The organism is Streptomyces sp. BL1 (assembly GCF_057628045.1).
This window is the reverse complement of record NZ_JBXYWZ010000002.1, coordinates 7,456,249-7,569,558: the sequence shown is the minus strand read 5'-3', so window position 1 is coordinate 7,569,558 and position 113,310 is coordinate 7,456,249. Positions and strand designations below refer to the sequence as shown.

Sequence of the window (113,310 nt, the reverse complement as noted above, 5' to 3'; positions counted from 1 at the left end):
TTGACCCGGTACCCGAGTTGGGCCAGCGCGAGGGCGGCCTTCGTGGCGCCGTCGCAGCCGGGACCCCAGCAGTGCACGACGACGGGCACGGCCGGATCGAGCAATTCCGCGGCGCGGTGCGGAATGTCCGCGGTGGGCAGGTGCAACGCACCCGGAATGCGGGCCTGTTCCCACGCGGCGGCGCTGCGCGAGTCGACGAGGACGAAGCCCGGGTCGCCGCTCTCGCGTGCGACGTGCACATCGGCGGGGTCGGTATGGAAGGCGAGCCGGGCGGCGAAGTAGGCCGCGGCGCCGTCCGGTTGGGCGAAGCGGAGGGCCGACGCGGGGGCGGTGGGTGGCTTTGTCGTCATGCCGGTAAAGCTATGCGGCGGGCCCGTGCCGCTGAAGTGCGATTCCCCGGCGGAGTGCTTGCCGGGCCGGGGATTCCCCGCTAAGCATGCCGCATGACCGATTATTCCCCGGACGCCACGGACTGGCGCATACTGGAGGTTCTCCAGCGCGAAGGGCGGGCCAGTTACGCGGAGTTGGCGCGGGCCGTCAGCATGTCGGCGAGCGCGGTCACCGAGCGGGTGCGGCGTCTGGAGGACGCCGGGGTGATCTCCGGGTACGCGGCGGTGGTCGACGCCGAGCGGCTGGGCCTGTCGGTGCTGGCCTTCGTGCGGCTGCGCTATCCGAACGGGAACTACAAGCCGTTCCACGATCTGCTGGACGTGACGCCGGAGATCCTGGAGGCACATCACGTCACCGGGGACGACTGCTTCGTCCTCAAGGTCGCCGCGCGCTCGATGCGGCACCTGGAGGAGATCGCCGGCCGGATCGGCGCACTCGGCGCGGTCACCACCAGCGTCGTCTACTCCTCCCCCCTCCCCCACCGCCCCCTCAGCCCCTGACCGGCAGCCGGCGGGGGCGCCCGGTCGGCGCCGGCCAACCACCTGCCGCCGGGTGACGCGGTCGGTCCATGTGCCGCTCCTCCGGCGGACGTTGACGGGATCGGCCCGCCCACCGCATCGGACGCCGCCGGTCAGGCGCATCTCCGAGCACACCGGTCCCCGCCCCCGGCAACCAAGCGCACCCGCGCACACAAACACCGGCCAACCACCCTGCCGCCGGATGACACACCCGGGCCATGTCCCGCTCTCCCGGCGGCCGTTGACGGGCTCGGCCCGTCCGCCGCATCAGCCCGCCGTCACCGCCGAGCTGAGCCGTACCGACGAGCCCTTGCGGGACTTCGTGACCTCCAGTTGGGCTCCGATGCGGCGCCGCAGGTCCGCGACGTGGCTGACGATGCCGACGCAGCGGTCCCGTTCGCGCAGTGAGTCGAGGACGTCGAGGACCTCGTCCAGGGTCTGTTCGTCGAGGCTGCCGAAGCCCTCGTCGATGAAGAGGGTCTCCAGCCGGGTGCCGCCCGCCTCGTCCGTCACCACGTCGGCCAGGCCGAGGGCGAGGGCGAGCGACGCGGAGAACGTCTCGCCTCCCGACAGCGTCGCGGTGTCCCGCTCGACGCCCGTCCAGGCGTCGATGACGTGCAGGCCGAGGCCCGAACGCCCGCGCCCGGAGGCCCGTTCGTCGGAGTGCACCAGCGTGTAGCGGCCGGCGGACATGTGCGACAGGCGGGCGCTGGCCGCCGCGGCGACCTGTTCGAGGCGTGCCGCCAGGACGTACGTCTCCAACCGCATCTTCCGCTCGTTGTCCGCGGAGGTGCCGGCGGCGAGGTGGGCGAGGCGCGCGGTGCGCTCGTGCCGTTCGCGCAGCGGGGCGAGCCGTCGGGCGTCGTCCACGGCGCGGGCGGTGAGCGCGTCGAGCTCGGTGCAGCGCCGGCGGGCCGCCTCGTCCGCGGCGGAGGCGTCCCGCAGCCGGCGGGTGGCGTCCTCCACCGCCTGCTCAGCAGCTTCGATTCCGGCCGGGGGCTGCCCCGCCGCGGCGGCGAGCATCACGTCGTCCAACACGGCGGTCACGGCGGCCTGTTCGGCCTGCCACTGGTCGAGACGCGCCCGCAGCACCTGCTGTTCCGGCTCGGCGAGGACGGCGTCCGCGGCGTCCTGCGGCGACGCGAATCCGGCGCTCTCGGCCGCCTCCGCGAGCCGCGCCCCGGCCTCCTGGAGCCGCTGCGCGGCGGAGTGCGCGGCGTGCGCCGCGTCCGCCGTACCGGCGAGGAGCGCGGCCCGCTCCTCCAGCCCCGCCGCGCGCTCGGCGACGCTGGCCGCGCCCCCGCGGGCCTGGCGCACCTCCTCGGTGAGGCCGTCCTGTTCGCGCTGCAGCGCGTCGCGCTGCGAGGTGCGGCCGGCGATGCGGCGGCCCGCCTCCTGCTGCTGGGCCTGGCGGCGCGCGTGCTCCTGCTCGGCGCGCTCCAGGGCCTCGCGCGCGGCGTGCGCGTCGGCTGCCGCGGCGTGTGCGGCCCGGTGTTCCTCCTCCAGCCGGGCTGCGGCGTCGGCCAGTTCCTGCGCGCTCTCGTCGCCGGACTCGGCGCGGGCGCCCGCCAGTTCCTCCCGTACGGCGGCGGCCCGCTGCTCGGCCTGCTCCCGTACGGTCTCCGCCCGCTGATGCGCGGCGAGGGCCGCGTCCTCGGCCGCCTGGTCGATGTGTCCTTCGCCGGGCCGGGCGGGGTCGGGGTGGTCGGTGCCGCCGCACACGGCGCAGGGCTCGCCGTCCTGGAGGGCCGCGGCGAGTTCGGCGGCGAAGCCGCGCAGCCTGCGGTCCTTGAGGTCCAGCCAGTGCTCCCGTGCCTGCGCGGCACGTTCGCGGGCGCCGAGCAGCGCTTCTTCGGCCTGCTGCCGTCCGGCCTCGCACCGGTCGCGGCGTCCGGCGGCCTCGGCGCGTTTGCGGGCGGGCTCCAGTTGGGCGGCGAGCTGTTCGGCGCGGGTGGCGGCGTCCTGCGCGGCGTCGATGCGCCGCGTGTACGTGTCGCGGCTGCTCTCCCAGCCGGCCAGCCATTCGTCGGCGTCCCGCAGCGCCTCCTCGTCGGCGCGCACTTCCCGTTCCAGCGCGGCGAGTTGGCGTCCGATCTCCTGTGCCTTCTCCTCGCCGCGGCGGGCCGCGCCGAGCGCGCCGAGCTCTTCGCGCGCGGAGCGCTCCCATTCGGCGAGCCGCTCGGGCGGCGCCTCCTGGAGCTCTTCCGCCGTAGGGGCGCCTCCGTCCCCGGCCCGGGCGGCGTGGGCGGTCAGGCGCGTACGGGAGGTCTGTTCGGCCCGGTCCGCCTCGGCGTGCGCTGTCGCGGCTTCGTCGCGCAGGGTGAGGGCGGGGGCGACGGCCTCCGCAGAGCGGGCCCGCTCCAGGCGGGCGCGGGCGTCGTCCCGCTGTTCCGCTCCGGCCTCCAGCTCGGCGGCGCGGCGCTGCGCGTCGGCGTACTGCCGCTGTCCGCGGGCCAGTTCGCGTACGTCCTCCAGCCGCGCGGCGGCCTCCGCGTGCGCGGTCTCGGCCGTACGGGCGCCGAGCGCGGCGATGTCGCGCAGCTCGCGTGCGTGCGTACGGGCGAGGGCCGCCCACTCCAGGACGGCGTCGGCCAGCCCGGGGTCGCCGGCGGCAAGCTGCCCGTCCCCCTCCGCCGGGGCCGCACGCCCCGCGCTCCCGCGCCGTCCGCGCTGGTCCGGCACGGCACCACGGGAGCCGGCGCCCTCCGGCGGGGCGTCGGGGCCGCCGGGCAGCCGCAGCGCGTCGAGCTCGGCGCCGGGGCCCGCGGCCTGCCGCATGCGCTGGGCGAGGCCGAGCAACCCCTCGTCGCCGGCGCGCACTTCGTCCTCGGCGGCGCGCCGCATCCGGTTGAGCCGCTCCTCGACCGCGCAGAACCGGCCGGTGTCGAAGAGGCTGCTGAGCAGCTTCCTGCGGTCCTCGGCCCCGGCACGCAGGAAGCGCGCGAAGTCCCCCTGCGGCAGCAGGACGACCTGGCAGAACTGGTCGCGGCTCATGCCGAGCAGCCGGGTGATCTCCTCGCCGATCTCCTGGTGCGAGCGGCTCAGCGCCTTCCACTCGCCGCTGCCGGACACGTACTCGCGCAGCGTGGACTGCGCCTTCTCGCGGGTCTCACCGCTGCCGCGCAGCTTGGGGCGGGTCTGCTCGGGGCGCCGGGTGACCTCCAGGCGCCGTTCGCCGACGGTCAGTTCGAGCACGACCTCGGTGAACGTGCCGGGCGCCGCGTGGTGGCTGCGCAGGGTGTTGCCGGGCTGCTGGCGGGCGCCGGGCACACCGCCGTAGAGGGCGAAGCAGACCGCGTCCAGGACGGAGGTCTTGCCCGCGCCTGTGGCGCCGTGCAGCAGGAACAGTCCCGCGGAGGAGAGTTCGTCGAAGTCGACGTCGTGGGTTCCGCCGAAGGGGCCGAAGGCGGTGAGGGTGAGCCGGTGGAGTCTCAACGGGCCACCTCGTTCAGCGCCTCTTCCTCGCGGACGGCGTCGAGTGCCGCGCCGAGCATGTCCCGTTCGTGCGGGTCGGCTTCGCGTCCCGGGCGGACGTGGGAGACGAAGTCCTCGGCGATCTGCCGGTCGTCGCGGCCGCGCAGCCGCTGCGCGTACGACGCCTGCGTGTCGCCGTCCTCGCGTTCCGGGGCGAAGGCGAGCGCGAGGATGTGCGGGAAGCGCTCCTCCAGGCGGGCCATCGGGTCCGGCGGACGGGAGGCGTCGGTGAGCGTGGCCTCGACCCACGCGGCCTCGGCGTGCTCGTACGCCGGGTCCTCCAGCAGCTGTCCGAGGGTGCCGCGGAGGCGGGCGAGGGGGCGCGGCTGCGGACACTCCAGCCGTTCGGCCCCGATATGACCGTCGGGTCCGAGGTCGATCAGCCACATGGACTTGCGGTGATGCTCCTCGGAGAAGGAGTAGGCGAGCGGGGAGCCGGAGTAGCGGACACGTTCGGCGAGGGTCTGGCAGCCGTGCAGATGGCCGAGCGCGGTGTAGTCAACGCCGTCGAAGACGGAGACGGGGACGGAGGCGACGCCGCCGACGGTGATGTCCCGTTCGCTGTCGGAGACTTCGCCGCCGGTGACGAAGGCGTGCGCGAGGACGACGGAGCGGGTGCCCTCGGGGCGGTCCGCGAGGTCGGCTCGGACGCGGTCCATCGCGGCCCGCAACACGGCGGCGTGGCCGCGCTGTTCGGCGCCGAGCTGCTCGCGCACCAGCGTGGGCTCCAGGTAGGGCAGCCCGTAGAAGGCCACTTCGCCGTGCTCGTCGGCGAGGACGACGGGGGTGCCGATGCCTGCCGGGTCGGTGCGCAGATGGATGCCGGCCTTCTCCATGAGCCCGGCACCGACGCCGAGCCGCCGGGCCGAGTCGTGGTTGCCGGAGATCATCACGGTGGGCACGCCCAGGCCGGCGAGGCGGTGCAGTGCCTCGTCGAAGAGCTGCACGGCGGACAGCGGCGGGATGGCGCGGTCGTAGAGGTCGCCGGCGACGACGACGGCGTCGACCTCCCGCTCCGAGACGGTGGCGACCAGGTGGTCGAGGAAGGCCTTCTGGGCGTCGAGCAGGCTCGCCCTGTGAAAGCTCCGGCCCAGATGCCAGTCCGATGTGTGCAGCAGACGCATGGTCCCCGACCTTAAGCCCCACCACCGACAGCCCGTGGCGTCCCCGTCGCACCCGGCACCTCTCACGGCTGCCCGGTGCCGTCCCACCGCACCCTCGCGTTCAGTGAGCTGAAAAACATTCCTGTGTCTGACTCCTTGGCGGACGCACCGCGCCGTAGTAGTTACTTCAGCACTCACCTGATGACACCGGAACGGAGACACACCCCACCGATGGACATGTCCATGAACCGCCGCACTTTCGGCCGCCTCGCCCTCGCGCCCGCGCTCGCCGCGCTCGTACCGGCAGGCACCGCCGCGGCATCCGCCACTCCCCGACCGTCCTCCTTAGCCGGCGCGGCGCCCGGCAGATCCGCGGCCGCCGCCGCCATGCACCGCGCCGCCGTGTTCATGGATGAACACGTCTCCTACCGCGGCGGCTACGTCTGGAACTACCTGCCCGATCTCTCCGCCTCCTGGGGCGAGATGGAGGCCCGCCGCACGATGTGCTGGGTGCAGCCGCCCGGCACCCCCACCGTCGGGCACAGCCTGCTGGACGCCTACCACGCCACCGGCGACGAAGCCTGCCTGCGCGCAGCCGAACGCACCGGGCTCGCGCTCGCGGACGCCCAACTCCCCGTCGGCGGCTGGAACTACATCCACGACTTCGCCGGAGAGAAGTCGCTGCGCGAGTGGTACGGGACGGTCGGCGCCGGCGGGTGGCGGCTGGAGGAGTTCCAGCACCACTACGGCAACGCCACGTTCGACGACGCCGGCACGTCGACCGCCGCGCAGCTCCTGCTGAGGCTCTACCTGGAGCGGCGCGACCCGCGGATCAAGCAGGCGCTCGGCAAGGCGATCACGTTCCTGCTGCGGGCGCAGATCAGCGGCGGCCCCGGGGACGGCGGCTGGCCGCAGCGCTTCCCCGCCTTCGCCGGCTCGGTCAGCGACACCCCGTGGCCGGACGAACTGCCGCCCTGGCTGCCGGACGGCATCCGGCACGGCATGGAGGACGGCGACTACACAGGACACGTCACCTTCAACGACGACGTGCTCGGCGAGAACATCAAGTTCCTGCTGATGTGCGTCTCCACGCTGGGCCGCCGCGACCTCGTCCGCCCCGTACGCCGGGCGATGGCCTGTCTGCAGCGGCTCCAGCAGCCGGGCCCACAGGCGGGCTGGGCACTCCAGCACCTCGCGCGCGGTGCGCGCGGCAGACCGGCGGGCGCACCGGCCGGAGCCCGCTCCTACGAACCGCGGGCACTGGCCACCCACACCACACAGACCAATGTGCAGCAGCTCCTCGCGTACTTCCGGCTGACCGGCGACCACGCCTTCCTGCGCCGCGTACCGGAGGCCATCGACTGGCTGGAGAGCTGCGCGCTCAGCGATCGGCAGAAGGCGGAGAACCCGCTGCTCGCCTCCCGTACACATCCCACGTTCGTCGAACTGGGCAGCAACCGGGCCCGGTTCGTCCACCGCTTCGGCTCCAACATCCGCAACGGCGCCTACTACCACGACCACGACCACCGGCACACGCTCGGCCACTACTCGGGCGGCCGGTCCGTGGACACGGCAGCGCTGCGCGCGGCGTACGAGGAGATGCGCGCACTGTCCGCCGCCGACATCGCGGACCTGCGGGCACGTTCACCGCTGTCGGGGAAGGGGGCGATCCCGCTGCCGCGCTGGTTCACGATCCGCGACCTCACACTGGACGACCTGTTCCGCGACACACAGGTGGCACTGCCCGACGTCAGCGACGAACAGGCCGGCGTACTGGTCGACGGGCTCGGCAAGAGGGACCACTGGATGACGCCGATCGACCAGGCGACCAACCCCTGCCGGGGTCCCGCGCCGTCGTCGCCGTACGACGGAACGGCCTTCCGCAGTACGCACGTCGGCGACCTGTACGACACCTCGCCCTACGACCCGCGCACACCCCCGGCGGAGGAGCCGTACGTGCCGCGCGAGCGCACCGAGGGCATCACCACCGCCGCCTTCACCGCCAACATGGGCCGGCTGACCGCCTATACGGCGAAGCGCCGGCCCTGACCCGGGAACGCCGCCGGCCGGTCACAGCCGGCCGGCGGCAGGACGGTCGTACGGTCAACCGGTGAGCCGCCGTGTACGAACGTCTCAGGCGCGCCGGCGCGTCACGACCGCCGCCACACCTCGGCGGCGGCGCTGAGCCCGAGAGCGGGGCTGACCAGGACGGGCAGCGCGGTGCCTGTCCGGTCGGCGGCCGCCGCCATGGAGACCTGCGCGAGGACGACGACGTCCGCGTCCTCGACGGCGTCCGCCGCGGCGGCCACGGCGGACAGATAGCTCTCCTGGTCGCCGGCTTCGAAGCTGTCCCACGCCCCCTCGACCACCGTCAGGGTCACCTCGACGCGGCGGCCCGCCCGTTCGGCCTCGTTCTCCACCAGGGCGACGGTCGGCTGCCCCGTGGAGGCCACGGTGGTGAGCACGGCGACGCGCAGCGCCTCCCGGCCCTCCGCGGGCGGGGTGGCGACGGCGGCGGCCGCCATCGGACGGTCCACGCGGACCACCGGCACGCCCAGTTCGGCACCCTGTTCCTCGGCGATGCCGCCGATGGTCGAGCAGGTGCACAGGACGGCCGTGGCCCCGACACCGACGGCCTGCGCCAGCACGCTGCCCACATCGTCGACCACGGCCTCGAGCCCTTCGGCGCGGGCCGCCGACAACAGCTCCGGGTGCACGAAGTGCCGTACCGGCAGCGCCGGATGGTCCCGGTCGCGGAGCGCGTCGAACACCGGGATGTGCACGGGGGAAGTGTGGAGCAGGGCGAGCATGCCCGAGACGGTAGCAAGCCCCCGCCACAGCTCAGCGCCCTGGTGAGTACATCGGGCCGTACAAGGGGCGCGGGGAACTGCGCGAAACCAGCCACAGCATGTGCCGCAGCCGCCCGGCTCACGTCCGGAGCACGGGAGGCGGCCCACACGGCGCTCCCCGCGGAGGCGCTAGGCGCTACCCGTACGCCTCGCCGCCGAGTTCGAGACGGGCCGTGCCTGCCGTGGTGTCGGCGAGCCAGGCGCGGAACGCGTCCAAGTCCGCTGCGGGGAGGCCGAGTTCGATGGTGACCTCGGCGCCGTACTGCACGTCGCGCACCGTACGGCCGGTGGCGCGCAGGTCGTTCTCCAGTTTGCCGGCGCGCTGGTGGTCGGTGGTGACGGTGACCAGGCGGAAGCGTTGGCGTACGACGGTGCCGAGCGCGTCCAGTGCTTCGCCGACCGCGCCCCCGTAGGCGCGGATGAGGCCGCCGGCGCCCAGTTTCGTGCCGCCGAAGTAGCGGGTGACGACGGCGACCGTGTAGCGGACCTCGCGGCGGGTGAGCATCTGCAGCATGGGCACTCCGGCGGTGCCGCCGGGTTCCCCGTCGTCGCTCGCCTTCTGTACGGAACCGTCCGCGCCGATGACGTACGCCCAGCAGTTGTGGTTCGCGGTCGGATGCTCCTTGCGGATGCGCGCGATGAACTGCTGCGCCTCCTCCTCGGTGGCGGCCGGGGCGAGGGCGCAGAGGAACCGCGAACGGCTGATCTCCGTCTCGTGGACGCCCTCACCTGCGACGGTGACGTACTGCTCCTGCTGCATCCCGCCACCTTACGCACTGCGCGGACGCTTCCCCGCTCCGGGAATGCCCTGGTCGGGAATGCCGTGCGCGGGCCGGGGGTTGCAGCCGTCATGTATGGAGACGCGGAAACGGTACGCAGGATCCTCACCCGGGACGGGGACACATGGGCGGTGGTCGGTCTCTCCAACAACCGCGGACGCGCGGCGTACGGAGTGGCCGAGGTGCTGCGGCGGTTCGGCAAGCGGGTGGTGCCGGTGCACCCGAAGGCGGAGACGGTCCAGGGGGAACAGGGCTACGCGTCGCTGGCGGACATCCCGTTCGACGTCGATGTGGTCGACGTGTTCGTCAATTCCTCGCTGGCGGGACAGGTGGCCGACGAGGCCGTGTCGAAGGGTGCGAAGGCGGTGTGGTTCCAGCTGGACGTCGTCGACAGCGCGGCGTACGACCGTACTCGCGCCGCCGGACTGGACATGGTGATGGACCGCTGCCCCGCCATCGAGATCCCGCAACTGGACTGAGTCACCCGAGCCGCGGGACGAGCCCGGAGCCCGGGCTCAACGCGCGGCCGTCTGTGCCTCCTTGCGCGCTTCCCACTTCCCGGCCCAGCGCAGCACTGTGCTGCGCATGCCGCCGACGAGCTTGTTGGCGGGGGCGAAGAACTGGCTCTTTATGCGCGCCACGGTCTGCTGTTTGCGTACAAGGGGGCGCAGTTCCCTCTCCCATTCGGCCGCGGCCCGGGGGATGTCGCCGGAGTGCTTCTCCAGCATGCTGCCCAGGCTGACGGCACCCGAGAGCGCCACGGAGGCGCCCATGCCCGTGTAGAGGGTGAGGCACCATGCGGCATCGCCCACCAGAACCACGCGGGGGGTGCTCCAGGACGGCATCTGCACCTGGTGCACGGAGTCGAAGAGGAAGTCCGTCGCCTGGTCGAACTGGTCCAGTGCGTGCCGGACGACGTCGGAGTCCATGAGGTGGCCGTAGACCTCCCGCAGCACTTCCCGGGGCGGGCGTGTGAACTGGGCGTCCACGTCGTCGGTGCGGTAGGTGAACAGGGCCGTGGGCGCGCGGTCCTCGAAGGGGAACAGCCACAGCGAGCGGCCCGGGTCGGCCAGCACCAGGCCGTCCTTGGGCGGCGTGCGGGGAGCCTGCTCCTCCAGCTGGTACGCGCAGATGATCCGCGGCAGCGGCCGCATGAACCGCTCGTGGTCCCCGAAGACGAGCTCCCGTACGGTCGAGCGCACTCCGTCGGCGCCGACGACCAAGTCGTAGTGTTCGACCGAGACTTCACCGCTCGCCTCGTCCCGCAGGTGGACCTCGACGGTGTCCGGCCCCTCGTTGACGGCGGCCGGGCTCGTGCCGAAGCGGACGGGGACGCCGTCCAGGCGGTCCCACAGGGCCTGCTCCACGTCGCCGCGCAGTACGGCGTCGGGACGGGCCGAGCCCTCCAGGAGTCCGACGCTGCGGGTGCGCTTCCCCTCGACGTCTATCTCCCAGGTACGGACGGGGTCGGGGGTACGGGTGTGCAGGTGGTCGTAGATGCCCAGCCGCCGCGCGGCGGCCTTCCCCAGGGGATACAGGCCGATGAAATAGCCCCCGGTGCGGCGTACCGGTGATTTCTCCACGAGCGTGGGCTCCCAGCCCACCTGTCGCAGTCGGATCGCGGTCGCCATGCCCGCGATTCCAGCTCCGACGACCAGCACCCGTCCTGCGGTGCCTGACATGACCCCGGCCTCCCTCGACAATCTACGCCGTCAAAAGGTACGCCAAGTCCTGGTAAAGATGATGTCAGTGAGGCAGATGTCACGACGGGCCCGGCACCCCCGACGAGGGGTGCCGGGCCCGTCACGGTCCCGCTGTCTCCGGCCGGAAGGACCAGGTCAGCCGCTCAACTCCCGTCACCCGGCGGGAGGATGAAGCCTCTCGCCGATCCGCCCGCCCACGGTACGGGGAGCCGGGCCGGGGCGAAGGCCGGGGGCGGCCCGCTGAAGACCTCCACGGCCGCGGCGAGGGCCCGGGCCGTGGTGTCGGTGCGGGAGGAGGGGTCGTCGCTGTCGTACACGCGCCACTCCCCCGCCGGGTCGTCGGCCGCCACGGGGGCGATGATCCCGGCCACTCCCGCGGCCCGCAGCAGCGCGCCCGCGCGCCGTGCCTCGTCGGCGTCCATACCGGGGCCGGCTCTCAGACCTGCAGACTGCGGACGGGCAGCATCATGTGGGCTGCCGTGGCGAGGACTTCCTCGTCGCCGACGAAGTCGCGCAGCGTCTCCTCGGTGACGGTGTTGCCGGGGGTGCCCTCCGGCCAGGGGCGGGTGGCGAACAGGAAGTAGACCACGCCCCGCTCGTCGGCGGCGCGCAGCCACTCGGGCGGGGCCGGGTACTGAGCGCTGAGCCGCGGCATCGTGAGGCAGGCCTGGCCCGCCTCGACCATCAGGCTCACCGAATTGCGGACGGCCGCGCTCTGCGCCTCCGCGCCGCCCAGCGGCAGTCCGGCCTCCTCCAGAAGCGCGCGGGCCGCCGCCTCTCCTGCCTCGGGCCCGTCCACACCGTCGCCGGTGGAGAAGGCGAGCAGGAAGGGCATGTCCTTCCCGTCCTCGGGGTGCTCGCCGCTCCATCCGAGCACCGTGAGCGTGCCCAACTGGTCCTGCTGACTGGCGCCCTTGTCGGGCTGGGTGGTGGTCATGTCCGGGGACCCTAGTAGCGAACGGGCGCCCGACGTGCGGACATGTCACCCACCTGAGGGCACACCGCGTACCGAATAACCCGAACGTGGCGTGCTCGTACGGGCGTTCCTATACGGCGCTGGGAGTGTCGTCGCGCACGCCCAGACCGTCGAGCACCACGGCGCCGGGCAGCGCGGCGAGAACCTCGCCCGGCACGATGAGCTTCCCGCGGCGGCGGCCGCTGCCGATCAGCACCCACGGCATGCCGGCCACCGCGGCATCGATGAGCACCGGCCAGTCGGCGGGCAGGCCGATGGGCGTGATGCCGCCGTACTCCATGCCGGACTGCTCGACGGCGGTGTCGGCGGGCGCGAAGGAGGCCTTGCGCGCGCCGAGTTCGCGCCGTACGGCACCGTTGACGTCCACACGTGCCGCCGAGGGCACGAGGCAGGCGGCGAGGGTGCGCTCGCCGCCGCGCTTCGCGGCGACGACGACGCAGTTGGCGGAGGTCTCCATCAGGTCCTCGCCGTAGTGCTCGACGAACACGGCGGTGTCGGCCCGCTCCGGATCGGTGTCCACATAGACGAGCCGCTCCGGCGGTACGCCGTCGAACCCGGCGCGCACGGCGTCGGCCGCCGGACCGGTGAACTCGGCTGCGGACGCGGCGGGTTGGGCGCTGTCGAAGTGTCCGATGGGTGCACGCATGAGCGGCACGCTAACACCCGCCCGTACGGCGTTCTCCGGGCCCGGCGAACGGTCAGCACGGTGGCCGGTCAGCGCGGTGGCCGGTCAGTGCGGTGGCCGGCCGGCCCGGTGGTCATGGCCGCCGTACCGCCCTCGCTCTGTCCGGCCGTCACAGCGGTCCGCCCCAGGTCCTCGACCGGACCTCACAGGTGCTTGACCAGATAGGCGAGCATCGCGATGCCCATGATGCTCACGGCGATCACCATCAGGACGCGGAGCATACGGTCGTTCATGTCGGCCTCCCGGCGGTGGTGGTCAGGGACCGCCTGCCCCGGACCGCGTCCTCGTACGCACGACGGGGACACCGTCACCCGCCTCGCTCAGCCCGCCGCTCGTTCAGCCCGCCCTGTCGGGCCGTTCCTCGCGCGCCGCTTCCGCGCCGCGTCCGGACGGCTCCCCCACGTCCGCCGGCTCGGCGGACGGGTCGGCGGCCTCGGCGAGCCGGGCGAGTGCCGCCAGCTGCTGCGGGGTGACGTCGTCGGGAACGGGCACCGGCGGCGGGGTGCGCAGCGGCGGCTGCCAGCCCGTCTCCTCGTCCCAACGGCGCACCACCCGGGCCGGGGCGCCGGCCACCACCGCGTGGTCGGGCACCTCGCCGCGTACGACGGAGCCCGCGGCGACCACGACGTTGCGGCCGAGCCGGGCGCCGGGCAGCACCACCGCGCCGGCGCCGAGCCAGCTGCCGGTACCGATTTCCACGGGCGCGGCACGCGGCCACTGTTTGCCGACGGGCTGGTGCGGGTCGTCGTACGAATGGTTCGTCGATGTCACATAGGCGTAGGGGCCGAAGAACACGTCGTCGCCGATGTGCACCGTGGTGTCCGCGACGATGTGGCTGCCGCGGCCGAGCACGACGCCGTTGCCGAGCCGCAGCACCGTGTCGGGCCCCAGGTCCAGGCCGGGCAGCATGCCCGCGGTCAGCGTCACGTCCTGCCCGATGACGCAGTGGTCGCCGATCTCGATCCACGCCTCGCCGAACACCGTGCCCTGCGGGAACGCCAGCCGCGACCCCGTGCCGATGCGGCGGAACCGGTAAGGGCCCGGGCGGTCGGCGGTGACGGCGGCGGCCCGCTGCGCCCCGCGCCACATCCCGTGCACGGCACGGGAGATGAGCGGGGAGAGCGTTTTCCTGATCGATGGCACGCGGTCACCGTAGCCCGCTGCTGACCCGCCGGTACCGGCACCCGTGCTGTGATCTTCGACCCACCGCTGGTTACGGTTCTCCCGGCAGGGGCGCGGGTAACCGGACAGACAGACGACGAGAGTGAGCGGAGCGATGGCAGCGCAGTCGAGGGCACAGCACCAGGCAGTGATCGCAGGCGTCAACGGCCGGGAGCCGAAGGTCGACGAGGACGCGTACGCCGCGCCGACGTCGGTCGTGGTCGGCGACGTGACCCTGGGGTCCCGCGCCAGCGTCTGGTACGGCGCCGTGCTGCGCGGTGACTGCGACGTCATCACGCTGGGCCGCGGCAGCAACATCCAGGACAACTGCACGGTGCACGCCGACCCCGGCTTCCCCGCGCACGTCGGCGACGGGGTGTCCGTCGGGCACAACGCCGTACTGCACGGCTGCACCGTCGAGGACGACGTACTGGTCGGCATGAGCGCGACGGTCCTCAACGGCGCCCGTATCGGCGCCGGTTCCCTCATCGCCGCGCACGCCCTCGTCCCGCAGGGCATGCAGGTGCCGCCCGGCTCGCTCGTCGCCGGCGTCCCCGCGAAGGTCAAGCGGGAGCTGAGCGACGAGGAGCGCGAGGGCATCAAGGCCAACGCCACGATGTACGCGGACCTGGCCCGCACCCACCGCGACGCCCTCCCGACCAACGACACGGACGACACCCACGACGCCGCGGCCGACCAGAACACCGACGAGGACCAGGCCGGCGAGGCGTAACACCCGGACGCCGGGCGGAAATCGGAGCACTGTCCGACCGCCCGGCTGACCGTTCACCAGCCGGACGGGACAGTCATCCGGCGACCGTACGGGCGTCGAAATCGGTGAGCAGGGCGAGGCGTTCGGCGTCTTCTGTACCCGGTTCGGCTGTGTAGACCATGATGCGCAGGTCGCTCCCTGCCACCGTGAGCACGTCGCAGTCCAGCGTCACCGGGCCCGCCTGCGGGTGGTCGACAGTTTTGCGCGCGGCCTCGTGATGGCCGACCGTGCCGGACTCCCACAGTTCGGCGAACCGGTCACTGTGCGCGCGCAGTTCTGCGACGAGGTCCTGCACCCGCTGGTCGTCCGGATACCTGCCGGCGGTCGTCCGCAGGTCGGCGACGAGTGCCGCCTCGAACGCGCGGCGGGACTGTTCGGTGTGCCGGACACGGCCGGCCGGCCCGAGGAACGCACGCCGCACCCCGTTGAGTCCGTCGCCGTGCCGCTCCCCCATCAGCGCCGTGTACGACGGGTTGGCCAGCAGCTGGTTCCAGGCCGCGTCGAAGACCGCGACCGGCGTACCGGCCAGCCTGTCGAGCAACCGCCGCACGCTCGGCGTGAGATACGCGGGCACCGTCCCGGGGCCCGGCGGGACGAGGCCCGCCATCCGGAACAGATGCGCGCGCTCGTCGCCCGACAGCCGCAGCGCCCGCGCCAGCGCCTCGACGACCTGCGCCGACGGGTGGGAGGCGCGGCCCTGTTCGAGGCGTGTGACGTAGTCGGCGGAGATCCCGGCCAGCATGGCCAGTTCCTCGCGGCGCAGTCCTGCGGCACGCCGCTGCCCGCCGGCAGGCAGTCCGGCCGCCGCGGGCGGGACCCGGTCGCGCCAGCGCCGTACTGCCTGTCCGAACTCCGCCGTCGCCATGCCCACCATTCTGCATCGCCGGTCAGCGGGCTTCCTGGTACCGGCAGTCCCAGGAAGAGGGGACGTCTGGCAGGCCGTCCGGCTCCGCAGGACCGTGGGGGCATGACAGCAACACTGATCACCGGAGCGAACAAGGGTCTCGGTTTCGAGACCGCCCGGCAGCTCGTCGCCGCGGGGCACACCGTCTACATCGGCAGCCGGGACGCCGGACGCGGTCGCCGCGCTGCCGAGCAGCTGGGCGCGCGGACGGTCCAGCTCGACACCACCGACGACGCGTCCGTCGCGGCCGCGGCGCAGACCATCGAGGCCGACGGCGGACTGGACGTACTGGTCAACAACGCGGGCGTCGAGGAGCGGGGCGAGAACAACGCCTTCATCGCGGCGCCGGACGTGACCGCCGAACTGATGCGGCGGACCTTCGAGACGAACGTCTTCGGCACGGTCCGCGTCCTGCACGCCTTCCTGCCGCTGCTGGAGCGCTCGGAGGCCCCCGTCGTGGTCAATCTGAGCAGCGGACTGGCCTCGCTGACCGGCCTCAGCACTCCGGGCACCCCGGCGTACGCGTATCCGGGCGTCGCGTACCCGGCGTCGAAGACGGCCGTCAACATGGTCACCGTGCAGTACGCGAAGGCGTACCCGGCCCTGCGGATCAACGCGGTGGAGCCCGGCTTCACCAAGACCGACCTGAACGGGAACACCGGCGTCCAGACGGTCGAGGAGGGCGCCGAGATCATCGTCCGGATGGCGCAGGTGGCCCCGGACGGCCCGACCGGCGGGTTCTTCGACGCCCAGGGCGCCCTCCCCTGGTGACGCACGAACACCCGCGGCGCTCCTCAATGACCGCACCGGCGACAGGTTCACCGCTTGCGGCGGCGCCGACTGGTGTTCCTGTTGCCGGACTTGGGGCGGCGGCCGGATCCGCCGCCCCGCCGGGACCCGCCGGACGGTGACTCGCCGGCGCTCCCGGCCCGTACGGCGTCGTCGTCCCGCGGCCCGTCCCGCTCGTCCTGCGGCTCCTCGTGCGAGGCGGGGAACTCGCCCTCCACGACGCCGTCCGCCGTGTCCATCGTCGGGGCGCTGAACCGCCAGTTCTCCTGCCGTCCCTGGGGCTCCAGGCCCTTGGCGCGGATCCCCGGACGTTCCTGCGCGTCCCCCGGAGGCGCGTCCTCGGGTGCTTCCCCGGCGTCGACCTGGACGTCGAGGTTGAAGACGAAGCCGACGGTCTCCTCCTTGATGCCGTCCATCATCGCGTCGAACATGTCGAAGCCCTCGCGCCGGTACTCGATCAGCGGGTCACGGCCGAGGGTGAAGCGCAGTCCGACGCTCTCCTGCAAGTAGTCCATCTCGTAGAGGTGTTCGCGCCACTTGCGGTCCAGGACCACGATGAGCACGCGCCGTTCGAGTTCGCGCATGGCCTTCCCGCCGAGCTGCGCCTCCCGTTCGGCGTACCGCTCGTGGATGTCGTCCCGTACGGCGTCGGCCAGCATTTCGGGGGTCAGCGCGCTGATGCCGCCCTCGGCCTCCGCCAGCTCGTCGACGGTGACCCGTACGGGATACAGCTGCCGCAGGGCGGACCACAGCCGGCCCAGGTCCCACTCCTCGGCGAAGCCCTCCGCCGTCTCGGCCGCGACGTACGCGTCGACGGTGTCGTCCATGAAGTGCTGGAACTGCTCCTGTACGTCCTCGCCGTGCAGGATGCGGCGGCGCTCCGCATAGACCAGTTCCCGCTGGTGGTTGAGGACGTCGTCGTACTTGAGGAGGTTCTTGCGGGCCTCGAAGTTCTGCTGCTCGACCTGCGCCTGGGCGCCGGCGATGGCGCGGGTGACCATCTTGTTCTCGATGGGCTGGTCGTCGGGGACCTTGGCGACCTCCATCAGCCGCTCGACCATACGGGCGCGGAACAGCAGCATCAGATCGTCGCCGAGGGAGAGATAGAAGCGGGACTCGCCGGGGTCGCCCTGACGTCCGGACCGGCCGCGCAACTGGTTGTCGATACGGCGCGACTCGTGCCGTTCGGTGCCCAGTACGTACAGCCCGCCGAGCTCCTTGACCTCCTCGTGCTGGAGGGCCACGTCCGCCGCGATCCGCTCGCGCACCTCCCGGCAGCCTTCGGGATCGGTCTCGTCCGAGAGCCCCTGCTCCCGCAGTTCGGCCTCGGCCATGGCCTCCGCGTTGCCGCCGAGCATGATGTCGATGCCGCGTCCGGCCATGTTGGTCGCGACGGTGACCGCTCCCCTGCGTCCCGCCTGCGCCACGATCTGCGCCTCGCGCTGGTGGTGCTTCGCGTTGAGCACCTGGTGGGGGATCTGCTGCTCGGCCAGCAGCCCGGAGAGGAGTTCGGACTTCTCGACGGAGACGGTGCCGACGAGGACGGGCTGGCCGCTGCGGTGCCGCTCGACGATGTCGCGCACGACGGCCTGGAACTTCCCGTCCGGTTCCCGGTAGATCGCGTCGGGCTGGTTCTTGCGCGCCAGCGGCCTGTTGGTGGCGATGGGCACCACGTGGAGCTTGTAGATCTGGTGGAATTCGGCCGCCTCGGTCATCGCCGTGCCGGTCATTCCGGAGATCCGGTTGTAGAGGCGGAAGTAGTTCTGCAGGGTGATCTTGGCGAGGGTCTGGTTCTCGTTCTTGATGTCCACCCCTTCCTTCGCCTCGATCGCCTGGTGCACGCCGTCGTTGTAGCGGCGGCCGGAGAGAATACGGCCCGTGTGCTCGTCGACGATCATCACTTCGTCGTCGACGAGGACGTAGTCCTTGTCCTTCTTGAACAACTCCTTCGCCTTGACGGCGTTGTTGATATATCCCAGCAGCGGATCGGGGGCCGCGTCGAAGAGATTGTCGATGCCGAGCTGGTCCTCTATGTGGTCCATGCCGCGGGCGAGAAGGGCGACGGTGCGTTTCTTCGGGTCGTACTCGTAGTCGTACCTCTCGCGCAGTTCGGCGAGTTGCTCCTTTTCCACCGGCGTCGTGAACATCTCGTCCTGCACGACCACGCCGCGCATGTGCCGCACCATGGCGGCGAACACGCCGTACCACTTCTCGGGCTGGTCGGCGGGCCCGGAGATGACGAGCGGGGTACGCGCCTCGTCGACGAGAATCGAGTCGGCCTCGTCGACCACCGCGAAGTTGTGCCCGCGCTGGACGAGTTCGTCCACGGACCACGCCATGTTGTCGCGCAGATAGTCGAAGCCGAATTCCGTGTTGGTGCCGTACGTGATGTCGCAGGCGTACTGCACGCGCCGGTCCGCGGGGGGCATGTCGGCCTTGATGACGCCCACGCTCAGACCCAGCGACCGGTAGACGGGGCCCATCCACTGCGCGTCGCGCTCGGCCAGATAGTCGTTGACGGTGACCAGGTGCACGCCCTCGCCGGTCAGCGCGTTGAGATACGCGGGCAGGGTGGCGACGAGCGTCTTGCCCTCCCCGGTCTGCATCTCGGCGACGTTGCCCAGGTGCAGCGCCGCACCTCCCATGACCTGCACATCGAAGTGCCGCATGCCCAGCGTGCGGCGGGCGGCCTCCCGGACGGTCGCGAAGGTCTCGGGCAGCAGCGCGTCGAGGGTCTCGCCCCGCGCGTACCGCTCCTTGTACTCGTCGGTGAGGGCGCGCAGTTCGGCGTCGGACAGGGCACGGAAGTCGTCCTCGACGGACGCGGTCTGCGCGGCGAAGCGCTGCAGGGTCCGCTGGATTCTGCCCTCGCCCGCCCGCATGATCATGCCGGTGATCCGGTCCAGCTTGAGATTCGGCACAGGTCTCTCCCTCGGCCGGAACGGTCTAGACGGCGTCCGCCGCCAGCTGCAGCCGACGGTTCACGCGTCGGAGAATGCGGGCGGCCAGCTGATTCCCTCTGATGATTTCGCGGAGTACGGGGTCGGCGGCGAACGTGAGCGCCTTGTCGAAGAGTTGCGGGATCGCGGGCCTTTCGCCCGGCCTTCCGGAATCCAGCAATCCGTCGATATCGCGGGGGTCGACGCGGCGTACGGTCAGCGCGTCGAAGGAAACCGGTGTGGGGCGGGCCACGCCGTCCATGAGGCACAGCGCGCAGTCGTTCAGCAGTACGGCGACGGAATCGCGTTGTCCGGCAAAGGTGTCCGGGTCCGTTCCGGCGATTTTCTCCGCGAGCGGAACGACCTCTCCGCGTACGGCCCGCAGGGCCCCGACGAGATCCTGTTCCGCCAGCCGCCGCCGTACGTCGTCCCGGGCGCGGGACAGCTCCAGGGTCGGTCCGTGACGTTCGTTCGCTCCCCTGTGGTGCCGCATGTGCACCCTCCCCCTCGCCCGACTCCCCATTGTTCGCGAGGGTTTCCGGTGCGGCAAGCAGGAATGTCACCACCGGGGCGCAGGCGGCAGTGCGGAAAAAGCAGCTCTCGCGTGCCGTCTGTCACCGGGCGGCGCGGAACGGCACACGAAGAAACTCCCCGTGCGGAATCGCCGCGCGGGGCCGGTGGGTCACCATCGGCCCGTTCCGGGCAGAGCAGCCGTACGGGCTGCCCGCCGCTGCGGGCAGCCCGTAGGGGTCGGCCTCTCCGGGACCGGTCGGTCGAGGCCGGTGGGTGCGCTGTTGCCCCGGGCAGTCCGTGACGGTGCCGGCCGCCCGGGGCGCGTCCGGTCAGTCCTTCGTGGTGACAGGTGATCCGGTGGCGCTGCCGGCGGACGGGGGCGGCACAGACGCCGTACCCGCACCGTCGCTGCCGGCCGGCTCGGACGCGGAGACGGCGGAGTCGGCGGAGGCACCCGCGCCGTCCGGCTCGGCGTCCGCCTCTGTCTCGGCGGCCTTCTCTGCCTCGGCGGCCTTCGCGGCTTCCCCCGCGGCGGCGGACCGCCGCTTCACGATCACCATGGAGGCCACGCCGACGAGTACGGCCGCCACCAGGCCCAGCCAGGAGAACCGCTTGAGCCAGGCCTCGGCGACGATGCCGACGTAGTAGATGACGGCCGTGGTGCCGCCCGCCCAGACGACGCCGCCGAGCACGTTGGCGATGAGGAACTTCCAGTACGGCATGCGCAGTACGCCTGCCAGCGGGCCCGCGAAGATCCGCAGCAGGGCGATGAACCGGCCGAAGAAGACCGCCCACATGCCCCACTTCTCGAAGGACCGCTCCGCGGTGGTCACCTGGCCCGGGCCGAAGTGCTTGGGGAATTTGCCGCCGAGCCACGCGAGCAGAGGTCTGCCGCCCTTGCGGCCGATCGCGTATCCGATGGAGTCGCCGATGATCGCGCCGGCGGTGGCGCTGGCGCCGAGCACGACCGGGTCGATGTGGCCGTGCTGGGAGGCGAGCAGCGCGGAGCTGACGAGGACGATCTCGCCGGGCAGCGGGATGCCGAGGCTCTCGATTCCGATGACGAGTCCCACGAGCAGATACACGCTCACTGCCGGGACTGTCTCCAGCCACTCCTGGACGTGCAAATCCGGTCCCTCCCGCATGGTCGGCGCCGGGCGCGCCGGGCGCTGCCCGGACGCGCCGCCTCCCTGGCGGCGCGTCCGGGCAGCCTACTGGATCAGCCTGGGCTTTCCGTCGCGTCCCACAGCCCGCAGCGGTGCTCGCCGGGCAGGGCCCGGGTGAGCGCGGGCCCGCCCGCCGAGGCGGTACGCAGGGACAGCGCAGTACCGGGATCCCGGCGCTGGTCCGGCATCGCGGGGGCGCCGTCGGCGCGCGGTGTTCCGGTCCGGATGAACGAGGTCCAGTACTGCCTCATCTGCTGGGCCAGCCGGGCCTGTTCCGCGTTGAGCGGTGCGGGGTGCCCGAAGTGGTCGAAGAGGTACGGCACCTCGTTGACGTGGGTGGCGCCGAAGTCGAAGTCGGTGCCGAGGCGGCGGAGCGTCTCGAAGGGCGGGGAGGTGCGGTCAGCGAACTCGTACGAGTAGACCGGCGCGCGTGCCGCCCCGTCCGCGGTCCGCCCGGTGAGCCCCTTGTTGAGGCGTAGTGCGGGGCAGGCGAACATCTGGTCGCCGAGTGCCGCGGCGTACGCGTGGGTGGGTGTGGCGTGGTCGCGCAGCGGATAGCGGTCGAGTGCGGCGCGGCCGGTTTCCTGTCCGAAGGTGCCGGTGAGCGCCTTCGGGTAGTCGGCGGCGCGCAGGGGTTTGCCCGCGCCGTCGTAGGTCTGGAAGGCGAAGAGCCGGCCCTCGTCGCTGTTGGCGCCGTTGAGCACCGGCACCCGTGCGGCGCGCCCTGCGGCGATGGCGTCGGCGGGCTGTCCGGGCAGGAAGCCGGTACCGGCGACGGGTCCCCAGTCGTGCCCCTGCTGGGCCTTGACGATCTGTTCGGGGCTCGTGCGACGCAGACAGTCCGCCGGGTCGGCGGCCGTGTCGCAGCCGAGCTTCTCGGTGAAGGCCGCGCCGTCCTTGTCGGCCTGCGTACGGGTGCGGGCCCCGCAGTCGCCGTACGCGCCGCTCTCCACGATGGCGGAGCGGAACAGTCCGCGGGCGCCGGGCGCGGCGAGCTGGGTGCACACCGAGCGGCCGCCGGCGGACTCGCCCGCCACGGTGACCCGGGACGGGTCGCCGCCGAACCGGCCGATGTTGGCCCGTATCCAGCGCAGCGCGGCCTGCTGGTCCTGCATGCCGAAGTTGCCCGACTGCCCGCCGAGCGCGCGGGAGCCGAGGAACCCCATGGCGCCCAGACGGTAGTTGACGGTCACGGCGACGACGCGGCCCTCGGCTGCGAACCGGTCGGGTACGACGTCCTCGCCCGCTCCCGCGGTGAGCCCGCCGCCGTGCAGCCACACCATGACGGGCAGCTTCCCGCTCTTGCGGGCAGGGGTGTGCACGTTCAGGTTGAGGCAGTCCTCGGTGTACGTCGGCTTCTCGTAGCCGGGGTCCCAGCTCTTGGGCTGGGCACAGCGGTGCCCGAACTCGGTGGCGGGGCGCGTGCCTTGCCAGGCCGGGTGCGGCTGCGGGGCCTTCCAGCGGCGTTCGCCGACCGGCGGCGCCGCATAGGGTATGCCCCGGAATGCCCTTCCCTGGTCGGTTTTCGCGCCGTGGACGGCGCCCTTGTCCGTACGGACAGTCAGCCCGGCCCGTCCGCCGTCGGGCCCCTGATCCGCGGCTGCGGCCGGGGCCGCGGTCAGCAGCAGCCCGCACACGGCGGCGGCTACGAGCGAACGTCGGCCTCTGGTGCGGCGGTTCGCCGGAGTCTTGGTCAGGCAGTTCATCGGTGTCCTGGTGCGGCGGTTCATCGGTCCCTCACCTCCGCGGTGGTGCGCAGCCGCAGATCGCGGGAGGAGGAGCCGACGGCGAGGGCGCGCCGCCCGGTGCCGAGTGTCCATCGGTGGTGCGCGGTGTCCCAGGAGGAGAGGGTGCGCGCCGCGATGTGGACGGTCACGCGGCGCTGCGCTCCCGGTTCCAGGGTGACGCGGCGGTATCCGGCGAGGATCCGTGGCGGCTGGTCGAGGTCCAGGTCGGGCGAGGGGCCCGCGTACACCTGCGCCACTTCGGCACCTGCGCGGCGGCCGGTGTTGCGGAGGGTGAAGGTGACGTCCAGTCCGCCGCGGGCGGCGCGCACGTGCGGCGCCGAGTAGGCGAACGTCGTGTAGGAGAGGCCGTGTCCGAAGGGGAACAGCGGCTCGACGTCCTCGCTGTCGTACCAGCGGTATCCGAGGTGAACGCCCTCGCTGTACGTCTGCTTCTTGTTCACCCCGGGATAGCGCTGCGGGTCACCGGCGACGGGGTGCGCGTCGTCGGAGGCGGGGAAGGACTGCGTGAGTTTCCCGCCCGGGTTCGCGTCGCCGAACAGCAGCGCTGCCGTGGCCGCGGCGCCTTCCTGCCCGGGGTAGTACATCTGCAGCACGGCGGCGGTGTCCTCCAGCCACGGCATCGCGGTGGCGGAGGAGGTGTTGAGGACCACGACCGTACGGGAGTTGACGGCGGTGACGGCCTCGATCAGCGCGTTCTGGCGGCCGGGCAGTTCGATGGTGGTGCGGTCCTGGCCCTCGGTGGCGTCCTCGTAGGCGAAAAGGACAGCGGTCTCGGCGCCGCGTGCGGCGCGTACGGCTTCGGCCACGTCGGCCTTGCGGGTGGCGCCGGTGATGCGCCGCAGCCGGAAGGACTGCCCCTTGGTGCCGCCCTGTGCGGCGATGGTCAGCTTGTGCTTGCCGGCGGGGATCCGGCGGGTCTCGCTGTGCCGTACGGACTTCCCGTCGGGTGCCTGCGAGACCAGTCCGCCGGTGAACAGTTCGCCGAGACCGGGTGCTTGGGGGAAGAGTTCCTTGCCGTCGAGGAGGACGGAGGGCCGGCCGAGCGCGTTGGGGGCCGAGTAGTGCAGGACGAACATCCACTCGTCGTCCTCGGCGACGCTCAGCGTCCCGTCGTACGCCCAGGCCCGTCCGGCGGGCACGCTGACCTCTTCCAGATCGGTGTCCGGGCTGAGCGCGCCGTCGGGGAACGGCTTGCCGTAGATGTCCTCACCGACCGCGTGGGTGACGCGGGCGCCGCGCCCGGCGCGCTTCTCGAGCGCGTCGACGGGGCTGTCGGCGTGGTCGGGGATCACGTGGGCACTGCCGCCGCCACTGACGAAGGGCATGGAGCCGGTCGGGCCGATCACAGCAAGGGACTTGGCGGCCCGGCCGCTCAGCGGGAGCGCGCCGCGCTCGTTGCGGAGCAGCGTGCCGCCGGCGGTGGCGATGCGCAGCGCGGTACGTGCGCCGGCCTCCGGGTCGCGTCCGGGCCGGGGCGGGGCGCTGCCGTCAAGGAGCCCGAACCGGTCCATGACGGAGAGGATCCGGGTGACGGCCCGGTCGAGGTACTTCTCGTGGACGGCGCCGCTGAGGACGGCGGCCTTCAGGGGCGCCCCGTAGAAGATGCCGGCGGGCATCTCCATGTCGAGCCCCGCGGTGAGGGACTTGACGGTGCTGTGGGCGGCGAGCCAGTCGGTCATGACCCAGCCTGTGAAGTCCCACTGGTCGCGCAGCACTCCGGTGAGCAGGGTCCTGTTCTCGCAGGCGAAGTCGCCGTTGACGCTGTTGTAGGCGCCCATGACGGAGCCGACGCCGGCGCGGACGGCGGGTTCGAAGGCGCGCAGTTCCAGTTCCTGCATGGTGCGCTCGTCGGCGGTGACGTCGACCGAATTGCGGTCGCGTTCCTGGTTGTTGAGGGCGAAGTGTTTGACGGTGGCGATGAGTCCCTCGTCCTGGACGCCGCGTACCTCCTCCGCCACGAGGTCGCCGGACAGCAGCGGGTCCTCGCTGAACGTCTCGAAGTTCCGCCCGGCGTACGGCACCCGGATCAGGTTGACCATGGGCGAGAGCAGCACGTCCTGTCCGAGGGCGCGCCCCTCACGGCCGATCACTTTCCCGTAGGCGCGGGCCAGTTGCGGGTCGAAGGCGGAGGCCATCAGGACGGGCGCGGGCAGCGCGGTGGCGTGCGCGGTGACCCGTACGCCTGCGGGCCCGTCGGCGAGGCGCAGCGGCGGGATGCCGAGGCGGGGCACGCCGGGCGTGTAGCCGGCCTGGCCCAGGGAGTCGGGGTCGGTGGCGCCGTGGACGAGGCCCACCTTCTCGCCGAGCGTCATCCGTGCGACCAACTGTGCCGCCCTGCTGCTCGTCGTGCCGGCCGGTGCGGCGTACGCGGCGGGGGCGGCGGTCAGCCCTCCGCCGGCTGCCGCCGCTGCCACCGCGACCGCACTGCCGAGCAGCCGCAGCGCGGAGCGCCGTGCCACTCCGCCGGGCGCTGTCACGTCTCTTCCGGGCGCTGTCACGTCTGCCACCACTCCTTCTGCGCGCGGGCACGTCGGCGTGCGCCGCGGCGCGACTCTGGTCGGGGAGAGGAACTGTGGAGAGCACGTACGGGCCGTCCGCGCAGGGGTGTTGACGGGATTGAGTTCACCCCGTGAACACGCGGGGCGTTCCGGATCGCCCCTGACGCGTCCAACTGACGGACGAGTGCAACTAATTGCACCGGAAAGCTAGGTCGACCCCTTGGAAGAGTCAATGAGTTGAACAGGATTGTGCGCCGACGCCGCCGTACGCCCGCACAACACGGCGCTCCCCCAAGCCGCCCCGGACGTACGTCGGGCCCGCACCGGCGACCGGTGCGGGCCCGTTCAGGCGTGGGGCGCTCAGCTGTTGGGGCGGAGGGTCCAGACGATGCTCATCTCGCCGGTAACGGCGCCGTCCTCGCGGGTGATGGAGACGTTCACGGGGAACTCGGGGCGCTCCCCCGCGTCGAGTTCGGCGACCACGTCGGCGACGGGACGGCCGAGTTCGGCGGTGGCGGTGACCGGGCCCATGGCGAGCTTCTTGAAGCCGATCTCGGAGCGCACGGCCAGCGGCACGGCGCGCGACAGCTGGTCGCCGAAGGCGGTCATGACGATCGCACCGCTCGCGGACTCGGCGAGCGTGAACATCGCGCCGGCGTGCGGCCCGCCGACGTGGTTGTGGTAGTCCCCCTGGTCGGGCAGGGAGACCACGGCGCGCTCGGCGCTGGTCTCGGTGAACTCCAGGTTCAGGGTGCGGACCATCGGCACGGAGGCCGCCATCATCTCGCCGATCGACGGCAGGGAGTCTGTGGACATGACCGCAGATTACCACTCGGTAACTTACCGCCGTAAGCCCCGCACGCGGTCGGCGGACAGCGGAGGACGGCGCTCCGTGGATGTCGCAGGACGGTACCGATGGGACACCTGATGTAGTCCGTGCGCGGCGCGTTGCATACAGTTACCCGCCATGTGGCCAGGACAGCAGCAGCCCGACGGGAACCCTCAGCAGCCCGACCCGTACCAGGAGCAGCCCGGGCAGGGGCAGCCGGCGGACGCGCCCGGTACGCAGCAGCCGAACCCGTATCAGCAGCCTGGCTACCAGCAGCCGGGCCAACAGCCCGGTTACCCGCAGCAGCCCGGACAGCAGCCCGGGTATCCGCAACAGCCCGGACAGCAGCCCGCGTACGGACAACAGCCCGGGTACGGGCAACAGCCCGGCTATCCGCAGTACCCGTACCCGCCGCAGCCCGGACAGCCGCAGCCAGGCCAGCCGTACCCGTACGCGCAGCAGCCCGGACCGCAGTGGGGCGCGCCGACACCGCCGCCCGGCAACCCGAAGGGTCCGGGAGGCGGCGGCAACAAGAAGACCGCCTTCATCGCCGTCGCCGCCGCCCTCGCGGTGATCGTCGCCGCGGGCGTCACCGGCTACGTCACACTGTCCGGCGACGACGAGGACACCTCGCGGGACAGCGCCGCCACCCAGTCGCCCTCCTCCGGGCCGGAGGCCTCGCGGAGCGGCCAGGCAGGCGCGGGCGACCCGAGCGCCGGCGCCTCGCCCGACGACGGCTCGCAGCCGGTCGTGCCCGGCTGGCAGGCCGTCATCAACCCCAAGAACTTCGCCGCCTTCGACGTGCCGAAGACCAAGGACTGGACGGTCCAGTCGCCCACGACCATCACCGGATACGAGGACGACAAGGGCAAGCCCCTGGTGGCCATGTCCGGACCCGCGTACTACAAGGACGAATGGTGCAAGACCAGTTCGCGCGCCGTCGGCGGCACGAAGGGCGGTCAGGGCTCCAAGAACACCAAGCAGGGCGCCACCGTCGCGGCCGCCAACTTCGCCATCGCGGGCTACGACCAGAAGCAGAAGGGCAAGCTCAAGGAGTCCGGCGCCAAGCCCTTCACGAACAAGCACGGCATCAAGGGGCACACCGCCGTCGCCACCGTCACCGGGGCGCCCAAGGAGGACAAGTGCTCCTCCGGTGCGGGCAAGGTGACCGCCGTCTCCTGGATCAACTCCAATGACGACCTGGCGATCTGGGTCTTCGTGACGGACGCGGGTGTCAAGGACGAAGTCCCCGATGCGACCATCAAGAAGATGATGGCCAGCCTGCGCCCCTACAAGGGCACGGGCGCGGGCGACGACCCGCGCGGCTGAGCACGACTCGGCAGGCCGAGCTCACTCGGCGGCGCGGGCAGCGGCCGGCGGGACCCCCGCCGGCCGTGCGGGAAAGGACAAGGGGATCACGGCAGTGGGCCGCAATTTCACTCTGCTCACGGCCGCCGCCGTGGTCACGGGCCTCGGCAATGCCGGAGCGCTGATCGCCGCGTCCTTCGCGGTACTGGAGGCCGGCGGCAGCGGCACGGACGTCGGCATCGTGGCCACCGCGCGCACCGTGCCCCTCGTGGTCTTCCTGCTCATCGGCGGCGCGGTCGCCGACCGGCTGCCCCGGCACCGGGTGATGGTCGCCGCCAACGCCCTCAACTTCCTTTCCCAGGGCGCCTTCGGACTGCTGGTGCTCGCCGGGCACGCGGAACTGTGGCAGATGGCCGTCCTGTCGGCGCTCGGCGGTACGGGGCAGGCGTTCTTCGCGCCCGCCTCCGAGGGCATGGTCCTCGCCACCGTCACCGGCGAACACGCAAGCCGGGCCTTCGCCTACTTCCGCGTCGCCATGAACGGCTCCAACATCGGCGGCGCGGCACTCGGCGGCGCCCTCGTCGCCGCCACCGGGCCGGGCTGGGTGCTCCTCGTCGACGCGCTCGCCTTCGGCGTCGCCGGCCTGCTCCGCGCGTTCCTCGACCTGAGCGGAGCCCCCGAACGCGCCCCCGGGGGCGGCGTGTTCGCCGATCTGCGCGAGGGCTGGCGGGAAGTGACGAGCCGCACCTGGCTGTGGGCCGTGGTGCTGCAGTTCGCCGTCGTCAACGCCGTCGTCGCCGCGGCCGAGGCCGTGTACGGGCCGCAGGTCGCCGCCGACGAGCTGGGCGGGGCACGCCCCTGGGGCCTGGCGCTGGCCGCGTTCGGCGTGGGCACCGTGGGCGGCGCCCTCCTCATGACCCGCTGGAAGCCCCGCCGGCTGCTGCTGACGGGGGCACTCTGCATCTTCCCGCTCGCGCTGCCCTCGGCCGCGCTCGCCGTGCCCGTCCCCGTACCGGCGCTCATCGCGATCATGCTGGGCGCCGGGCTCCTCGTCGAGATGTTCGCGGTCCTCTGGATGACCGCGCTGCACCAGGAGATACCCGAGGAGAAGTTCTCCCGTGTCTCCTCCTACGACTGGCTCGGCTCCCTCGGCATGGTGCCCATCGCCACGGCACTCGCCGGACCCGTCGAGTCGGTCATCGGCAGATCCGCCTCCCTGTGGGGGTGCGCGGCGCTGGTCGCGCTGCTGACCGCCGCCGTCCTGTGCGTCCCCGACGTACGCCGGCTCACCCGCCGTACGCCGCCCGAGCCGGTGACGGCCGGTCAGCCGATACTGAAGGCCCCCGTCGGCGGCTCCGGCGACGGCACCGCTTCCCCCTCCTGAACCGGCGCCGCGCCCCGCACGATCCTCCGCAGCCGCTCCCCCTCGACCACGCGCGCGGGGAACGGATCGCCTGCCGTACGACGGGCCATTTCGTCCACCGGCAGCGGCTCGCGGGAGGCGAGCAGTACGGCGTTCCCGAACCGCCGCCCGCGCAGCACCCCCGGCTCCGCGACCAGCGCCACGTGCGGGAAGACCGCGCCGAACGTGGCGAGCTGCGGGCCGAGGAAGGGGAACGGCCCGGCGTCGGCGAGGTTCGCCGCGTACACACCGCCGGGGCGCAGCACCCGGGCCGCGGCGTGCGCGTAGGGCAGCGTCGTCAGATGCGCGGGCACACGGGAGCCGCCGAACACGTCGGCCACGACGACGTCCACGGACTCCGGCTCCGCCGCCTCCAGGACGGCACGGGCGTCCGCCTGCTCGACGCGGATCCCGCTGTCCGCCGGCAGCGGCAGCCAGTCGGCGACGAGGGCGAGCAGCTCCCCGTCGTACTCCACGACGTGCTGGCGCGAGCCGGGCCGGGTGGCGGCCACGTAGCGGGGCAGGGTGAGCGCGCCACCGCCGAGGTGCAGGACGTCGAGCGGTTCCCCCTCGCCGGCCGCGATGTCCAGAACGTGCGCGATGCGCTGCGCGTACTCGAATTCGAGATACGTCACATCGTCCAGGTCGACGTACGACTGGGGCGCGCCCTCCACGGTGAGCAGCCAGGCGTGCTCCCGGCCGGTGTCGGGCAGCAGTCTCGCGATGCCGCCCTGGACGGTGCGGCTGACGGGTATCGGCTCGGTCACCGTCCTATTGTGCGGTGGCCGCGGCCAGGTGCTCCCCGCGGTGCGGCGGTCCGCTCCGTACGCCGCCCGCGACGCTGCGGCCCGGGACCGTACGCGGCCCGCGGTGCGGTGGCACGGACCGGCCGCGTGCGACAGTTCTGTCACAGCCTCGGCGGGCGCGGCCAACTCCCGCTTCCCGCTCAGGCGTTCCCGTACCCGCCGGTATCCCCCTGGTGAGCGGGTGCTGTACAGACTGCGGGCCGGTGACGCGCGGGTGCACGGACCACGAAATCCGGACAGATCCCCGTGCACTGTCCCGGCATACCTGCGGCAGTCTCGGTTACGCTCCCCACGTGCCCGTCCCCGCAACGCAGTCCGACGGACGCCCCGCCCGTCTCGCTCAGGTACTGCTCTCCCCGAGATCACGGCTCGCGCTGCTGCTGGTTCTGCTCTGCGCCGCGGCCACGTCCATGCTGCTCTACGAACCCCAGCGGTTCCTCGCGTCCGGCTGGCCACAGCAGCTGTCCGGCGGCGTCGCCGTCGTCCTGTTCGCCGTCGCGTACGGCATCTGCACCGCCGCGTTCGTCCCCCGCCCGGTCCTGAACCTGGCCGCGGGAGCGCTGTTCGGCGCGCAGTTCGGCACGGTGTCCGCCGTCGCCGGAACGGTGATCGGCTCCGGTCTCGCGTTCGGCCTCGGCCGGATCCTCGGCCAGGACGCGCTGCGTCCGCTCCTCAAGGCCCGGCTGCTCAAGGCCGCCGACCGCCAGCTGAGCGAACACGGCTTCCGGTCGATGCTCGTGATCCGGCTGCTGCCCGGGCTGCCCTTCGCAGGCTGCAACTACGCCGCGTCGGTCTCCCGCATCAGCTGGACCGCCTACCTCTCCGCCACGGCACTGGGCACCATCCCCAACACCGCCGCGTACGCCATCGCCGGCAGCCGGGCTGAGGCCCCCACCTCGCCGGCGTTCCTCGCGGCGTTCGGCTTCATCGCCGTCTCCGGCCTCGGCGGCGCCCTCTACGCCTGGCGCAAACGCACCCAACTCCGCCAGGCCACGGGCCACTAGGGCCGCGGGCCGGCACTTGCGCACGTGGGGCTGTCGCTGATTGCGGCAGCCCCGCTGCATGTCCGGGCCGCCCGCCCCTCGTACGGGGCGCCTCCGCCGCCCGGCCAACGTCCGGGCTGAGCAGCACAGTTCGCCGCTGCGACCTTTGACATGACATTCGTCGTCCGCATAGATTCCGTGGCGTGACCACGGAGCAGGGCGGCACTGCGGCCCGCAGGCTGACCAGGACCGGGGCCGAGGCCCGTCCGCGCCCCCTGCTCACCGAAGTGGCCGACCGCGCCGTCGACTTCGCCGCCCGGCAGGGCGCGCCTGCGCAGATCCCCGTGGCCCCGGTGGCCACCGTGGTGCGGGCCCTGTCCGACGGGCCGACACGACAGCGCCCCGTCGACCCCGCGCGCGTGCCGGAAGACCTCTTCGGCCAAGCTCTGGTGTGGCTGTTCACCGGCCTCACGGCCGCAGGCCCACGTGTCGCCTCGCGCCCGGCCGCCGTACGACCATCGCCATGACCACAGCGCACGGCCGGCGCGCATGACCACCGCGGCCGACCGCCGGTCCGACCACCGGCAGGGACGCCGCACCGACAGGCCCGTCGACCGCGGGCCTCACTCCATGAAGGGCACCATGAACGTCTGTACACGCCCCGCCTTCTGGTGGCGGGCAGCCCTGGTCGCCGTCGGCGTCCTCGGGCTGCTCACGGGGAACCACCAACTGCACTTCTACACAAGCCAGAGCAACGTCATCGTGCTCGGCTACTTCGCGGGGGTCCTGTACTGGATGGTGCGGCGCGGCACCACCGACGCCGCCGCGCCCCGGCTGCGCGGCGCGGTCACGCTGTGGATCGCGGTCACCGGTCTCGTCGCGCACTTCGTGAACAACCACGGCGCCAACCCGCTGCCCGGCCTGGTCAACGGCGACGAGGCGGCCCTCCTCGCCCACCGCTCGACCTTCCTCCTGCACTACGTCATCCCCGGCATGGTCTTCGCCGACTGGCTCGCCTTCGGCCCGCGCCGCTTCGTGCGCTGGCGCGACCTGCCGCTGTGGATGCTCTTCCCGCTCGCGTACGGCCTGACGTCGATCGCCCGCGCGCTGCTGTTCCCCACCGCTCCGGACCCGTACCCGTACGCCTTCCTCGACCCGACCGAGCAGGGCTACGCCGGCGTCACCGTCCAACTGGTCTTCCTGGCCGCGGGAATCACCGCGCTCGGCGCCACCGTCATCGCGCTGGACCGGCTGCTCGCCCGCCTCCCCGGCAGCACCCGCCACGCCGCCGACGACCCGCCCGCGGCCGTCCCCCAGCCCCGCGACACGGCGTCCCGTACGCCGGACGACACCGCCGGGGCCCCGGCCGCCGAGAAGGAGCACAGGGACGACGGCGTCCGTACGGTCTGACGGCCCCGTACACGAGCGGCAGTTCAGGGCTCCGGGCCCGGCGCGGGAGAAGCAGCTCCCCGCGCCGGGCTCCGCGTCTCGCCCCTCCTCCCCCATGCCACAAAAGGGCGGCCTGTCACGGGCCGTACCCCTGGGGGCGCTACGCTGCCTAGCGACCGGCACATGATCGCGACACGCGGCCGACGCCGCGCAGCCTGCCGGTCCCGACAGTTCCGCAGGCCCCGTCAGCAAAGGTTCCGCATGAGTACGGCCACTCCCTCCGGCCCATGAACGAACCCGCACCCCGCTCCCCCGTCCGCTCCCGGCCACTGGCCCGCGCCCTCGCCGGCCGCCTCGTGAACATCTTTTGGATGGCTTAGTTACTCATGTCGTGGTTCGAATCCTTCATCCTCGGGCTCGTCCAGGGACTCACCGAGTTCCTTCCGATCTCCTCCAGCGCCCACCTGCGGCTCACCGCGGCCTTCGCCGGATGGGAGGACCCCGGAGCGGCGTTCACCGCCGTCACCCAGATCGGCACCGAAGCGGCCGTCCTGATCTTCTTCCGCAAGGACATCGCCCGGATCCTGTCGGCCTGGTTCCGCTCGCTGTACGACAAGGAGATGCGGCGCGACCACGACGCGCAGATGGGCTGGCTCGTCATCGTCGGCTCGATCCCGATCGGCGTCCTCGGCCTCGCCTTCAAGGACCAGATCGAAGGCCCGTTCCGCGATCTTCGGCTCATCGCCACCACGCTGATCGTGCTCGGCATCGTCCTCGGCATCGCCGACCGTCTCGCAGCCCGTGACGCGAAGGGCGGCCGGCACCGCGCCGCCAAGAGCCGCAAGACCCTCGACCAACTCACCGTCAAGGACGGCCTGCTGTACGGCTGCGCCCAGGCGCTCGCCCTCATCCCCGGCGTGTCCCGCTCCGGCGCCACCATCAGCGGCGGCCTCTTCATGGGCTACACCCGTGAATCCGCGGCCCGTTACTCCTTCCTCCTCGCCATCCCCGCGGTCCTCGCCTCCGGCCTCTTCGAGCTCAAGGACATCGGCAGCGGCCACGTCTCCTGGGGCCCGACGGTCTTCGCCACGGTCCTCGCCTTCGTCGTCGCGTACGCGGTGATCGCCTGGTTCATGAAGTTCATCTCCACCCGCTCCTTCATGCCCTTCGTCATCTACCGCATCGTCCTGGGCATCGCTCTCTTCATCCTGGTGGCCATGGGCGTCCTGTCCCCGCACGCAGGCGAATCGGTCGGCGGCGCCTGACCCGCCCCGGCTCGCAAGGGGGCATATCTCTCCCCTTCCTGCGCGCAGCGACGCACAGGTGAGAGCAGCGTGGCGCGGCAACCCGCCGAGTTCGTCTCCCAGTTGCCTCCCACCGGCCGAGGGCCGCCGCTGATCAGCGGCGGCCCTCGGCCGATGTATGCGGGCCCGGTCCCGGGACCGAGCCAGCAGAGCCCGTCGTGCGCCGCACACCTAGGGGCACGGTCGGGGACGTCTCCGGGCATTCCCGGATCGTCCTGCGGGCCGCGGCTTGCCACGCTCGGGAGATGGGCTCATCTCTGCTCGGGCGAGTACCTCGACCCACCGTCCTCCGCGTCGCCGACGCCGCGTCGTACGCGCAGCTGTTCGCGCTCTCCGGCATCGGCGCGGTGCTCGGCACCCGGGCCTTTCTCGCCCAGGCCGGGTATCCCAAGTTCGGCGGCGGGGCCAGTCATCTGCACATCGCGCACATGCTGTGGTGCGGGCTGCTGATGACGGTCGCCCTGCTCGTCCTGCTCTGTCTCGTCGGGCGGGCCGCCCGCCGGGGCGCCGCCATGGTCGGCGGGGCCGGGTTCGGGCTCTTCATCGACGAGGTCGGGAAGCAAGTCACGGACGAGCCCGGGTACTTCTACCAGCCCGCCGCCGGAATCATCTACGGCAGTTTCGCCGTGCTGTTGCTGCTCGCCCAAGGCCTCAGGAGACGACCGGCAGAACCTGCCGCCCTCACTTCCGACCAACGCACCGCCCAGGCCGCCGACCTCGCCCTCAACGGCGTCGGCTCCGGGCTCACCGACGAGCAGCGCCGCGCCGGGCTCCGCCTCGTCGAGGGCTCCGGGCGCGCGGCCGACCAGGCGCTCGTACGGCTCCTCGGCGCCCTCCCGGAGCGGCCGCCCGCGATACGTCACCGGCGCCCCGCGGCGGTGGCGCGGGCCCTGCGCCGCGTCGCCCGCACCCGTACGGCCGCCGTCGTGGCCGTCGCCTGCGTGCTCACCGAGGCCGTGCTGCTCACCGTGTGGATCCCGATGGATGCCGTGAGCGGCGAGCTCGGCCGCGATCCGCAGCTCGGTGCCGCCGTCGGGATCCTGGTGAGCGCCGCGGTATCCACTCTGATCGGCGTGGCCGGGCTGGTGCTTCTGCGACGCGATCGAGTCGCCGCCTTCCAGCTGTTCAGGCTGGCTCTGCTCGCGGACATCCTGGCCGGACAGGTCTTCAAGTTCACCGTCAACCAGTTCGCCGCCGTCACCGAACTCGCCTTCGACCTCGGGGTGCTGTGGGTGGTCTCCATACAACTCACGAAGGCCCGCCGAGAGATACAGCGTCCTGCCCCCGACCACCCGGCCATCACCCCCGTGGAACCAACCTCATGAGTCGGAAGCGCAGGTCACGCCCTCGTGTCACATCCCGCGGGGCTGCCCCGTCGTAGAGGTGTCAGGACCGACAGTGGCAGAGGAGATCACCATGAGTGCTCGGCTGGACGCCTTCAGCAGCCCGATCATGGGCAAGGTCTACAAGCACATCATTTCGGCAGGCAAGGCTCTCGCAGACTCGACGCTGCCGACCTCGACGCAGGAGCTCGTGAAGCTCCGCGCCAGCCAGATCAACGGGTGCGGGTTCTGCACCGACATGCACAGCAAGGACGCCGTCGCGGCCGGTGAGACGTGGGAACGCCTCAACATGGTCGCGGCATGGCGGGAATCCACCGTCTTCACCGAGGCCGAGCGCGCCGCGCTCGAGCTCGCGGAGCAGGGCACCCGTATCGCGGACGCGCACGGCGGGGTCACGGACGAGGCCTGGGCGATCGCCGCCAAGCACTACGACGAGGAGCAACTGGCCGCCCTGGTCTGCGGGATCGCCATCATCAACGCCTTCAACCGCGCGAACGTCATGATCCAGCAGCCCGCCGGCGACTACCAGCCCGGCCAGTTCGGCTGACAGGACGCGATGGTGCGTCGTGACGTTCATTGAACGAGCGCCACGACGCACCACCCCGACACGCGAAACACGGAGCGTGATCACGTATGCGGTCCGGATGCGGAGTCGCGGGGCGGGACGCAGCCTGGGCGTATGGCTGCACCGATCATCGTGTATCCGCCCGACGAGGAGGGCGGCCGCAAGGTGCGGTTCGACGGCGAGATCCTCGGCCGCGCCTTCAACATCTACGACGTGCTGGAGCTCCTCGGCGGCGCCGGGCTCGACCCCGCGGCGACCGCGCTCGACGACACGAACATTTTCGACTGGCGCGGCGGCGGCCCGTACAAATGGGAGCCCGACGACGCGACGGACCACCAGCCCGGCGCCTGACGCACGGAGGCCGCCGGAGCCCCGCCACACCGCCACCCCGACCTGGTTGAGTACGCGGATGAGTACCCGGACGCATGCCCTCCGGGCACATCGCGTGACGTACTGGACGGCATGCCAGTCGAGCTCAGCGCCGCAGAACGCGCGGTCCACGGACATCCCGTTCAGGAACACCCCGTTCAAGAAAACCCAGTTGAAGAACACCCAGAGGAACGACACGACGCCGGGGGCGAACAGCAGGACCGGGAGGGCCGGGAGGACCAGCAGGACCGGGACACCAAGTGGCGCTTCGCCGCCAAGCGGGGGCTGTGGACGCTGCTTCCGACAGCCCTCCTGACGTGGGTGCCGGTGCTGCTCTCGACGCGCTTCGCCTCCTGTCTGACCCATGGCGAACCGTGCACGCCGGGGGCGGGGCCGGTCGCCTGGTACGCGTTCTGGGCCAGCGCGGTGGCGGGAGGCGTGGCGTTGCTGCCGTTCACCGTCCGAACGGCGAAGTTCCTGCGCCCGGTGGCGACTTCAGCCCAGTTCGCGCTGCTGATCCTCATGGCCACGGCCATCCTCAGCCAGGCGTGACCCGAACGGCCACAGGCGCCCGCTGTGTGATGCTGGTGTGATGCCTGGGCCGTTCAACGACTATGACTCCTTTGCCGCCGCCTACACCGAGCACAACGAGGCCGGCGTGTGGAACTCCGCGTACGAACGGCCCGCCTCTCTCGCCCTCGTCGGCGACGTGGCCGGCAAGCGGGTGCTGGACGCCGGGTGCGGCGCCGGCGCGCACAGCGGCGAACTGCTGCGGGCCGGGGCCGAGGTGACGGGGATCGACTCCAGTACGGGCATGCTGGCCGTGGCCGAGCAGCGGCTCGGTTCCGCTGCGCGGCTGGTACGGGCGGATCTCGGCGGACCGCTGCCCTTCAACGACGCCTCCTTCGACGCGGTGCTGGCGGCCCTGGTCCTGCACTATCTGCCCGACTGGGGCCCGGCGCTGCGGGAGTTCCACCGCGTACTGGTGCCCGGCGGGCGGCTGGTCATCTCGACGCATCACCCGTTCATGGACCACGAGTTGGCGGGCGGTGACGACTACTTCGCCACGTACCCCATCACCGAGGAGTGGGACGTGAGCGGACGGACCTTCCCCGTACGGTTCTGGCACCGCCCGCTCAGCGAGATGACGCGGGCCCTCCGCGAGGCGGGCTTCACCCTGGAGACCCTCGACGAGCCGGCACCCCACCCCACGGTCCGCGACCAGGACCCGGCCGCATGGCACCGCCTCACCACAAAACCCGGCTTCCTCTTCCTCACAGCCACCGCATCGCCGGCCAGATAGCCGAGCTCTCCCTGTTGCGTTCCGAACTGGCCGGTGTCATCCGGACGTTGGGCGGTGGTGGGCCGTTGCCGCCGTTGCGGCCCGTGTGGTGAGGGTGGCCCGTACGGGGCGGGGCTCCGTACGGGCCCGGCTGCTACTCGAAGCGGGACGCGTCGCCCGCGCCCTTGCGTACGATCTCGGCCGTACCGTCGGAGAAGTCGATGACCGTGGTCGGTTCGGTGCCGCAGTCGCCCGAGTCGATGACCGCGTCGACCACGTGGTCGAGGCGTTCCTTGATCTCCCAGCCCTGTGTCAGGGGTTCCTCCTCGTCGGGCAGCAGCAGCGTGCTGGACAGCAGCGGCTCGCCGAGTTCTTCGAGCAGGGCCTGCGTGACGACGTGGTCGGGGATGCGGACGCCGACCGTCTTCTTCTTCGGGTGCAGCAGCTTGCGGGGCACCTCCCGCGTCGCGGGGAGGATGAAGGTGTAGCTGCCGGGCGTCGCCGCCTTGATCGCCCGGAACACGTCGTTGTCGACGTGCACGAACTGGCCCAGCTGCGCGAAGTTCTGGCAGACGAGCGTGAAGTGGTGCCGGTCGTCGAGGTTCCGGATGCTGCGGATCCGGTTCATGCCGTCCTTGCTGCCCAGCTGGCATCCGAGCGCGAAGCACGAGTCGGTCGGATACGCGACGAGCGCGCCGGAGCGGATGCTGTCAGCCACGTTGCTGATGGTGCGCCGCTGAGGATTCTCGGGGTGCACGTCGTAATACTTCGCCATCCGCCGAGCGTAGGCGATCCGGCACCCCGAGATCGCCGACCACCCCCGGCGCGGCGCCTCGCACGCCCCCACGCGCCGGTGAAACGCGCCCAACGCCCCCTGATCGGAGCGCTGTCGGGCTACGGGCCGGCTCGCCGCATCGTCAAGTCCCGCAGCAGTACGCGCAGTCCCAGCCCCGGAGCCCCGCGTACGAGTGCGCGCAGGAGGCCCCACGTCAGCGCCCCCGTACGGGCGTTGAAGGCCGGCCGGCCCGCGATCCGCGAGCCCCGCCCCGTACGCGGAGGCCCCACCCCGCACGCGGAGCCCCCGCTTCGCACGCGGGAGCCCCCGCTTCGTTCACGTACGCGCCGCGCCCCCGGAGACGGCCGCGCGCTCCCCGTCCTCGGCCGGGCCGCCGGAGAGCAGCGCCCGGTGCGCGGCGACCGCCTCGCGGGTCTCCTCCGCGACGAGGTCGGCGTTGATCTGCGCGGCCGCGGTCGCGCCGGCTGCCGCCGCCCCGCCGACCTGCGCGGAGAGGTCGGTGACGTTGCCCGCGGCCCACACGCCGGGCACGTCGGTACGGCCGGCCGCGTCGGCCGGGATGTGTTCGCCGGCGCCGGAGGGGTGTTCCGCCGGCCGCAGTCCGAGGTCCGCCAGGAACCCGGCGCGCGCCCTCATCCGCGGGGAGACGGCCACCGCTTCGCGGGCGACGACCGTTCCGTCGGCGAGCCGCACTCCGGCGATCCGGTCGTCGACGATCTCCAGGGACGCCACCTCGCCGGTCACCACGCGGATGCCGCGGGCGGCGAGCTGCTCCGCCTCGTCGTCGGACAGCGGCGGCCGATTGTGGGTGAAGTACGTGATGTCGTCGCTCCACTGCCGGAACAGCAGCACCTGGTGCATCGACATCGGCCCGCTGGCCAGTACGCCGACGGCCTGGTCGCGGATCTCCCAGCCGTGGCAGTACGGACAGTGCAGAACGTCCCGCCCCCACCGCTCCCACAGGCCCGGTACGTCCGGCAGTTCGTCGACGAGTCCGCTGGCGACCAGCACCCGGCGCGCACCGACAGTTCGGCCGTCGGCGAGCGCCACCTCGAACCCGTTGTCCGACTTCCGTACGGCGGCCACCTCGCCGGTCACCACGTGCCCGCCGTAGCCGCGGACTTCGGCGCGGCCGCGGTCCATCAGCTCGCCCGGCGGGATCCCGTCCCGGGCCAGCAGCCCGTGTACGCCGTCGGCCGGGGCGTTGCGCGGGGCCCCGGCGTCGATCACCACCACGGACCGCCGTGCCCGTGCCAGCATCAGCGCGCCGTTCAGTCCGGCCGCGCTGCCGCCGATCACCACGACGTCGTACTCGTTCCTCAGCTGTCCGGTCATCTGCTGGGTCATGTCGACCACCTCCACATGCACGACGATGCGCCCCCTCCCGCAAAACCCGCAAACATTGTTGCCGTTCTGGCAACCTGGAGGCATGGACGAGGACCACACCCACGCTCACGAGCTCGACCAGGCTCTCGACGCGGTCGGCCCCCGGCTCCGCGCGCTGCGCCGACAGCGCGAGGTCACGCTGGCCGATCTGTCCGAGACGACGGGCATCTCGGTGAGCACCCTGTCCCGGCTGGAGTCCGGCGCCCGCCGCCCGAACCTGGAGCTGCTCCTCCCCCTGGCCAAGGCGCACGGCGTCACGCTCGACGAGCTCGTCGACGCCCCGCCCACCGGGGACCCGCGCATCCATATGCGCCCCGTCACGCGGCACGGCATGACCATGCTGCCCCTGACCCGGAAGCCCGGCGGCATCCAGGCGTACAAGCTCGTCCTCCCCGGCAGCAGCCCGCCGAAGGAGCCGGATCCGCAGACCCACGAGGGTTACGAATGGCTCTACGTCCTCAACGGCCGGCTGCGGCTCGTGCTCGGCGAACACGACCTGGTGCTGCCGCCCGGCGAGGCGGCCGAATTCGACACGCGCGTACCACACTGGTTCAGTGCCGCCGGCGCCGAACCGGTCGAGATCCTCAGCCTGTTCGGCAAGCAGGGCGAACGGGCCCACCTCCGCGCCCGCCCCAAACCGAAGGACTCCTCCGCACCCACCGACTGACGCCGCTCGCCAGGGCCGCCGCACCGGGACCACGCGCCGGGCCCGGCGGTGTGCCACGTACGACGCACACGCCGGCACCCACGACGGCCTGCCCGTGGTCACGGAGCGCAGTCGGTGGTGCCGGAACGGAGTAGCAGTACGGGCGGCCCGGCGGCGGGCGCGACAGCGTGTGGGAAGAGACCCCTACCGACGGGAGACACCCATGCGTGTTCGTACCAGCCTCGCCGCCTGTGCACTGACCGCCGCCGCCGTTGTCGCCGGCGCCGCCGCCCCGGCCTTCGCCGACGGCGGCCCGCAGAGCCACGCGAAGCAGGCGATCCAGTCGACACAGAAGCTGGAGCACGACGCGGTCGCGTCGGCGATGAAGATGGACGCCCTGGGTGTCGCGGCCAGCCTGAAGTAACCCGGCGGCCCGCAACGGCGCGAAGCGCCGCCCCGGCCCCGTCGCACGTCCCCTCCGGACGCGCGACGGGGCTTTCGCTTGCCTGCCACGCGCCCCTCGGCCCCGCACCGGGGCGCCCCGTAGGGGACAGAGGCCCAACTCGACGTCCGAGCCTCAGGGTTGTCCCGGAAAATGATCGGGGGTCGCGCCGTCCTCGCTGAGGATCCGGCAGGCTGCGGCGCGCCCGCAGGATATGGCTGTCCCAGCAGCCACCCCGTGCGGAGGAAGTCCCATGACGACCGGACCGGTCAACCGTCGTACCCTGCTCGTCGCCGCGACGGCCGCGGTAGCCCTCGGGTTCTCCGCCGCGCCCGCACCCGCCCTCCCCGGCCAGGGAACGCCCGCGGCCCGCGCCTCCCGGCCGGCCGGACACCCGCAGGCCGAGGCTCTGCGCGCCGCGCTCTCCGGGTTACCGGACGCCGAGGCGACCAGCGCGGTCGTACGGGCCGGCGGACGGGACGGCCGGTGGGAGGGGAGCGCCGGTGTACGGGACACGCAGCGCCAGGGTTTGGCGATCGCGCACGGCCGGTTCCGGGCCGGTTCGGTGACGAAGGTCGTGACGGCGGCGCTGGTGCTGCGCCTCGCCGCCGACGGCAGGATCGACCTCGGCAGACCCGTGCAACGCTATCTGCCGGGACTGCTGCCGCCGGGCTTCGAGCCCGTCTCCGTACGGCAGTTGCTCAATCACACCAGCGGCATCCAGGCGGGCAGGAACCTCGGTGACTCCTGGGCCGAGCAGTATGCGCACCGCTTCGACACGCTCCGGCCCGAGGACGTGGTGGCCTCCGCCGTGGCGAAGGGGCCCGAGTTCCGGCCCGGGCAGCGCCAGCACTACCTGAACATCAACTACACGGTCCTCGCGATGCTGGCCGAGAAGGTGACCGGCCGGCCGTACGGGAAGAGCGCCGCCGAGTACGTGCTGCGGCCGGCCGGCATGCGGCACACCTCGTTCCCCGGCACCGACCCGCGGCTGCGCGGCCCGCACAACCGCGGCTACCAACTGGCAGGCGGCACACTCGTCGACGTGACGGAGTGGAACGTCGCGGACCGCTGGGCGGCGGGCGACATGATCTCCACTCTCGACGACCTCGAACGGCTGATGACGTCGCTGTTCCGGGGCAGGATCGTGCCGCGGCCGCAGCTCCGGGAGATGTTCACGGTCCCGGCCGGCATCGCGGGTGCCACCAAGTCGGCCGGTCTGGAACGGTTCGAGGTCCAGGGCGTCGAGGTCTGGGGCAAGACCGGGGCCCGGCCCGGCTACAACACCGGGCTCGTCGCCACCCGCGACCTCTCCCGTACGGCCGTCTACACGGTGACCGGCACCGACGCACACGCCAACGGCCTGGCCGTCGCCCAGCGCTTCGCGGTCCCGGCGTTTCTCCCCGGCCGGGACTGACACTCCCGAGGGCCCCGGCATCCGGCGGCTCGTACGGCCTAGGCTCGGGGTGTGAGCGATACGTGGGAGCCGACGGGGGCAGGTGTGCTGCGGCTGCCTTCGGGGCGGCTCGTACGGGGGCGGGCGCTGCGGCAGCCGCTGCCGGAGGGGCCGGAGCCGGAGTTCGCGCTGTACCTGCTGGGCCAGGAGCCGCCGGCCGTCAACTGGGACGCCAGGTGGGTACGTTGGCCCGACTTCCGCCTGCCGTCCGACCGGACGGCAGCCGCCGGGGCCCTGCGGGAGGCGTGGGCGCGCGCGGAGAAGGAGCGCGTCGAGGTCGCCTGCGCCGGCGGGCGCGGGCGCACGGGGACGGCGCTGGCCTGCCTGGCCGTGCTGGACGGGGTGCCCCGCGACGAGGCGGTGGCCTACGTACGGGCGCACTACTCCCGGCACGCTGTGGAGACACCGTGGCAGCGGCGTTACGTGGCCCGCTTCACGTAAGGCGACGGGGCCTCGCCCCAACGGGCGGCCGCCTACGGTACGTTCGCCCTCTCGCGGGCCGGCGGCCCCTCGCGCCCCCGCGCCGTCGACTCGCCGGCATGCAGCCCGAAGCGGCGCTGGTACGCGGACGGGGTGAGGCCGGTCTCGCGCCGCATGAGGGCCCGCAGATTGGCCGCCGTACCGAGGCCGCAACAGCGGGCGACCGTCTCGAAGCGGGACTCGCCGCGTTCGATCAACCGGCAGGCCAGCGCCACCCGTTCACCGGTGAGCCAGGCCAGCGGTGTCGTACCGAGCTCGGCCTGGAAGCGGCGGTGCAGCGTGGCCGGGCTGACCGCCGCACGGCCTGCGAGGTCGGCGACGGTGAGCGGCGAGTCCAGCCGCTCCTGGGCCCAGGCGAGGACGGGGGCCAGCGACTCGTCGGGTACGGCCGGCACCGGGCGTTCGACGAACTGCCGCTGCCCGCCGTCCCGATGGGCGGCGAAGACCAGGCGCCGGCTCACGGCGTTGGCGACTTCCGCGCCGTGGTCTCGGCGTACGACGTGCAGGCCGAGGTCGAGTGCGGCGGCGCTGCCGGCAGCGGTGAGGATGTCGCCGTCGTCGACGAACATCACGTCGGATTCGAGCCGTACGGCGGGGAAGCGGGCCCGGAAGGCGTCCGCCCACTGCCAGTGCGCCGTGGCGCGGCGCCCGTCGAGGACGCCCGCCTCGGCGAGGGTGAAGGCGCCGCTGCAGAAGCCGAGCAGGCGTGTGCCGCGTGCGTGCGCCCGCCGGACGGCGTCGAGTACCTCGCGGCGGCGGGGCACTTCGACGTCGGGACGGTTGGGAACGATCAGCGTGTCCGCGGTCTCGGCCGCGTCCAGCCCCGCGACGCCGGTGAGCGTGAAGAAGCCGTCCCGCATCAGGGTGCGGGGCTCGGGGGAACACAGCCGGAAGTCGTAGAGGTCGCGGCCGATCTCGGGCCGGTGCAGGCCGAACACCTCGCTCGCGCAGCCGAGTTCGAACGGGTTCGAGTTCTCGTCCACGATCACGACGACCCGGTGCAGGCCGTCCGTACGCACCGCCTGCGAGGATTCTTTCGCCATATGCGATTCCTAGCACTCACGGCGGTGGTGGGACAGTCCGGAGCATGGAGTCATGAGCGACGACCCCATTGCCCTGAGCAAGGCGCTGGCCTCCTTCGATGTCCTGTGGAGCCCCCGCATCGTCACGCGCGTCAACGACTACGACGTCCGTATCGCCAAGGTCCAGGGCGAACATCTCTGGCACGTGCACGACGACACCGACGAGTTCTTCCTCGTGCTCGACGGTGAACTGCACATCTCCCTGCGGGAGTCCGCCGGGGAGCGTACGGTCCGGCTGCCGCAGGGCGCCGTCTTCACCGTCCCGCGGGGTACGGAGCACAAGCCCTTCGCCCCGGAGGGAGCCGCCATCCTGCTGTTCGAGCCGACCGGCACGCCGACCGTGGGCGACCGGCACGACGGCGAGGTCCCGGACCATGTCGACGCGACGACAGGGCACGCGCTCGACTCCTGACGTCCTCGGTTCCCGCAGAGGGGGCGGGCCTCCCCTGCCGAGGGGTGGCCCGCTGTCGGGCGTCAGTCCCCGCCCGGCGCTCAACCAGCCGTCAGCGGGGCTCCGTTGCCAGCCAGCCGCCCAGTCCGAGCATGGCCGCTCCCGTGAGACCGTCCAGCACCCGCCGGACGCGGCGGGTGATTCCGAGGACCTTCAGCCGGCCGCCGACTGCCGCGTACCCGCAGGCGCAGCAGAACTCCACGCCGATGTAGGCGGCGCCCAGCAACAGCACGGACGCGGCTACCTGGTGAGCCCCGCCGGGTACGAACTGTGGCAGGAACACGGTGAACAGGATCAGCGCCTTCGGGTTGGAGGCGGCGACGACGAACTCCTGCCGTGCGAGCTTCCACGGCGCCACCGTTCCGGCCTCTCCGGGGTCGGGTCCCACGGCGCTGCCGCCCGGCGCCGGACTCCGCGTGCTCGCCGTTCCGTCCGGCTCGGCGCTGCCCCGTACCGCGGTCAGAACCATGCGCCCGCCGAGCCACAACAGGTACGCCACACCGCACCATTTGACGATGCTGAAGGCGATCCCGGAGGCGGTCAGCAGCGCGCCCAGTCCCGCGGCCACAGCGCACACCATGAGGGCGAAAGCGGTGAACCGCCCCGCTGACGCGGCGACGGCGGGGCGCCACCCGTAGCGGAGTCCGTTGCGCAGGGTCAGCACCTGATTGGCTCCCGGCGTGGCGGCCAGCACCACCGCCGCCGGAAAGAACGCGGCCCATTCGACATCGGCACCCATGGAATGACACGTACCCGGTGCCGCGCCGGCAATCCCCCACAGGCCCCGTAAAACGTCTCCGGCCAGGAATTTCGATACGGCTCTGTCGGCGTGGCTGCGGGACATTGCTCCGTGCGAGTTGCCCTGAAAACTTTTCGGGGCGCGCCACGCAGTGCACCGGTTGCACCCGTGTCAGCGTGCTCTTGTTTCGGACAGCATCCGGAAGAAAAGAGGAACAACAGAATGCGTGATTCCCGCTCACCCGGCCGTCGGCCGAGACGCCGCGGTCTGGCCGTCGGAGCCGTCGCCGCAGGGCTGGTCCTGGCCGTTCCCGCCTCCTGGGCGGCGGCCAACGCGGCGCTCAGCGACATCAACAGCGGTTCCGTGGAAATGCGGCCGACAAAGGCGACGGTGCAGAAACTCGCCGACGACAAGGTGAAGTATTCACCAGCCACCAAGGCGGCACAGAGTGCGGACAGGGCGGTCAAGCCGACCCGGTTCGACGTCACCCGCGGACGGCTCGATCCGCGCATGACGGCCGGTCAATTCGAGTCGACGGGCGGATTCACCCTCGAAGGCGCGAAGGGGCACAAAGTCACCTTCAGCGGCCTGAAGAGCGACCTGGGCAAGAGCACCACCACCGCCGTCATGGACGGGAAGAAAGCGGGCAAGCGGATTCCGCTCTTCACATACAGCGCCAAGGACTTCAAGATCAAGCCGAGCCTCAAAACGCTCCAGGTGGACGCCATCAAGCTGCGCCTCACCAAGGACGCGGCCGACGCTCTCAACAAGCAGCTCGGGACCTCGCTGAAGCAGGACGAGGAGTTCGCCGTCGCCACCGGCAGGGCGAACCTCCTCTAGACCGTCTCTCCGAAGTCCCCGGACGGCCCCCGCGGTCGCGGAGCCTCCCAGGTCCGACAGGTTCCGCCCCGCACAGGGGCTCGTCGCGGCGGACCGGCACCCCTCCTTGCCGAACCGTCGCGGCACTCTCCCGCGCGCCCCGGACGTACGGCCGGACACCGGCCCGCGTCCGGGGCGCGCGGAATCCCTTCGTACGAGGAACAGGCGTGGGAGATATCAGCATCGCCCCCGGGCACGCCGAGCCGACACCCCGGGAACCGACAACACCCCTGCCGCGCCGCACCCGGCAGCCCGTCCGCACTCCCCCGCTGAGCGGCACCCTGCAGAACGTCGCCGTCCTGGACATGGACGGCACGCTGCTCCGCGGCTCCCTCGCGGGCCGTATGGTGCGGAAACTGGCAGCGTCCGGACGGTGCGACGAGCACGCCATGCGCGCGGCTCGGACCGCGCTCCGTCGCTACAGTCTAGACGGCGCCCACGCGGCAGCCGGCGCACAGGACAGCAGCAGACATCTGGGCGAGACAGTACGCGGACTGTGTGCCGCTTTCACCGCCGAACTGGCCTGGCAGGTCTGGGAGGAGGCACGCGAGGACCTCCACCATTTCGCCCGTCCCCTGGTGGACCTGCTGCACGCGCGCGGGCTGTCCACACTCCTCATCACCGGATGCTTCGACCCGTTGGCGCAGGCCGCCGCGGCGGACCTGGGGATCTCCGCCGCGCGCGGCGCGGTCGCCGAGGTGGCGGACGGCCGGCACACGGGAGCGTTCCTCCGCTTCCCGGCGCTGCCCGGCGGCAAGTACGCCGCACTGCGGGAGGCCGTCGGCGAGGAACACCCCACCGCCGGCCCCGCGTTGGCGCTCGGCAACTCGACGGGAGACGCCGAGCTCCTCTCCCGGGCCGCCCTGCCGATCGCCTTCCGGCCCACCCCCGCACTGCTGTGCCGGGCCCGGCACGAGGGCTGGCACATCACCGGCCCGGACGACGTCCTGGCAACCACCCGCGCCCTGCTGACCCGCCACTCGCCCCCGGCCGGCGGTCAGTTGAGCACCGGCACACGAGTGGAGGGCCCAGCCCCCGTACGGCGCGGCCCGTAGCTCCGTCACCCGTCGAGCACGGCCAGGTCGAGCTGACGCAGGCGCGCGGGGTCGGCGATCACTTCGTACGCGGCGATCCGGTCGCCCTCGACGTGGACGGTAAGGCAGAGCAGCAGCCGTCCGTACGGGGCGACGACGAGGCCCACGGAGCCGTTCACGAGGGCCGGTGCGGCGAACTGGGCGTTCCCCGTGAGCAGTACGGTCTCCTCCGCCACGGCCCGCGCACCCCGGATCTCGGTGGCGGCGCCCGCCGGCAGGGTGGCGGGGTCGGCGCGGCGTACGACGTCGGGGGCCAGCACGGTGAGCAGCGCGGTCAGATCGCCGCCGCGTGCGGCGGCGAGGAATGCGTCGACGACGTGCCGCTGCCGGTCGAGTCCGGGACCGCCCGCCGCGGGAGTGCCGCGGACCTTGTGGCGGGCGCGGCTGGCGAGCTTCTTGGCAGCGTCGGGGGTACGGTCCACGATCGGCGCGATCCCGTCGAACGGGACGGCGAACATGTCGTGCAGTACGAACGCGACCCGTTCGGCCGGTACGAGCGTGTCCAGGACCACGAGCAGCGCCCGGCCCACCGAGTCGACCAGCAGCGCCTCCTGTTCGGGATCGGCGTCCTCACCGACGGCGTTCCCGAGCCGTTCGGACAGTTCGTCGCCCTCCAGGTCCTCGCGCCGTGACGTGCGGGAACGCAGCATGTCGAGGCACACACGGGACACCGTCGTCGTCAGCCATCCGCCCAGATTCCCAATGGCACTGCTGTCGACGCGGCTGAGCCGCAGCCACGTCTCCTGGACGGCGTCCTGTGCCTCGTTGCGCGAGCCGAGCATCCGGTAGGCGACCGCGTGCAGCCGGTTGCGATCCGCCTCGAACCGTTCCGCCAGCCGCTCGTCCTCGTCCATCTGTCACCTTTCCTCGCCGCGGTCCGTCACCTTCTTGACGGTCACCAGGACGCAGAAGTGACAGGGAGAGACCACATGACCGACATCCTCACCGACCTGCAGGTGCGCCGCCCGTCTTCCGGACGGGCGTCCGTGCTGCACCTCGATTCCAGCACCGCCCCCTCGCACCGTTCCGCCACCAGACAGCTGACAGAACTGTTCGCCGAAACGTGGCGGGAGCGGCACGGCTCAGCCGGCTACCGGTACCGGGATCTGGCCGCCGGCCCCGTGCCCCCTGTGGGGCCGGGGCTGATCTCCCTCGGGGAACGCGTGGAGCGGCAGGGCGGTGTGCCGCTCGCCGAGGTGGCGGCACTGGCCGAGAGCGCGTCCGAGGCGCGGGAGTGGGCGCTGACACTGCCGTACGTCACCGAACTGCTGGAAGCGGAGACCGTGCTGCTCGGCGTGCCGATGTACAACTTCTCGGTCCCCGCCGCCCTGAAGGCGTGGATCGAGCGGGTGTCCTTCCCCGGCGCGTTCACCGACCCGCACACCGGGGAGAGCCTGTTGTCCGGTACGCGGATCGTGCTGGTCGCGGCACGCGGCGGCGCCTACGGCCCGGGCACGCCCCGGGAACCGTTCGACTTCCAGATCCCGTACCTCCGCGCGTACTTCAGTGCGCTCGGCGTCCCCGAGGACGAACTGCACGTCGTGCACGCCGAGATGACACGCGCGGAAGACATCCCGGCTCTCGCGCCCTTTCGCGACATGGCCGCGGTCTCCCTGGCGTCGGCCCAGGACGCGGTCAGAGACCTGGCACTCCGAACGACCCGCCAACCGAGCTGACCGGGCGGCAGGGCTGAACTGCCCTCCCCGGACGGGCCGGAAGTCCCTACCGCCGCGCCGCGGGTCTCTGGCTCCCTTGCAGGATGGCGCGGCGCACAGTGCGCCCCGTCGCCCCTGGAGCAAGTGCCGACAGCGCCGAGGAAGTGTGCATGACCGCGCCGTTCCCCCGCCCCGACCGGGACGGCATGTGCGAGGAAGTCGCGCCCGCGGGCGATGGCTTGGGGCGGCAGGGACACGGGAAGCGCACACCGGGTGAGCGGTGGCGGGCGTTCCGGCACTCACCGATGTACCCCGCCACGGTGCTGATGTTCCTCATCGCAGCCGTCGCCGGGCTGCTCGCCGGTACGTACTCGTACGTGATGGCCAAGCCCGAACCGCGCATGCTGCCCGTCGCCCTCGTCGACGACTCCCCCGACGAACAGCGTTTCCTGAAGGCTCTCGACGGAGAGCTGCACGCCTCGCTCGCACCTCACCGGTACGGGAACGACGCCGCAGCCGCACGGAAGGTCAGCGAGCGCGAGGTCTACGCCGTCGTACGCGGTCACGCCGGTCCGGAGGCGCGGACCGGACCGCACACGCCGGCAGATCAGAACGCCCCGGTGGAGCTGGACGTGTCGGGCGCGTCCGGTGCCTCGGTCGCCGAAGTGCTGAGCAAGGCGGCGCCGCGGGCGGCGGAGGAAGCCGGCGTGCGGGTGCGGGTCCGCGACACCCATCCGCCGCAGAAGACGGACCCGAAGGGGATCGCACTCTTCTATATGACGTTCGCCGCCGTGATGGTGGGTTTCCTGGGCGCCGGCCAGCTGTCGGCGCACGCCGACGGCCTCACGCCCGGCGGGCGCATCGGCTTCACGGCCGGCTTCGCCGTCCTGGGCGGGCTGTGCATCTACGCGGTCGCGGACTGGTGGCTGGACGTCCTCACCATGCCGTTCCTCATCCCGTGGCTGCTGCTGTCCCTGGCGATGTTCGCGTCCGGCATGCTGTTCACGATGTTCAGCGTCCTGCTGAAGAGATGGGCGCTGCTCCCGACGTACGGGCTGGTCGTGCTGCTGGGCGCCCCGTCCTGCGGCGGCTCCGTCCCCACGGGACTGCTGCCCCGGCCGCTGGCGGCGCTCGGCTGCCGGCTTCCGCAGGGCGCGACGGTCGAGGCTCTCAGCTCCGCGGTCTACTTCCCCGGCCATCAGTCGCCGCGTCCCGTCCTCGTACTCGCCGGCTGGGCCGTTCTGTCCTGCGCCGTGTTCTGGACCTGGCGGCACCGCCACCCGGGGAAGAGACAACCTCCGGCCGGTCCGGGCGAGTTGAGGGGGCGCGCTGACATTCCGAGCGGAGACGTACGAGGGGACGCGCACGGATACGTCGCACGGTACGCGTACGGGAATCCGGCGGGGAATCCATCGGCGCGCGGAGTGGACGTCGAGCCGTGTTAGCGTAACGGCACAACAGCAGACAGGCCGTTGACCCTGTGCGGGAGAATCACGCCCTTTCGCGGCGGTGATGCCGAAGGAGCAACCCTCCCGGAATCTCTCAGGCCGGTTACCGCGCAGGAAAGGCACCTCTGAAAAGCGGCACCGCGGACTCTCCGCAGGTGCCCGCCCACGGGGCAAACCGCCAGGCCAGGCGGTGAAACTCTCAGGCTTCATGACAGAGCGGGAAAGTCCGCGCGCCGCATGCCCGCACACTCCACGTGCACGGAATGCGCCGCGCCGTCCGGCATACCCGTTCGCGAAATGGAGTCCCCGTGCGCCCCGTGCTCACCCCTGCCCGCTGCCCCGTTCCGGCAGCTCTTCCCTTTTCCGTCGCCAACTGCCCGGCGAACTGAGGGGATTGCTGCCGTGATCTTGCATGTGCTGTATCTCGTGGGCATCGCCGCATTCGCCGCCAGCGGCGTACTGGCGGCACACGAGGCGAAGATGGACTTCTTCGGCGGACTGGTGCTCGCATTCGCCGCGTCGATATCCGGCGGCACCCTGCGGGATGTTCTGTTGGACCGCCGCCCGCTCTACTGGACGCACGACTGGGTCCTGCTGGCCGTCATCGCCGGCGTCGCGGTGCTGACGAGTCTCTATCCGGCCCGGCGCCGATTCCCGCACCGCACCCTGCTGTTGGTCGACGCCCTCGGACTCGCGGTGGTCACCGTGATCGGCGCACGGGCGGCCCTGGAGGCCGGCGTCACCCCGCCCGCGGTGATCATCCTGGCGGTGCTGACCGGCGTCACGGGCGAGATCGTGCGGGACCTGCTGTGCGGGGAGAGCCCTCCGCTGCTGCTCCGCGAGGACTTCTACGCCACGGCCGCGGCGGCCGGCGCGGCCTGCTGCCTCGCCCTCGACAGCCTCGGCGTCCCCTCCACCGCCACGACGATCACCTCCGCGGCGCTGGTGTTCCTGCTGCGCACGCTCGCCATCCGGTACGGCCTCCGCCTCCCCGGCCTGCACCGCTCCCCCGCCTGACGGCAGAGGCACCCGGCCCCTCCGTACGGTTCTCATCCCCTTGCCCACAAAGGGGAGTTCGACTGATTCCAGCCAACGATGACAGCATTCCACTCGTTCGGGGGTATTGCTGGGCGGTGGAATGCCGGTAAAGTGACGGCCCATCAACTCAGGTGCATGAGTTGCCGTCTGGGCGCTTGTGGGCTTGGCGGCTGTCAACTGGGCGAAAGGAGGCCGGACATGCGTTGGACGATGAGTGCAGCACGGTGTGCGGCGTCCTTCCCGGTGCCGCCGGAATACCCCTTCGCGCGAGTCGCCGTGGGAATGGCCGGTTCCCCGCGACAGTCGCCGCCGACGCTCCCCGCATAGAGCGCAGGTCCCCGACACGCGTCCGGCCCGCAGGCTGGAGATGCACCATGACTCTCGAATCGATCGGTACATTTCTGGGCGGCCTGGGCGCCCTTGTCGCCGGAATCGCCCAGCTGATCACCGCCCTCGGCAAAAAGAAGACGCAGGACGAGGAAGACACCTGCTCCGGGGCCGACGCACCCCCCAGGATGATCTACGCATGGGCCTCCGTCTGACGCCGCACGGATACCCGGCACTCATGACCGTCACCGCCGACTGCCCCGCCCGGACCGCGTTTGCCGCACCGGCCGGGGCAGTCGCCTGCCGGTGACGACCCGGCTCCACCGCGCCCCGGCGAATCCGGCACCGTCGAACACCGCACCGCCTAGGGTCTGTTCATGACCGAAATTCTGCACCTCACCGAGCGCTCCCTGTGGGAGGCAGCGCGCGAGACTGGTACGTACGAGATGTCGGCCCGCGGCCGGACGCTGGAGGAGGTCGGCTTCATCCACGGCTCGGCGCGGCATCAACTCCCCCGTGTCGCCGAGATGCTGTACGGCGCGGGCACCCCCGCCGCCGGGGAGCTCGTCGTCCTCGTCATCGACAGCGAACGCCTGACAGTCCCCGTACGCCACGAGCCCCCGGTCCCCGGCGCCGACGAGACCTTCCCGCACATCTACGGCCCGCTGCCCGTGGACGCGGTCGTCGCCGTGGAATCGTGGACCGAGGCGGAGTCCCCGAGCCACTGAGCGGACCGAGCGCCCCCTCACACCCCCGGCAACGTGTCCTGGTCGACTTCGTGCAACGGCGGCACCGGCGCGCTGCGCAGCGCGAGCTTGTGCCGGCAGTCGGGCCCAAGGCCCCACAGGCGGGAGGCCCGGTCGCGCAGCGGCTGCCCGCACATGCGGCACAGGACGCGCCGGCCTTGCACGGGGTGACTGTCCGGAAGGGGCTCCGGCTCGGCGGATTCGGTCATGGGACGGATATACCATCCGCGGGCCTCCGCGACTCCCGCCCGTCGGGTGTCCGAGCCCGGCTACAGCGGGTGTCCACTGTCAGTTGTAGGCCGTGAGGAGGAGTACTCCCCCGGCGGTACGGAAAACCGGACCTGGCAGACGACGACACCGACCCGGTCGGAGAGTCATCGTTGGAGGTATGAACGGGACGCCCACCCTTCACCGGAGCCGGCCATGAATCCACTGGTCGCGGCCATCCTGCTGTCGCTGATATCGGCGGTGTGCTACGCCGCCGCGGCGATCATCCAGGAGCGGCTCGCCGCCACCGTCACCGTGGAAGGCCGCCATGCGCGCATGCGTGCGCTGCTGGCGTCCGGCCGCTGGTGGCTGGCGGCCGCGATGCAGGGGTTCGGCGCGCTGCTGCACGTGGCGGCGCTGGGCCTGGGCCCGCTGACCGTCGTCCAGCCGCTCGGTGTGCTGACCCTCGTGCTCGCGGCGCCGATGGCCGCCGTGTTCGTGAAACGTCCCGTAACCGCCGCCGGCTGGCGCGGCATCCTGCTGACCTCGGCCGGGCTCGCGGTCATCCTGATGCTGGTGGGCGACGCCTCGGCCACCTCGCGGACACTCAGCGTGCTGCAGCAGCTGGTCCTGGCGGCCGCCGTGGCGGGCGGGCTGGCCCTGCTGGTGACGGCGGGCGTGTTCCTGGGGCGGCGTACGGCGCGGCTGCGGTCGGCGGCGCTGGCCGTGGCGGCGGGTATCGCGTACGGCACTGCTTCCGTGTACGTGAAGTCCGTCGCCGACGACTGGCAGCAGGCCTCGGCGCTCCAGATCGTGTTCCTGCTCGTGGTGACGGCGGCGCTGGCGACGACCGGGCTCGCCACGGCGCAGGCCTCGTTCCGCGGCGCCGGGCTGACCGCGCCGCTCGCCACCATGACGGTGGTCAATCCCGTCATGGCGGCGGCGGTCGGCATCCTGATGCTGAACGAGGGCTTCCGCTACGGTCTGGCCGGTCAGCTGGGCGCGGCCGCGGCAGGCGCGGCCGCCGCGGCCGGGCTGGTGCTGCTGGCATCGCAGAGCACGGGTGGCAGGTCGCACGACAAGCTGCCGAAGCCCGTGGTCATCCGCTCGCCTTCGGAGCCCCCGCCGGTTGTGCGGGCCGACGATCCGCCGCGTATGGCTCCGCACTGACGGAAGCGGGCGACTGCTCCCCCGCGGCGGGCCGCTCCCCGGGAGCGGACGGTCCGGTGGCGACGTGCAGGTCCTCGTCGCGCAGCCGGGATGTGGCCCACAGGCTGATCAGCCCCGTCAGCACGAGGAAGGTGCAGGCCAGCCACGGGGTGCCCGAACCCAGCGCCAGCAGTGACGTGAGGATCAGCGGGGTGATGCCCGACGCGAAGATCCCCGACATCTGGTAGACGAACGACATGCCGGTGTAGCGGATCCGCGTCGGGAACAGTGCGGCGAACAGCGTGCCCTGCGCGCCCTGGAACGACGCGTGCACGATGCCCAGCGTGAGCAGGATGCCCGCGCCGAAGCCCCAGATCCCGCCCGCGCCGAACAGCCAGAACGCCGGGAAGACGGAGACCGCGTACAGGGCCATGCCCACGAAGTACACGCGCCGTACGCCCCGCCGGTCCACGAGCCTGCCGGACACCGGGATCAGTACGGCCATCACCAGCGAGGCCGCGGTCACCGCCAGCAGTACGGGCGTACGTCCCAGGTGCAGCGTCGTCGTCGCGTACGTGAGGGCGAAGACGCCCCAGGTGTTGAAGGCCGCGCCCTCGCCCCAGCGCGCGAGCATGCCGAGCACGGTGTGCCGGCGGGCCTGCGGCGTACGGCCGAGTTCCACGAGCGGTGCGGGCCGGTGCTCCTCGCGCAGCTCCTGCACGGCGCGGAACGCCGGTGTCTCGTCGATTTTCAGACGGACCGTCAGGCCGATGACGACGAGCACGATGCTGATGAGGAACGCGGCACGCCAGCCGTAGCCGAGGAACGCGTCCTCGCTCAGTACGTTGCTCAGCAGCGCGAACACCCCCGTACCGAGGGCCAGTCCGAGCGCCAGGCCGATCTGCGGATAGCTGCCGTACCTGCCCTTGCGGCCCTCGGGTCCGTGCTCGACGGCGAGCAGTACGGCACCGGCCCACTCGCCGCCCAGCGCCACGCCCTGCGCGACGCGCAGCACCAGCAGCAACGCCGGTGCGAGCAGGCCGACTTGACCGTACGTGGGCAGCAGGCCGATCAGCGCGGTGGAGCCGCCCATCAGGCCCATGGTGAACGCGAGGGTGCGTTTGCGGCCGATGCGGTCGCCGATGTGCCCGAACAGCAGCCCGCCCAGCGGCCGGGCGAGGAAGCCGACGGCGAACGTCGCGAACGACAGCATCGTGCCGACCGTGCCGTTCGCCTCCGGGAAGAACAGCTTGCCGAAGACGAGACTCGCGGCCGTGCTGTAGAGGAAGAAGTCGTACCACTCGACGGTCGTGCCCAGCAGACTGGACAGCACCACGGTCTTCAACTTCCGTGGCGGGTCCTTGACTTGGGGCCCGCTTCCGGGCTCTGTCTGCGCGGCGCTCATCGGGCGGCGAACGGGACGATGCCCGCCTCCGTCGTACGCGGCCCTGCCGGGTGCTGCCACAGGCCGCGCTGCTCCAGCAGCGGCAGGACGCCCTCGCCGAACCAGTACGCCTCCTCCAGATGCGGCACACCGGAGAGCACGAACTCCTCGATGCCGATCCGCTGGTACTCCTCGATCAGGTCGGCGACTTCGCTGTGGCTGCCGACCAGCGCGGTGCCGGCGCCGCCGCGGACGAGGCCGATGCCGGCCCACAGGTTCGGGTAGACCTCCAGCTTGTCGCTGGTGCCGCTGCCGTGCAGCTCCCGCATCCGCCGCTGGCCCTCCGACTCGCTTGAGGCCAGGCCCTGTTGGACGGCCTTGACCCGCTCCGGGTCCATGCCCTCCAGCAGCCGTTCCGCCTCGGCCCAGGCCTGCGCGGAGGTGTCGCGCGTGATGGTGTGCAGCCGGATGCCGAACCGCACCTCGCGGCCCTGCGCGGCGGCCAGCGAACGCACCCAGTCGATCTTCTGCTTCACCTGCTGCGGCGGCTCGCCCCAGGTCAGGTACGTGTCGGTGTAGCGCGCCGCCACGTCGCCCGCTGCGGGCGAGGAACCGCCGAAGTAGACCTGCGGCACGGGGTCGGGCAGCCGGTTCAGACTGGCGCCCTCGACGTGCAGGTGCTCACCGTGGTGGTCGACGGTCTCGCCCGCCCACAGGCGGCGCACGATGTCGAGGAACTCGCCCGTACGCGCGTACCGTTCGTCCTTCCCGAGGAAGTCCCCGTACGCGCGCTGCTCGGCGGCCTCGCCGCCCGTCACGACGTTGAGCAGCAGCCGGCCGTGCGACTGGCGCTGGTAGGTGGCGGCCATCTGCGCCGACAGCGTGGGGCTGATCTGGCCGGGCCGGAACGCGACCAGGAATTTCAGCCGTTCGGTGACCTGCGTGAGCATCGCCGTGGTCAGCCACGCGTCCTCGCACCACGCCCCCGTCGGGGTCAGCGCCCCGACGAAGCCCAACTGCTCGGCGCTGCGGGCGATTTGGCCGAGGTACTCGACGGAGGCCGGCCGGTCGCCGCCGGCCGCGCCGGGGTTGGCGCCGTGGCCGCCGCCGACGACGTGCCGGCTGTCGCCGGTCGTGGGCAGGAACCAGTGGAAGGTCAGTGCAGACATGGGAACTCCGGGAAAAGGCAGGGAAGTCCGGACAGACCCCGCCCACCCGGCACCGCAGAACCGCCGCACGCCCACGCCTCGTACGGTCCTACGGGGCGTGCTGTGCGGGATGCGGAGGTGCCGGTCGGGCAGGTACGGCGAACGGAGCGCCGGGGCGGCCGGGAAAGCGGCGCGCTGGGCGGGTCCGTCGCCGGAAGATCAGAGAAGGGTCCGTACGGACACACGTACCGGTACGCCGGTGGACGGCATACGGGCGGGCGACCCGCAGAGCGGAGATGCGCGGGTCAACGGGCGTACGGGCCCGGAAGAGTCAGCCGCGACAAGCGGCGCTGGTCTGGCGACACAGGTCGACGTGGAGGCGTTCCACGAGCAGGCCGGCAGCAGCGATCATGTGTGGCATTCTGTGCGACCCGCACCGTCCGATGCAAGGTCGCCGCCGCGATGTTCCAGCAGGCGAGACGGGCGAGCCCGTTCCCCGGGGGCCGAGCCACCTCCCGGCACGGGCTCGCCCCGCCCCGCCTGCGGTCTGTCCTTCTGCCCTGGTGCCCCTCAGCCCTGCCAGTCCGTGTACGGGATGCGGGCGATCTCCCAGATCTCGCCGGTACGGGCCCACTCGTTCTTCCCGAGCCGGGTGAGCGGCCGCATCCGCGTGGCGTCCGGATGCCCGTCCACGATGACGTCCTCGGCCACGGCCGCGTGCACCACCCGCCCGAACACAACCGTCGAGTTCCCCAGCCGCAGCGTGCTGTGCAGCTCGCACTCCAGCGCCACCGGCGACCCCGCCACCCGAGGCGGCTTCACCCGCACACTCGGCTCCCGCTCCAGCCCCACGGCGTCGAACTCGCTGACCCCGCGCGGGAAATCGGTCGCCGTAGCATTGATCTGCTCGAACAACGGCTCCGGCGCCAGATTCACCACGAACTGCCCCGTGTCCTCAACGTTCCGCAACGAATCCTTCCGCCCCACGGAAGAGAACTGCACCACGGGCGGATCCACACACGACACGGTGAAGAAGGAGTGCGGCGCCAGATTCACCGTCTCGTCCGCCGCGACAGTGGACACCCACGCGATGGGCCGCGGCACCACGGTGGCGGTCAGCAACTTGTAGAAGTCCCGGCTGCTCATGGACTCAGGATCAAAATCAACACGCATGATCCGCAGTATCCCCCGCGAGGCGGCGCCGCACATTAACCGGGGATCCGCGGCACCACCAACCGCGACGTGCAAGAAGGTCAATCCTGTCCTTCCGCCCGCAGAGGGCAGCTCCTGCACAAGGTGCGGGTCTTCGCTTCACCGGCGTCTGTCCCGGTCCACTCCAGGACCTCAGGTCCGCCCGCTTCCTTGATCGTTACTGCCTTCATGGTGCTCCGCTCGGTGGATGAGGAAGGGATTCGCGGATGCCCGGGAGAGGCGTCGGCCACGGCCTCGCAGTGGCAGGCCTGAGGTCGCACGCGCCCCATGGCGGCATCGATTTGAGGGATATGGCGTCTTCATCCGGAATACCCGTGAAGTGAATGTATGCACTGCTTGCATTAGAGATGGAAGTGTGCAGCGTCAACATTGAACGGGGCGGGCGATCGCCTTCTCACTCAGGACCCGCCGGGGCACGCGAGTCCGTACCCACCGAGGGGCCGACGAGGCAGCCCGCTCACCTGCCACATCCCAGCACTCGAGGGGGCTCCCCTCAGGCCGCAGTCGACACCAAGGCGTCGGCCGGTCGCCGTCTACCGGGACTGTGCAGAGGTCGCCTGCGAAAGCGCCGGGGCGGCACTGAACAGCGCCAGGACTGCAGTGCGGACCTGGTCGGCGACCGCGTCGGGGGTGGAGGTGTCGAACTTTCCGTCGAGGTGCAGGAACGCCAGGCCGTGGACGATCGCCCACACCGAGGTCCACAGTGCGTCCGGGTCGACACCGGGAAACGTGCGGCGAACGATGTCGCGGACGTATTCGGCGATGGCCTCGGTCGCGGCGACCCGTTCCTCGTTGCCGGGGTCGCACGGCTCGGCGAACATCGCCCGGAACAGCGCGGGATGGTCGAGCGCGAAGCGGACATAGGCGACGGCCACCGCCGCGATCTCGTCAGGGGTCGCAGGCGCGGGATGGGCGACGGCCAAGTGCTCGGCGAGTTCGCGGTACCCCTCGGCAGCGACCGCGGAGACGAGCGCTTCGCGCTCCGGGAAGTGCCGGTAGGGGGCAGTCGGCGACACTCCCGCGCGCCGCGCGACGGCCCGCATCGACAGTGCGGCACTGCCGTCCTCTTCCAGCAGCTCGCGCGCGGCGCGCAGACAGGCGGCGCGCAGGTCGCCGTGGTGGTACGCGGTCGCTTGTGGCACAGGTCACGCCCTCCCATGTGTGCACCGCTTACATTCTCCGATTAATGTGAGCGGCGCATACATCCTAAGCGATCGCGCCGAGCGGTCGCGCAGACAGAGAGGGATTCGGATGACCAGCGAGCTGTTCTCGCCGTTGCCCCTGCGCTCCGGGCAGGTTCTGGGCAACCGGATCGCGAAAGCGGCCATGGAGGAGAACCTGGCGGACGAGGGCCAGTTGCCCGGCCGGCATCTGCTGGAGCTGTACCGGCGCTGGGCCGCGGGCGGTACCGGACTGCTGATCACCGGCAACGTCATGGTGCACGCCGGGGCACTGACAGGGCCCGCAGGTGTCGTGCTCGACGAGGCCGCGCCGCTGAAGCCGTTCGCCGAGTGGGCCGAGGCCGGCAAGTCCGGCGGCGGGGCGATGTGGATGCAGATCAACCACCCCGGACGTCAGGTGCAGGCCGGCATGCCGGGTGTCGTGTGGGGGCCGTCCGATGTGGGTGTCGATCTGGGCCGGCACAGCAGCCGGTTCGGCCGTCCCACCGCCATGACGCCCGAGCAGATCGACTCCACGGTGACCCGGTTCGCGGTGACGGCCCACCGCGCCGAGAAGGCGGGCTTCGACGGCGTGGAGATCCACGGGGCGCACGGCTACTTGCTGTCGCAGTTCCTCTCCCCCCTGGTCAACAAGCGGACCGACGAGTGGGGCGGGTCGCTGGAGAATCGGGCCCGGCTGCTGCTGGACATCGTCCGCGCCGTACGTGCCGCCGTATCGCCGTCGTTCGGGGTCGGCGTGAAGCTCAACTCCGCCGACTTCCAGCGCGGCGGATTCGACGCCGACGACGCACGCCAGGTCATCGAGATGCTCGCACCGCTCGGCGTCGACCTGGTCGAACTGTCCGGCGGCAGTTACGAGAGCCCGGCGATGACCGGCCGCCCCGCCGATGAACGCACCCATGCCCGCGAGGCCTACTTCCTCGACCTGGCAAAGGACTTGGTCGAGGTGAGCCCGCTGCCCCTGATGCTCACCGGCGGCATCACCCGCCGCGAGACCGCCGAGAAGGTCCTCGCAAGCGGGGTGGCGCTCGTCGGGGTCGGCACCGCCCTGTCCGTCACTCCCGATCTGCCCGACCGTTGGCGGAACAGTCGCGAGGCCGACCGGCAGCTGCGGCCGGTGTCCTGGTCCGACAAGGCCCTCGCCTCGGCCGCCACCATGGCCCAGGTCCGCCACCAGATGCGCCGCCTCGCCCGCGGCAACGACCCGAAGCCCGGCGCCCACCCCGCGTACGCCCTGCTCTCCGAGCAACTCCAGCAGCGCCGCGCCCTGCGCCGCTACCGCACCTGGCTGTCATCCCGCCGGCCGGAAGCGAACGCGCACCAGGCCGCGTGACCACGACATCCGAATGAGGGAGCGATACTGATGGCGTCAACTCCGCAGGACACAGTCACAGTCGAGCTGGGCGGCCGTACGGTCACCGTCCCCAAGGGCGGTCTCTACGACCGGTACCGGATGAACACCGACCTCGACGAAATCGCCCGCGATCCCCGCGTCAGCAGCGTGGACTTCTTCCGGCAGCTGCCCAAGACCGAGGTCGACTCGCCGGTCGGGACCACGCTCACCCCGAACTTCTACTACCGCATCTCGAGCGCCCGGCTCACGATGCTCGCCCGCACCCGCGCGATCCGTACCCGCCTGCCCGGGGAGCTCGCCCCGCTGGAGGTCGCACCCGGCCTCGGGCTCGTCTCGGTGATGTTCTTCCGCTACGACGTGTGCGACATCGACTTCTACACCGAAGCCGCCGTCGGCATCGCCGTGAAGCCGGCCCGGCACGGCGGGCTCGGATTCATCGACCTCGTGACCGCCCTCAAGAACGAGCACCTCGACTCCTACGTGCTGTCCCTGCCGGTGAGTTCGGAGATCGCCCAGGTCCGCGGGCACGACGGCTACGGCTTCCCCAAGTGGGTCACCGAGCTCGACGTGGACATCGACGCCGGCCGTACGACGGCACGTGTGGCCGACGGCGACGGCGGGACCGACCTGTCCCTCTCGGTGCCCACACCCGCCCAGACCGTGCATGCGAGCGGTGAGCGCGTCTCGAGCCTCACCTCGTACACGTCGATCGACGGCGCCTGGCACTCCACCCTCAACCAGACCAACATGCTCGCGGCCGGCACGGCGCGCTTCCCCCGCGGCTACGAACTCCGGCTCGGACAGGGCCGGATGGCCGACGATCTGCGGTCGCTGAATCCCACGAGGACAGTGCAGCTCGATGTCATGACCGAGGGCCAGGCCGCCCTGCACATGCCCGTTCCGACCTCGATGCCGAGCCGGAACCCGTGACGAGGAGCCCCGCCATGGTCACCGATCACACCGCCCCGCCCGCAGTCACCCGCGGTGCCGTCCTGCCCGCGACGCTCACCCCGCAACGAATGCACCGGCTGGCCGGGCGCGTCGAGGCCGCGCCCTATGCCGTACGCGTCACCACCCACGCCCCCTACACCGGCGCCCCGCTGGCAGAGCTCCCCGTCTCGGCGCCCGCCGACGTCGAGGACGCGTTCGCGCGTGCCCGCGCCGCCCAACGGGCCTGGGCGGCAACCCCGTTGAGCGAGCGCAAGCAGATCTTGCTGCGCTTCCACGACCTCGTACTCGCCCGGCAGGACGAGGTGCTGGACCTGATGCAGGCCGAGAGCGGCAAGACCCGCCGTGACGCGTCCCTCGAGGTCATCGACACCGCGATCACCTCCCGCTATTACGCGCGCAGCGCCGCCAAGTACCTGGAGCCCAAGCGCCGGCGTGGCGCGGTCCCGGTGCTGACCCGTACAACCGAACTGCGTCACCCCAAAGGTGTCGTCGCCATCGTCTCCCCGTGGAACTACCCTTTGAGCATGGCCGCCGGCGACGCCGTTCCCGCGCTCATGGCCGGCAACGCGGTCGTTCAGAAGCCCGACACCCAGACCGCCCTCACCGCACTGTGGGCGCTGGACCTGATGTACGAGGCCGGACTGCCCTCCGGCGTATGGCAGATGGTGATCGGCAGCGGCGGCTCCATCGGCGACGCGCTGATGGACAACGCCGACTACATGATGTTCACCGGCTCCACCGCCACCGGACGCCGGATCGCGCGCGACGCGGGAGAACGTCTCATCGGCGCCTCCCTCGAACTCGGCGGCAAGAACGCCATGCTCGTCCTCGATGACGCCGACATCGACCGCGCCGCCGACGGCGCCATCGCCGCATGCTTCCCCTCCGCGGGCCAGCTCTGCGTCTCCATCGAGCGCCTGTACGTGGCCGAGGCCGTCCGCGACAAGTTCGTCGCCGCCTTCGTCGCCCGCACCGAGAGGCTCACGATGGGCGCCGCCTGCGACTACAGCATCGACGTCGGCTCCCTCACCACCCCCTCCCAACTGGACACCGTCACCACACACGTCGACGATGCCGTCGCCAAGGGCGCGACCGTGCTGGCCGGCGGCACGGCCCGCCCCGACCTGGGCCCGCTGTTCTACGCACCGACCGTCCTCACCGACGTCACTCCCGACATGACGCTGTACGAACACGAGACGTTCGGCCCCGTCGTCTCCCTCTACTCCTTCGACGACGTCGACGAGGCGATCACGCGGGTCAACGCCACCCCGTACGGTCTCAACGCCAGCGTCTGGACCCGCAACGGGGCGCGGGGCCGGGCCGTCGCCGCCCGCATCCACGCCGGCACCGTCAACGTCAACGAAGCCTTCGCCGCGGCCTGGGGCAGCATCGACGCACCGATGGGCGGCATGGGCGACTCAGGACTCGGCCGGCGTCACGGCGCCGACGGAATCCTCAAATACACCGAGCCGCAAACGGTCGCCCACCAGCGCCTCCAGGGCTTCACCCCGCCGGCCCGCATCTCGCCCGGCACCTGGGCCTCCCTGCTGTCCGGCGCACAGAAAGTCCTCAAGGCAGCCGGGGCTCGCTGAGCCCCTGGGGAACACGAGACGTACCACGCGAGGAGACAGAGATGACCAGAGTTCTTTTCGTCGTGTCCGCGGCCGACCGCTGGACGCTGAAGGACGGAGAAGTGCACCCCTCGGGCTACTGGGGCGAGGAACTGGCCATGCCGCACAAGACCTTCACCCGTGCGGGATGGGAGATCACTCTCGCGACGCCCGGCGGCAAGGCTCCCACGCTGGATCGCCTGAGCATGTCCCGCACCGCCGGCCTGCCGTCCACACTGCGCGAGGTCGCCCGGTACCTCGACTCCATCCAGGGCGAGTTGAACAACCCCAGCCCCCTGGAAGAGATCGACCCGGACGCGTTCGACCTGGTCTTCTACCCGGGCGGGCACGGGCCGATGGAGGACCTCGCCGTCGACCCGGTCTCGGGAGCGCTGCTCACCCGCGTCCTGCACTCCGGCAAGCCGCTGGCACTGCTGTGCCACGCACCGGCCGCCGCGTTCGCGGCGAAGAACGAGGACGGCTCATGGCCGTTCGCCGGATACCGGATGACGGGCCTGTCCAACCTGGAGGAGAAGTTCAACAGCTTCGGCCGCAAGGCACAGTGGCTGCTGGAGGACCGCCTGCGCGAAAGCGGCGCCGACTACCGCAAGGGACGTCTGCCCCTGCGTCCCTTCATGGAAGTCGACCGCAACCTCTACACCGGCCAGAACCCCGCCTCCTCCCAACTGCTCGCCAAGCGGCTCGTGGCAGACCTGAGCACATAGACGCCGGCCTCCGTACCGCCACCCCGTCCTGCCGGTGAGCCCGAAGCCGACTTGCCGCCGTCTTCTCCGTCCTCACCGCTCTACGGGTGGTCGTCCATGAGGTCGAGGTCGTTCCATGCCTGCTGGACCTGGCCGGCGGTGCGGCTGGTTTCTGCGTCGGTGAGTTCACCGAGGATCGCCTGGGTGGCGGCGACCATGGCGGTGAGGGACGCGGCGCCCTGGACGCCCTCGACAGGAGTGACGATCACGTGGTCGGCGTCCTCGGTGAGGGGCGAGGAGTGCAGGTCGGTGAGGACGCAGACGGTGGCGCCGCGTTCCCGGCCCATCCGGGTCAGGCCGCGCAGGGCGCGGGTGAGCCGCCAGACGTTGAAGACGATCAGGCAGTCCCCCTCCCGCAGCCGAGTGACCTGGACGGCCTGGGCGGTGGCGAAGTCGAGGGCGAGCTGGATGTCGTAGCCCATGACGGAGCCGAGGTGGCCGAGGACGTGGGCGGGCCCGGCCCCGCTGCCGGAGCTGATGACCACGGTGCGGTGCGCGGACCTGATGGCCTGGGCCGTGGCGCGGATCGCCTGGAGGTTCTCCTCGGTGGTGAGCGCATTGACGTTGGCCGCGTCCTGGCGGAGCGTGCGGCCGGCGGCGTCGGTGGCCTGCTTCGGGCCGAGATCGCCGGAGGCCATCGAGTCGAGGTAGTACTCGCGCAGCTCCTGCCGGAGGTCGGTCCAGCCCTCGAAACCGAGCTGCTGCGCGGTGCGTACGACGGTGGAGACGTTGACGCCGGCCCGCTCGGCGACCTCGCGGGCCGAGGAGTAGGTGGCGAACTGCGGTGCCCGGACGAGGACATGGACCACCCGCCCGGCCTGGGGGCCGAGTTCGTGGTGCCCCTCCCGCCCGGCGAGCCAGGCCTCGATCGTCACGTGTCCTCCTCGTCGGCCCGGCCCCGGGTCAGGTGGACGGGCTGCTTTCGTGCGCGACCCGGAACCCCCGGGTGTGCGCGCCGCCTTCGGAGTCGAAGAAGGGCGCCATGCCCTCGCTGAACTCCTTGCGCTCGGGGGAATTCTGCCAGGCCGTGTAGGCGGCGGCGTCGGCCCACAGGGCGGTGACCACGACGGTGTCCGGGTCGTCCTGGGCGATCAGGACGTGCGAGGCGGTCGCGCCGGATGCTTCGAGGATGCCCTGCGAGCGGTAGTAGGCGATCAGGTCTTCGGCGCGCCCCTTGGCAGGCCGCAGCGTCAGCATCGTCATTCTCTCCATGCATCAATCATTGCACGGACATCACTGTGCATCTACTGTTGCGCGGCATCGCCAGTCCGGCGTCCCTCGTGGAGGCACTGTGACAACCGCTGAGAACCGCACGACCGCTGACGGCCAGGCACTACTGGACAGACTCGACCGCCTGGAACCCGGGCGTCCGCACCGCAGGCTGATGTTCCAGGGCGGCCTGGGCTACACCTTCGACTCCTTCGACGGCCAGCTCATGGGCTATGCGCTGTCCGCGGTCATCGTGATGTGGGGCATCACCGGAGGCGCCGCCGGCTGGCTGCTGTCCTCGATCTTCTTCGGCTACCTCGTCGGCGCGCTGCTGGCGGGTGTGCTCGCCGACCGGTTCGGGCGCCGCCGCCTGGTGATGTGGGCACTGCTGGTGTTCTGCGTGTTCAGCCTGCTGATGGCCACGTCCTCCGGGACAACCGAGCTGTTCATATGGCGCGCCCTGTCCGGGGTCGGCATCGGTGCCGAGACAACGCTGATCGCCCCGTACATCTCCGAGTTCCTCCCCGCACGGCACCGGGGGCGCTTCGTCGCCCGCACCGTCGGCTTCCTCGCCTTCGGCTACGTCCTCGCCGGAGTCGTCGCGCCGCTCGTGATCTCTCCGCACCCCGAGACCGGCTGGCGCATCGCCGCCGTGATCGCGGCCGCCCCGGTCGTGCTGCTGCTGTGGTGGCGCAAGAACCTTCCGGAGTCCCCGCGTTACCTGATCGCACGCGGCCGGATCGCCGAAGCCGCGGCCGTGGTCGAGAAGTTCGAGCGGGAGTCGGGTACGGCGACGCAGGAGAGGGTGGCGCCGGCCTCGCACGATGAGGACACTCCTGGTCCCGCCTCGGCTGACACGGCGCGCAAGCGCAGCGCCGCGGGGCAGCTGGCCGCTCTGTGGAGTGGGCCCACGGCCCGCACCACCCTCGTCCTGTGGACGCTGTGGTTCATCCTGACCGGCGTCAACTACGGCTTCTCCAGCTGGCTTCCCGCCCTGCTGGTCACCGCCAAAGGCTTCTCCATCACCAAGTCCTTCCTCTTCGGACTCGTCACCGCCCTGGCCCAGATCCCCGGCTACTACCTGGCGGGCTCCCTCATCGACCGCGTCGAACGCAAATGGCTCATCGCCGCCTACGCGACCGGCTCCACCCTCTCCGCCCTCGGAGTCGCCCTGGCCGACAGCCCCACGACGCTGCTGGTCTGCGCCGCATTCCTCGCCGCCTTCACCAACGGCTCGGCCGCCGTCTACTACCCCTACACCGCCGAGCTCTACCCGACCGCCATCCGCGCCACCGGCATGGGTGCGGCCTCCGCCGTCGGCCGGGCCGGCGCGATCATCGCGCCCGTCGCCATCGGCTATCTCTACGGGAGCGTCGGCTTCACCAACGTCTTCCTGGTCCTGGTGGGCGCCCTCGCGGTCGCTGTGGCCGCGATCGTCGTGTTCGGTGAGAAGACCGCCGGACGCAGCCTGGAACACCTGGAAGGACCCGCCGCATGACCGCCCCCACCGCCGGCCGCCTGCTCATCACCGGCGCCCGCCTCCTCCACCCCGAACAGGCCCAACTCACCGACCCCTCCTGGCTCGAGGTCACCGACGGCCGCATCGCCGCCACGGGCATCGGCCGCGCCCCGGCCGCCGCCGACGGCGTACGCGTGATCGACGCAGGCGGAGCCACCGTCATGCCCGGCCTCGTCGACGCCCACGTCCATGTCCTGATCACCAGCCTTGACGCGGCCGACCGGGCGTCCTGGACCCCCGGTTACGCCACGGTCCGCGCCCTGCGGGAGGCCGGGCGGATGCTGCGCCGCGGCTTCACCACCGTGCGCGACGTGGGCGGCGCCGACCACGGCATGGCCCGGGCCCTCGACGAAGGCCTGATGCCTGGACCCCGCCTCGTCTTCGGCGGCAAGGCACTCTCCCAGACCGGCGGCCACGGCGACATTCGCCCGCTCTCCGACGACAGCACACCCTGCTGCGGCCACGAACCCGGATTCGCCCGCATCGCCGACGGCGCGGACGCCGTACGCGCCGCCGCGCGCGACGAGTTCCGCAAGGGCGCCCAGCACCTGAAGGTACTGCTCTCGGGCGGCGTCGCCTCCCCGCACGACGAGGTGTCCGCCGTGCAGTACACCGAGGAGGAGATCCGCGCGGCAGTCACCGAGGCCGACAACCACAACCACTACGTCACCGTCCACGCCTACCACCCACGCGGCGTCAACCGGGCTCTGCGTGCCGGTGTCCGCTGCGTCGAGCACGGCAACCTCCTCGACGACGAGACGATCGAACTGCTCCTGGCCAACGACGCCTTCCTCGTCCCGACGCTCGTCACCTACGAGCAGCTGGCCGAGGCCGGCCGACGCCACGGCCTGGGCGAGGGCTCGTACCGGAAGATCGACGACGTACGGGAGGCCGGCCTCGGCGCGCTGGAGAAGGCCCACAAGGCGGGCGTGAACCTCGTCTACGGCTCCGATCTCCTCGGCCCCATGCACGCCCACCAGCTCGACGAGTTCACCCTGCGCGCCCAGGTACAGCCCAACGCCGACCTCATCCGCTCGGCCACCGTGACCGCCGCCCGCCTGCTGCGCATGGAGGGCCAAATCGGCACCCTCACCGCCGGCGCCCACGCCGACCTGCTCGTCGTCGACGGCGATCCGCTGGCGGACATCACGGTCCTGACCAGACCTCAGGAGCGTCTGAAGCACGTCATCAAGGCGGGCAGTCCGATCTGACCTACAGCAGGCCCCTGTCCCGTTCCCCACGCTGAACTGCCGGCAGGCCGTGAGACTTGAACCGGCACGGGCTCAATTCCCCTTCTGCGAATGCGTGGCTCTTCCGCGCGGGGACGCCGAGGTGTCGCAGTGCTGACATGGCGGCCCAGACGCCGCACATGCCGTGGGCGCCGGGGCCTGGTGGGGTGGCGGCCGAGCACAGGAACACCCCGGGCAGTCCGGTGGAGTACGGGTTGAGCGTGGTGCGGGGGCCGAGGAGGAGCTGGGGGACGGTTTTGGCTCCGGTGATGATGTCACCGCCCGCGAAGTTGGGGTTGGCTGTGGCGAAGTCACGGGGATGTGTGGCCTGTTGGCCCACGATGCGCTCCCGGACGCCGGGGGCGAAGCGTTCCAGCTGGCGGAGGATCGCTTCGGTGGCGTCCTGGTCGTAGCCGTGCGGGACGTGGGCGTAGGCGTAGACGGGGTGGACGTTGCCGGCCGAGCGGGAGGGGTCGGCCAGGTACTGCTGGCCGACCAGGACGAAGGGGTGCTCCGGCATCCGGCCGGCGGCCACCTCCCTCTCTGTCCGGGCCACTTCGGTGAGTGGGCCGCCGAGGTGCACGGTGCCGGCGCGGCGCGCGTGCTCATTCGTCCAGGGCACGCCGCCCTCGACCGCGAGGTCGACCTTGTAGGCGGCGGGACCTCGGCGGAACCGCTGGTAGGCGGCCCGTACCCGGCGCGGGAGGCGGTAGCCGTAGATGCGGGCGACCTGGCCGGGGTCGAGGTCGAGGAGGGTCACGTCGGCGGGCGGGATCTGGGAGGCGTCGTTGACGCGTACGCCGGTGTGAATCGTGCCGCCGTGTGCGCGCAGCACGCTCTCCATGCTGCGGGCGATGGCCTGGGAACCGCCCTCGGCCACGGCCCATCCTGCCGCGTGTCCGGCGGTGAGGATGCCGAGACCGATCGCGGAGGTGAGAGGGCCGGTCAGCGGGCGGAAGGCGTGCGCTGCGACCCCGACCCACAGGGCCCGTGCCTGCGGGGTGCGGAAGATACGGGCGAGGGCCGTGGCGGGCAGCAGGGTCGGCAGTCCGAAGCGGGCCAGCAGCAGCGGGTGTTCGGGGACGCGCAGCAGAGGGCCCATCACGTCGTGGGCGAGGGCGCCCCAGTTGCGCACGGACGGTGCCAGGAGTGCCCGGTAGCGGCTCCCGTCGACGCCGAGGATGCGGGCGGTGTCCTCGACGGAGCGCATCAGCACCCCGGCGCTTCCGTCGTCCAGCGGGTGGGCGCAGTCTACGGGTGCCAACTGCCAGCGCAGTCCGTGGCGTTCCAGGTCGAGTGCGCGAAGTGCCGGTGAGGTGACCGCCATGGGGTGGATGGCCGAGCAGTGGTCGTGCAGCAGTCCGGGGACGAGGGCCTGGTGGCTGCGGGTTCCGCCGCCCACTTCTTCCGCGGCCTCCAGGAGTGTCACCTGCACGCCTGCCTTTGCGAGGAGGGCGGCGGAGGCGAGCCCGTTGGGCCCGCCTCCGACGACGACTGCGGTGGTCATGACGCCGTGTCCCGGTGCGATTCGTCCACGTGGCCGGCATCCGCGCTGCGGGAGTTGACCGAAGTCTGCCGCAGCGGGTGGCGGGACTCCACGTCGTGGACGGGGTAGTGCGGGCCGTCGGTCGGCCAGGGCTGGCGGGCGAGCATGTCCCGCACTGTGACACGGCCGCGCTCCAGGAGCCCGAGGGCCGCGTCGTGGACCTCGTAGTCCTGGGTCTGGCGGTGGATCGGCTGGCCTTCGAGGCAGATCACGCGGACCTCGCCGGGGGCGAAGCCGCAGCGGTCCTGTACGGCGTGGAGGAGTTGGTCGTTGTGGAGGTGGCCCTCTCCGAAGTTCCAGCCGATCGCGAAGCCGGCGATCAGTTCACCGTCCACGGTGACGGCGTCGTCCTGGCCGTCGGTGACGCGGTCGATGAGGCCGTTGTGGGCGCGGCCGTGTGAGTGCATCGATCGCCAACTCTGCACTTTCTGGGACATGAGCAAGGCGGTGCGAGCGTCGTAGAGGCTCTCCAGCTGACGGGTGGGCAGCCGGCACGCCGTGGTGAGGCAGTTCTCCATACGCTCCAGGGCATCGCCGGTGAACACCCAGGCGCTGGTGGCCCAGTTACCCGCGTAGTAGCGCATGGCGGGCAGGAACGACACGAGGTCGGGCCGCATGTTGCCGAGGAGGGGCAGCAACAGCAGGCTGGGCAGGATCACGGCGAGCAGCCAGGGCGAGTTCAGGTCCCACACGGAGATGTCGCCGTGCGCGCCGAAGAGGTGGAACAGCGAGAAGACGAAGAAGAGGTTCCACTCCAGGGGCACGCCCATCGGCACGGTCGAGAGGATGTGCAGGTGGAAGACGACCATGTAGCTCAGGGCCGCCCAGGTCCAGAATCCCCCATCGCCGAGGAAGACCAGGTACAGCGGCACGAGGTACTCGGTGGCCGTGCCGATGTGGGCCATCAGCCAGGCCACGCGTGAGGGCCGCAGGTCGTGTGGGTGGTCGCGGTAGAACAGACGTTTGATCCTGCCGGAAGGCAGCAGCGGTGCGTTGCTCATCATGGTCGCGACCACGAACGGGAAGTGGTGGTTGAGCTTGGAGGTCGCCGCTCCCCACCAGATGGCCAGCATGACGAGCTGGAAGCCGATGACCATGTCGGTGTACGGGAAGAAGAAGATCAGCAGCGACAGCCAGTACTGCTCACCCCGGGCCGCCAGGAAGATCGTCTTGTCCCGCAGTCCCAGAACCGCCAGCGAGACGATGAGCGGGAGAGCCGCGAGCGGTTCGAGGAGTCCGACGTTTCCGAGGCCTTCGATGCGGCTTCCGTCCCCGGGCAGGGTCAACAGCCAGATGCCGGAGGCCAGTACGGCGGCGTAGAGAAGGACGTCGAAGCCGGTACGGCGGTCTCCTGCGGTCAGCGGCACCCGCCCAGGCCAAGGGGAAAGTCGGATGGTGCCCGGCCGCAGCCAGTACAGGATCGAGCCGATCGGCGGGTTGAAGCGGGACGTGAGCGGACCCGAGCCGCAGCCCAGACCGGTCACCTCCCACAGCAGCGTGAAGACGATGAGTTTCTGGTAGACGATCGGCTCGGACCACCAGGAGGCCGGATCGGTGACCGGTCCGAGGCCGGGGGTCTGAGCGATCACGACTGCTGCTCCGCCGATGTAGAGCAGGCACTTCACCAGGTAGAGGAGGAAGACGGCGTAGGGGCTGCCGAAGCCGTGGTCGACCCAGTGCCGGGTGAGGATCCGCAGCCGCTCACCGCGCGGCAGAGAGCGGAAGGATTCGGCGTCGACTGACGGCAGTTGCGGGGCCATGAAGCCCATGAAGACCACACCTTTGTGTCTCGTCAGGGGGTTGGGCACGGGTCAGCGGGCGGGCTCGCGCAGCTGCCGTCGCAGCGCGGGCTTGTCGGTCTTGCCGACGGGGTTCCTGGGGATCCCGGGCACGACGTGGATGTCCACCGGCAGCTTGTAGGCGGCGAGCCGCGGGGTGAGGAACGCGGCGATCCCGTCCGTGGTGACTGCCGCGGCGTCGTGCAACGCAAGGAAGGCGACGGGGACTTCACCCAGTACCGCATCGGGACGCCCCACGACGGCGGCCTCGCGTACGGCCGGGTGGTCGTGCAGCTGCGTCTCGATCTCCTTGGGGTAGATGTTCTCCCCGGCACGGATGATCATGTCCTTCACACGGTCGACGAGGACGAGGTAGCCGTCCTCGTCGAAACGGCCGACGTCGCCCGTGTGCAGTCGGCCGTCCCTGATGGTCCTTGCCGTCTCCTCCGGCCTGCCCAGGTAGCCGCGCATCACCGTGGGGCCGCTGACCACCACCTCCCCCACTCCCCCATCGGTGACGAGGCTGCCGTCCGCCCCCATGATCCCGACGGTCTGGCCGGGCAGCGGCAGTCCCACGGTGCCGGGCTTGCGGATGCCGTCCAGCGGGTTCGCGGTCGAGGCGCAGGTGGCCTCGGAGAGCCCGTATCCCTCCAGGAGTTGGAACCCGAAGCGCTGCTCCACCGCGCTGATCAGCTGAGCGGGCATCGGTGCGGCGCCGCAAGCGGCAAAGCGGAGGGAGGAGGTGTCCGGCTGCACCTCGGGCGGCAGGCCGGCCAGCATGGCGTAGATCGCGGGCACGGCGGAGAAGAAAGTGGGGCGGGCGTCTTCCACTACACGGAAGAAGTCCGTTGCGCTGAAGCGCCGCACGATGGTGGCCCGCCCGCCGGCGCGCAGCGGCGAGAGGATGCTGACGACGATGCCGTTGACGTGGAACAGCGGCAGGATCAGGAGGCTGTGGTCGTCCTCGGTCAGCTTCATCGACTCGACCATCGCCGCGGTCATCGCGTCGATGTTGCGGTGCAGCAGCTCAACGCCCTTGGGCCGGCCGGTGGTTCCACTGGTGTAGATGACCAGCGCCGGATCGTCCGCCGCGGCCTCCGGGTCCGTCGGCGGCTCGGGCAGACCGAGGACAGGCGCGGGGCCTTCCAGGTCCCCGAGTGTGAGCACGGTGACGGGCTCCGGCGCCTCGGCGGATGGTTCCTCGGCGAGGAGGATCTTCGCCCGGCAGTCCTGCAGTTGGTAGCGCGTCTCCGCCTCTGTCAGCGCTGGATTGACGGGGGTGAGGGCCGCCCGCACCCGCCAGGCGGCGAACAGGGCCACCACCAGTTCCACTCTGTTGGACATCTTGACCGCGACAAGGTCCCCGGGGCCGAGGCCCCGGTCGGCGAAGTGCCGGGCGTACTGCTCGATCAGGGCGGCGAAGGTGGCGTTCGACAGGCTGTGCAGGTTGCCGTGTACGTCGTCGGCGAGGGCCGGGGCGTTCGGGGCTTGTTCGGCACGCACAGCGGGCAGGCGGCTCACATTCATGCGGGTGTGCACCTCAACAGGGTTCGGTGGGCGGGACGTTGGTGAAGATAGGGCCGCCACAGCGCCGGCGGCATCGGATGCGCCTCACAAGATGCGGGGGCTCTTTCGTGCTCCGCGCACGAACCGGCTGCCTGGCCGCCGCCGTAACATGCCGGCATGTCGTCGGAGGAAACACTGCTCGCCGAGGCCGCCGACCGGATTCGGGAAGAGTTGGAGGATCTCGTCGCGGGCCTCGTGCGGGTGACCCTCGTCCAGATCAGTGCACTCGACCACGACGCGGCCTCCCGGCAGCTGCTCGAGGCGAGCATCACGGAGAACATCGTGGCCGCGGTGCACTTCCTCAAGCAGGACACGGGAGCTCATCAGCTGGAGGCGCCGAACGCCGCCCTGGCATACGCCCGCATGCTGGCCCAGCGCGACATTCCGCTGTCCGCGCTCATCAGGGCCTACCGGATCGGGCACTCCCTGTTCCTCGACAGAGCCTTCGCACGTCTCGACGAGGTGCCGGCCGGCGACCGGGTGGCACTGACCGTGGCCCTGGTGCGCCGCTCCGCGCAGTACATCGACCACATCTGCGAACACGTGGGGCGAACCTACGAGCTGGAGCGCGAGCGGTGGGTGGCCAGCCGTAGCGGTGTCCGTCAGCAGTGGGTGAACGAACTTCTCGGCGGCGGCACCGTGGACCACTCCGCCGCGGAACGGGCGCTGCGCTATCCCCTCGACGCGGTGCATGTGGCGTGCACACTGTGGCCGGCGGATGAGATGACGTCCTTCGACCTCATCGCGGCGGTCGAGGACGTCCGCGCGCATGCCGTATCGGCGCTGCGGGCCCGCGCCTCGCTCACAGTTCCCGCCGACGAGCGGGAGGCCCGGTTGTGGCTCGCCCTGCCCGCCGACGGCAACGCCGGTCCGGTGGACCTCACCCCGCCGTCCGGCACACTCCTCAACGCCGCTGTCGGACAACCCGGTCCCGGGCTGGCGGGGTTCCGTACCTCGGCTCGCCAGGCCGCCCAGGTCAAGGAGATCCTCGTGATGCGGCTCGACGGTGCCGCACACCGGAGCTCACACGTGGGCCGTCCGCAGTGGGTGAGGTACGCCGACATCGCGCCTGTCGCCCTGATGTCCGGCGATCCGGACGGGGTCCGTGACTTCGTCCGGGGGACGCTGGGGAGTCTGGCCGGACCGGAACCGCGGGATGCCGTCCTTCGGGAGACTCTCCTGGTCTTCCTCTCCCACCGCCGCAGCTACGCGACCGCTGCGGAGGTGATGCATCTGCACCGCAATTCGATCCAGTACCGCGTCCAACGAGCGACCGACCTGTTGCCGGCGGGCGCGCATTCCCTCCGGGACGACTTCGACGTCCGCGCCGCCCTCCTCGCTGCGCACTGGCTCGGCAACGCGGTTCTGGAGTAGCTCCCGGCGCAAAGGCGTGCGGACGCACCTGCAAGGCTGCCGGCCGCTAGTTGTTCACCAGCAGGATCTCGCCGACGTCCAGGAGCCGATGAGTCTCCGCTGCCTCACCCCTCTCCCGCCGGCCCGGGACAGCACGGGGAACGGGGGCGCTCACGACGAAGACCCTGCGGAGACCGAGCGGGTGATCAGGTCGAGCAGCCGCAGCACTGCCGCGTCCGCGTCCGGCCGGTGCACGGCGACAACAGTGGTGTCCAGGTACGACGACGCGCCGCGCAGCGGCACGAAGGCCACACCGGCCATGGGGAACTCACGCAGCTGCTCGGGCAGGAGGGCGACGCACAGCCCGGAGGCGACATAGCTGAACAGGCCCGTGAGATCGTCGGCCGTCGCCCGGGTGTGCGGGGTGAACCCGGCCTCCTGGCAGGCGAGTTGCATCTGCTGGGCGAGGGCCGGCAGCGTGCTTGCGCCGGGAACGACGAACCCCTCGTCACGCAGATCCCCCAGACCGACCCGCTCGGCCGTGGCCAGCGGGTGCCCCTGAGGCAGGGCCGCAGCGAGGCGCTCGACGGCGAAGCCGCGGCTGACGAGCTCGGGCGAGAGAGGCGAGGGGTCGCGCAGGAACCCCAGGTCGAGGGTTCCCGCGCGGACCATGTCGGCGACGGTGGCCGAGGAGTCCTGATGCAGGTGCACCCGCAGCCCCGGCAGCTCCTCCGCCGCCGTGCGCAGCAGACCCGGCATGTAGTGGTGACTGAGGATGCTCACGTATCCCACACGCACATCCCCTTCCAGGCCGCTCGCGACGCGTCGGACCCGTTCGACGGCGGCTGACTGTGCCTCGAGGAGGCGTTTCGCGTCCACCGCGAACACTTCCCCGGCCGGAGTGAGTGTGGCGCCGCCGGGGCCGCGGTCGAACAGGCGGACATCCAGCATGCGCTCCAGGCGCTGAATGGACTGGCTCAGCGGCGGCTGGCTCATGAACAGGCGCTCCGCCGCGCGGCCGAAGTGCTGCTCCTCGGCGACGGTCAGGAACTGCTCCAGCACGCGCCTCGTCAGAGCGATATCACCAGCAGTATGGATCATGAACCCAGCATATATTGGACAGACAGTCTCTCCCGGGCGTCCACTGGGTTGTGCGCGCTCCCCGATGTACGGAACGCGCGATCCCCCGACATTCCCCACGTGGGAGAGGCAAGCGCGGCCCGCGTCCACAGCGCCACGGGCCCCGTCCGGCCTCTCCCTGGAGGCCCTGATGGACAAGAGCGACGTCGCCCGGAGTTTCACCACCCCTCTGGACTCCCCGGCGTACCCCCCGGCCCGGTACCGCTTCACCAATCGTGAGTACCTCAACATCGTTTACCGCACGGATCCCGAGGTGCTGCGACGGCTGGTTCCCGAGCCGCTGAGCGTCCCCGAGCCGCTGGTCCGTTTCGAGGTCATGCGGATGCCCGACACGACGGGCCTGGGCGACTACACCGAAGCCGGGCAGCTCATCGCAGTCGAGCACGAGGGAGAAGCCGGGGAGTTCAACCTGGCGATGTACGTCGACAGCGTGCCCGCCATCTCCAGCGGACGTGAGTACAGCGCGTACCCGAAGAAGGGCGGCTCCCCCGCCCTCTACGTCGACTCCGACACCCTTGTCGGCACCCTCGACTACGGCACGCTCCGCGTGGCGACCGCGACCATGGGCTACGACCACCACGTCATGGACCTCGACGAGGCCCGGGCGGAGATCTGCGTGCCCAACTTCATGGTGAAGATGGTCCCGAACTACGACGGCACCCCGCGCATTTGCGATCTGGTGCGTACCCGGATCTCCGATATCACGGTCAAGAGCGCCTTCACCTCCCCCGCGCGGCTGGAGCTCTTCGCCCACGCGATGGCCCCGCTCGCCGACCTTCCGGTGCTCGAGGTCGTGCACGCGAGTCACATCACCGCGGATCTGACGCTGTCCCCGGTCGAGCCTGTCCACGACTACCTCGCCGTCTGAGACCGCGCACCGCACAGGCAGGCTGCGTCCTTCGCCGGCTCATCGCCTGCGTACGGCGCTCCTCGCCCTCTCTCCGAGAAAGCGCACACCCATGAACCACTCTTCCGACTCGCGGGACGACACCCTCCGGCAGGACGGCGCCACGGCGACAACTCCCTACCAGCGGGCCGCCGTTATCGGCGGCGGCGTGATCGGCATCTCCTGGGCCGGGCTCTTCCTCGCCCGCGGCCTCGATGTCGTCGTCAACGACCCGCGCGAGAACATCGACGACCTCGTCCTGACAGGCCTGGCGGAGATCACCCCGACGCTGGCCGAACTCGGGCTGCCCACGGACGATCTCACCGACCGGCTCACCTTCGAGGCCGACCTGGCCACAGCCGTCGCCGACGCCGACGTCGTCCAGGAGAACGGCCCCGAACGCCTGGAGCTCAAGCAACAGATCTGGCAGACCATCGAGCAGGCCGCGCCCGCCCACGCGCTGCTGGCCACCTCCACCTCCAGCATCCCCGCCACGGCCGTCGCCGCCGAACTGCGGCAGCCGGAGCGGCTGATCGTCGGGCACCCCTTCAACCCGCCGCACCTGGTGCCGCTGGTGGAGATCGTCCCCGGCGAGAAGACCTCCGAGGCCACCGTCGAGCAGGCCAAGGACTTCTACACGGCGCTCGGGAAGAAGCCCCAGGTGCTCCACAAGGAGGTTCCCGGCTTCGTCGCCAACCGCCTGCAGGCGGCGCTGTTCCGCGAGTGCGTCCACCTCGTCGACGAGGGCGTGGTGACCGAGCAGGAGCTCGACGACGTCGTCACCGCCTCCATCGGCATGCGCTGGGCCGTGGCCGGACCGTTCCGCACCTTCCACCTCGGCGGCGGGCCCGGCGGCCTGCCCGACTTCATCGACCATCTCGGCCGGGGCATGGAGGCCCACCTGTGGCCCTCCCTGGGCAACCCCACCTTCGACGACGCCACCGTCGCCCGCCTGGTCGGCCAGGCACGTGAGGCCTTCGGCACCGGCAACGTCGACGAGCTCGGCGCCGCACGCGACCGCGCCCAGATCGCCCTCATGCGCGCCCTCAACGAAACGCCACAGGAGCGCAGTTCCCAGCACAGCGCCTGAACACCGCCCGGAACCACACCCAGGAACGAAGAAGCAATGTCACTCACGGACAAGATCGCCACGGCCGTTGCCCACCCGGCCACCGACGACGCCTTCGACGTCGACACCGCATCGCATGAGGTCCTCGCAGACATCGGCCTGACCCCGGAGGACACCGGGGGCACGATCACCTATCAGGGCGCGGACCCGGTGGTCCCCAGCACTCTGCGTCTGGGCGCCGCCTCCGGCATCGCCATGGTCGCCAAGTCCGCGGCCGTCGCCGCCCTCTGGAAGGACCGCACAGGCCGCGGCCAGAACATCAGCATGGACCTGCGAGTGGGCCCGCACCGACTGTGCCCCTTCTACGAACAGAAGTGGGAACTCCTCAACGGCTACACCGGCGGCCACCCTTCGATCATCAACCAGGCCTTCGCCAACAACTTCTACCGCACCGCCGACGACCGGTGGATGATGCCGTTCAACATCTACCCCAACATCAAGGTCGCTGCCCAGAAACTGCTCGGCGTCGGTGACGTCCCCGAGGACGTCGCAGCCGCGATCTCGAAGTGGAACGCCCGAGAGCTGGAAGAGGCCGGCGCCGATGCCGGTTGCGTCATGCCCATGGTGCGCACGCCCCGGGAAATCCTCGCCGAGCGCCAGTACACGGACGTCCTCGCACACACGCCGCTGGTCGAGATCACCCGCGTGGGAGACAGCGACCCCGAGCCGCTGCCCGCCGAGGCCACCGCCCCGCTGGACGGTGTGCGAGCCCTGGGTATGGGCCACATCATCGCGGGCGCGGGCGCCGGACGCGCCATGGCCCTGCACGGGGCCGACGTACTGAATCTCTGGCGCCCCTACGAACTCGAGCACGACATCACCTACTTGACGACCGGCGTCGGCGTCCGGTCCGCCACGGTGAATCCGTACGCCCCCGAGGGCTTGCAGCGCATCCACCAACTGCAGGCCGGTGCCGACGTCTTCTACGCCAACCGCCGCCCCGGCTTCCTGAACTCCATCGGCCTGTCCGAGGAGGAAGCCACCGCGCGGCGCCCGGGCCTGATCTACGCCACGGTGTCGTTGAACGGCCGCGGCGGTCCGTGGCAGGACTACCTCGGCTTCGACCAGACCGCCGGCGCCCTCACCGGCCTGCTGCACCTGGAAGGCGACGGCGACAAGCCCGCCCTGCCGCCCATCACAGTCGTCAACGACTACCTCGTGTCGTGGTTCATGACCGCGGGCATCGCCGAGGCGCTGCGGCGGCGCGCCGTGCACGGCGGCAGTTACCGCGTACACGTCTCCCTCTCCCGAGTCGCCCTGTGGATCCTCTCCCTGGGCATCTTCGACCAGAACTACGCACGGCAGATCGCGGGCACCGGCGAACTCCACGCCTACCCCGACCCCGAGGTCTTCACCGCCGAGACTCCCCTGGGCCACTACCAGGGCATCACCGATCAGGTGAAGATGTCCGACACCCCCGGCTCCTACCGGCAGATCCTCGTCCCGCGCGGCTCCGGCCGCCCGGAGTGGCTGCCCACAGCCTGACCCCCAAGCCCGCATTCCGCACGGCCTGTTGATGCACCGAGGGACGGGCCGACGCCACTGCTGCGCACCGTGTCCGGCTTCGGCCGTGAGCCGGACACGGTGCCCCCGTCGACTGCCGCGACCCCCTCGGACATCGCACTCACCCTCACCCCCATTCCGTCACGCTCAAGGAGCCGGACCGTCATGACCACTCCGGATGCCAACGCACCCCCGACTGCCGATGCGGACCTCACCGTCCAGAGCCGGCGCACCACGCTTCTGCGCGTGGCAGCACACCTGCTCGCCCCGCTGCTCATCTGCCTGGGCCTGGGGGCGACTTACCTCGGCGCCTTCCACCAACCCCAGCCCCACGACCTGAAGGTGTCCCTCGTCGGCACGGCATCGCAGACTCAGCCTCTGAAGCAGGCCCTCGAGTCCAAGGCCGGGGACGGCCTCAAGGTCGGCACAGTGCCGACCCGCGAAGAGGCCCACGACCGGCTGATGGACCGTGACATCGCCGGAGCCTTCGTCCCGTCCAAGGACACGCCGGAAGTCCTGGTCGCCGAGGCCGGTTCCCACTCCACCGCTGACGCCACCGAGACCGTCTTCCAGAAGGTGGCCGAGGAACAGGGAACGAAGCTGAAGGTCACCGATGTGTCACCGCTGCCGGCCGAGGATGCCAACGGTGGCGGCCTGTTCTTCCTGCTGATCGCCCTCAGCGTGTCCTCGTACATCAGCGTGCTCATCCTGGACCGCGCGGCTCATGTGATCGGCATGCGCGCACGGGCAGTACTCGGCCTGGGGGCCTCGCTGGCCCTGAGCACCGTGGGGATCATCCTCGCCGGGCCCGTCTTCGGGGTGGTCGACGACTCCTACGCGGCGATCTGGGGCCTGGGCACACTCTTCAGCGCGGGTGTCATCGCCATCGGCCTGGGGCTGCAGACCTTCCTGAAGAGCCTGACCCCGCTGGTGCTGATGGGCTTGTTCGTCATGCTCAACCTCACCAGCGCCGGCGGCCTCGTGGGCCCGGAGCTGCAGAACGACTTCTACGCAACACTGCACTCCTTCTGGAACGGCGCGGGATTCGTCGAAGGCGCCCGCAGCATCCTCTACTTCGACCGAGCCGGCCTCGGCTCCCACCTTCTCGTCCTCGGCTCGTGGCTGGCAGCAGGAATTCTGCTGACCCTCGCCGCCGCACTCACGGAGAAGCACCGTAAGACGGCCGGTCCCGCTGCGGCCGAGCTCCAGGACCACGAAGCAGTGCCCGACGAGGAGTTGACAGCAGAGAGGTGCACGCACTGATGCGCCCCGATGCTCCACCCGCGCACATGAATTTCTCTTTTCACCGAATTCGTGAATGTGCTCACATTCACCCACGGAGGGTTCGCTGATGGATCCGGCCCTGTCCCAGGAGACCGTGGCGCGCTGGCAGTTCGGCATCACCACCGTCTACCACTTCCTCTTCGTGCCGCTCACGATCAGCCTTGCGGCCATCACCGCGGGACTGGAAACCGCGTGGGTGCGCACCGCGAAGGAGAAGTACTTCCACGCCACCAAGTTCTGGGGAAAGCTCTTCCTGATCAACATGGCGATGGGCGTCGTCACCGGCATCGTGCAGGAGTTCCAGTTCGGCATGAACTGGTCGGACTACTCCCGGTTCGTGGGTGACGTCTTCGGGGGCCCGCTGGCCATGGAGGCACTGATCGCCTTCTTCTTCGAATCCACCTTCATCGGCCTGTGGATCTTCGGCTGGGACAAGCTGCCCAGGAAACTCCACTGCACCTGCATGTGGATCGTCTCCCTCGGCACCGTGCTCTCCTCGTACTTCATCCTCGCGGCCAACACATGGATGCAGCACCCGGTCGGGTACGCGATCGACAAGAAGACCGGCAAGGCTCAACTCACCGACATCCGGGAGGCCTTGACACAGCACACCACTCTCGTCGTGGCCTCCCACACCCTGATGGCGGCTTTCCTCACCGGCGCCGCCTTCGTGATCGGCATCTCCTGCTTCCACCTGTGGCGTGCCAAGCGGGCCCGGGACGCGGGCAAGGAGTGGAGCGAGAAGCGGACCCGGCAGGTGGGCGTGATGCGCACCTCGCTGCGCACGGGACTGGTCATCGCCGTGATCGCCGGCACGGGGACCGCCCTGAGCGGCGACTCGCTCGGCAAGGCCATGTTCGAGCAACAGCCCATGAAGATGGCCTCCGCCGAGGCTCTGTGGGACACCAAATCCCCGGCCCCCTTCTCCGTCTTCGCCGTCGCCGACCCCGACAAGGGCCGCAACAGCGCCGAGGTGGAGATCCCCGGCGTGCTCTCCCTGCTGGCCCACAACAACCTCAGCGGCCCCGTACCCGGAATCAACGACATCGCGGAACGACAGGCCGCGTCCCACGGCGGATCACCCCAGGACTACATGCCCAACATCTTCATGACGTTCTGGGCCTTCCGACTGATGATCGTGTTCGGCATGACGTCCGTCGTCGCCGCCGCGGCCGGACTGTGGCTCACCCGCCCCAGGCGCCGGCTTGCCCCGCACTTCCGTACCGGTGAGAACGAAGTGCCGCGACTGATGCTCACCAAGGACCGGGAGCTCACCCCTCCACTGACGAAGTGGGCATGGCGGGTCGGCATTCTCACCATGGGATTCCCGCTGATCGCCAACTCGTTCGGCTGGATCTTCACCGAAATGGGACGCCAGCCCTGGGTCGTGAACGGCGTGATGCGCACCGCCGATGCCGTATCCCCCGGAGTCAGCACGACGCACGTCCTCGTCTCGATGAGCGTCTTCACCGCCTTGTACGCGGTCCTCGCCGTCATCGAAGTGCGGCTCATGGCCAAGTACGCCAAAGCCGGGCCGGACACCGACGACAAGCCGCCGGCCGATGACCCGCGACTGCGCATACCCCGCGGAGCGAACAGCTCCCAGGAAGGCGACGACCCCCTGACGTTCGCCTACTGACAGAAAGGAGTGAACGCACATGCCCTTGCACGACCTCTGGTTCGCTCTGATCGCCTTCCTGTGGACCGGCTACTTCTTCCTCGAAGGCTTCGACTTCGGCATCGGCGTGCTCACCCGGACTCTGGCACGGGGCCGCACCGAACGCCGCGTTCTGATCAACACCATCGGACCGGTCTGGGACGGCAACGAAGTCTGGCTGCTGTCCGCCGTCGGCGGCACCTTCGCCGCCTTCCCCGACTGGTACGCCACTCTCCTCAGCGGCTTCTACCTGCCGTTCCTCCTGATCCTGGTCTGTCTCATCGTGCGCGGCGTCGCCTTCGAGTACCGCCACAAGCGCACCGAGGAGCGCTGGCAGGGCAATTGGGAACATGCAATCTTCTGGTGCTCGCTGATCCCGGCATTCGCCTGGGGAGTGGTCTTCGCCAACATGGTCCGTGGCGTGCCGATCGACGCGCACAAGAACTACGCGGGCGGACTGCTCGATCTGCTGAGTCCCTACGCGCTCCTCGGCGGTCTGTTCACCCTGGTGCTGTTCACCTTCCACGGCGCGTTTTTCGCGGCCCTCAAGACCGTCGGCGACATCCGGGCACGAGCTCGCCGAAAGGCCCGTGCCCTGGGACCGGTGACGGTTGTACTGGGCGCCGGGTTCCTCGGGCTCACGCAGACCGGAAACGGCACCACCGGCAGCCTCGTCGCGGCAGCGTCCTCATGCCTCGCGCTGTTCCTTGCCATGACGCTGAACGGCCGTCAGCGGGAGGGCTGGGCCTTCGCGCTGTCCGGGGCCGGCGTCGCGGGCGCGTTCACCGCGCTCTTCCTCACCCTCTTCCCCGACCTCATCCCCTCCACCCTCACCACCGCGTGGAGCCTGACCACGCAGAACGCGGCCTCCAGCCCGTACACCCTCAAGATCATGACGTGGGTGGCGCTCTCGGTGACCCCGCTGGTCATCGCCTACCAGAGCTTCACCTACTGGGTCTTCCGCAAGCGCATCGGCGTCCAGCACATCCCGGACCCGCACAAGTCCCGGCCCACACAGAAAGGTTCGGTCATGCCCACTCCCCCACACCAGGCCCGGCCCCCGCGCATCCTCATCGTGGGCGGCGGCTACGCCGGCCTCTACACCGCACTGCGGATATGCAAGAAGCTCCGCAAGAACGAAGCCACCGTCACAGTCGTCGACCCGCGCTCGTACATGACCTACCTGCCCTTCCTCCCCGAAGCCGCCGGCGGGAACGTCGCCGCCCGCAACCTCGTCGCGCCCCTGCGGCCCACACTCCGGGACGCCTCCGTCGTCACCGGACGGGTAACCGCCGTCGACCACGCCCGCAAGGCCGCCACCGTCGCGCCTCCGGCCGGCGAGACCTACGAGATCGCCTTCGACTACCTTGTGGTCGCCACCGGTTCCGTCTCGCGTACCTTCCCCATCCCCGGCCTCGCCGAGCACGGCATCGGTCTCAAGACCGTCGAGGAGGCCATCGGCCTCCGCAACCACGTGCTGTGGCAGCTCGACCGTGCCGATTCCACCGCCGACCCCGAAGTCCGCCGCAACGCCCTCACGTTCGTCTTCGTCGGAGGCGGCTTCGCCGGTGTGGAGGCCGTCGGCGAGATCGAGGACATGGCCCGCGACGCGGCGAAGAACTACCGCAACATCAGCCGGGACGACATGCGTTTCGTCCTCGTCGAGGCAGCCGCACGGATCCTCCCCGAGATGGGACCCGACCTCGGCCGGTGGACCAAGGAGAAGCTCGAGGAACGGGGCGTCGAGGTCTGCCTGGAGACCACGATGGCCTCCTGCACCGACCGCCACGTCATGCTCAACAACGGTCTCGAGGCCGACGCCTCCACCATCGTCTGGACGGCAGGCGTCAAGCCGAGCCCGCTGCTCGCCGACTTCGGTCTGCCCCTCGGGCCGCGCGGCCACGTCGACACCGCACCCGACCTGCATGTCCGCGGCTTCGACAACGTCTGGTCAGCCGGCGACAACGCCCAGGTCCCCGACCTCGCCGTCGGGGACGGCTCATGGTGCCCGCCCAACGCCCAACACGCCGTACGCCAGGCTCTCGTCCTCGGCGACAACGTCATCGCGCGCCTGCGGGGAAAGCCGCAGAAGGAGTACCGGCACAAGAACCTCGGCGCGGTCGCGAGCCTCGGCCTGCACAAGGGCGTGGCCATCATGTTCGGCAAGTACCGTCTCAAGGGCCGCCCGGCCTGGTGGTTCCACCGCCTGTACCACGGCAGCCGCGTCCCCACCATGAACCGCAAGATCCGCGTCTTCCTCGACTGGACCCTGGCCGTCTTCCTCCGGCGCGAGACCGTGGGCATACCACAAATGGCACACCCCAGGGCCGAGTTCGTCGACGCATCCACCCCCGGAGCAATCTCGCGTCCGGACCGAGCCGCCCAGGACCTCCCCTCGGTTCCGGACGGCAATCGCACGGTGTGAGCCGTACGTGCCCACCACCCAAGGACTGCCCGACGCATCGACTGCGGTGCTGCCGGGCCGTCCACGGCGGCCCGGCTACCACTCTGCAGACCGCCCTCGCCCAACAGGGCCGAATCTTGCCGTGGATGACCAGAGCGCTGGTGCCTGTGGAGGTGGAGAAATCTTCGACCGGACACCGCACTCATCTGAGGCGATGGCCTCGCCCCCGACTCACCACGCAGGGCAATCTCTCGGGCTTCTCCGGCACCCGCCCCAGGCCGGCAGAGACCAACGGATAACCTCGACGCCGCGATACCGTCTTCGTCAGAACTTCGCAGGCGCCAGATTCACCGTCTCGTCGGCCGCGATGGTGGACACCCAGGCGATGGGCCGCGGCACCACGGTGGCGGTCAGCAACTTGTAGAAGTCCCGGCTGGCCATGGACTCAGGATCAAAGTCAACACGCATGATCCGCAGTATCCCCCGCGAGGCGGCGCCACACGTTAGCCGGGGACACGGCACGACCAACCGCGACCTGCAACTGATGGTGCCCGGCGTCGGGAAGCAACGAGCGCCAGCCGCGCGGGAGACTCATGTGGCGCCTGCGCAGGACGGTCAGCGTTGGAGGTTGAAGTGACTGAACAGGTCGGGGTAGTGGGTTTCGACGTGGCCGAGGAGGTCAGTACGTAACTCGGCGTGCGCATTGCTCGACAGCGTTTCGAGGATGGCCCGGGCATCATCCGAGCGGAGACGCGGCAGGTCTCGATCCAGTAGGGCGAGCATCAGTGGGCACAGGCGCCGCGTGACCGGGTCGTCGGGAACGAGGAATCGGAAGGCCATGCTGATCCGCCGGTAGCCCTCCTTGATCTCCTGAGGAGGCATCGATCCCCCCTCCAGCCACAACCTCAGCAGGTCCTGTGCGGCCGAAGTGGCAGGTTCCCTCGCGCCGCCGTTGAACGTGGTGATCAACGGCCCCAGCGACTCGAACAGCGGGCGCAACGCCAGGAGCAGCACTCCATCGTTCGTCCCGGCCGAGACGTCCATCTTGTGCCACATCTCGTTCCAATAGGTGCGGTACCAAGAGACGTTCTCCTCACCCTGCGGGACTCGGAAGAGCCAGTGCGCGTCCACTGGCTCCGGTGAGGTCAACTCGCCCTCCCTGAGGGTGATTTCAAGGTCCCGGCGCTGGCTGTTTCTCATGCGCCGCACGCTCAGCGAGAGAGCGAAGTCGGTCCACTGCTCCTCGTCGAAGGACGATCGCCACAGCAGAGCGTGTCTGTGCCAGCCGACAGCGGGATCGCTCGACGTGGGGAAGAGCGCGCCGGCAGTCGTTCCACTGGTCAACAGCACGGCGAGCACGACCAGGTTCGCACTGTAGATCCCGTGCCGGGAGGCGGCACGGACGCGCCGGGGAACGTACGCGGGATGTGGCTGCTCAGCGCGCAGCTCCCGTTCTCCCAGAACCCGAATAACAAGGTGCCCCAGGTGCTCCCGCTCCCGCGCTGGCAGCTGATCGACGCGAGCTCTGGCGAAGCGGAGCATCTGCCGTGAGGAGAGGGGCGCGAAGGACAGCAGGGCGAACAACAGCTCGTCGTTGATGGGTTCACTGCCCATCGACAGCACCGGTCGGTGGTCGAGGAGCCCGGTCAGGAGCTGCACCGCGAGGCGCACCGCCAGATACTCACCGAACGTGGCGTGCAGAAACTCGTAGGTGGACAGCGTCTGACCGTCCCTGACCGACTGCGCGCGCTGGACGAAGAAGAAGCGTCCCAGCGCGACTTCGGCCTGTCCCAACGCCGCGCGAAACCCGGACGGCTGTGTCGCGGGGCGTCCGAGGAGTGCCGCCAGGTCCTCATCCAGTTCGGCTGCCGAGACCCACTGGCGTCGCCGGTTGAGCATCGCGAAGGCAACCAGCGAGAGCCGTTGGAGCTCCTGCTCGACGCGGGCTTCGACCTGGGTGCCCGGTATCGCCTCGCGGGCGTCCTTGCTCACTTCGCGGTGGGCGAATGAGCTGAGCAGTGCCTCATAAAGATCGGCCTCACCCAGCGAAAGTTCGTCTGCACCGTGCAGGTCATTCCCCGCTGCGTGGTAGAGGGCCAGCATGGTCAGAAGCAACGGCTGCTCGGCTAGGGATCGATGGGGTTCGACGAGCTCCCAGCCGAGCGGAGGCAGCCCCATGGACCGGAAGTTCATGGCGTTGGACAGGTTCCAGTGGTGAAGCCACACCTGGATCTGCTCCTGGCGGAAAGGCTCGAGGCGCAGCGCGACCGAGCCCTGTGGGTAGCGTGCTCGGTCGGCGACTGCGGTACGGCTGGTGACCACGGCCAGGACCGGGCGTCCCTGCTCCCGTTCTCTCTCCTGGAAACGGGCCACACGCACCAGGAAGTCGTTCTGGTGCACTCCGGTGGTCTGCAGCAGCTCATCGAAACCGTCGATCAGAACGACTGGCAGCGCGGCACCCGCAGATCGCACTAGTTCGGGCCATGTGGTCTGCTCTCCGGTGTCGCTGCGGATCGCCTGTTCGATCTGGTCCTGGATCTCGTCGTCCGCGTGCACGTCACGTAACGACACCCGCACCGGTAGGAACCCGGCGGCGGGCAGCCGGGCTGCGAGGATCCGGATGAGCACGGACTTGCCGGCCCCCGGGTGACCGAGCACCAGGAGGGGAGCCATCAAGAGCCCTTCCGAGGTCAGTGCGCCGGCCAGATACTCGGTGAAGTCCTGGCGCACCGTAGTCCGCGTCCACCACTCCTCATCCGCCGGGCTGCTCTGCCCATCCACGTCACGCACCCGGAAGTCGGGGTCCAGATACACCTCGCCCAGCGTCGGCACGCGTATCCCCTCTGGCGCTGATTCGGCGTCCAGGACGCGCCGGGACAACGCCGACTGGTGTGCCTGCGACAGAGCGTTGGCGATGTTCACCGGCGGCCGGTGCAGCGCGGCTGACCCTGACAACAGCGTCTCCAGTCTGGCCAGCGCCCGGCGCATCTCGGCTCGTGTGGCCTGATGCTCCACCTGACCGGACCAGAAACGGAATTCGGGGGCTTCAAGCACGAGGCGTGCGTACAGCGCCTCGTAGTTTTCGACGGCGCGCCGCGGCACCGCGGCCCGCAAGATGTCCGCGGCTTCGCCGCGCTCGGTCTGGTCCAGGCGCTCCCACAGGGCCAGTCCCCACAGGAAGTCGTGCACACGGGATGCCAGGTGCCCGTACCAGTCCCGGAGTTCGGCGATGTGGTCCTCGTAGGGAAGGTGAGGTGCAGGGCGCGGCGCGTCCACCTGCGCCATCGTGGATGCGACATCCTCGTCGCCGCCTTGCCGGCCGGAGGCCAACGTGAGCTGCTCACGGCGGGTCAGTTCCACGTCGTCCAAGGAGAAGGGCAGTTCGGCCTCTTCCAAGGCATCGAAGAAGGCGAGCACCACAATGACGGTATGGGCCGCCTCTACGACAACCGTCCGTTCGACTCGTCCTTCGGTACGCCCCAGATACGCGCCCAGTCCACGCGCCGCGTCGCGGCCCAGGCCGAGGATTCGCCCGCGCGCCCCGAACAAGTTGAGCACGTCGCTGCTCAATCCTCCGGTTGCCAAGTTGAGCGCGCTACCGATCGCACGGTCAAGGGCCGCCATCGCAGGACGGTCTCCGCCCAGAAGCACCAGCGCATCTCCGAACGAAAGCAGCCTGCGCGGTCCCATAGCACCCCCTGGCGTGCACTCCCCCGGACGCCGGTCCCAGCGTGGCACGGAACGAACGGAATGAACCTCGTGGCACAGCCGGGCGACGTCCCATCGAGCGTGGAAACGTCACGGTCGAGGTGCAAGGCGGCACTTCGACACCTATCTCGATCACCGCGAGCTGCTCAACAAGCTAGCCGGTGCCGAGGACGGGTTCGAGTGGCGCATCGCAGCCGACCGCGACCCGGATTTCGACGGGCGTGTGAAGACGCTCGACCTCGGCTATCCGCACCTGGGGCGCGAGAGCGACGACGTCGTGCTCACCCACCCCGGCTGCGGGGAAGCTCGTACCCGCACCGCCGTCAGTATCCCGACGAGGTGCTCGAGGCACTCGACACGATGACGATGAGAAGCACGACGGCGCCGACCGCGGCGCTCACCAGGCACAGCGCCTTCGCCCTGTTCGACGCTTTCTGGGCGCCACCGTAGTCGTACGCGTTGAGCTTCGTCGTGACCTGAGCGGCGAAGACTATCGCCGCGATCCCGGTGGGCAGGAAGCAGAAGAGGGTCACCAGTACAGCCGGGAGCATGTAGGTGCGGGGCTGCGCGGTATTCGACGGCATGGTGGAGAAGAAGGGGGGCCCGGTCCGGGGTGGCTGGCTGGGGTGCTGGTGGGGTGGCGGTTGCTGATGGCCGGCCGAAGTGCCGTCCTGCCAAGGGGTGCTGTCCCAGTCGTTGCCGGAGGCGGAACCCTCCGGAGGGTTCTTCATGTCCTTGTCCGATCTCTGGATCACGCGTCGTGACGGTTTGTGAGCTGCTGCCAGCTGCCGTGCTGCGGCTGCCAGAGCCACTGCCCCGGTCCCGTGCCCGGGTCGAGAGCGATCGCCTGCCGGAATGCCTCCTCTGGGAGGTCGCCGGTGAAGACGAACTCCGCTCCGGTGCGGGCCGATTGGATGACCACGCCCTTGGGTGCGTCCGTCGGCTCGGCGGTTGCTTCCCGTCCTTGGCCCAGGAGCCGGTGGACGCACTCACTCAGTGCCTCGAAGGCCTCGTTGCCGAGGCGTTCGAAGACCGCACGCAGGAAGGAGTGCAGAGCCGGGGTGGCCAGCATGACGAGGACGTAGCTCTCCGCGCCGCGGCGGGTGGCCTGAGAGCGGCACACGGCGCCGATCCCTGCCGTGCGAAGCGCCGCCTCGGTGTCCAGCGCCGCGTCGGGCGGCAGGGACGCGGGCCAGAAGATCTCAACTTCCGTCATGTCTGCATCCCTTCCGGCGGCGCCGGTACTTCGGGGCTCAGCGGCCACTGCTCCACGACACCGTCCGCGGTGCCCGTCACGATGCCTTCGCCTCCTGAGAGCACGCCGATGCCTACGGGGAACCCGCAAGCCCTGCCCTGTGCGGTGCGTTTACCCGAGCTGTTCCACAGGGTCAGCGCCCCGTCGTCGGATGCCGCAGCCAACAGCGCGTTGTCTGAGGAGAGAGCCAGGCTGCCCACCCGTGCCTCTTGACGGATACGCAGCAGCAGGCGCCCCTCCCAGTCCCACAAGCAGACACGACCGTCCGACCCTCCTGTCGCGACGCGGCCGGCGGTTGCCGCCACTCCGGCGACGGGCTGGGGGTGCGGCCATGTACGGATCAGCCGCCCGTGGACGTCGAGTTGCCGCAGCAGCCCGTCGCCGGTGGCGACGAGGAGGTGGCGGTCGTCAGGCGTGAAGCTCAGGGCACCCACGGCCGCGGCGGGGGTGCGCTCGATGAGCGGATCCAACGGCAGATCGCGTACGCGGGAGCCGTTGGTGTCGTAGACGTGGAAGCGCCCGTTGCCGGCGGTGGCGAGCCACCGCCCGTCGGTGCTGAAGGCCAGCGCCTGCATCTGTCGAGGACGTCCGGGCAGCACCTGTACGGGAACCTCTGTGGCCACGTCCCACACCACTGTGCTGCCGTCTTCGTGCAGACTTGCCACGTGTCTCGGCCAGGGACTCCACGCCACCTGGAAGGGCCTGCTTCCCTGACGGAACACACAGTCGGCCACGAGATCGGCGGTGGCGGAGGAGGCGACGCGGACGCTGCCGTCGGCGCAGGCCAGGGCGAGCAGATCCTTCGGGCCCAGCGCCAGGTGGCAGCAAACACCCAGCGACGGCAGCGACTTGGCCCTGCGGAGCTCTCCGGGAACGGCCCCGCTCTTCGGGACCCGGGGCGGCTCGCCGACCGGCCTCGGCGGCAGGAAGGCAGAGGTGCCGTGCTGCCCGCCTTGCCAGGACGCAGCCGAGGGCTTGGCGGTGCGCTTCCCCAAGAAGGCCGTAACTCTGGTGCGGATCGCGTTCTGCAGGTCCTGGATCTGGGATGGTCCTGCTGGGGCGGGCCGGGGAGCGGTGGGCGGCGGAGGCGTCATGGGGGCCGCGGCCGGGGCTTCTGGTTCTTCGGGCTGCGGCGGGGTCTCCGGCAGCTTGAACACCCAGGGGTCTTCAGAGGCGAGGAAGAGCACCGGAGTTGCCCATTCGAGTGTTCCCGCCAGGGTCATCTTGACGCTCTCCCGCGCCAGCATCATGGAACGGTCCACCGGCAGACCCTGCGCTATGCCCGTATAGAAGGAGGAGGCGAAGGTGAGCGCCGCCGGATCGGTGATCTCGTACTGCATGGCCACCACCGCGGGAACCCCTTCGTGGATGATGCGCGCGGCGGTGCTGGTGAAGACTCCCTCGGCTCCGCAGGTGGCTGACTCGCAGGCGTTGAGGACGATGAGCCGAAGCTGCGGGATCTCACGCACGAGCGTGCCGAGGTCGGTGCCCGAAACGTGTATCGATGCGCCGTCCTCCGCGGTCAGCTCGATGTAGCCCGAGTCTCTCTCGTCGTCGAAGCCGCCGTGGCCCACGAAGTGCAGCACGTGCGGCCGGCGGTCGCGGACGGCCGCAGCCACTTCGCTCCACTTGTCGCCGGCGAGCCACTCCACGGAGACGTCGGTACTCATCCCCTGCAACGCACGGGAGATCTCCTCGCGTTCACGTTCCGATTCGAGCGTGGGCAGGTCGGAGGGACGAGCCATGACGCCCAGGACGCGCAGGGGCGGAGAGAGGGGGAACGGCTCTGCGGACTCCATCAGCTGCGGCGAGCGCACCATGGAGACACGTAATGCGAGGTAGGCGTCCCGGGCCGCGGGGTCGACAGTGAACTCCCAGGGAATCCGGGAGAGGTTGGGTCCGGTTGGGGCAAGCAGCAACCGCAGGGCAACCCCCTGCGCCCGGGCCTGCTTGCGGCACTGTTCGAAGAGCAGGCGGACGTCACCGGTGAACACGGAATCGGTGAGACGCTCGCCGAACTCACGGGTCGTGCGCTCGACCGCCGCGGCCCGCCGGGTGATGACGGGGCTGGCCGAGCGGATGAGCGCCTTCTCGACGTCGGACAGAGCGATGCGCAGCGCCTCTGCCGTCAGCGGGGCCTTGACCTTCGTCGACGCGCCGCCCAGCGGCGACGTACAGACGATCACCCAGTCATTGTCCGTCTCGACCAGATCCAGGCGGAACCGGATATCCTCCATGATCGGACCCTCCCCCGAGGTGCCACGTGAAAGACGGCTGTTCACATGCTACCGACGGATTCGCCGTAAAGGTGGTTCCGGTCGGGACAGTTGACTTCCCGCGGTATGCCGGGGCGATTCCAGCAGCACGCCAGGAGCCAGAAGGTGTGTGCGGCCACTGGGGTGCCTCGGAATTGTGTACAGACTTCCCTCCAGCACCAGTGGTCCAGAGGAAATTCAGCACCTCGGGCAGATGGGTACTCCTGAGCCAGCGGCCACCGTGGTGGAAGGGCCGTTCTCTCGCCTGATGCTCACCGCACCCAGGTGCCGCCGTCTACCGCTCATCGGAGAAACGGCCTGCCCGGTGCCGCAGGGAGAAGGACCCACGAGTGGACAGCACCGCCACGGAGGCGCCGGCTGACCCCCTGTCGGGAGGAGGCGCGAAATAGGCTTACTCACTCCCGCACTTGAGATTCCGTTTATCCAAGCAGCAACACAAGAGCAGTATTTACTGTCGAATATTCTCCACTCAGATGAATATGGACTCTACCGCTCTGGAATTCTTCTTTGCCGCATCCCGGCCGCGACGCCGAGAGGCCGTCAATCGTCTTGCGGTGCGAACCGGGCACGCACCCTGCTCTGCCACAGCGCGATGCCGCTTTCGTTGACGGGCCAGGTCGCAGCGAGCCGGGCAGCCACGTCTCTGGGGTCGGAAGCGAGGAAGTCGACCACAGACCTTATACCGATGCGTACGAGGGCCAGGGCGAAGGCAGTGGGGATGCCCACCGTGAACAGCAGTGTGTAGCAGTCCACGATGGCGGGCTCGGGCAAATTGAGTTCCGCGAGGGCGAGGCGCGCGGCCGGACGGCCCAGTACGGCCGCGAGTTCGGCGACATCGAAGACACGGCGGTCGCGCAGCAGGCGTATCTGCTCCCGTTCCAGGATGCCGAGGTCGTCGAGTTCGACGGAGGGGGCTGCCGGGGCGGGGGCGGGGGCGCCAGGAGCCGGACGGACGGTGAGCCGCAGCGGAGGCTCTCGCGCGGTCTCCGATTCGGTGATCTGGGCACGGAATCGGCCCAGTTCATCGACGCTCGTGGTGGCGGGCAGGGACAGTTCGACCTCTGCGGTGAAGGCGCCGCCGGGCGTCGGATAGCGCGAGAGCTCCGTCTGCATCCGTCCCGCGGCCGCGGCGAGCGCAGCGGCCACCTCTCCCAACGTCGGTTCACTCGCCACCACTTCGGTCAGCAGGATGTCGATCGTGCCGTTCGGATCCCCGGGGCGGGCGGCGAAGCGGACAAGCGCCGGCCGGGTGGGCAGTACACGCCCGCCGCGTTCGACCTGGACCAGAAGCGTCGGTGGCCAGGCGCTGTCGTCGGGGAGGTCGAGACCGACGCTGAAGGAGCCGTCCTCGCCGCAGCCTGCACGGTCGCGCGCGAAGAGGTCGCCGCGGTGGTCATGCCACAGCGTCGCGACGCAGCCCGTCAAAGAGGCGGGCTGCGGGGCATGTACGCGCCCCCGCACAAAGACCTTCATCCGATGCATCCTCGGCGTCCGAGAGGAATTCCGTCCTCGTCCAGCGCGTCGGCGAAGTCGGTGAGAGCGCTCGGCCGAAAGGTCACCGTCACCGTGAGACGGCCCGGGCCGCCCCAGTGCGGGACAAGGTGCACTTCGGGCGGTCTGTGCCGCGAACAGCCGACGGGCAGATGCAGCATCACCGTATCGAGGGCGTAGCCGGTCGGCGCCCAGCCCGTCTCCCCGAAAGCGTCGACAGAGACACGCGCGGAGGCGTCGAGCACGTGCTGTGTTCTGCTCAGTGCTGTGCCGAACGCGACCAACAGCCGGTGCAGTTCCGTCACGTCTGGTCCTTCAGCAGATCCTGGTGGGACATGGCCGGTACTGCCGAGGAGGAGGCGAGAACGGAGACGGCGTCGTTGTAGAAGCGCACGAACCGGTCACAGTGCTCACTGGTGCCGATGGGGTACTGGCGCAGTTTCCACCGGTTCTGACTTCCCGTCTGTTCGTGCAGCCCGCCGGAGTTGTAGGCGGCTGCGACCAGCGGGGGATCCAGGCCGGTCTTCCGGGCCTGGCCCGCGATGTATGCACAGCCCGCCTCAAGGGAATTCGGTGCCTCCAGCAGCCATTCACGGGAGACGCTCATCAGCAGGGTGTTGGCGGCCGTGCTGATGAGCGTCTGCATCAGACCGGGGCTGACCTTGTGCGGCGTCTTCTCGTCGCTCACGTAACCGGGCTCGAAGCGGATGGCGTCTGCCCGCCCGCCGGTCTCGGTGCAAATGTTCGCCACCACGAGCTCGGCAGGCATTCTGTGATGCCGCGTCACCTTGTTGATCGCTGTGGCGTACTGTCCCCACACGCGAGTCACGGTCGCGGGACTGCCCTTGGTGCGCTCCACCCCGGAGTTCTCGATCTCCACGCCCAGGTCTGTGAGGCGCCAGCGCACGCTGTCCGGGAAGGGGCGGTGCCAGTCGAGGAGACTCATCCCGGCTCAGAACCGCAGCGACAGCGACTCGGCGACCAGGCCCAGCGAAACCCGCACGACCGAATCAACCGGAGGAGCCTGGTTGTCGAAGAGGGCGCCCGTCCGCTTGAGCGTAACGGTGATCTTCCCGTCGGCACCCGTGGTGGTCGAACTCAGCGCGTAGTTCAGCCCGGACGGTTCCACCCGGACGCTGAGCGTCTTCCCCGCGTTGGCCGAGCCGTCCGTCTTCTGGCACTCGACGTTCACGGTCACCTGCCGGCCGGTGACGATCGGTTGACCGTTCGCGTCCTTCCCCATGATGTCGCTCACCGAACCACTGGAGAGAATCAGCCTCGGCCCCTTCTGAAGAATGAAGGGGCGGGGCAGCTGGACATCGTTGCGGCGTGTGAGCGTCGCCTCCAGGTGCAGGCTGCCCGCCGCCGTGTCAGTGCTGGAGGCGGTGCCCACGCTGAGACTCGTGTTGCTGTAGCTCACGCCGGCGCTGACCGAGCCGGTCACGTTGAACATCCCGAAGTCGGCCCGTCCTCCGGCATAGCCGTACAGCGAGGAACTCTGGATGTTCAGGCCATTCTTGCCGTTGAACTCGCTGACCTTCATGTCCGCCTCGAGGTACACGCGTTCCCACGCGTACGCCGTGGGCATCAGATAGTTGATGAGCGGTAGTTCCGACTCCAGAGCATTGCCCTGGGTCATCTTCCCCTCGTCGTCGATGACCTGCTCGTAGATCGAGATCACTTTGATCTTCTGATCGGACAACGCCTGGGCCGTTTTCACCAGAGTCTTGTCCAACTCGGTCTGAGACTTGGCCACCGCCAGTCCGATCGCCTCGACGAACGAGCCCAGCGCCGGTCCGCCCTTGGCCAGTTCATCAGTGACGTCGGACTCCGCAGCAACTTCTGCCCCCGCCCGCTCGGCGAGCGCCACGCCCCCTTGTGCACCCACCGCTTCGACCTGTTCCTGTCCTACGGTCTGCGTGCTGATGACTTCAGCTTCCGTCTCCGCCGGCTTCCGCTCAGTGGGTTCCTTCGGCTCGGTCATTTCCAGCCCCTCCCCGTCGCACGGCCCGCAGCGATGCGTACGGCAGAAACCGTGCCGACCCGAGGCCGATCGGCCTCTGCCTGCGGTCTACCGACGGCAGTGAGTGAACGCAACACGAAGGACGGAGCAATGCAGGCCGGACCCGTCGCTGTCGCGCTGCAAACTGCCCGCGAAGCCCGGCCACGGGAACGTAGGCAGCTCCAAAGCCCGCGAAGAGGACACCCGTTGGGCAGTTCTTTCCAGGTCAGGGCGGTCTCGGACCAGCGGCGGCGCGAGCCGGGTGACGCACGCTCCAGCCCGAGGCCGCCGTCGTGCCCAATACGATGATGCGCGGCCCGCCGTGCCCACGGTGGACATGCACGGGCGGGAGGCTGCGCGGGATGCTGGCTCGCCTCTCCCCAAGAGGAGCCACACCACTCGGCCCCGAGACCGCGGTTGAGATGTGCGACCTGCCTGCCACCGCTCCGGGTGCCGGATTCGTGCTCACCGCCTCAACAGTCCAACCCCGGCGTTCTTGCCGACCCTCGGTGACGGGGGTGAGGCCGAGCCCGCCGGCTTCCGCCGGGCGGGTCATGAAGGGCAACGTCCCGGCGATCACGCCGGTCGTAGCCGAAGGAGAGCCGCCCAGCGTCGCCACCGCGGCGATGGCCGTCATCGAACGGCGCTCCGAGCGCGACAGCGTGCCGACGGGACGGCGGGAAGAGAGGCCGGGCAGGGGCCTATTACGTTCTAGCTCATGTCGAGACATTCGCATGAGGCATGAGGAGGGCGGGAGAGGGTGTGCGCACAGGCTCAGTTCTTCGGGGCCGGGCCGGTGGTCGTGCGGGCGACCAGCCGGGGCGTCAGCACAGTCTCAGCCGGGGCCGAGCCGGCGATCAGGTCGCGCGCCTGCGCTACCGCGGTCTCGGCCAGGCATGCGGCGTCCTGGGAGACCGTGGTCATGTGCACGTGCGGCACCTTCGCCAGGCGCGAGTCGTCGTAGCCGACCACGGAGACCTGCCCCGGGACGTCGAGGCCCGCGCGTACGAGCACGTCCAGTACGCCGGTGGCGCAGCGGTCGTTGAAGGCGATGACGGCGGTCGGCGCCTCGTCGCGGTCGAGCAGCTCGCGCATGCCGCGCGCGCCGTCGGTCTCGGTGAGCCCGCCGGTGCGCACCTCGGCCGTGCTTCGCAGGCCGAGGTGGTCCATGCGCTCCAGGAAGCCGCGCCGACGGTCGTCACTACCGGGGGCGTCCGCGCCGTCGATGTGGGCGATGCGGCGGTGCCCGAGCCGGACGAGGTGGTCGACGGCCAGGCCGATGCCGGCCAGGTCGTCGCCGAGGACGGAGCCTGCTGCGGCAGCGCTTGCGCGGCGGGCCACGCAGACGGTGGGCAATACCGCTGCCAGGCGGGTCAGTTGGCTGGCGTTGAGCCTGCTTCCCAGTAGCAGGAGTGCTTCGCACCGCTCGTGGCGCAGGGCTTCCACGGCGGTGTGCTCGTCGCGGCTGGGCGAGACAGCGCTGAGGGAGATGTCGTAGCCGTGCCGGGCGGCGGCGAGGTAGAGCTGTTCCACGAGGTCGCCGTGGAAGGGCTGTTGGAGCTCGAAGACCACCCCGAGCAGACCCGAGCGGGCCTGCCGCAGCTTGCGCGCACGCTGATCGGGTACGTAGCCCAGCTCTTCGGCGATCTGCTGGACCCGCTGCCGGGTCTCCTCGCTCGCACCCGGCACGCCGCGCATCACGATCGAGACGAGGGCGGTGGAGACGCCCGCGGCCCGGGCCACATCCGCCATCGTCGGCCGCCCGCGCCCGGCGGGGGGCGTGCCCTGTGCCCGCGTCACCTGCGACTCCTCCGCTCGGTCGGCTGCCGTGCCGATCGTATCGACCCTTGACCTGAGCCCTCTGGGGTCCTAATGTCCTGACAACTTAGCTAGAACGTACTAGGGGCGACCCTTCGCTCTCCGGGAGATCCTCATGACTACCCCCGACCCCGCTCCCGTGCGCCCGCGCGCCGCTTCAGCGGACAGGTTGCGCCTGGCCACGCTCGGCGCGGGCCGCATCGGCTCGAACCACGCCGAGATCATCGCCCGCCGCATCCCCGGCGCCGAACTGGCCGCGGTGAGCGACCCGGTGGCCGAGGCGGCCGAAAAGCTGGCGGCCTCCCTGGACGTGCCCACCGCCACCACGGACGCCGACGCGCTGCTGCGGCGCGACGACATCGACGCGGTGGTCATCACCGCGCCGGCCCGCTGCCACACCGACCTCGTGGTGGCCGCGGCCCAGGCGGGCAAGCACATCTTCGTCGAGAAGCCCATGGCCCTCACGCTGGAGGACGCCCGGCGCGCCATCGCCGCGGCCGAGGACGCGGGAGCGGTGCTCCAGGTGGGCTTCAACCGCCGCTTCGCCCCCGGCTTCGCGGCCGCCCGCGAGGCGGTCGACAAGGGTCAGGTCGGCACCCCGCAGCTGCTGCGCTCCCTCACCCGCGACCCCGGCCCCTTCGCCGCGGACCCCGCCCGCATCCCACAGTGGACGATCTTCCTGGAAACCCTCATCCACGATTTCGACACCCTGTGCTGGCTCAACCCGGCGGCCCGCCCGCTGCGGGTGCACGCCACCGCCGAAGCGCTGGTGCGCCCGGACGCGAAGAGCGGCGGACACCTGGACACCGCCGTGGCCACTGTCACCTTCGACAACGGCGCCATCGCCACCGCCGAGGCCAGCTTCTCCGCCCTGTACGGCTACGACGTACGGGCCGAGGTCTTCGGCTCCGGCGGCATGGTGACCGCCGGTGACGGCCGCGCCACCGACATGACCTACTACGGCCCGGACGGCCTCAGCAGGGATACCGCACGGCGCGACACTGATCTGCTGCGCTCGGCCTACATCGGCGAACTGACCGCCTTCGCCGAGGCGGTGCGCGGTGGCACCCCGCCGTCGGTCACCGGCCAGGACGCCTACACCGCCCTGTCCGTCGCGCGCGCCGCCATCCGCAGCGTGGAGACCGCCGCCCCCGTCGAGATCGCCGAGGTGACCCTCTGATGAGCCGTTTCGCCCTCGCCGCCTGCGCCGAAATGCTCTACCTCGACCTGCCCTTCGCCGAGCGTGTGCGGCGCCTTGCCGGGCAGGACTTCCAGGTGGAGATGTGGGACTGGTCGGCCAAGGACATCGGTGAACTCGCCGCCACCGGCGCCACGTTCTCCTCCATGACCGGCTATCTGGACGGCAACCTCACCGAGCCGGACGGCATCGAGGCTCTGCTCTCCTCCGCGCAGCAGTCGCTCAAGGTGGCCGAGCAACTGGACTGCCCGCGGCTCAACTTGCACGGCACCGGCCTCAACGGCCAGGGCCTGCCCGTCCGCCCCGTCGAGACAGTCACCCCGTCCATGTGGCTCACGGCGGCGGACACCCTGCGCCGCATCGCGGACCTCGGTGAGGCAGCGGGCCGCGTCTTCACCCTGGAGAATCTCAACCTCGCCGTCGACCACCCGGGCACGCCCTTCGCCCGCGCCGCCGACACCCTCGCCCTCGTACGGGCCGTCGACAGTCCCTGCCTGCGCATGAATCTGGACCTCTACCACGCCCAGATCGGCGAGGGGAACCTGATCGAACTCCTCGGCCAGGCCCTCCCGTTCATCGGAGAGATCCAGGTCGCCGACGTGCCCGGCCGATGCGAACCGGGCACCGGCGAGATCCGCTACCCCGCCATCGCCGCCGCCCTCCACGACCTCGGCTACGACGGCGTGATCGGTCTCGAAGGCTGGGCGCACGAGGACTCGGATACCGCGTTGGAGCGGTTCCGCGCCGCCTTCGGCCTCCCGTAAGAAGGCGCGGCCCGGCATGGAGGCCGGCGGCCTCCATGCCGGGTAAGTGGCTTCTCCTACCCGGCGGACGCTCGTTCCGTGAGGAGACGCACGTTCTCGCCGGTCTCGTGCGCGGCCGCCTTTTCCTTGTCGGACACGCGCTCGAGGCGCACGGCCACGTCCTTGTGGTGCGGGGTTCCCGCGATGGGGTCACGATCGCCGGCGTCGGTGATCAGGTTGATCCGCGGGCCGTTGATGACACGACCACCCCGACCGTCCGGAATGGACATTCCGAACCCGTGGGGCAGCGCCACCTGGCCGCGGCGAAGACTGTCGTCGATCTCCGCCTTGACGACGATGCGCCCGGTCTTCGACACGACGGCCACCCAGTCGCCGTCGGCGGCGCCGATCGTGGTGAGGTCGTCGCTCCGCACTCGCAGTGCGCCGTCGGGGTCGGTCTTGCGCCAGACAGGCGGACGCAGGATCTGGTTGGCGTTGTGGCTGCGCCGCTGACCGTTGATCAGGGACAGCGGGTAGGCGGGATCCGGGCGGTCCTGCGCCGGGTCCAGCCCGCCGAGCCAGTCGAGCAGTTCCGGTACGGCGAGCTGGATCCGCTCGGCACGCATGAGGCTCCACACCTCGTCGTATTCGTGCACGCTGAAGGCGATTCCGCTCGGTGCGGCGAGAATCCTGTCGAACAGTTCCTCACCGAGCGCGGGAGGAGTCAGCTCGCTGCCCAGTGCCCGTTGCACCGGCACGGTCATCAGCTTCGCTGCCCGGTGACAACCCGCCCACAGCACCGCGGCCGAGGCCGCACCACCGGGCAGGGTGGGGCCGAGCGTGCGATACAGGAGCACCGGCGCGAGCGCCGGGTTCTCCCGGAGTACGGGCGCCGCGTGCTTGAGCAGGTTCGGCCGGTCACTGCGCGCGACTTCGGTGAGCCGGGCCAGTGTCGTCTCGTCGGGCAGCACGCCGAGCACCTCGAACAGCCGGGCGTAGATCTCTGCCTCCACCAGAGTGTGGGGCAGTGGCTCGGTCAGCGGCGGGCGGAGATGGAAGTAGTTCGTGGGCCATTCGAAGTCGAAGAAGGTCCATTCCCATTTCTCGTGCTGCGACGCGGCAGGCAGCACATAGTCGGCGAGCGCCGCCGTCTCGGTGTAGGCGATGTCGACCACCACCGACAGCTCGCACTCCGTGATGGCCCGCTCCATCGACACCGTGTCCGCGGCGGTGTTGGCCGGATTGGACGATTCCACCCACAACACCCGTGCCCGCTGCGGATGTTCGGCCAGGATCTCCTCCGCGAGGGTGTTCAAGGGGAGGTAGCCGCCGATGTATTCGAACCCGGTGATCTCCGAACGCTCCCCCGCCGACTCGCCCCACAACGGCATCAGCCAGGAGTGCAGAGCGTTGGTTCCCGGCCTGCCGAAGTTCCCCGTCACCAGGTACAGCAGCTTCTCCAGGTAGCTGTTGAGCGTGGAGTTGCGGCCCTGCTGGATGCCGAGCTCCACGCGGACGGTCATCGCACTCGCCTCGAGGATGAGGTCCACCGCCCGCTCGATGTCGGCCCGGCCGACTTCGGCATGGGCTGTCCACTCGTCCACCGGGATCCGGCGCAGAGCTTCGGCGACTTCGTCGAAGCCGTCGGTCCGCGCGCGGAGGAACTCCTCATCCGCACCGCCACGTTGGAGGATCAGGGCGAGGATCGCTCCGAGCAGGTAAGCGTCGGTGCCGGGCCGCAGCGGAAGGTGCACGTCGGCGGCCGCCGCGGTTTCGGTGCGCCGGGGATCGAGCACGATCATCTTCCGCGCAGGGTCGTTCTTGATCGTGTTCACGACGGTGCGGGCCCTGTTGAACCCGTGCGCCAGCCACGGGTTGCAGCCGATCACGACCAGCAGGTCGCACTCGTCGACGCCCTCGGCCGTGTGGCAGGTCTGTCCACCGAAAAGCTTGCCGTTGACCCAGAAATCGCCGGTCTTCTCCTGCGACAGCGCCCCGAACATCCGCGTCGCGTTCATCCACTTCATCAGCGCGTGCCCGTACCCGCCGCCAGAGTGGTTGCCCTGACCACCGCCACCGACGTAGGCGAACGATCCGGGCCGCCCCGCGGCGAGGTCGGCCTCACGGACCTGGCGCAGCTTCGACGCGATGTCGCCAAGTGCCGTGTCCCAGCTGACCGGTTCGTGCGTCCCGTCCGGCCGCCGGCGCAGTGGTGTGGTGAGCCGGTCGTCGTGATTGCTGTACCACGTCAGGCGTTGCGCTTTCTGACACAGGTACCCCGCCGTACGCGGGTTGTCCTTGTCGCCACGAACGCGGGTGATCGCACGCCCGTCGGTCTGAACCTCCAGGCCGCAGTTGACGTAGCACAGGCTGCACGCGGTCTTGTGCCATCCGCTCATGAAAGGCTCCCGGTCTCGCACGAGATCGATCACCCTGGCCAGGGACTTGAACCCAGAGTTGCGTGACAAGACTTAGCCTGTCAACGCCTAGGCACCCGACTCCTGTTCGCAATGTTGTCCGACGACGCCGTGCGGACGGCGTCGTCGGACACCACGACCGGGCAGGAATTGACCTACCGAGAGCTCGGCGGGGACGGGAAATGGCCCGGGGTCACGGGACCAGCCGGCGTGGCACCGGAACGTCAAGAAACCCCAGCAGGTCCGCGAGTTTGGCGTCCAGCTCCCGCCCGACCTTCGCGATGTCCGGATCCCCGAAGCTGGCGAACCGGGTACTGGGCTGGTCGATCGAGAACCAGGTGGCTCCCTGCCGGTCTTCGTGGATGGCGGTGCGCAGTGGCGCGTACAGCATCACCGCCGGGTCATGCGTGTACATCCGCTGGGCGATCGTGTGATTGCCCATCAGATACGAAGCACAGGAGCCGCCGTCGCCGGCCAGCCGCATCAGGGCTCCCACATCGGAGCTCCAGTACCGGATGAATCCGTGCGGCGCGTTCTCGACAGTGGCGGCAACGACGGTTTCCCAACCGGCCTGTTCGGACAGCAGACGGTTGAACCGGTCCATGTCCAACGACGGCACCGCACGCTCATACCGGTCGCGGAAGTCCTCGAAGGACATTCCTGTTCCGATGGACAGCCGGACGACCTCGTGCGCGACCGCGGTGGCAGTTCCGGCCGACGTCTCGCTCATCGTTCATCACCTTTCCCTTTCTCACTGGGACTTCAGGCTGTTTCTCACTGGGACTTCAGGAGACCGCGCGGTCAGACCTGCTCGAAGCGGCGCCGCACATCCGGCCGCTGCTTGAGGTGCTCCGGGTACCCCGGCCCCATCCGCATCGAGACCTCCTCCGCCACCATCGGCTCCCCGCACGCGGCGCACACGACTTCGGCATTCGTGTCGTGGCCGCACGTTTCGTGATGAAAGGTGACCGGCTCGCCCTCGTCGCCGGACAGCCACCGGTCGCCCCACCGGGACATGGCCGCGAGCACTCCGAAGAAGTCCCGGCCCTTGCCGGTGAGTACGTAGTCGTAGCGCCGCGGCTCAGTCTGATAGAGCTTCTTCTCCATCAGGCCCTCATCGACCAGCCTGCGCAGCCGGTCGGTCAGCGTGTTCCGCGCGATGCCCAACTCCTGCTGGAACTCGTCGAACCGACGGATCCCGTAGAACGCCTCACGCAGCACCAACGGCGTCCACCAGTCCCCGAGCAGATCCATGGTCCGCGCGATCGAGCACGGCCACCTGGCGAACGATGTCCTCTTCATGAATCCATCGTAATAGAGTCTCGCAACGAAACCCAGCAGGTTAAAGCCTTGGCAGCTCTCGCGGTTCCCTCTCGATCCGTGGGCGACCCGGGTAGCGCACGCGAAGACGACTACCGCGGCGACCGCGTCCTGCACCCCCGGCCCGTTGCCGGCCGGCGTCGGCCTGCGGCTTCCCTCACCTCGGACCCGCTCGTGGCCTTGCGGGCCAGAAACCGATCGGTTTACGGTTTGCGAAACCGATCGGTTTCTCGCCCTGGTGGCGAGCTGCCACGAGATTCATCAGGAGTGCCGCATGACTACCGCGCGCGACGCCGATGGGCAGCCGGCGGAGCTCAGGCTCCCGGAGAAGCTGGCCGCACATCCGTCGGTGCAGGCCGTACTCGCCCGGCGTGCGGCGGGTGACGTGACGAGCCCGCCGGCGGTGATCGACGCGGCCTGGCTGCGCGAACTGTGCCTGGCGGCCGGCGCGGACGACGCCGCCGCGGTCAGCCTGGACCACCCCGATCTGGCCGGCGAGCGGGAGTACGCGGAGGCCGCGCTGCCCGGCACCCGGACCCTGATCGCGATGGCGGTCCGGATGAACCGCGACAACTGCCGCTCCCCCGCCCGCAGCGTGGCCAACCAGGAGTTCCACCAGACCGACGAGCAGGCCAACCACGCCGCCCGCAGCGTCACCCAGGCGCTGCAGGACGCCGGCTACCGCGCACTCAACCCGTCGGTCGCCTTCCCGCAGGAGATGGACCGCTTCCCCCATGAGCGGATCTGGGTGGTGGCGCACAAGACGGTCGCGGTGGCCGCGGGGCTCGGCGTGATGGGCCTGCACCGCAACGTCATCCACCCGAAGTTCGGCAACTTCATACTGCTGGCCACCGTCCTGGTGGACGCCGAAGTGAGCGAGTACGGGCAGGCGCTGGACTACAACCCCTGCATCGACTGCAAGCTGTGCGTCGCCTCCTGCCCCGTCGGCGCCATCAGCAAGGACGGAGCATTCGACGCGCTGGCCTGCGTCACGCACAACTACCGTGAGTTCATGAGCGGGTTCACCGACTGGGCGCAGACAGTGGCCGACAGCCAGGACGCCGCCGACTACCGCTCCCGGGTCACCGATTCCGAGAGCGCCTCCATGTGGCAGAGCCTGACCTCTCCCCCGGGCTACAAGTCCGGCTACTGCATGGCAGTCTGCCCCGGCGGCGAGGATGTCCTGGGTCCCTATCTGGAGGACCGCAAGACCTTCATGGACACCGTGCTGCGACCGCTCCAGGACAAGAAGGAAACCCTCTACGTTCTGCCGGACTCGCACGCGCGGGAATACGCCCAGCGCCGCTTCCCCCACAAACCCGTCAAGGAAGTCACCGGCGGCTGGCAGCCCCCGGCACAACGCCCCGCGGCCTCCTGACCCCGGCGCGCACCGCTCACCGCCCACCGCGCCGACCGGTACCGCGAACACCGGACCCCGGCCCGCCCTGAAAACCGATCAGTTTTCATTTCGTCCGCCTCGGGCTAATCTCGCCATATGAGCCCCGAAGTGAAGCCAAGTTCCAGGGAGCGGCTGCTGGAGGCGGCGGCCGCACTCGCCTACCGGGACGGTGTCGGTGTCGGCGTCGAGGCGCTGAGCAAAGCGGCGGGAGTGTCGAAGCGCTCCCTGTACCAGCTGTTCGAGAGCAAGGACGAACTGCTGGCGGCGAGCCTGGAGGAACGCGCCTCCGCCTTCGTGGCGACCCTCCTGCCCGAGGCGGACGATGACCGGCCAGCCCGCGAGCGGATTCTGCACGTCTTCGCACAGGTGGAACTGCAGGCGGGCGCACCCGAGTTCCGCGGCTGCCCGTACCTGGCTGTTCAGATCGAGCTCAAGGACCAGAGTCACCCTGCGAGCCGGGTGGCCCACCGGATCAAGGAGAACCTGACGGCGTTCTTCCGTTCCGAGGCCGAACAGGGGGGCGCGGGCGATCCCGGCCTGCTGGCCCGGCAGCTCAGCCTGGTCTTCGACGGCGCCAGCGCCCGCGCCGGGATCCAGGCCGACACCCTGGAAGGGCTCGTCACGCCCACGGTGACCACCCTGCTCGACGCGGCAGGCATGCGCTGACGCGCCGCGCTCCGCGCCGTGCCCTTGCACGCGGAAACCGATCGGTTTACGGTGGTGAAACCGATCGGTTTCCCAGTGAGTCCGGGAGTCCCTCATGACCGCCCTGCCCGTGCCCTGTTCACCCACGTCCCGCCCGAGGCACCCGCACCGGCCACCGAACCAGAAGGTCTCCTGATGACTGACCTCGCTCTCGTCACCGGCCCAGGCGCTGTCGGCCGCCGCGTCACCGAGTTGCTGCGCGCGCGCCACGTTCCGGTTCGCGTCATGGTCCGGCGCGAGGACGACCGCGCGGCCGCGATGCGGACGTTGGGCGCCGAGGTCGTCACCGGCGACCTGACCCGGCCGGAGACCGTGGCGGCCGCGCTCGACGGCGTCCGCCGGGCGTACTTCGGGCTGAGCGTGTCCCCGGACCAGCTGTTGGCGGCAACAGTCATGGCCACGGTCGCGAAGGAGCACGCCGACCTCGACGTGCTGGTGGAGATGTCGCAGATGACGGTGTCTCAGATGACCGCCACCAGCACCGCGGAATCCCACCAGCAGCGGCTGCACTGGCTGGCGGAGCAGGTCCTGGACTGGTCCGGGCTCCCCGTGGTGCACGTGCGCCCGACATCGTTCCTCGACAATCCGCTGTTCACCAGCTTGGCGGCGCGGTCGATCCGGGACAACGGCACTCTGGCACTGCCGTTCGGCTCCGGACGCACATCGCCGGTCGCCGCCGAGGACGTCGCCCATGTAGTCGCGACTGTTCTGCGCACACCCGGCGAACATGCCGGGAAGATCTACGAGCTGACCGGACCTCAGGTGCTCGACATGCCGGGGATGGCCCAGGAGTTCTCCAAAGCTCTCGGCCGCTCGGTGTCCTCTGTGGACGTTCCGTTGGATCAGTGGTGCGCGGAAGTGCTCACGAAGGCCGGCTTGCCGCCGCACACCGAACAGCACATCGCCACGATGGCCAAGCTGCACCGCGAAAACCGGTACGACCGCTCCACCGACGACGTCGAACGCGTCACCGGCACGCCGGCCCGGACCGTGGCGGAATTCGTCGCCGCCCGCAAGGACTTCTACCTCGGCTGACCCACTCCGGCCCGGTATTTCGTCCTCGCCTTTTCCGGTCCGGGCTCCGTCGGGGCAGTCGGCCTCAGCCGCAGTAGGCCCGTACGGCCTCGGCCAGCCTCGGGGAGGCGAAGCGGGTGCCGCACACGAAGCGCAGCACCGGGCCGAAGGTGCCCGCCGCCGGCAGCCCGGTGAAGTACAAGCCGGGCACCGAGGAGCTCAAGTCCCCTCCCAGCGCCGGGTATCCGCCGGTTCGGGTGAGGGTCGCGCACAGTTCGGGGGAGAGGAAATCCAGCGCCTCCAGGTGCACCCGGTAGCCGGTGGCGGCCAGTACGTGGTCGGTCTCCAGCCGGTAGGTGCCGCCGCCCGGCGTGGCGGTGGTGACCGCCACCCTCTCCCCGGACGACGCCGCCTCGGTGACGGCGTGTCCGGTCAGTACCGGGAAGCGTCCCTCCACCCGTTCGCGCAGCCACCAGGCCCCGCACGGGCCCAGCACCTGACGCACCAGGCGCAGCCGGGCCGCGGCCGGCAAGTGGCGGAAGGCGGCGGCGTGATGGACGAATCCGTACAGCGCCCAGGACCGTCCCACCGGGGTGTCGGGCTGCCAGTGCGGCCCGGGCGTGGGCGGGGCGCCGAACTTCAGCCCCGGCCCGCGGACCAGCATCCGCACCCGCGCCCCTGCCTCGTGCAGCAGCGCCGCGCTCTCCTGCGCGGACTGTCCTGCACCCACCACCAGCACCTCCCGGTCCGCGAAGCGGGCCAGACCGGTGTGGTGGGAGGTGTGCGAGACCGGACCGTGAGCCGAAGGACCGTCCGGCGCCGCCGACTTGAGGGCCTCGGGTACGTGGGCGAAGCCGGTCAGACCGCTGGCGACGACCACGGCAGCGGCCCGTACCTCCTCGCCCGAGGACAGTTTGAGGTGGAAGCCGTCGCGCTGCCGGTCGACGGACAGCACCCGTACGTCCTCGACCTGCGGCACCAACTGCTCGGCGAACCACCGGCCGTAGCGCAGGAACAGTTCGATGGGCACCTGCTCGTGCTCGCCCAGCCGCTCCTCGCCGGTCTGGCGGCAGTAGGCGGCCAGGGTGGAACCGGGCGCCGGGGCCGAGAGCGAGGAGGCGCTGGGCGGGGACTTCAGCAGCATCCCCTGCGGCATCTGCTCGGCCCAGCCGGACATGACGGATCCGAAGACCCGTACGTTCAGACCGCGCGCCGACAGATGCGCGGCGGTGGACAGGCCGTAGGGGCCCGCCCCGATCACAACGACGTTCTTTGACACGTTGGGTTCCCCCTTGCCGCCCTCGACGGGCGTCGGCATGAAGTGGCTGCGGAATGTGCTGCCTTGCGGGCAGGCCGGAGCCGCACACACCGCACCTGAGACCACCGGGAGGGCCGGAGCGTCAGGCGGTGTGCGGCAGGGGGAAGAGTGGCGGGCCGCGACGGACCACCTCGTCCGCGAGGAGCATCCGGGACGGTGGTACGCGGACCGGTTCGGGTGTGGGACGAACCGCGGCCGGTGCAGCGGGCAGGTTCCGCAGGGTGAAGACGGGCCACCGCAGCCGGGACAGCCAGTGGCGCAGGAGGCCCAACTCCTGGGCGGAGGCGCACAGGATGCGGCGGCGGGCGGAGTCCACTCCGTGCAGCAGGAGAGCGCCGAGCACCGGCAGCACCGCGTACGCGGCCACCGCCACCGGCCAGGCCACATGTGCGGCCGACGCATCCGCCGCGTACGGGGTGGCGACACCATCGGCCCGGAGGAACACATACCCGAGCGCCGCCTGTGCGGCGAAGGACAGCGCCAACTGGCCCCGCAGAGACCGCTCCTGGCCCGTGCCCGGCAGTGCCAGCGCGAACAGTGTCACGGCAGACAGCAGCCGGACGCCGAGCGACGGGCTGGAGTCGAGGGCCAGATGGTGGGTGATGGTGCCCACGGTCATGGCCAGCGCCGTGAACAGCCCTGCTCGCACAGCCCGCACCGGCACCGTGGCCGGCACACGGCCGGGGCGGCGCAGACGGGACAGAAGCTGCGAAGCGGGCATGACCGCCCATCATGCGGTGCGTGGAGACGGTTGTCATCAGCGACCGGCCCGCCCTTGTCGAAAACTCGACGACCCGCTTGCCTCTTCCCCGCCCACCCGAAGAAGGTGCCCGCGCCTTCATGCGAGGGCCACCCTCGTGGTCGGAGGGCATGACCACGCGCGATGTTCCCTCCCCCATCGTCGGCTGCGGTCTCGCCAGATGCCGGCAGGCGCCTTCTCCCAGGCGGCAGCTTCGAGGCCAAGTCGGCCAAAAGACACCGCAACCGGCAACCGGAGTACGCCGGGGGCGCCACGCGGGAGTTCGCCGCAGCCGCCACGGCGGGGCACGCGGGCGGAACCCGTGACCGCTACGCGGTGTTCGGCTTGCCGCCGGTTTCGAACAGCGGAGTTGGAGTCGGCGCTTGTTCACAGGATGTTCCGAGTGTGGTTCTCGTGTTCCGGTGAGGACGCGCTAGCATCACGGCATGATTACGGCTTGGTCGCCCTCGCGCGCGCCGCGGCCCCGCTTGTCGGCGGGGTCACGGCGCCTGTTGTTGGTGGCCATGCTGCTGTTCGGGCTCGTGTACGCGCACGGCGTCAACGCGGAAAGCGTTGCCGGCCACCTGGCTGCTGCTTCGAGTACCACTGCGTCCGCGACGGGTGTCGACGCTCATTCCGGCGGAGGTTCCGGAACGGTTGCCCAGGACGCCTCTGCGGCACCTTCCGAGACGACCGGGCATCACGACGACGAGCACGGCTCCTCGCATCCGACGCAGGACTGCGTACCCGGCCAGCCGCAGCAAGGCCCGGCCATGGACGCACCCGGCGCCTGCAACTGGCCGGGCAGCAGAAGTGCCGTATCGGATCTGTCACTTCATTCGTCCGTCCGGAGCGAGGGAGCTTCCTCGACACCTCCGGGGCTGAGAGACGCCACGGGCTCAGGCATCCTCCGGATCTGAAATCCGGCAGCTCTCCGCGCGGCGCCGGCCCCGATATCCAGCGGACCACCATTGGTCACGCGACACGGCATGCCGGCCCGGGGCGCACGTCGTCCATTCCGGTGTGACGGCGAAGTCGCGTCCGGCCGCGTGGAGTTCCGCGCCTGTTCGCCCATGTCATCTGTGACCCGGCCGGGTTCCGGCCGGGATTGCCGTTCCGCGGAGGAACTGTGCTGTTCCACCCCCGTGTTCGACGCCCCACTGCCCCGTGGCCCTGGCGCCACCGTCTCCTTGCCCTGCTTCTGGGCGGCCTGTTCCTGTTCGCCTTCGACTGCGGCGCCCTCCTGCACGGCCCTGCCCATGCGCACGGTGCCGCCCATACTCATGGCTCGGCCGATACGCATGGCTCGGCCGATACGCACGGCGCCGCCTCCGCGAGTTCCGGCTCATCCACTCCGGGCGAGTCCACTCCGGGCGAGCACGGCGCGCAGGCAGCCGCCGCGGACACGCCCACTGTCGATGACCCGTGCGCGCTGACCGGTCACGACGAAGAGGACCAGGCGCGTCACCAATCGCAGCCGGGCGCACCGGATCTGGCCCTCCTGATTCCAGCTGTGGCAGTCGCGGGTTTGCCGCTCGGCCGAGCGCCACCGGCCCGGCGGCGGAACCCGGCCAGAGCTCAGTCCGGACGTTCCAGACTGACCGCTCTCTGTTTGTGGCGCATTTAGGCCGAGTTCGAGGCAGCCATTCAAGACCGGCTGCCGCATGGTTCCTCTCCGGGCAGAGCCGTATGGCCAAGCCCGTAGCGGACGCATGCGAGATGAGCACCTTCTGATGCCATCTTCGAACGAGAGCGGAAAATGCAATCCGAGACCACTGACATCACACCGCCCGCCCGCTCCGCCCTCTCCGGGCTTGTCGGCAACACCCCACTCCTGCACGTGTCCGAGCCGTTCGCCCCCGGAGGGCGCGGGTTCTGGGCGAAGCTGGAGGGCTTCAACCCGGGAGGGATCAAGGACCGTCCCGGCCTGCACATGGTCGAGCGCGCCCGCGCCCGCGGCGACCTCCGCCCCGGCGCGCGCATCATCGAATCCACCAGCGGCACCCTCGGGTTGGGCCTGGCGCTGGCCGGCATGGTGTACGGCCATCCGGTCACCCTGGTCACCGACCCGGGGCTGGAGCTGTCCATGACGCGGCTGCTGACCGCGTACGGAGCGCAGGTCAACATCGTCACCGAGCCGCATCCCACCGGCGGCTGGCAGCAGGCCCGCAAGGACCGCGTACAGCAGCTGCGGGCGCAGCACCCGGACTCGTGGTGCCCGGACCAGTACAACAACCCGGACAACACCACCGCCTACACGCCGCTCGCCCTGGAACTGGCCTCCGAGATGGGGCACATCGACGTGCTGGTGTGCAGCGTGGGGACCGGAGGGCACTCCGCCGGTGTTTCCCGCGTGCTCCAACAGCTCTACCCCGGCCTGCAGTTGGTCGGCGTGGACACCATCGGGTCCACCATCTTCGGCCAGGCCGCGGAGAAGCGGCTGATGCGCGGGCTGGGATCGAGCATCTATCCCCGCAACGTCGCCTACGACAACTTCGGCGAGGTCCACTGGGTGGCCCCGGCCGAGGCGGTGTGGACCTGCCGCCGGCTGGCCAACTCCCACTACGCCAGCGGGGGATGGAGTGTCGGCGCGGTCGCCCTGGTGGCCGGCTGGCTGGCCCGTACGCTCCCCGCGGACACCCGGATCGCGGCGGTCTTCCCGGACGGACCGCAGAGGTACGTCGGGACGGTGTACGACGACGACTACTGCGCCGCGTTCGGGCTGCTGGACTCCCCGCCGCCGGCCGAGCCGGAGGTGATCGGCCGGCCCGACGAGAAGCAAGTCGCCCGCTGGACCCGGTGCGCATCCGTCGTCGACCCCCTCACCCTCGCCGACGGCACCGGTGCGGAGGACCGCGGCGCGGAGGACCCCGGCGCGGAGGAGCAGGACTGATGGGCAAGCACACCAAGCAGGGGATGCAGCAGGGATTCATCGCCCAGACCCGCTCCTACCCGGGCAGCACACAGCTGTTGATGGTCAACCAGTTCACCATCAACCTCGGCTTCTACATGCTGATGCCGTACCTCGCCGCGCACCTGTCCGGAAGCCTCGGCCTGGCCGGCTGGATGGTCGGACTCGTGCTCGGCGTACGGAACTTCAGCCAGCAGGGCATGTTCCTGGTCGGCGGCACACTGGCCGACCGGTTCGGCTACAAGCCGCTGATCATCGCGGGGTGCGTGCTGCGCACGGTCGGCTTCGCCACCCTCGCCCTGGTCGACTCCGTCCCCGCCCTGCTCGCCGCGTCCGCCGCAACCGGGCTCGCGGGAGCGATGTTCAACCCCTCCGTACGGGCCTACCTGGCCGCGGACACCGGGGAACGGCGGGTGGAAGCCTTCGCCCTGTTCAACATCTACTACCAGGGCGGCATCCTGCTCGGGCCGATGGTGGGCATGCTGCTCACCGGCGTCGACTTCCGGGTCACCTGCCTGGTCTCCGCAGCGATCTTCACGCTGCTGAGCATCGTGCAGATCCGGGCACTCCCCGCCCGCCGGGGCAACGACGCGAAGGAGGACAAGGACGGCAAGCGGGAGAGCGTGCCGGCGCAGTGGCGCGGCATCGTGAAGAACCCGCCGTTCCTGCTCTTCTCCACCGCCATGATCGGTTTCTACGTGATGCAGTTCCAGGTCTATCTGGCGCTGCCGCTGGAAGTACGCCGCCTCGGCGGTGAAGGCACCTTCGGGACCGCTGCGGTCGCGGTGATGTTCGCCGTCTCCGGACTGAGCACCATCCTGGGCCAGACCCGGCTCACCGCCTGGTGCAAGGAGCGCATGGCCCCCGGCCAGGCACTCTCCCTGGGTCTGTCGGTCATGGGGCTCGGATTCGTACCCCTGCTGGCAGTCACCGCAATCCCCGTACCGGACGCGGGCGTTGGGCTGTGGCTGCTCGCGGCGGTCCCGCCGTCGCTCTCGGCGCTGCTGCTCGCGGTGGGCGCGATGATCGCCTACCCCTTCGAGATGGACACCATCGTCCGCCTCTCCGGGGACCGCCTCGTCGCCACCCACTACGGGCTGTACAACACCATCTGCGGCATCGGCATCACCCTCGGAAACCTGCTCACCGGCGCCTCCCTGGACGCCGCCCGAGCAGCCGGAATGTCCGCGATCCCGTGGCTCGTGCTCCTCGCCCTCGGGCTGGGCTGCGGCGCGTCCCTGTACGGCCTCCACCGCAGCGGGCGCCTCTCTCCACCCGCGCCCGCGGCGCGTCCGGAACCCGCGACCGCGTCCGCATAACCGGCACCGCTCACCTGGGAGGGGCGGGCACTGTCCGCCCCTCCCCCACAGGCCGGCCCACCTCCGACAGGAGCACCCACCCCCGGCCTGTCTCCGCTCCCAACCCCTCAACCGGCGTGCCCATACGCCCCTTTCGGGCCGTGCGCTACGACGTCGGCCGAGCCGGCGATCCGTCCACCGTCATCTGCCCGCCGTAGCCTTCGGGCGCCGGTGAGGGGCGGTTGTGCGGCAGGGTCACGACGTGGCGGGGACTCGGGCTCCGATCGTCCGGGCGGCCTGGCGGACCTCTGCGGCGAGAGGGGGCAACTGGTCTTCCTGGAGTGCGTTCGTGGCACCACTGAGGCCGAGTGAGCCGAGCGGGCGGCCGCTGTCATCGGTGACGAGTGAGGCGATCGCGGTGGTGCCGATCAGTCGCTCGTCGACAGAGACGGCGAAGCCCTGCCCGTAGACCGTCTCGAGATCCTGGCGAATGGCCTCGGCGTCGAGGACGGTGCCGTTCGCGAAGGTGACCGACTGTGGGGTGGTCGGCTCCTCGTCGGCCTCGTCGGTGGCGTGGCCTGCGAGAAAGACCTTTCCCGCCGCGCCCGGGTAGAGCGGGAGGCGCTCGCCGATGGGCAGCGAGTACGCGGGCCGCTCGCCCCCTTCCAGGCGGTCGATGAGGACGCGGCTGTCCTGGACGCGGACGTACAGCGAGGCGGTCAGTCCGGTCGTGGCGGCGAGCCGTTCGAGCACGGGCCGGGCGACCAGGCGCAGTGGGCTGGTGGTGGCGAATGCGTGCGCCGTGAAGAGCGCGGCGGGGCCCGCCGTGTAGCCGTGCGCGTGGCGGCTGGCGTAACCGTGCTCAACCAGCACGTTGACCAGGCGCTGCGTCGTGGCCAGATGGAGCTCGGAGCGCTGCGCCAGGTCCGTCAACCGCAGGGGCTGCTGGGCCAGTTCGAGAACTTTCAGTACGGAAAACGCCCGATGGACGGACCTCATCGGGCTGCTGCTCGTAGCGGTCATGCCACCCCTCCTGAATGCTCCGCCGAGGCTATCACGCAGTGAGAACCCCAATCGCTTTATGGGAAACCCTTGACCGGCCTCTTCTTCATTGAATAGAACTCTCGCAGAGTAAATGTAGCTATCACAGAATGAGAGCGAGGGTGATCGATGAGGATCGCAGTGCTGGGCCTGGGCGAAGCCGGGGCGATCTACGCCTCGGGGTTCGCGGCGAACGGAGCCGAGGTCACCGGCTTTGACCCCGCACCCACCGCGACGCCCGACGGGGTGCGCAGGACCGAGGACGTCGCGGACGCGGTGGCAGGCGCCGACCTGGTGATCAGCCTGGTCACCGCGGCGCACGCGATACCGGTGGCCGCCGAGGCCGCACAGCGATTGGCCGAGGGTGCCGTTTTCGCTGACCTCAACGCCTCCTCGCCCGAGCACAAACGCGAGGTCGGCGCCGCGCTCGGAGCGGCCGCCGGCCGCTACGCCGATGTCGCCGTGATCGGCTCCGTACCCCAGTTCGGGGCGCAGACCTCCCTGCTCATCTCGGGGCCGGCCACCGACAGGGCCGCGGAGCTCTTCCGTACGATCGGCTCCCCGGTCGAGGCCATGGGCGGCGAAGCGGGCGACGCCACGCGGCGCAAGATCCTGCGGACCGTGTTCATGAAGGGGCTGGGCGCGGTGATCACCGAGGCGATGGACGCCGGTACGGCGGCCGGTGAGGCGGAGTGGGTGCGCGAGCAGATCTCCGCCGCGCTCGCCGGCGGCGACAGCGCGGCCGACCGGCTCGACCGCGGCACCCGCAAGCACGGCCTCCGCCGGGCCCACGAGTCCCAGGCCGCGGCCGAGCTGCTCGCCTCCCTCGACGTCACCCCGACCGTCACCACGGCCGTCGCCGACCGGCACCGGGCACTGAGCGCCGAAGAGCCGTACGGCCTGGGAGAGTTGCTCGACGCGTACGCCGGGATTCCCACCGCCGCGATCGGCGACGCCGGCGACCGGCTCGGTGTCATCGCCCCCCGCGTGCACACGATGTGGCCCGGCCCCCACGTCGCGGGACGCGCCCTCACCGTGCTGTGCCGACCCGGCGACAACAAGGGCATCCACCAGGCCCTGGCCGTCGCCCGGCCCGGCGACGTCCTGGTCGTCGACGGCGGCGGTCACAGCTCGCGCGCGCTGATCGGCGAACTCATCGCCCACCGCGCCATCAATCGCGGCATCCGCGGAATGATCATCGACGGCGCGGTGCGCGACGTCCCCGAGCTCCAGAGGGCCGGCTTCCCGGTCTGGGCCGTCGGCTCGTCGCCGGCAGGACCGTACAAGTCAGGCCCCTACCGCCTCGGCGGTGATGTCTCGGTCGGCGGCGTGGTCGTCCACCGCGGCGACATCGTGGTCGCCGACGCCGACGGAGCCATCGTCGTCCCCCTCGCCGAAGCGGCACGCACCCTCGACCGGGCCCGCGCAGTCCTCGCCGACGAGGCCGAGCGCTACCGCACCATCCTCGGCGAACGCGCCGCCTGACCCTGTCTCCGCAATCGCCCCCGTCCGCCCCGCTCCAAAGTCGCAGAGGGGAACGTCATGCCCGTCGGGCTGATCGCACTCGGCGCGTTCATCGCCGTCATCATCACCTGCAATGTGGTCCTCAAGCGCAACATGGGCGAAGCCATGCTGCTCGGACTGCTCGCCACCACGCTGTTCGCCGGAACCGCCGCGCCCGGAGCGCTGCTTGACGGTCTGGTCGGCGCGTTGGAGGAAGAAGTCCTCTACGCCGCCATCGCCTTCGTGTTCATGGCCTACGTCGTGGACCGGACCGGCCTCATCCACAAGCTGCTCGAGATCCTCAACTCGCTGTTCGGCCGGTTCCGAGGAGGACCCGCCCTGGTCGACACCGCCGGATCGGCCGCCATGGGCGCGCTGTCCGGCTCCAACTCCGGCAACACCGCCGCCACCGGCGCCTTCACCGGCCCCTGGATGGTCCGTACCGGCTGGAGCCCGGAACGCAGCGCCACCGTGCTGGCCGGCAACGGCGGCCTCGGCGCCGCGCTCCCGCCCAGCTCCTCGATGGTCATCATGATCGGTTTCGCCGGCTCCCTGGTCACCACCGGAGAGATCTACCTGGCCCTGCTCGCTGCCGGGCTCTACCAGGTCCTGTGGCGCGTCCTGCTCATCGTCGGCTTCGTCCGGATGGACGGGATCAAGCGCGTACCTGAGGACGAACTCCAGCCGCTGCACCGGACGTTGCGCACCGGCGGCACCGCGATGATCATCGTGCTAGGCGCGCTGATACCGATCGCGATCACCACCGGGCCCATCGCCGC

At 70.6% G+C, this 113,310-nt stretch carries 100 protein-coding genes, 2 pseudogenes and 2 riboswitches (2 of these 104 cut by a window edge); of the genes and pseudogenes, 52 read left to right on the top strand and 50 right to left on the bottom strand.

The window, feature by feature from the left end; translation table 11 throughout:
• On the bottom strand, positions 1-350 hold the 5' portion of the coding sequence (locus AC3AGO_RS33250; RefSeq protein WP_487824001.1) for a rhodanese-like domain-containing protein. 136 nt of this gene lie to the left of the window's left edge; only the first 350 of its 486 coding nucleotides appear in the window; its start codon is at positions 348-350; its stop codon lies off the left edge, out of view.
• A 93-nt stretch (positions 351-443) separates the two neighbouring features.
• Here AC3AGO_RS33250 and AC3AGO_RS33245 point away from each other — a divergent pair, with 93 nt between their 5' ends.
• Complete coding sequence (locus tag AC3AGO_RS33245; protein WP_487824000.1) at positions 444-890, top strand: Lrp/AsnC family transcriptional regulator; 447 nt, start codon at positions 444-446, stop codon at positions 888-890.
• Between the two features lie 285 nt (positions 891-1,175).
• On the opposite strand, the gene AC3AGO_RS33240 is transcribed toward AC3AGO_RS33245, so the two are convergent.
• On the bottom strand, positions 1,176-4,343 hold the full coding sequence (locus AC3AGO_RS33240) for an AAA family ATPase (protein ID WP_487823999.1): 3,168 nt from the start codon (positions 4,341-4,343) through the stop codon (positions 1,176-1,178).
• Positions 4,340-5,506 carry an exonuclease SbcCD subunit D gene (locus tag AC3AGO_RS33235; RefSeq protein ID WP_487823998.1) on the bottom strand — a complete coding sequence of 389 codons (1,167 nt, stop codon included), beginning with the start codon at positions 5,504-5,506 and terminating at the stop codon, positions 4,340-4,342. Before AC3AGO_RS33235 ends, AC3AGO_RS33240 begins: the two co-directional genes overlap by 4 nt.
• 222 nt (positions 5,507-5,728) lie before the next feature.
• Between AC3AGO_RS33235 and AC3AGO_RS33230 the strand changes: the two genes are divergently transcribed.
• On the top strand, positions 5,729-7,534 hold the full coding sequence (locus tag AC3AGO_RS33230) for a pectate lyase (protein WP_487823997.1): 1,806 nt from the start codon (positions 5,729-5,731) through the stop codon (positions 7,532-7,534).
• A gap of 101 nt (positions 7,535-7,635) precedes the next feature.
• Here the strand turns inward: AC3AGO_RS33230 and AC3AGO_RS33225 are convergent, their stop codons facing one another.
• Together AC3AGO_RS33225 and AC3AGO_RS33220 are read right to left on the bottom strand one after the other, a co-directional pair.
• Positions 7,636-8,295 carry an arylsulfatase gene (locus AC3AGO_RS33225; RefSeq protein ID WP_487823996.1) on the bottom strand — a complete coding sequence of 220 codons (660 nt, stop codon included), beginning with the start codon at positions 8,293-8,295 and terminating at the stop codon, positions 7,636-7,638.
• A gap of 175 nt (positions 8,296-8,470) precedes the next feature.
• Entirely contained in the window at positions 8,471-9,094 is a 624-nt protein-coding gene (locus AC3AGO_RS33220; protein WP_487823995.1) for a YigZ family protein, read from the bottom strand.
• 90 nt (positions 9,095-9,184) lie between these two features.
• Here AC3AGO_RS33220 and AC3AGO_RS33215 point away from each other — a divergent pair, with 90 nt between their 5' ends.
• A complete protein-coding gene (locus AC3AGO_RS33215) occupies positions 9,185-9,592 on the top strand; it encodes a CoA-binding protein (RefSeq protein WP_487823994.1) in 408 nt (135 codons plus the stop codon).
• Between the two features lie 36 nt (positions 9,593-9,628).
• Here AC3AGO_RS33215 and AC3AGO_RS33210 read toward each other — a convergent pair whose 3' ends face one another.
• From AC3AGO_RS33210 to AC3AGO_RS33190, 5 genes are all read right to left on the bottom strand, one after another.
• Complete coding sequence (locus AC3AGO_RS33210; protein ID WP_487823993.1) at positions 9,629-10,795, bottom strand: FAD-dependent monooxygenase; 1,167 nt, start codon at positions 10,793-10,795, stop codon at positions 9,629-9,631.
• A gap of 164 nt (positions 10,796-10,959) precedes the next feature.
• Entirely contained in the window at positions 10,960-11,238 is a 279-nt protein-coding gene (locus AC3AGO_RS33205; protein ID WP_487823992.1) for a hypothetical protein, read from the bottom strand.
• A 14-nt stretch (positions 11,239-11,252) separates the two neighbouring features.
• The gene (locus AC3AGO_RS33200; protein ID WP_487823991.1) at positions 11,253-11,753 is read right to left on the bottom strand and encodes a DUF5949 family protein; all 501 of its coding nucleotides are present in this window, start codon (positions 11,751-11,753) and stop codon (positions 11,253-11,255) included.
• A gap of 109 nt (positions 11,754-11,862) precedes the next feature.
• A complete protein-coding gene (locus AC3AGO_RS33195) occupies positions 11,863-12,438 on the bottom strand; it encodes a YbaK/EbsC family protein (protein WP_487823990.1) in 576 nt (191 codons plus the stop codon).
• Between the two features lie 375 nt (positions 12,439-12,813).
• Entirely contained in the window at positions 12,814-13,566 is a 753-nt protein-coding gene (locus tag AC3AGO_RS33190) for an acyltransferase (RefSeq protein WP_487824901.1), read from the bottom strand.
• 187 nt (positions 13,567-13,753) lie between these two features.
• On the opposite strand from AC3AGO_RS33190, the gene AC3AGO_RS33185 reads away from it, so the two are divergent.
• Positions 13,754-14,371, top strand: coding sequence for a gamma carbonic anhydrase family protein (locus AC3AGO_RS33185; RefSeq protein WP_487823989.1), 618 nt, complete (start codon positions 13,754-13,756; stop codon positions 14,369-14,371).
• A 73-nt stretch (positions 14,372-14,444) separates the two neighbouring features.
• On the opposite strand, the gene AC3AGO_RS33180 is transcribed toward AC3AGO_RS33185, so the two are convergent.
• Positions 14,445-15,275, bottom strand: coding sequence for a helix-turn-helix transcriptional regulator (locus tag AC3AGO_RS33180; protein WP_487823988.1), 831 nt, complete (start codon positions 15,273-15,275; stop codon positions 14,445-14,447).
• A gap of 102 nt (positions 15,276-15,377) precedes the next feature.
• Between AC3AGO_RS33180 and AC3AGO_RS33175 the strand changes: the two genes are divergently transcribed.
• Positions 15,378-16,085: an SDR family NAD(P)-dependent oxidoreductase gene (locus tag AC3AGO_RS33175; protein WP_487823987.1), complete on the top strand. Its 708-nt coding sequence runs from the start codon at positions 15,378-15,380 to the stop codon at positions 16,083-16,085.
• A 47-nt stretch (positions 16,086-16,132) separates the two neighbouring features.
• Here the strand turns inward: AC3AGO_RS33175 and secA are convergent, their stop codons facing one another.
• The 6 genes from secA to AC3AGO_RS33145 all read right to left on the bottom strand — a co-directional run bounded on the left by secA (position 16,133) and on the right by AC3AGO_RS33145 (position 25,783).
• Positions 16,133-18,991, bottom strand: coding sequence for a preprotein translocase subunit SecA (secA, locus tag AC3AGO_RS33170; RefSeq protein ID WP_487824900.1), 2,859 nt, complete (start codon positions 18,989-18,991; stop codon positions 16,133-16,135).
• Positions 18,992-19,049: 58 nt separating this feature from the next.
• Complete coding sequence (locus AC3AGO_RS33165; protein WP_487823986.1) at positions 19,050-19,535, bottom strand: hypothetical protein; 486 nt, start codon at positions 19,533-19,535, stop codon at positions 19,050-19,052.
• A gap of 349 nt (positions 19,536-19,884) precedes the next feature.
• Positions 19,885-20,682 carry a DedA family protein gene (locus tag AC3AGO_RS33160; protein ID WP_487824899.1) on the bottom strand — a complete coding sequence of 266 codons (798 nt, stop codon included), beginning with the start codon at positions 20,680-20,682 and terminating at the stop codon, positions 19,885-19,887.
• Positions 20,683-20,774: 92 nt separating this feature from the next.
• Positions 20,775-22,451: a carboxylesterase/lipase family protein gene (locus AC3AGO_RS33155; RefSeq protein WP_487823985.1), complete on the bottom strand. Its 1,677-nt coding sequence runs from the start codon at positions 22,449-22,451 to the stop codon at positions 20,775-20,777.
• Complete coding sequence (locus AC3AGO_RS33150) at positions 22,448-24,967, bottom strand: beta-glucosidase (RefSeq protein ID WP_487823984.1); 2,520 nt, start codon at positions 24,965-24,967, stop codon at positions 22,448-22,450. Before AC3AGO_RS33150 ends, AC3AGO_RS33155 begins: the two co-directional genes overlap by 4 nt.
• 360 nt (positions 24,968-25,327) lie before the next feature.
• On the bottom strand, positions 25,328-25,783 hold the full coding sequence (locus tag AC3AGO_RS33145) for a DUF4442 domain-containing protein (protein WP_487823983.1): 456 nt from the start codon (positions 25,781-25,783) through the stop codon (positions 25,328-25,330).
• Between the two features lie 151 nt (positions 25,784-25,934).
• On the opposite strand from AC3AGO_RS33145, the gene AC3AGO_RS33140 reads away from it, so the two are divergent.
• Both AC3AGO_RS33140 and AC3AGO_RS33135 read left to right on the top strand, forming a co-directional pair.
• Positions 25,935-27,125, top strand: a complete 1,191-nt coding sequence (locus AC3AGO_RS33140; RefSeq protein ID WP_487823982.1) for a DUF8017 domain-containing protein — start codon at positions 25,935-25,937, stop codon at positions 27,123-27,125.
• 94 nt (positions 27,126-27,219) lie between these two features.
• Positions 27,220-28,488 carry an MFS transporter gene (locus AC3AGO_RS33135; RefSeq protein WP_487823981.1) on the top strand — a complete coding sequence of 423 codons (1,269 nt, stop codon included), beginning with the start codon at positions 27,220-27,222 and terminating at the stop codon, positions 28,486-28,488.
• Here the strand turns inward: AC3AGO_RS33135 and AC3AGO_RS33130 are convergent.
• Positions 28,428-29,273 carry a spermidine synthase gene (locus AC3AGO_RS33130; RefSeq protein WP_487823980.1) on the bottom strand — a complete coding sequence of 282 codons (846 nt, stop codon included), beginning with the start codon at positions 29,271-29,273 and terminating at the stop codon, positions 28,428-28,430. The genes AC3AGO_RS33135 and AC3AGO_RS33130 overlap by 61 nt on opposite strands.
• Positions 29,274-29,605: 332 nt before the next feature.
• Here AC3AGO_RS33130 and AC3AGO_RS33125 point away from each other — a divergent pair, with 332 nt between their 5' ends.
• The 9 genes from AC3AGO_RS33125 to AC3AGO_RS33085 all read left to right on the top strand — a co-directional run bounded on the left by AC3AGO_RS33125 (position 29,606) and on the right by AC3AGO_RS33085 (position 36,568).
• Complete coding sequence (locus AC3AGO_RS33125; protein ID WP_487823979.1) at positions 29,606-30,316, top strand: TVP38/TMEM64 family protein; 711 nt, start codon at positions 29,606-29,608, stop codon at positions 30,314-30,316.
• A gap of 182 nt (positions 30,317-30,498) precedes the next feature.
• A complete protein-coding gene (locus tag AC3AGO_RS33120) occupies positions 30,499-30,822 on the top strand; it encodes a hypothetical protein (protein ID WP_487823978.1) in 324 nt (107 codons plus the stop codon).
• Positions 30,823-30,937: 115 nt separating this feature from the next.
• Entirely contained in the window at positions 30,938-31,705 is a 768-nt protein-coding gene (locus tag AC3AGO_RS33115) for a Pr6Pr family membrane protein (protein WP_487823977.1), read from the top strand.
• Between the two features lie 365 nt (positions 31,706-32,070).
• Positions 32,071-32,949, top strand: coding sequence for an undecaprenyl-diphosphate phosphatase (locus tag AC3AGO_RS33110; RefSeq protein WP_487823976.1), 879 nt, complete (start codon positions 32,071-32,073; stop codon positions 32,947-32,949).
• Positions 32,950-33,233: 284 nt separating this feature from the next.
• Entirely contained in the window at positions 33,234-34,313 is a 1,080-nt protein-coding gene (locus tag AC3AGO_RS33105) for a hypothetical protein (protein WP_487823975.1), read from the top strand.
• Positions 34,314-34,404: 91 nt separating this feature from the next.
• On the top strand, positions 34,405-34,878 hold the full coding sequence (locus AC3AGO_RS33100; protein WP_487823974.1) for a carboxymuconolactone decarboxylase family protein: 474 nt from the start codon (positions 34,405-34,407) through the stop codon (positions 34,876-34,878).
• 132 nt (positions 34,879-35,010) lie between these two features.
• Positions 35,011-35,247, top strand: coding sequence for a hypothetical protein (locus AC3AGO_RS33095; RefSeq protein ID WP_487823973.1), 237 nt, complete (start codon positions 35,011-35,013; stop codon positions 35,245-35,247).
• Between the two features lie 111 nt (positions 35,248-35,358).
• Positions 35,359-35,817, top strand: coding sequence for a hypothetical protein (locus AC3AGO_RS33090; protein ID WP_487823972.1), 459 nt, complete (start codon positions 35,359-35,361; stop codon positions 35,815-35,817).
• 40 nt (positions 35,818-35,857) lie between these two features.
• Positions 35,858-36,568 (top strand): class I SAM-dependent methyltransferase, encoded by a 711-nt coding sequence (locus AC3AGO_RS33085; RefSeq protein WP_487823971.1) that lies wholly within the window; start codon positions 35,858-35,860, stop codon positions 36,566-36,568.
• Between the two features lie 133 nt (positions 36,569-36,701).
• Here the strand turns inward: AC3AGO_RS33085 and AC3AGO_RS33080 are convergent, their stop codons facing one another.
• Both AC3AGO_RS33080 and AC3AGO_RS33075 read right to left on the bottom strand, forming a co-directional pair.
• The gene (locus tag AC3AGO_RS33080; RefSeq protein WP_487823970.1) at positions 36,702-37,322 is read right to left on the bottom strand and encodes an L-threonylcarbamoyladenylate synthase; all 621 of its coding nucleotides are present in this window, start codon (positions 37,320-37,322) and stop codon (positions 36,702-36,704) included.
• A 336-nt stretch (positions 37,323-37,658) separates the two neighbouring features.
• Positions 37,659-38,690, bottom strand: a complete 1,032-nt coding sequence (locus AC3AGO_RS33075; protein WP_487823969.1) for an NAD(P)/FAD-dependent oxidoreductase — start codon at positions 38,688-38,690, stop codon at positions 37,659-37,661.
• A gap of 82 nt (positions 38,691-38,772) precedes the next feature.
• On the opposite strand from AC3AGO_RS33075, the gene AC3AGO_RS33070 reads away from it, so the two are divergent.
• From AC3AGO_RS33070 to AC3AGO_RS33055, 4 genes are all read left to right on the top strand, one after another.
• Positions 38,773-39,396 carry a helix-turn-helix domain-containing protein gene (locus tag AC3AGO_RS33070; protein ID WP_487823968.1) on the top strand — a complete coding sequence of 208 codons (624 nt, stop codon included), beginning with the start codon at positions 38,773-38,775 and terminating at the stop codon, positions 39,394-39,396.
• 202 nt (positions 39,397-39,598) lie between these two features.
• Positions 39,599-39,799, top strand: coding sequence for a hypothetical protein (locus tag AC3AGO_RS33065; protein WP_487823967.1), 201 nt, complete (start codon positions 39,599-39,601; stop codon positions 39,797-39,799).
• A gap of 271 nt (positions 39,800-40,070) precedes the next feature.
• Positions 40,071-41,234, top strand: a complete 1,164-nt coding sequence (locus AC3AGO_RS33060) for a serine hydrolase domain-containing protein (protein ID WP_487823966.1) — start codon at positions 40,071-40,073, stop codon at positions 41,232-41,234.
• A 51-nt stretch (positions 41,235-41,285) separates the two neighbouring features.
• A complete protein-coding gene (locus AC3AGO_RS33055) occupies positions 41,286-41,714 on the top strand; it encodes a protein-tyrosine phosphatase family protein (RefSeq protein WP_487823965.1) in 429 nt (142 codons plus the stop codon).
• 32 nt (positions 41,715-41,746) lie between these two features.
• On the opposite strand, the gene AC3AGO_RS33050 is transcribed toward AC3AGO_RS33055, so the two are convergent.
• Complete coding sequence (locus AC3AGO_RS33050) at positions 41,747-42,796, bottom strand: GlxA family transcriptional regulator (protein ID WP_487823964.1); 1,050 nt, start codon at positions 42,794-42,796, stop codon at positions 41,747-41,749.
• Between the two features lie 52 nt (positions 42,797-42,848).
• On the opposite strand from AC3AGO_RS33050, the gene AC3AGO_RS33045 reads away from it, so the two are divergent.
• The gene (locus AC3AGO_RS33045; RefSeq protein ID WP_487823963.1) at positions 42,849-43,247 is read left to right on the top strand and encodes a cupin domain-containing protein; all 399 of its coding nucleotides are present in this window, start codon (positions 42,849-42,851) and stop codon (positions 43,245-43,247) included.
• Between the two features lie 91 nt (positions 43,248-43,338).
• Here the strand turns inward: AC3AGO_RS33045 and AC3AGO_RS33040 are convergent, their stop codons facing one another.
• The gene (locus AC3AGO_RS33040; RefSeq protein ID WP_487823962.1) at positions 43,339-44,025 is read right to left on the bottom strand and encodes a LysE family translocator; all 687 of its coding nucleotides are present in this window, start codon (positions 44,023-44,025) and stop codon (positions 43,339-43,341) included.
• Between the two features lie 222 nt (positions 44,026-44,247).
• Here AC3AGO_RS33040 and AC3AGO_RS33035 point away from each other — a divergent pair, with 222 nt between their 5' ends.
• Together AC3AGO_RS33035 and AC3AGO_RS33030 are read left to right on the top strand one after the other, a co-directional pair.
• Positions 44,248-44,865, top strand: coding sequence for a hypothetical protein (locus AC3AGO_RS33035; protein WP_487823961.1), 618 nt, complete (start codon positions 44,248-44,250; stop codon positions 44,863-44,865).
• 206 nt (positions 44,866-45,071) lie between these two features.
• On the top strand, positions 45,072-45,959 hold the full coding sequence (locus tag AC3AGO_RS33030) for an HAD family hydrolase (protein ID WP_487823960.1): 888 nt from the start codon (positions 45,072-45,074) through the stop codon (positions 45,957-45,959).
• Positions 45,960-45,964: 5 nt separating this feature from the next.
• On the opposite strand, the gene AC3AGO_RS33025 is transcribed toward AC3AGO_RS33030, so the two are convergent.
• Positions 45,965-46,852 (bottom strand): sigma-70 family RNA polymerase sigma factor, encoded by an 888-nt coding sequence (locus tag AC3AGO_RS33025; RefSeq protein WP_487823959.1) that lies wholly within the window; start codon positions 46,850-46,852, stop codon positions 45,965-45,967.
• A gap of 75 nt (positions 46,853-46,927) precedes the next feature.
• Here AC3AGO_RS33025 and AC3AGO_RS33020 point away from each other — a divergent pair, with 75 nt between their 5' ends.
• The 5 genes from AC3AGO_RS33020 (at position 46,928) to AC3AGO_RS33000 (ending at position 51,194) form a co-directional block, all read left to right on the top strand.
• Positions 46,928-47,674 (top strand): FMN-dependent NADH-azoreductase, encoded by a 747-nt coding sequence (locus AC3AGO_RS33020; RefSeq protein ID WP_487823958.1) that lies wholly within the window; start codon positions 46,928-46,930, stop codon positions 47,672-47,674.
• A gap of 149 nt (positions 47,675-47,823) precedes the next feature.
• Positions 47,824-49,098, top strand: a complete 1,275-nt coding sequence (locus AC3AGO_RS33015; RefSeq protein ID WP_487823957.1) for an ABC transporter permease — start codon at positions 47,824-47,826, stop codon at positions 49,096-49,098.
• A gap of 28 nt (positions 49,099-49,126) precedes the next feature.
• Positions 49,127-49,220: riboswitch (glycine riboswitch) on the top strand.
• A 1-nt stretch (position 49,221) separates the two neighbouring features.
• A riboswitch (glycine riboswitch) is annotated at positions 49,222-49,326 on the top strand.
• A 177-nt stretch (positions 49,327-49,503) separates the two neighbouring features.
• The gene (locus AC3AGO_RS33010; protein WP_487823956.1) at positions 49,504-50,118 is read left to right on the top strand and encodes a trimeric intracellular cation channel family protein; all 615 of its coding nucleotides are present in this window, start codon (positions 49,504-49,506) and stop codon (positions 50,116-50,118) included.
• Between the two features lie 395 nt (positions 50,119-50,513).
• A complete protein-coding gene (locus tag AC3AGO_RS33005; RefSeq protein WP_487823955.1) occupies positions 50,514-50,681 on the top strand; it encodes a hypothetical protein in 168 nt (55 codons plus the stop codon).
• A 162-nt stretch (positions 50,682-50,843) separates the two neighbouring features.
• Entirely contained in the window at positions 50,844-51,194 is a 351-nt protein-coding gene (locus tag AC3AGO_RS33000; protein WP_487823954.1) for a DUF952 domain-containing protein, read from the top strand.
• A 17-nt stretch (positions 51,195-51,211) separates the two neighbouring features.
• On the opposite strand, the gene AC3AGO_RS32995 is transcribed toward AC3AGO_RS33000, so the two are convergent.
• Complete coding sequence (locus AC3AGO_RS32995) at positions 51,212-51,421, bottom strand: DUF6011 domain-containing protein (RefSeq protein WP_487823953.1); 210 nt, start codon at positions 51,419-51,421, stop codon at positions 51,212-51,214.
• Between the two features lie 214 nt (positions 51,422-51,635).
• On the opposite strand from AC3AGO_RS32995, the gene AC3AGO_RS32990 reads away from it, so the two are divergent.
• Entirely contained in the window at positions 51,636-52,589 is a 954-nt protein-coding gene (locus tag AC3AGO_RS32990; RefSeq protein WP_487823952.1) for a DMT family transporter, read from the top strand.
• Here the strand turns inward: AC3AGO_RS32990 and AC3AGO_RS32985 are convergent.
• The 4 genes from AC3AGO_RS32985 to AC3AGO_RS32970 form a co-directional block, all read right to left on the bottom strand.
• Positions 52,519-53,904 carry an MFS transporter gene (locus tag AC3AGO_RS32985; protein ID WP_487823951.1) on the bottom strand — a complete coding sequence of 462 codons (1,386 nt, stop codon included), beginning with the start codon at positions 53,902-53,904 and terminating at the stop codon, positions 52,519-52,521. The genes AC3AGO_RS32990 and AC3AGO_RS32985 overlap by 71 nt on opposite strands.
• A gap of 65 nt (positions 53,905-53,969) precedes the next feature.
• On the bottom strand, positions 53,970-55,121 hold the full coding sequence (locus AC3AGO_RS32980) for an LLM class flavin-dependent oxidoreductase (protein ID WP_487823950.1): 1,152 nt from the start codon (positions 55,119-55,121) through the stop codon (positions 53,970-53,972).
• A gap of 549 nt (positions 55,122-55,670) precedes the next feature.
• Positions 55,671-56,273 carry a flavin reductase family protein gene (locus tag AC3AGO_RS32975; protein ID WP_487823949.1) on the bottom strand — a complete coding sequence of 201 codons (603 nt, stop codon included), beginning with the start codon at positions 56,271-56,273 and terminating at the stop codon, positions 55,671-55,673.
• Positions 56,274-56,845: 572 nt separating this feature from the next.
• Complete coding sequence (locus AC3AGO_RS32970; protein WP_487823948.1) at positions 56,846-57,454, bottom strand: TetR/AcrR family transcriptional regulator; 609 nt, start codon at positions 57,452-57,454, stop codon at positions 56,846-56,848.
• Positions 57,455-57,563: 109 nt separating this feature from the next.
• Here AC3AGO_RS32970 and AC3AGO_RS32965 point away from each other — a divergent pair, with 109 nt between their 5' ends.
• Genes AC3AGO_RS32965 through AC3AGO_RS32950 form a run of 4 tightly spaced genes read left to right on the top strand, consistent with a single transcriptional unit; the run spans position 57,564 to position 62,133 of the window.
• The gene (locus AC3AGO_RS32965; protein ID WP_487823947.1) at positions 57,564-58,826 is read left to right on the top strand and encodes an NADH:flavin oxidoreductase/NADH oxidase family protein; all 1,263 of its coding nucleotides are present in this window, start codon (positions 57,564-57,566) and stop codon (positions 58,824-58,826) included.
• 30 nt (positions 58,827-58,856) lie between these two features.
• Positions 58,857-59,777 (top strand): acetoacetate decarboxylase family protein, encoded by a 921-nt coding sequence (locus AC3AGO_RS32960; protein WP_487823946.1) that lies wholly within the window; start codon positions 58,857-58,859, stop codon positions 59,775-59,777.
• A gap of 14 nt (positions 59,778-59,791) precedes the next feature.
• Positions 59,792-61,390 (top strand): succinic semialdehyde dehydrogenase, encoded by a 1,599-nt coding sequence (locus AC3AGO_RS32955; protein ID WP_487823945.1) that lies wholly within the window; start codon positions 59,792-59,794, stop codon positions 61,388-61,390.
• 41 nt (positions 61,391-61,431) lie between these two features.
• Entirely contained in the window at positions 61,432-62,133 is a 702-nt protein-coding gene (locus tag AC3AGO_RS32950; RefSeq protein ID WP_487823944.1) for a type 1 glutamine amidotransferase domain-containing protein, read from the top strand.
• Positions 62,134-62,213: 80 nt separating this feature from the next.
• On the opposite strand, the gene AC3AGO_RS32945 is transcribed toward AC3AGO_RS32950, so the two are convergent.
• Together AC3AGO_RS32945 and AC3AGO_RS32940 are read right to left on the bottom strand one after the other, a co-directional pair.
• Positions 62,214-63,047 (bottom strand): MurR/RpiR family transcriptional regulator, encoded by an 834-nt coding sequence (locus AC3AGO_RS32945; RefSeq protein WP_487823943.1) that lies wholly within the window; start codon positions 63,045-63,047, stop codon positions 62,214-62,216.
• Between the two features lie 28 nt (positions 63,048-63,075).
• The gene (locus AC3AGO_RS32940) at positions 63,076-63,384 is read right to left on the bottom strand and encodes an antibiotic biosynthesis monooxygenase family protein (protein ID WP_487823942.1); all 309 of its coding nucleotides are present in this window, start codon (positions 63,382-63,384) and stop codon (positions 63,076-63,078) included.
• 79 nt (positions 63,385-63,463) lie between these two features.
• Here AC3AGO_RS32940 and AC3AGO_RS32935 point away from each other — a divergent pair, with 79 nt between their 5' ends.
• Complete coding sequence (locus tag AC3AGO_RS32935; protein ID WP_487823941.1) at positions 63,464-64,879, top strand: MFS transporter; 1,416 nt, start codon at positions 63,464-63,466, stop codon at positions 64,877-64,879.
• Positions 64,876-66,111: a metal-dependent hydrolase family protein gene (locus AC3AGO_RS32930; protein ID WP_487823940.1), complete on the top strand. Its 1,236-nt coding sequence runs from the start codon at positions 64,876-64,878 to the stop codon at positions 66,109-66,111. Before AC3AGO_RS32935 ends, AC3AGO_RS32930 begins: the two co-directional genes overlap by 4 nt.
• 1 nt (position 66,112) lies before the next feature.
• Here the strand turns inward: AC3AGO_RS32930 and AC3AGO_RS32925 are convergent, their stop codons facing one another.
• From AC3AGO_RS32925 to AC3AGO_RS32915, 3 genes are read right to left on the bottom strand one after another with little or no spacing between them, the layout of a single operon-like run.
• Positions 66,113-67,636, bottom strand: a complete 1,524-nt coding sequence (locus tag AC3AGO_RS32925) for a phytoene desaturase family protein (protein WP_487823939.1) — start codon at positions 67,634-67,636, stop codon at positions 66,113-66,115.
• The gene (locus AC3AGO_RS32920) at positions 67,633-69,444 is read right to left on the bottom strand and encodes a DUF3556 domain-containing protein (protein ID WP_487823938.1); all 1,812 of its coding nucleotides are present in this window, start codon (positions 69,442-69,444) and stop codon (positions 67,633-67,635) included. Before AC3AGO_RS32920 ends, AC3AGO_RS32925 begins: the two co-directional genes overlap by 4 nt.
• Before the next feature lie 42 nt (positions 69,445-69,486).
• Positions 69,487-70,980, bottom strand: coding sequence for a class I adenylate-forming enzyme family protein (locus tag AC3AGO_RS32915; RefSeq protein WP_487823937.1), 1,494 nt, complete (start codon positions 70,978-70,980; stop codon positions 69,487-69,489).
• Positions 70,981-71,136: 156 nt separating this feature from the next.
• On the opposite strand from AC3AGO_RS32915, the gene AC3AGO_RS32910 reads away from it, so the two are divergent.
• Positions 71,137-72,393 (top strand): PucR family transcriptional regulator, encoded by a 1,257-nt coding sequence (locus AC3AGO_RS32910; RefSeq protein ID WP_487823936.1) that lies wholly within the window; start codon positions 71,137-71,139, stop codon positions 72,391-72,393.
• A gap of 150 nt (positions 72,394-72,543) precedes the next feature.
• On the opposite strand, the gene AC3AGO_RS32905 is transcribed toward AC3AGO_RS32910, so the two are convergent.
• A complete protein-coding gene (locus tag AC3AGO_RS32905) occupies positions 72,544-73,473 on the bottom strand; it encodes a LysR family transcriptional regulator (RefSeq protein ID WP_487823935.1) in 930 nt (309 codons plus the stop codon).
• Positions 73,474-73,642: 169 nt separating this feature from the next.
• Here AC3AGO_RS32905 and AC3AGO_RS32900 point away from each other — a divergent pair, with 169 nt between their 5' ends.
• The 7 genes and pseudogenes from AC3AGO_RS32900 (at position 73,643) to AC3AGO_RS32870 (ending at position 82,396) form a co-directional block, all read left to right on the top strand.
• Positions 73,643-74,380 (top strand): acetoacetate decarboxylase, encoded by a 738-nt coding sequence (locus AC3AGO_RS32900; protein WP_487823934.1) that lies wholly within the window; start codon positions 73,643-73,645, stop codon positions 74,378-74,380.
• Between the two features lie 91 nt (positions 74,381-74,471).
• Positions 74,472-75,488 (top strand): 3-hydroxyacyl-CoA dehydrogenase family protein, encoded by a 1,017-nt coding sequence (locus AC3AGO_RS32895; protein WP_487823933.1) that lies wholly within the window; start codon positions 74,472-74,474, stop codon positions 75,486-75,488.
• A gap of 36 nt (positions 75,489-75,524) precedes the next feature.
• Positions 75,525-77,012 carry a CoA transferase gene (locus AC3AGO_RS32890; RefSeq protein WP_487823932.1) on the top strand — a complete coding sequence of 496 codons (1,488 nt, stop codon included), beginning with the start codon at positions 75,525-75,527 and terminating at the stop codon, positions 77,010-77,012.
• 183 nt (positions 77,013-77,195) lie between these two features.
• Positions 77,196-78,293 carry an ABC transporter permease gene (locus AC3AGO_RS32885; protein ID WP_487823931.1) on the top strand — a complete coding sequence of 366 codons (1,098 nt, stop codon included), beginning with the start codon at positions 77,196-77,198 and terminating at the stop codon, positions 78,291-78,293.
• Positions 78,294-78,381: 88 nt separating this feature from the next.
• Positions 78,382-79,953: a cytochrome ubiquinol oxidase subunit I gene (locus AC3AGO_RS32880; RefSeq protein WP_487823930.1), complete on the top strand. Its 1,572-nt coding sequence runs from the start codon at positions 78,382-78,384 to the stop codon at positions 79,951-79,953.
• Positions 79,954-79,972: 19 nt separating this feature from the next.
• Positions 79,973-80,920, top strand: a pseudogene (gene cydB / locus AC3AGO_RS32875) (cytochrome d ubiquinol oxidase subunit II); the annotation flags it as partial.
• Between the two features lie 81 nt (positions 80,921-81,001).
• On the top strand, positions 81,002-82,396 hold the full coding sequence (locus AC3AGO_RS32870; RefSeq protein WP_487824898.1) for an NAD(P)/FAD-dependent oxidoreductase: 1,395 nt from the start codon (positions 81,002-81,004) through the stop codon (positions 82,394-82,396).
• 306 nt (positions 82,397-82,702) lie between these two features.
• On the opposite strand, the pseudogene AC3AGO_RS32865 reads toward AC3AGO_RS32870, so the two are convergent.
• From AC3AGO_RS32865 to AC3AGO_RS32820, 10 genes and pseudogenes are all read right to left on the bottom strand, one after another.
• Positions 82,703-82,843 (bottom strand): annotated as a pseudogene (locus AC3AGO_RS32865) (flavin reductase family protein); the annotation flags it as partial.
• Between the two features lie 147 nt (positions 82,844-82,990).
• Positions 82,991-85,999 carry an NACHT domain-containing protein gene (locus tag AC3AGO_RS32860; RefSeq protein WP_487823929.1) on the bottom strand — a complete coding sequence of 1,003 codons (3,009 nt, stop codon included), beginning with the start codon at positions 85,997-85,999 and terminating at the stop codon, positions 82,991-82,993.
• Between the two features lie 407 nt (positions 86,000-86,406).
• Positions 86,407-86,838 carry a CD225/dispanin family protein gene (locus tag AC3AGO_RS32855; protein ID WP_487823928.1) on the bottom strand — a complete coding sequence of 144 codons (432 nt, stop codon included), beginning with the start codon at positions 86,836-86,838 and terminating at the stop codon, positions 86,407-86,409.
• Positions 86,835-87,299 (bottom strand): hypothetical protein, encoded by a 465-nt coding sequence (locus AC3AGO_RS32850; protein WP_487823927.1) that lies wholly within the window; start codon positions 87,297-87,299, stop codon positions 86,835-86,837. The genes AC3AGO_RS32855 and AC3AGO_RS32850 overlap by 4 nt, the downstream gene beginning before the upstream one ends.
• Positions 87,296-89,575 carry a CHAT domain-containing protein gene (locus AC3AGO_RS32845; protein ID WP_487823926.1) on the bottom strand — a complete coding sequence of 760 codons (2,280 nt, stop codon included), beginning with the start codon at positions 89,573-89,575 and terminating at the stop codon, positions 87,296-87,298. The genes AC3AGO_RS32850 and AC3AGO_RS32845 overlap by 4 nt, the downstream gene beginning before the upstream one ends.
• A 579-nt stretch (positions 89,576-90,154) precedes the next feature.
• Positions 90,155-91,087: a hypothetical protein gene (locus tag AC3AGO_RS32840; RefSeq protein ID WP_487823925.1), complete on the bottom strand. Its 933-nt coding sequence runs from the start codon at positions 91,085-91,087 to the stop codon at positions 90,155-90,157.
• On the bottom strand, positions 91,084-91,410 hold the full coding sequence (locus AC3AGO_RS32835) for a hypothetical protein (RefSeq protein WP_487823924.1): 327 nt from the start codon (positions 91,408-91,410) through the stop codon (positions 91,084-91,086). Before AC3AGO_RS32835 ends, AC3AGO_RS32840 begins: the two co-directional genes overlap by 4 nt.
• The gene (locus tag AC3AGO_RS32830) at positions 91,407-92,051 is read right to left on the bottom strand and encodes a transglycosylase SLT domain-containing protein (RefSeq protein WP_487823923.1); all 645 of its coding nucleotides are present in this window, start codon (positions 92,049-92,051) and stop codon (positions 91,407-91,409) included. Before AC3AGO_RS32830 ends, AC3AGO_RS32835 begins: the two co-directional genes overlap by 4 nt.
• A 6-nt stretch (positions 92,052-92,057) precedes the next feature.
• Positions 92,058-93,089 carry a hypothetical protein gene (locus AC3AGO_RS32825; protein ID WP_487823922.1) on the bottom strand — a complete coding sequence of 344 codons (1,032 nt, stop codon included), beginning with the start codon at positions 93,087-93,089 and terminating at the stop codon, positions 92,058-92,060.
• 792 nt (positions 93,090-93,881) lie between these two features.
• Positions 93,882-94,907, bottom strand: a complete 1,026-nt coding sequence (locus AC3AGO_RS32820) for a LacI family DNA-binding transcriptional regulator (protein WP_487823921.1) — start codon at positions 94,905-94,907, stop codon at positions 93,882-93,884.
• A 133-nt stretch (positions 94,908-95,040) separates the two neighbouring features.
• Between AC3AGO_RS32820 and AC3AGO_RS32815 the strand changes: the two genes are divergently transcribed.
• Complete coding sequence (locus AC3AGO_RS32815) at positions 95,041-96,105, top strand: Gfo/Idh/MocA family oxidoreductase (protein ID WP_487823920.1); 1,065 nt, start codon at positions 95,041-95,043, stop codon at positions 96,103-96,105.
• Complete coding sequence (locus tag AC3AGO_RS32810; protein WP_487823919.1) at positions 96,105-96,887, top strand: TIM barrel protein; 783 nt, start codon at positions 96,105-96,107, stop codon at positions 96,885-96,887. The genes AC3AGO_RS32815 and AC3AGO_RS32810 overlap by 1 nt, the downstream gene beginning before the upstream one ends.
• Before the next feature lie 56 nt (positions 96,888-96,943).
• Here AC3AGO_RS32810 and AC3AGO_RS32805 read toward each other — a convergent pair whose 3' ends face one another.
• The 3 genes from AC3AGO_RS32805 to AC3AGO_RS32795 all read right to left on the bottom strand — a co-directional run bounded on the left by AC3AGO_RS32805 (position 96,944) and on the right by AC3AGO_RS32795 (position 100,585).
• The gene (locus AC3AGO_RS32805; RefSeq protein ID WP_487823918.1) at positions 96,944-99,265 is read right to left on the bottom strand and encodes a molybdopterin-dependent oxidoreductase; all 2,322 of its coding nucleotides are present in this window, start codon (positions 99,263-99,265) and stop codon (positions 96,944-96,946) included.
• Positions 99,266-99,476: 211 nt separating this feature from the next.
• On the bottom strand, positions 99,477-100,013 hold the full coding sequence (locus AC3AGO_RS32800) for a DUF302 domain-containing protein (protein ID WP_487823917.1): 537 nt from the start codon (positions 100,011-100,013) through the stop codon (positions 99,477-99,479).
• 71 nt (positions 100,014-100,084) lie between these two features.
• Positions 100,085-100,585 (bottom strand): winged helix-turn-helix transcriptional regulator, encoded by a 501-nt coding sequence (locus tag AC3AGO_RS32795; protein WP_487823916.1) that lies wholly within the window; start codon positions 100,583-100,585, stop codon positions 100,085-100,087.
• Between the two features lie 292 nt (positions 100,586-100,877).
• On the opposite strand from AC3AGO_RS32795, the gene AC3AGO_RS32790 reads away from it, so the two are divergent.
• The 3 genes from AC3AGO_RS32790 (at position 100,878) to AC3AGO_RS32780 (ending at position 103,742) form a co-directional block, all read left to right on the top strand.
• Entirely contained in the window at positions 100,878-101,981 is a 1,104-nt protein-coding gene (locus AC3AGO_RS32790; protein ID WP_487823915.1) for a 4Fe-4S binding protein, read from the top strand.
• Positions 101,982-102,098: 117 nt separating this feature from the next.
• On the top strand, positions 102,099-102,668 hold the full coding sequence (locus AC3AGO_RS32785) for a TetR/AcrR family transcriptional regulator (protein ID WP_487823914.1): 570 nt from the start codon (positions 102,099-102,101) through the stop codon (positions 102,666-102,668).
• A gap of 174 nt (positions 102,669-102,842) precedes the next feature.
• A complete protein-coding gene (locus AC3AGO_RS32780) occupies positions 102,843-103,742 on the top strand; it encodes an NAD(P)H-binding protein (protein ID WP_487823913.1) in 900 nt (299 codons plus the stop codon).
• Between the two features lie 64 nt (positions 103,743-103,806).
• On the opposite strand, the gene AC3AGO_RS32775 is transcribed toward AC3AGO_RS32780, so the two are convergent.
• Together AC3AGO_RS32775 and AC3AGO_RS32770 are read right to left on the bottom strand one after the other, a co-directional pair.
• A complete protein-coding gene (locus AC3AGO_RS32775) occupies positions 103,807-105,000 on the bottom strand; it encodes an NAD(P)-binding domain-containing protein (protein WP_487823912.1) in 1,194 nt (397 codons plus the stop codon).
• Positions 105,001-105,121: 121 nt separating this feature from the next.
• Positions 105,122-105,760, bottom strand: a complete 639-nt coding sequence (locus AC3AGO_RS32770) for a hypothetical protein (RefSeq protein WP_487823911.1) — start codon at positions 105,758-105,760, stop codon at positions 105,122-105,124.
• Positions 105,761-107,537: 1,777 nt separating this feature from the next.
• Here AC3AGO_RS32770 and AC3AGO_RS32765 point away from each other — a divergent pair.
• Both AC3AGO_RS32765 and AC3AGO_RS32760 read left to right on the top strand, forming a co-directional pair.
• A complete protein-coding gene (locus AC3AGO_RS32765) occupies positions 107,538-108,671 on the top strand; it encodes a PLP-dependent cysteine synthase family protein (RefSeq protein ID WP_487823910.1) in 1,134 nt (377 codons plus the stop codon).
• Complete coding sequence (locus AC3AGO_RS32760; RefSeq protein ID WP_487823909.1) at positions 108,671-110,008, top strand: MDR family MFS transporter; 1,338 nt, start codon at positions 108,671-108,673, stop codon at positions 110,006-110,008. The genes AC3AGO_RS32765 and AC3AGO_RS32760 overlap by 1 nt, the downstream gene beginning before the upstream one ends.
• A gap of 234 nt (positions 110,009-110,242) precedes the next feature.
• Here the strand turns inward: AC3AGO_RS32760 and AC3AGO_RS32755 are convergent, their stop codons facing one another.
• Positions 110,243-111,010: an IclR family transcriptional regulator gene (locus AC3AGO_RS32755; protein WP_487823908.1), complete on the bottom strand. Its 768-nt coding sequence runs from the start codon at positions 111,008-111,010 to the stop codon at positions 110,243-110,245.
• A gap of 147 nt (positions 111,011-111,157) precedes the next feature.
• Between AC3AGO_RS32755 and AC3AGO_RS32750 the strand changes: the two genes are divergently transcribed.
• Positions 111,158-112,513 (top strand): RraA family protein, encoded by a 1,356-nt coding sequence (locus tag AC3AGO_RS32750; protein WP_487823907.1) that lies wholly within the window; start codon positions 111,158-111,160, stop codon positions 112,511-112,513.
• A 57-nt stretch (positions 112,514-112,570) separates the two neighbouring features.
• On the top strand, positions 112,571-113,310 hold the 5' portion of the coding sequence (locus AC3AGO_RS32745; RefSeq protein WP_487823906.1) for a TRAP transporter large permease subunit. Its footprint extends 607 nt past the window's final position; the window shows 740 of its 1,347 coding nt (coding positions 1-740); it begins with the start codon at positions 112,571-112,573; its stop codon lies off the right edge, out of view.

Bases quoted from the DNA above. Each gene is read 5' to 3' on its own strand.
- AC3AGO_RS33100 (WP_487823974.1), top strand. From the start codon at position 34,405: ATGAGTGCTCGGCTGGACGCCTTCAGCAGCCCGATCATGGGCAAGGTC.
- AC3AGO_RS33235 (WP_487823998.1), bottom strand. From the start codon at position 5,506: ATGCGTCTGCTGCACACATCGGACTGGCATCTGGGCCGGAGCTTTCAC.
- AC3AGO_RS32915 (WP_487823937.1), bottom strand. From the start codon at position 70,980: ATGAATGTGAGCCGCCTGCCCGCTGTGCGTGCCGAACAAGCCCCGAAC.
- AC3AGO_RS33080 (WP_487823970.1), bottom strand. From the start codon at position 37,322: ATGGCGAAGTATTACGACGTGCACCCCGAGAATCCTCAGCGGCGCACC.
- AC3AGO_RS33185 (WP_487823989.1), top strand. From the start codon at position 13,754: ATGGCAGCGCAGTCGAGGGCACAGCACCAGGCAGTGATCGCAGGCGTC.
- AC3AGO_RS32930 (WP_487823940.1), top strand. From the start codon at position 64,876: ATGACCGCCCCCACCGCCGGCCGCCTGCTCATCACCGGCGCCCGCCTC.
- AC3AGO_RS33115 (WP_487823977.1), top strand. From the start codon at position 30,938: ATGAACGTCTGTACACGCCCCGCCTTCTGGTGGCGGGCAGCCCTGGTC.
- AC3AGO_RS33020 (WP_487823958.1), top strand. From the start codon at position 46,928: ATGACCGACATCCTCACCGACCTGCAGGTGCGCCGCCCGTCTTCCGGA.
- AC3AGO_RS33070 (WP_487823968.1), top strand. From the start codon at position 38,773: ATGGACGAGGACCACACCCACGCTCACGAGCTCGACCAGGCTCTCGAC.
- AC3AGO_RS32940 (WP_487823942.1), bottom strand. From the start codon at position 63,384: ATGGAGAGAATGACGATGCTGACGCTGCGGCCTGCCAAGGGGCGCGCC.
- AC3AGO_RS32885 (WP_487823931.1), top strand. From the start codon at position 77,196: ATGACCACTCCGGATGCCAACGCACCCCCGACTGCCGATGCGGACCTC.
- AC3AGO_RS33005 (WP_487823955.1), top strand. From the start codon at position 50,514: ATGACTCTCGAATCGATCGGTACATTTCTGGGCGGCCTGGGCGCCCTT.
- AC3AGO_RS32990 (WP_487823952.1), top strand. From the start codon at position 51,636: ATGAATCCACTGGTCGCGGCCATCCTGCTGTCGCTGATATCGGCGGTG.
- AC3AGO_RS32850 (WP_487823927.1), bottom strand. From the start codon at position 87,299: ATGACGGAAGTTGAGATCTTCTGGCCCGCGTCCCTGCCGCCCGACGCG.
- AC3AGO_RS33035 (WP_487823961.1), top strand. From the start codon at position 44,248: ATGCGTGATTCCCGCTCACCCGGCCGTCGGCCGAGACGCCGCGGTCTG.
- AC3AGO_RS32980 (WP_487823950.1), bottom strand. From the start codon at position 55,121: ATGTCTGCACTGACCTTCCACTGGTTCCTGCCCACGACCGGCGACAGC.
- AC3AGO_RS32905 (WP_487823935.1), bottom strand. From the start codon at position 73,473: ATGATCCATACTGCTGGTGATATCGCTCTGACGAGGCGCGTGCTGGAG.
- AC3AGO_RS32890 (WP_487823932.1), top strand. From the start codon at position 75,525: ATGTCACTCACGGACAAGATCGCCACGGCCGTTGCCCACCCGGCCACC.
- AC3AGO_RS32795 (WP_487823916.1), bottom strand. From the start codon at position 100,585: ATGAAGAGGACATCGTTCGCCAGGTGGCCGTGCTCGATCGCGCGGACC.
- AC3AGO_RS32800 (WP_487823917.1), bottom strand. From the start codon at position 100,013: ATGAGCGAGACGTCGGCCGGAACTGCCACCGCGGTCGCGCACGAGGTC.
- AC3AGO_RS32830 (WP_487823923.1), bottom strand. From the start codon at position 92,051: ATGAGTCTCCTCGACTGGCACCGCCCCTTCCCGGACAGCGTGCGCTGG.
- AC3AGO_RS33200 (WP_487823991.1), bottom strand. From the start codon at position 11,753: ATGACCACCACCCAGCCCGACAAGGGCGCCAGTCAGCAGGACCAGTTG.
- AC3AGO_RS33040 (WP_487823962.1), bottom strand. From the start codon at position 44,025: ATGGGTGCCGATGTCGAATGGGCCGCGTTCTTTCCGGCGGCGGTGGTG.
- AC3AGO_RS32860 (WP_487823929.1), bottom strand. From the start codon at position 85,999: ATGGCGGCCCTTGACCGTGCGATCGGTAGCGCGCTCAACTTGGCAACC.
- AC3AGO_RS32815 (WP_487823920.1), top strand. From the start codon at position 95,041: ATGACTACCCCCGACCCCGCTCCCGTGCGCCCGCGCGCCGCTTCAGCG.
- AC3AGO_RS33015 (WP_487823957.1), top strand. From the start codon at position 47,824: ATGACCGCGCCGTTCCCCCGCCCCGACCGGGACGGCATGTGCGAGGAA.
- AC3AGO_RS33085 (WP_487823971.1), top strand. From the start codon at position 35,858: ATGCCTGGGCCGTTCAACGACTATGACTCCTTTGCCGCCGCCTACACC.
- AC3AGO_RS32975 (WP_487823949.1), bottom strand. From the start codon at position 56,273: ATGCGTGTTGATTTTGATCCTGAGTCCATGAGCAGCCGGGACTTCTAC.
- AC3AGO_RS33050 (WP_487823964.1), bottom strand. From the start codon at position 42,796: ATGGCGAAAGAATCCTCGCAGGCGGTGCGTACGGACGGCCTGCACCGG.
- AC3AGO_RS33210 (WP_487823993.1), bottom strand. From the start codon at position 10,795: ATGTCAGGCACCGCAGGACGGGTGCTGGTCGTCGGAGCTGGAATCGCG.
- AC3AGO_RS32810 (WP_487823919.1), top strand. From the start codon at position 96,105: ATGAGCCGTTTCGCCCTCGCCGCCTGCGCCGAAATGCTCTACCTCGAC.
- AC3AGO_RS32910 (WP_487823936.1), top strand. From the start codon at position 71,137: ATGTCGTCGGAGGAAACACTGCTCGCCGAGGCCGCCGACCGGATTCGG.
- AC3AGO_RS32925 (WP_487823939.1), bottom strand. From the start codon at position 67,636: ATGACCACCGCAGTCGTCGTCGGAGGCGGGCCCAACGGGCTCGCCTCC.
- AC3AGO_RS33175 (WP_487823987.1), top strand. From the start codon at position 15,378: ATGACAGCAACACTGATCACCGGAGCGAACAAGGGTCTCGGTTTCGAG.
- AC3AGO_RS33075 (WP_487823969.1), bottom strand. From the start codon at position 38,690: ATGACCCAGCAGATGACCGGACAGCTGAGGAACGAGTACGACGTCGTG.
- AC3AGO_RS33230 (WP_487823997.1), top strand. From the start codon at position 5,729: ATGAACCGCCGCACTTTCGGCCGCCTCGCCCTCGCGCCCGCGCTCGCC.
- AC3AGO_RS33220 (WP_487823995.1), bottom strand. From the start codon at position 9,094: ATGCAGCAGGAGCAGTACGTCACCGTCGCAGGTGAGGGCGTCCACGAG.
- AC3AGO_RS33140 (WP_487823982.1), top strand. From the start codon at position 25,935: ATGTGGCCAGGACAGCAGCAGCCCGACGGGAACCCTCAGCAGCCCGAC.
- AC3AGO_RS33090 (WP_487823972.1), top strand. From the start codon at position 35,359: ATGCCAGTCGAGCTCAGCGCCGCAGAACGCGCGGTCCACGGACATCCC.
- AC3AGO_RS32870 (WP_487824898.1), top strand. From the start codon at position 81,002: ATGCCCACTCCCCCACACCAGGCCCGGCCCCCGCGCATCCTCATCGTG.
- AC3AGO_RS32765 (WP_487823910.1), top strand. From the start codon at position 107,538: ATGCAATCCGAGACCACTGACATCACACCGCCCGCCCGCTCCGCCCTC.
- AC3AGO_RS32760 (WP_487823909.1), top strand. From the start codon at position 108,671: ATGGGCAAGCACACCAAGCAGGGGATGCAGCAGGGATTCATCGCCCAG.
- AC3AGO_RS32920 (WP_487823938.1), bottom strand. From the start codon at position 69,444: ATGGGCTTCATGGCCCCGCAACTGCCGTCAGTCGACGCCGAATCCTTC.
- secA (WP_487824900.1), bottom strand. From the start codon at position 18,991: ATGATCATGCGGGCGGGCGAGGGCAGAATCCAGCGGACCCTGCAGCGC.
- AC3AGO_RS32960 (WP_487823946.1), top strand. From the start codon at position 58,857: ATGGCGTCAACTCCGCAGGACACAGTCACAGTCGAGCTGGGCGGCCGT.
- AC3AGO_RS32790 (WP_487823915.1), top strand. From the start codon at position 100,878: ATGACTACCGCGCGCGACGCCGATGGGCAGCCGGCGGAGCTCAGGCTC.
- AC3AGO_RS33025 (WP_487823959.1), bottom strand. From the start codon at position 46,852: ATGGACGAGGACGAGCGGCTGGCGGAACGGTTCGAGGCGGATCGCAAC.
- AC3AGO_RS32845 (WP_487823926.1), bottom strand. From the start codon at position 89,575: ATGGAGGATATCCGGTTCCGCCTGGATCTGGTCGAGACGGACAATGAC.
- AC3AGO_RS32900 (WP_487823934.1), top strand. From the start codon at position 73,643: ATGGACAAGAGCGACGTCGCCCGGAGTTTCACCACCCCTCTGGACTCC.
- AC3AGO_RS32825 (WP_487823922.1), bottom strand. From the start codon at position 93,089: ATGACCGAGCCGAAGGAACCCACTGAGCGGAAGCCGGCGGAGACGGAA.
- AC3AGO_RS32785 (WP_487823914.1), top strand. From the start codon at position 102,099: ATGAGCCCCGAAGTGAAGCCAAGTTCCAGGGAGCGGCTGCTGGAGGCG.
- AC3AGO_RS33180 (WP_487823988.1), bottom strand. From the start codon at position 15,275: ATGGCGACGGCGGAGTTCGGACAGGCAGTACGGCGCTGGCGCGACCGG.
- AC3AGO_RS33215 (WP_487823994.1), top strand. From the start codon at position 9,185: ATGTATGGAGACGCGGAAACGGTACGCAGGATCCTCACCCGGGACGGG.
- AC3AGO_RS33195 (WP_487823990.1), bottom strand. From the start codon at position 12,438: ATGCGTGCACCCATCGGACACTTCGACAGCGCCCAACCCGCCGCGTCC.
- AC3AGO_RS32965 (WP_487823947.1), top strand. From the start codon at position 57,564: ATGACCAGCGAGCTGTTCTCGCCGTTGCCCCTGCGCTCCGGGCAGGTT.
- AC3AGO_RS33095 (WP_487823973.1), top strand. From the start codon at position 35,011: ATGGCTGCACCGATCATCGTGTATCCGCCCGACGAGGAGGGCGGCCGC.
- AC3AGO_RS33110 (WP_487823976.1), top strand. From the start codon at position 32,071: ATGTCGTGGTTCGAATCCTTCATCCTCGGGCTCGTCCAGGGACTCACC.
- AC3AGO_RS32750 (WP_487823907.1), top strand. From the start codon at position 111,158: ATGAGGATCGCAGTGCTGGGCCTGGGCGAAGCCGGGGCGATCTACGCC.
- AC3AGO_RS33155 (WP_487823985.1), bottom strand. From the start codon at position 22,451: ATGAACCGCCGCACCAGGACACCGATGAACTGCCTGACCAAGACTCCG.
- AC3AGO_RS33000 (WP_487823954.1), top strand. From the start codon at position 50,844: ATGACCGAAATTCTGCACCTCACCGAGCGCTCCCTGTGGGAGGCAGCG.
- AC3AGO_RS33225 (WP_487823996.1), bottom strand. From the start codon at position 8,295: ATGCTCGCCCTGCTCCACACTTCCCCCGTGCACATCCCGGTGTTCGAC.
- AC3AGO_RS32895 (WP_487823933.1), top strand. From the start codon at position 74,472: ATGAACCACTCTTCCGACTCGCGGGACGACACCCTCCGGCAGGACGGC.
- AC3AGO_RS33205 (WP_487823992.1), bottom strand. From the start codon at position 11,238: ATGGACGCCGACGAGGCACGGCGCGCGGGCGCGCTGCTGCGGGCCGCG.
- AC3AGO_RS32995 (WP_487823953.1), bottom strand. From the start codon at position 51,421: ATGACCGAATCCGCCGAGCCGGAGCCCCTTCCGGACAGTCACCCCGTG.
- AC3AGO_RS33190 (WP_487824901.1), bottom strand. From the start codon at position 13,566: ATGTGGCGCGGGGCGCAGCGGGCCGCCGCCGTCACCGCCGACCGCCCG.
- AC3AGO_RS33045 (WP_487823963.1), top strand. From the start codon at position 42,849: ATGAGCGACGACCCCATTGCCCTGAGCAAGGCGCTGGCCTCCTTCGAT.
- AC3AGO_RS32955 (WP_487823945.1), top strand. From the start codon at position 59,792: ATGGTCACCGATCACACCGCCCCGCCCGCAGTCACCCGCGGTGCCGTC.
- AC3AGO_RS32950 (WP_487823944.1), top strand. From the start codon at position 61,432: ATGACCAGAGTTCTTTTCGTCGTGTCCGCGGCCGACCGCTGGACGCTG.
- AC3AGO_RS33060 (WP_487823966.1), top strand. From the start codon at position 40,071: ATGACGACCGGACCGGTCAACCGTCGTACCCTGCTCGTCGCCGCGACG.
- AC3AGO_RS32770 (WP_487823911.1), bottom strand. From the start codon at position 105,760: ATGCCCGCTTCGCAGCTTCTGTCCCGTCTGCGCCGCCCCGGCCGTGTG.
- AC3AGO_RS32880 (WP_487823930.1), top strand. From the start codon at position 78,382: ATGGATCCGGCCCTGTCCCAGGAGACCGTGGCGCGCTGGCAGTTCGGC.
- AC3AGO_RS33165 (WP_487823986.1), bottom strand. From the start codon at position 19,535: ATGCGGCACCACAGGGGAGCGAACGAACGTCACGGACCGACCCTGGAG.
- AC3AGO_RS32780 (WP_487823913.1), top strand. From the start codon at position 102,843: ATGACTGACCTCGCTCTCGTCACCGGCCCAGGCGCTGTCGGCCGCCGC.
- AC3AGO_RS33065 (WP_487823967.1), top strand. From the start codon at position 39,599: ATGCGTGTTCGTACCAGCCTCGCCGCCTGTGCACTGACCGCCGCCGCC.
- AC3AGO_RS33245 (WP_487824000.1), top strand. From the start codon at position 444: ATGACCGATTATTCCCCGGACGCCACGGACTGGCGCATACTGGAGGTT.
- AC3AGO_RS32840 (WP_487823925.1), bottom strand. From the start codon at position 91,087: ATGAAGGTCTTTGTGCGGGGGCGCGTACATGCCCCGCAGCCCGCCTCT.
- AC3AGO_RS32755 (WP_487823908.1), bottom strand. From the start codon at position 111,010: ATGACCGCTACGAGCAGCAGCCCGATGAGGTCCGTCCATCGGGCGTTT.
- AC3AGO_RS32805 (WP_487823918.1), bottom strand. From the start codon at position 99,265: ATGAGCGGATGGCACAAGACCGCGTGCAGCCTGTGCTACGTCAACTGC.
- AC3AGO_RS33145 (WP_487823983.1), bottom strand. From the start codon at position 25,783: ATGTCCACAGACTCCCTGCCGTCGATCGGCGAGATGATGGCGGCCTCC.
- AC3AGO_RS33105 (WP_487823975.1), top strand. From the start codon at position 33,234: ATGGGCTCATCTCTGCTCGGGCGAGTACCTCGACCCACCGTCCTCCGC.